Below are 112466 nucleotides of genomic sequence, written 5' to 3'. Positions count from 1 at the left end.
TTCGGCGGATTCCCGGACCCAGTGGCCGTCGGAGACGCCGTACCCCTCGGGGGCGGACGCGTCCGGTGCGGACAGCACGGCGGCCGGGCGGAAACGCTCGATGAGCCCCGCCAGGACGTCGGCGTCCAGCGCCGGGTCGATCAGCGCGATCGCGCGGCCCGCCTCGAAAGCGCCGAGGTAGTTCAGGACGCTGGAGAGGTCCACCGACATCCGCGCGAACAGCGCGCCCGGCGGCAGCAGCGACAACGCGGCACCCACGCGGGTGACCTCGGTGTCGAGTTCCTCGCCCTCGAGCGTCCTGCCGCTCGTGACGTCGATCAGTCGCGCACCCACACCCAGAAGGGTCATTACAGAACTAATCCTCCATCGATGCCCAGCACCTGCCCGGTGATGAACGAAGCGTCATCACTGACGAGGAACCGGATCGCGTTCGCCACGTCCTCGGGCGTCCCGAGGCGCCCCAGCGGGGTCTTGCCGATGTTCTCGGCCTTGGCGTCCTCGGTCAGGCCGGAGGTCAGGTCGGTGTCGATGACGCCGGGCGCCACCGCGTTGACCCGGATGCCGGACCGGCCGAGTTCCTTCGCGGCCGAACGCGCGATGTTCGCCACCGCCGCCTTCGAGGCCGCGTACACCGTCTGACCGGCGCTTCCGTACTCGCCGACGATCGAAGCGAGCACCACGATCGCCCCGGTCTTCTTGCGCATCATCGCCCTGGCCGCGGCCTGGACGGTGTGCAGCGTGCCGGCGACGTTCGTGCTCAGCGTGGTGTCGACCAGTTCCTCGCGGATCATGCCGAGGAGCGCGTCCTCCATGATCCCGGCGTTGGCGACCACGATGTCGAGCTTGCCGTGTTCCTTGGCCACCCCGCGGACCAGCGTCGACACGGCCTTGGCATCGGTCACGTCCAGGGCGAGCCCGCTCGCGGCCCCCGCCGCGGCCGCCGCTTCCTTGGCCTTCGCCTCGTCGCGGCCGGTCAGCACGACGGTGGCGCCCGCCTCGGCGAGCGCCCGCGCGGTGGCCAGCCCGATACCCCGGGTACCCCCGGTGACCAGGGCGACCTTGCCTTCCAGCATCACTTGTTCTGGAGGTCGGTCACCATGTCGACGGCGACCTTGAAGCTGGACATGTCGATCACCTGGTCGGTGTCGAATTCCACATCGAACTCGTCCTCGATGGCCGCGACCAGCGCCATGTGACCGACCGAGTCCCAGGCCTCGATGTCGCGGTACTTCAGGTTCTCGACATCGACCTCGCCGTCGAGGTCCAGCGCCTCGACGAAGACCTCACGCAGCTTGCCGGCGACTTCCGCCATGTCCGTACTCCTAATGATCGTCGCGTGGACGGGCGTCCCACGCCTTCACCAAGGTAGAGAGGTCGCCGGGCAGCCGGTCGGCCAGCCCGTCCTCAGGGAGACCGGCCTTACCCTTCAGCCACGGTCCCAGCGCCTCGATGGCGGCCTCGTCCAGGCCGCGGCGGGACAGGCCCACCGTGTTGACGCCGGTCACCCGCGCGGGGTTGCCCACGGCGATGGTGAACGCGCCCACCTCCTTGCGGACCGCGGAGCTCATCCCGACCATCGCGCCGGGGCCGATGACGACCCGCTGGTGCAGGATCGCGCCCATGCCCAGGTTCGCCCCGGACCAGATGTGGCAGTGGCCGCCGGTGATGACGTTCGACGCGACCGTGACGGCGTCCTCGACGAGGCAGTCGTGGGCGATATGCGAGCCGCGGAGGAAATAGCCGCCGTCGCCGATGGTGGTGGTGCGCCAAGTGCCCTGGTGGACGCTGACGTACTCGCGGATCCGGTTCCGGCTGCCGATGACGACACCGTGGCCGTCGTGATCGGGATCACCGTTCGGCGCGCTTTCCCAGGCGGCGGGGTGTTCGCGGCCGCGGTCCTCGCCGGGGGTCCCGATGGTCACGTGCGGGCCGATCCAGTTGCCGTCCCCGATCCGGGTGGGGCCCACGACGACCGTGAACGGTCCGATGACGTTGTCGTCGCCGAGCTCGACACCCTCGCCGATGACTGCTGTCGGGTGGATGCGGTTCACCACGTGAAGATCCGTTCGTTGTGGCTGGAGGCAGCCTGGGGTAATGGGCGCTTCGGCGGTCCCGGTAACGTGTGGCCCGCGCCAGAGGGGGCGGCCGGGCGCAGAACCGGCGGCTCACTGTACCGGACGCACCAGAACGCCCAGTCGAGAGAGACTTGCAGATGATCCCCATTACCGTGGTCGACGTCCGTGACGCGGAGGACCTCGTCGTCGAGGTGCTGCGATCCGGCGCCATCGCACAGGGACCGATGGTCAAGCGCTTCGAGGACGCGTTCGCGAGCGTTTCCGGCACGAAGCACGCGATCGCCGTCAACAACGGCACCACCGCGCTGGTCGCCGCCATCCAGGCGCTCGACCTCAAGCCGGGCGACGAGGTCGTCACCTCGCCGTTCACCTTCGTGGCGACGCTGAACGCGATCCTGGAAGCCGGCGCGACCGTCCGCTTCGCCGACATCCGGCGCGACGACTTCGCGATCGACCCGGACGCCGTCGCCGCCGCGATCACCGACCGCACCAAGGTCCTCATGCCCGTGCACCTCTACGGGCAGACGGCCGACATGGGCAAGCTCGCGCCGCTGGCCGCCGAGCACGGCCTCAAGATCATCGAGGACTCCGCGCAGGCCGTCGGCGCGTCGTTCCAGGGCAAGCCGTCGGGTTCCTTCGGGATCGGCTGCTTCTCCTTGTACGCCACCAAGAACGTGACCACCGCCGAGGGCGGCGTGATCACCACGGACGACGACAAGCTGGCCGACAGCCTGCGGGTGCTGCGCAACCAGGGCATGCGCGCCCGGTACCAGTACGAGGTCGCCGGGCACAACTACCGGATGACCGACCTGCACGCCGCCGTCGGCATCCCGCAGCTGGAGAAGCTGGACCAGCTCACCGCCGCCCGCCAGGCCAACGCGAAGCGCCTTTCCGAAGGCCTCGCCGGCACCCCGGGTCTCGACATCCCGCAGGTCCTGCCGGGCCGCGAACACGTGTGGCACCAGTACACCGTGCTGGTCGGCCCGCACGCCTTCCTCTCGCGTGACGAGCTCGCCGCCGCGCTCACCGAGCGGGGCATCGGCAACGGGATCTACTACCCGAAGATCGTCTTCGACTACGACTGCTACCGGAACAACCCGCTGATCCCCGACGCGAAGGTCGAGGACTTCCCGGTGGCCGCTTCCGTCGCCGCGCAGGCGCTTTCCCTGCCGGTGCACCCGCACCTTTCCGAGTCCGACCTGGACACCATCATCGAAACGGTTCGCGAGGTACTCGGCGCATGACCACCCACAAGATCGCCCTCATCGGCACCGGGAACATGGGCTCGCTGCACGCCCGTGTCCTCGCCGCGAACGAGCGCGTGGACCTCGTCCGCGTGATCGACCCGCGCGAAGAGGCGGGCCGCAAGGTCGCCGATCGCTACGAAACCCAGTGGACGCCCGAAATCGGCTCGCTGTCCGATGTGGACGCCGTCGTGCTCGCTTCGGCCACCGAGGCGCATTACGAGCTGGCGCAGGAGATCCTGGGCCAGGGCAAGCCGATGCTGGTCGAGAAGCCGGTGTGCAACAGCCTCGAGTTCTCCCAGGAGATCGTCGGGCTCTCGGCGAAGAAGGGCATCCCGCTGATGTGCGGGCTCCTGGAGCGCTACAACCCGGCCGTGATGACCGCGCGGGCGCTGGTCAACGAGCCGATCCACCTGATGGCCCGCCGCCACGGCCCGTACGCGCCGCGGATCAAGACCGGTGTCGCGTGGGACCTCCTGGTGCACGACGTCGACCTGGCGATCCAGTTCTTCGGCGGCGCGACCCCGCAGCGGGTCGCCTCCGGTGCCGGCTACTTCCACCCGAGCTCCGTCGAAGGCGCCGAGGACACCATCGAGACGGTGCTGTCGTTCGAGTCCGGGCTCGCCACGGTTTCGGCGTCCCGGCTCGGCCAGCGCAAGGTCCGTTCGCTGTGGGTGTCCGAACTGGACCGCATGATCGAGATCGACCTGCTCCGCCGCGACGTCACCATCTACCGGCACGTCTCGCACGACTCGGTCACCGAGGACGGCCTCGGCTACCGGCAGCAGACCGTCATCGAGATCCCGGAACTGGTCACCGCGCGCGAGCCGCTCGCGACGCAGCTGGACCGGTTCGTCGACCTGCTCGAAGGCAAGGTCGACGTGGACGTCGAGCGGGACCTGATCCTGCCGTCGCACGCCGTCGTCGACCAGGTGCTGACGCAGGCCGCGGCCTGACCTTTCGCGGCGGGGGCGCTATCTTGCGCTGGTGCCCAAGACCCTGAAGCGCGCGACGACCGTACTCGCGCTGGCGGCCCTGACGTGGATGATCACGTCAGGGCTGCTTTCGCTCCTCGACGCCGCGTTGACCGCGGACGCCGAAGCCGCGGAGGGCATCCGCCTCCGCTCGGAGGACACGGACCCGCCGGTCATCGTCTGGATCCTCGTGATCGGCGTCGTCCAGATGGCGCTGTGCCTGCTGACACGCTCGGGCCGGAGCTGGGCGCGCGTGCTCCTCACCTGCTCGGCGGCCCTCGTGAGTCTCATGTTGCTGATCACCGTGGTCCACGCGGCGGTGACCATCCTGGACGCGACCGCGGCGGGCGAGGGCTGGCGACTGCCGGTCCCGGGGATCGTGCTCGTCGTGATCGACGCGTTCGCCCTCACGGGAACGGTGCTCGGACTCGTCGGGTTGTACCGGCCCTCGGTCAACGCCTATTTCGCCGAAATCCGGCGACAGCGCCCTGAGTCGCTCACTTCGTGAGCCGCTGGCCTTTCGCGTCGTACGCGACGAGCGGGGTCAGCACGTACGGCGACTCCACCTGGCCGGGGCTGAACCAGAAGATGACGACCGACGGGTCCTCACTCCACGGGATCACCTTGGCCTCGACCGGTTTCCCGCGGACGGTGCTGGTGACCCGCACCGCCGGACCGGAGAAGTAGCCGAACACCGGCACGAACGTCCCCCGGATCACGTCGCCGCCGTCCACGGCGTGGAAGCCGAACGACCGGTCCGATCCCTTGAATTCGTTGGCGGCCAGGAGCGCCTCGTACTCGCCCGCGCCGGTCCGGTACGCGACCTGCAGGCCGAACCGGACGTCCGGCATCGACGGCTCGTCGATCTCGGACGCGTAGATCACCAGCTCACGGCCACCTTCGCCCTTGTACCCGAGCGGGATCACCTCTCCGAACGGAGCGTCCGAGGGTGCCGCCGTGATCGACGGGCTCACCGGTGCCGGAGCGGGGGCGGACGCGACGGGCGCGCTCGCGGCGGGTGGAAGCGGCTGCTGAGCGGGCTCCCGCAGCGCGACCGCGCCGACGATGACCAGCACTGTCACCACGGCGGCGGCGACCCCGCCCGCGCCGGTCGCGAGACGGCGGCGACGGCGGATACGCCTGCCCTTGGTCATGATCGCGCCGAGGTCGGGTTCGGCGAACCCTTCGGCGGGCGGTTCCCGCAAAGCCGATCGCAGCGTCTCGAGGTCGGTCATCGTCCCAGCCCCCCGATCAGTTCCGTTCCGTCCTCCGCGGTGATCCGCAGTTTGGTCAGGGCGCGGGAATTGGTGCTCTTCACGGTGCCGACCGAGACACCCAATTCGCCCGCCACGTCGGATTCCTTCAAGTCGAAGAAGTGCCTGAGCACCACGACGGCTCTCTCCCGGTCTGTGAGCGTACGCAACGCGTCAAGCAGCCATTTCCGCTGGACAACGGCACCGGCGACGTCCATGCCGCTCGGCTGCTCGGGGATGTCCTCCGTGGCGTTCTCGCGGATCGGGCGCCGCCAGCCGTCGATGACGTGGTTGACGAGCACCTGCCGCGCGTACGCGTAGGCGTCCTTGCGGCGTACCCGCGACCAGGCCGCGTACGTCTTGGCGAGCGCCGTCTGGGTGGCGTCCTCGGCTTGATGACGGTCGCTGGTGAGCAGGAAGGCCGCATGCTGGAGACGGGTCGCCGAGTTCCGCACGAACTCGACGAACTCGTCATCGCCGCGAGCCACCCTGGTCCTCATCTCCGTTCGACGGTTGACCACCTGAAAGGTTGCTTCAGTCCTTCCGGCGAGTGAACCGGAGCGCGACTACGATCCCCGCCACGACCACGGCCACCGCGAGGACGATCCACACCCAAGTGGGCACGAGGTCTTCGGGAGTGGTCTCGCCGGCCTGCGGTGCCGGGGCAGCGCTGCTGGCCGGAGCCTGGCTGCTCGTCGGGGCCTGGCTCGTCGGGCTCGGTGCCGGCGCGCTGAGGTTGAACTTCACCGAGCCGCTCGTGGCGTGCGTGTCCTCGAAGGTGACCTTGTAGCGGAGCGTGTACTCGCCCGCGGGGCCGACGGCCTGGACCGGCGCCGTGACGACCGTTCCGGCGACCTCCGCGCGGCCGACCGTCCACGACGCGTTCTCGGGGCCGGTGATCTGGATCGGGTTCTGGTCGGCGAGGGTGACCGGGCCCGAGAAGGTCAGCTTGATCTGCGTCGGAGGCGTCGCCAGCGAAGCGCCCCTCGCCGGGTCACTGCTCTTCAGTTCCGAATGGGCCAGCGCCGGGGACGCGGTGCCCAGCAGGGCCAACCCGGTGACCAGCAACGACGCACCGAACCGCTTGAACCTCATCAGACACCCTTCTCACCGGGGAACTCCCCCGCCGAGCCTAGTAGTCGGGCCGGGAAGGGCGTTGGTTCCGGCTCGTGATCAGGGGCGCTGCAGCCTTGTCGAATGTCATGAACGACCCTTTCCTGACGTTTTTCGTCAGGAAAGGGTCGTTCATGACATCTAGGGGCGCTGCGCGTGGCGGGTGGTCAGCGCGTCGAGGTCGAGCGTGAGCGGAGTGCCGTCGAAGTCGAGGCTCACCTTGCCGGTGTGCTCGCCGAAGTTCTCGTACTCGCCGTCGATCAGGCGGTACGTGGTCATGCTCGCCGGTTCTTCGAGGTCGACGATCCAGTAGTGCTCGATGCCGACTTCGGCGTATTCGGAGAACTTGGTGACCCGGTCGGTGCGGACGGTTCCCTCGGAGAGCACCTCGATGACCAACCGCACGTCCGACGGCGAGGCTCGGCGGACGTTCAGCTCGGTCGAGCTCGTGACGAGTACGTCCGGCACGCGAATGGTCAACGGCTCCTCGGCGAGCAACAACCAGCCTGGGCTGAAGGCTCCCTTCGTCGCGTCTCATGCGGCGAAGGGAGCCTTCGCCCCACGCCACACGCGCCGTCCGGTCGAACGCGCACAATCGTCGAAGCGCCAGCGGGCAGCCGGTGCAGTGGGTCGTAAGACCGCACTCGCGTGATCGAAGCCGGAACTCGCGTGATCAGAGGCGGAACACCGAGTGCGGCATCCAATCACGCGAGTCACGTGCCTGATCACGTGACGGCGGCCCCGGAGCTACTCCGTGAAATCGCCTGCCGGGGCGCCCCAAGAACCAGCGGCGTCCCCGCGTTCCTCGGCCAGCGCCCGCCGCCGCGCGTTTTCGGCGCGCACACGCTCCACTTCGGACTGGATGTACTCGTCGTCGTACTTCTGGAAGACGCGCGCCGGGTTGCCCGCCACCAGGCTGCGCGGCGGGACGTCCTTGGCGACCACGGAATTCGGCTGCACGGTGGCGAAATCGCCGATCGTGACGCCGGCCATGATCACCACGAGGCCGCCGATGAAGCAGCCTTTGCCGATCTTCACGGGTTTGCGTTCGATGAGGTCGCTGCCCGAGTGGTTCTGCAGCGTCATGTTCGCGAGCCAGCTGGAATGCGTGAAGATCAGCGTGTTGAGGCCGATGCTGGTGTGCTCGCCGATCTCCAGCCCGCCGCTCGCGTCGAGCGCCGCGCCTTCGCCGATCCAGCAGTGTTCGCCGATCTTCAGGTTCTCCGGGCTGATGATCTTCACGCGTTCGCGGACCCGGGTCGACTCCGGCAGCCCGTAGAAACGAGCGCGCTCGGCGTCGTTCATGTACTGCGAAACGAGTTCGGTCAGGATCTGCGGGCGCAGCCGGTTGCTGCGCTCGTCATCGAAGAACATCGGCCTCGGTCACCAGTTTCTCGAAGGTACGCAGGTGTTCTTCGGCGACGACGTCGAGGCCGAAGTTGGCCCGCACCATCGCGCTTTCCCGCTGTGCCACCAAAGCCCGCTTCTCCGGGTCGTCGAGCAGTTCGATGACGGTGTTCGCCACCGCCTCGCTGTCGTCCGGGCGCACCAGCAGGATGTTCTCGCCGTTGCGCAGTTCGATGCCCGGGTAGTTGTCCTCGGTGACCGAAGCGATGGTCGCGGTACCCGAGAGCATCGCCTCCAGCGACGCGGTGCCGCAGCCGCCGTTGAGGTCGTGCGTGACGATGTCGGCGGCGGCGAAGTACGCGGGCACGTCCGCCTTCGGCACGGCGCCGGTGACGATGATGGCGTCCGCGACCCCGAGTTCTTCCGCTCGCTTGAGGAAGACGTCGTGATACACGCGGCCGACGACGACCACCTTCACGCCGGGGTGTTTGTCCAAAATGGACGGAAGTGCTTCGACCAGCGGCAGCCGATTGCGCAGCGGGATCACGTGCCCGAGCGAGACGATCACCGGACCGTCGCCGAGTCCATGCTCCGCCCGGACATCCTTCGTCAAAGGCTTCTCGAAGTTCCCGGTGTCGACGGCGATCGGGAAGTAGTCCGAGTTCGCGTCGCTCGTGCCGTAGCGCTCGACGCAGTAGTCGACGCCGAGCTTGTCGAGGATGACGTACCGCGGCTTGAGGTAGCGCAGGATCGGGTTCACCAGCACGGTGTCCAGGAACCGGAAGACGCCGCCGTACAGCTTGTTGTCGCTGATCAGCAGCGTGTGGATGGTCAGCAGCATCGGCAGCTTGTGCCGCCGCGCGTACCGTCCGGCCAGCCACGACAGGTCGAAGAACTGCCCGTGCAGGTGGATCGCGTCGGGCTTGAACTCGTCCAGCAGCTTCCGCAGCCGTCGCCAGTTCCCCGGCCGCAGCGAGGCGAAGCTCATGTCGAAGTCGATCGACAGGCCCAGCTGCGGCATCTTCACCGCGGGCAGGCGGACGACGCGGTAGCCGTCCTTCGTCTCGTCGGCCGGGGCGTCGGCGTACGCGGCGGTGATCGCGAGCACCTCGTGCCCGCGCGCCGCGTACTGCTCGGCCAGGGAAGCCGCCATGTGCGCGCTTCCGCCCACCCTCGGCGGGAAGAAGTTGTTCACCACGGCGATACGCATGGGGCGGCTCTCCCCTGGCCCGGCACTCACTCCGAAGCCTTCACCAGTTCGTACATGCCTTCTTCCACCGAGATCTTCGGCTCCCAGCCGAGGATCTCGCGGGCACGGGTGATGTCGGCGGCACGCCGCGAGACCAGCACGTCGCGCTCGTTGAACAGCGGCTCGACGTTCACACCGACGGCGTCGATGAGGATCTTCGCCAGCGTCGCGATGGAGGTGTCGATACCGGTGCCGATGTTGATCGGCACGTTCGCCTTCTCCGATTCCAGCGCCGCGACGACGGCGCGGGCCAGGTCGGTGACGTGCACGAAGTCCATCGATTGGTCGCCGCGGCCGTCGATGATCGGCGGCTGACCCGCGCGCAGGCGCTGGATGAAGTGGTTGATCACCGACGTGTAGTAGGCCTCGATCTTCTGGCCGGGGCCGTACACGTTGAAGAACCGCAGCGCGTTCCAGGACAGGCCCTTGGTGCGCTCGTAGAAGCCGAGCATGTCCTCGCCCGCGCGCTTCGAGATGCAGTACGGCGTGAGCGGCTTGAGCTCGTCGTCCTCGTGCATCGGCAGCCGCTTCGGGTCGCCGTAGACGGACGCGGTCGAGGCGAACACGACCCGCTCGACGCCCTCGTCCGCCGCAGCGGCGAAGACGTTGTGGTTGCCGACCATGTTGATGTCGATGGACTCGTGCGGGTCCGCGACCGACTTGTTGATCGACACGGTGGCGAAGTGGATGACGTGCGTGCAGCCGCGCATGGCCTCACGCACGGCGCCGCCGTAGCGCACGTCCTTCTCGACCAGTTCGACCTTGCCGGTGGCGACGAACTCGTTGATCCTGGCGCGGTCGCCGCGCGTCATGTTGTCGAAGACGCGGACGGTGTAGCCGCCTTCGATCAGCATCGGGATGACGTGCGCGGCGATGAAACCGCCGCCCCCGGTGAAGAGGACCTTCTTGTCGGGCATTTCTCTCCTAGCTCGGCAGTGCGGCGCTGACGGTCCCGATGACCCGGTCGACCTGGGCATCGGTGAGGTTGGCGTGCATCGGGATGGCGAGATGACGGGCGAAGAGGTCCGCCGATACCGGCAAGGTCTGCTTCTTGCCGTAGATGGGTTGGAGGTGCGAGGCGTAGGTGCCGAAGTTGCACTGCACGCCTTGCTCGCGGATCCGCAGCGCGAGCGCGTCGCGGTCGATCTCCGGGGCCACGGTGAGGATGTAGGCCTGCCACGGGTGTTCGCGGTCCGGCAGTTCCACCGGGACGTCGATGCCGGGCAGGTTCTCGAACGCCTCGTGGTAGCGCTTGGCCACCGAACGGCGGGCCGCGAGCAGGTCCGGGAGGCGGTCGAGCTGGACGTTCATGATCGCGGCCTGCACGTCCGAGAGCCGGAAGTTGTAACCCAGCTCGTGGAACTCCGGGATCGGCAGCGCGCCGGAACCCTCGCGGGTGATGGCGGGCTCGATGCCGTAGGTGTGCAGCTTGCGCGCGTGCGCGATGAGGTCTTCGCGGTCCGAGACCAGCGCGCCGCCTTCGCCCGCGGTGATGCCTTTGCGGCCGTGGAAGGAGAACGCGGCGAGGTCGGCGAGGCTGCCGGCCGGGCGGGTCTTGTACGTCGCGCCCGCGGCGCAGGCGGCGTCCTCGAAGAGCCACAGGCCGTGCTTGTCGGCGATGGCGCGGTACTCGTCGAAGTCACCGGGCTGCCCGGCCACGTCGACGGCGAGGATGCCGACCGTGCGCGGGGTGATCAGCGCTTCGATCGACGCCGGATCGGCGCTCCACACGTCCGGGCGGATGTCCGCGAACACCGGGGTCGCGCCCGCCTGGAGCACGGCGTGGCCGGTGGCGGGGAACGTGTAGTCGCCGACGATGACCTCGTCGCCCGGCTTCACGCCGAGCACACGCAGCCCGAGGAAGAGTGCCGAGCCACAGTTGCTGGTGGTCAGGGCGTGCGCGGTGCCGACGGTCTTCGCGAAGCGTTCCTCGAAACGGCGGCAGGCGGGACCGGCACCGGCCAGCCAGCCGGACCGGAACACCTCCGCCACCGCGGCGAGCTCTTCGTCGCCGACGGTCGGCTGACCGAGGACCACAGGTTCGTGCTCAGACATACCTCTCCCATTGCGTGGGGACCCGGCGAAGTGTATAGACGCCATTCGGCGGATCTCGGGCGGGCTGGATCCGCCCAGGTAAACGACGTCCTACTCTTGAGCTCATGCGATTCGGCGTTCTGGGGGCGACGGAGGTGCGCCGCGAGGACGGCACCACCGTCCCGGTCGGCGGCCCGAGGGTCCGGACGCTGTTCGCGTTGCTCGCGCTGGAGGCGGGCCGCGTCGTCCCCGCGGAACGGCTCATCGACGGTCTCTACGGCGAGCAGCCACCCGATGGAGTGGCGAACGCGCTGCAGTCGCAGGTCTCGCGGCTGCGTGGTGCGCTGAAGGAGCTCGCGCCCGTCGAGTTCAGCCCGGCGGGTTACCGCCTCGTCGTGGACCGCGACGACGTCGACGTCCACCGGTTCGAGCGGCTCGCCGCCGAAGGACGGCGCGCTCTCACTGCGGGAGACGCCGCGAAGGCGGCCGAGCTGCTTCGTGACGCTCTCGGTCTCTGGCGCGGTCCGGCGTTCGCGGACATCACCGACGCGCCGTTCCGTGATCCGCAGGTCACGAGGCTGAACGAGCTGAAGACGTCCGCGATCGAAGACCGCGTCGAGGCCGAACTCAAGCTCGGGAGACACGAAGACGTCCTCGCCGAGCTTCGCGAGGTCATCGACGAGCAGCCACTGCGGGAACGGCCACGCGCGCTGCTGATCCGCGCCCTGCACGCCGCGGGCCGTCAGGCCGACGCGCTCACCGCGTTCGAGGACGCCCGCCGGGTCCTGGCCGACGAGCTCGGCGCGGACCCCGGACCCGACCTCGCCGCCGCGCATCTGGCCGTGCTGCGGGGTGAGACGCCGCCCGTCAAGACCACAACCGCGCCGCTTCCCGCGCAGCTCACCAGCTTCATCGGCCGCGAAGGCGACCTTCGGCACGTGCTCGACCAGCTGGACCGTTCGCGCCTGGTGACGCTGACCGGCCCCGGCGGGACGGGCAAGACCCGGCTGGCCATCGAGACCGCGGCCGCGATGGACCTTCCGGCGGTCTTCGTCGAACTCGCGCCGTACACCGAGGACGCCGACGTCGCGCACGCCGTGCTGACCGCCCTCGGCCTGCGGACGGTCGCGCTCGGGGCGGTCACCGCGCCGGTGGAGACCGCGCCGCTGGAGCGCCTGATCGCCGCGCTGGCCGATCGGGCGGTACTGCTGGTGCTCGACAACTGCGAGCATCTGGTCGAGGCCGCCGCGAAACTGGTCGCCCGGCTGCTCGGCGCCGCCGCGGCGCTGCGGGTGCTCGCCACCAGCCGCGAACCGCTGGGCATCACCGGCGAGATCGTCTCCCCCGTGCCGCGGCTCGCCGTGCCGCCGCCGGGCACGCCACCCGCCCGGTCGCTGGAGTTCGCCGCCGTCCGGCTGTTCGCCGACCGCGCGCGGGCGGGTGATCCGGGATTCGCCGTCGACGACACCACCGCGGGCGACGTCCAGCGGATCTGCGCCGCGCTCGACGGGTTGCCGCTGGCCATCGAACTCGCCGCCGCACGCGTGCGGACGCTGCCGATCGGTGAGATCGCGGCCCGGTTGGACGACCGGTTCGGCTTGCTGTCGCGAGGCAGCCGGACCGCCGAGACCAGGCATCGCACCCTGCGCGGTGTCGTCGAGTGGAGCTGGGATCTGCTCGACGAGGACGAGCGTCTGCTGGGCAGGCGGCTGACGGTCTTCGCGGGTGGGACGACGCTGGCCGACGCCGAAGCGGTCTGCGGCGTGCCGGACACCGCGGAGCTGCTTTCGTCCCTTGTGGACAGATCACTCGTCGAACGCGGCGGCGACCGGTACCGGATGCTCGAAACGATCCGGGCCTTCTTCGCCGGGAAGCTCACCGAAGCGGGCGAAGCCGACCGGATGCGGCGCGCGCACGCCGAGCATTTCCTCGCCCTCGCCGAGGAAGCGGATCCGATGCTGCGCACCGGCGACCAGCTGCGCTGGCTCGACCGCCTCGACGCCGCCTATGACGATCTCCTCGCCGCGTTGCGCTGGGGCGCGGAATCCGACGTGCGCGTCGCGCTCCGGCTTTCGGCTTCGATGGTGACGTACTGGTGGATGCGCGGTCGCCGGTTCGAGGGCTCGACGCTCTGCTTGGAAGTGGTCAAACGCCTCGGCGAACGGGCGCCGGACGGTCTCGAAGAGGAGCACCAGCTCTGCGTGCTCACCGCCGCCGCGGGATTGCGGGGCCATGAGGCGCTCGACCGGCACCTGCCGCTGGTGGAAGGCCTCATGTCGAGCCTCGTCAAGGCACCCCGGAACCCGGCGCTGCTGCTGTTGATGGGTGTCGTGACCGGCCCGCCCGGTGACGACGACGCGCTGCTCGAACGCAGCCGGGTGCTGCTGGCGAACAGCGACGACTGGAGTCTCGCCCTCTCGCCGACCGGCTACGGCCTCCGCGCGCTGATGCAGGGCGATCTCGAAACGGCGGAGGAATTCCTGCGCGAGGGGGCAAAGGCGTTCCGCTCGATCGGGGAACGCTGGGGCCTTTCCATGGCCCTCGATCACCTGTCACAGGTCCTGATCTGGACGAACCGGCAGGCCGAAGCCCTCGAAACGATGAACGAGGCCCTGCGGCTGATGCGGGAGCTCGGCGCCTCCGACGACAACGCGGACCTGCTGTGCCGTCGCGGCGGCAGCAAACTGCTTCACGGTGACGCGGCGGGCGCGCGGGCGGATTTCGAACTCGCCATCGAGATCGCGCGCCGGGCCGGGATGCCCGAAAGCCGGGCGGCCGGATATGTCGGGCTGTCGTTCCTCGCCCGGCACGAGGGCGATCTGGCGGCGGCCCGCGCGTTGAGCGAACGCGCGCTCGCGGAGTGTTCCGGTGGTTCGTTCGCGGCCGAAGGAGTGCGTGCCGGCGCGAAGATCTCCCTCGGCTGGGTGCTGGCCGCCGAGGGCGACGTCGACGGGGCCGAGGAGCTGCACCGGCTGGCGCTGGTGTCGGCGGACCGCTGGCACGACAGCACCACCATGGCCTGCGCCGTCGAAGGCCTCGCCGGGGTCGCGCTGCTGCGCGGCGACGCCGAGCGGGCGGCGGTCCTGATCGGGGCGGCGGTGACCATCCGGGGCACCTCGTTCGCCGTCGATCTGGACGCCGCCCTGCTCAGGACGACCGTGCGGGAGCGGCTCGGCGACGATTTCGACCGGGCCTATCGCCGAGGGCTCGGTGTGCGCGGCGCCGCTCAATTGACCGGGAAACTCTGACCGCCGGCCAGCTGGATCCCCTGCGGCGCGAAGCGGCCGATGGCATCGGCGAGGTGACGCTGGTCGAGTTCGCTGTCCTGGACCGCGACGTACAGCGGTGCCGCGTTGACCGGGACGGCGCCGAGCCGGGTCATCCCGGGGCCGACCGGATCGATGGTGAGCCGGGCGACGTCACGCCATGGCACGACGGTCCGCTCGATCCGGACGCCTACCGCGTCCAGTTCGAAGAGCACCCACTGCTGGTCGTGCAGCGACTTCACGTAGGCGATGGTGCCGACGCCGCCGGCGATCAGGACGACGCGCAGCGCACCGGGCGCCTCGATCGAACCGAGCAGGGCGGCGATCCCGAAGAAGGCCACCAGGAGCCCGGTCAGTTTCGCGGCGCCGACCAGGCCCGCGTTCGGCTTGTGCACCCGGAACCGCACGTTGCGCGTCAGGTGTTTGGTGAGCACACCGCCCCCGACCGCGGCGGCCAGCCCGAGCATCGTCACCACCAGCGAAACCGGCGAGAAGTCCGCGAAGACGTTGTACCCGGCGATCAATGCGACAAAGCCGCCCACGACGGCCAGCATCAGCGCGAGCTTTCCCTTGCGCACGTCCTGTTCGCGGCGTTGGAGCGAGGCCTGGTCCGGTGCGGCGAGGAAGCCGCCGTCGATGTTCCTCATCGGGCATCACGCTGAGCTTCGGCGGCCGCGCGACGCTCACGCTGGCGGCGGTCGAGGACGTACAGCAGGGCGCCGGCACCGGCGCTCACGACGGCGTAGAGCAGGTCCTGCAGGCCGTCCTCCGGGTAGCCGGTGGAGAACTCGACCATCGCGAGCGCGACGAAGAGGACGCTGATGACGGCCCCGCCGATGATGTACACCTTGTTGCTGAGCATGGTTTCCCTCGCTTGTCGTTGCCTTGGTGAGATCACTTTCGCGCGGGGCACATGACATTCCGATGACAAACACTGTCAAGCACTGACAAGCGCTGACAGCGTTCGGTGCGCGGACGGTCAGCGGTCGCGGAGACCCTCCGGACATGACTTACGCAGCTGGATCTCCCGAAGACTTCCTCGCCGTGCGGCATCTGACGTTGCGCGGCTCCCAGGCCGAGATCGGCCGGGCGCTCGGTGCCGAAGTGAAGGCGCGCTCGGACTGGTCGCCGTCGGCGATCGACCCCATCGCGGCCAGGGCGCGGCGCACCTGGTTCGCGCGGAACTGGCCCGAGTACGCCGGACGCCTGGCCGGGTTCGCCGAGGCCTACGGGCTCCCGGCCGACGCGGCGGTCTCCTTGGACGACGCGAGCGCGTTGCCCGCCGGGTCGGGGTGCTCGGCGCTGTGGACGGGGAGCGCGCTCGGCCGGAACTACGACTTCTTCACCATGAGCTGGACCCAGCTGGGTGCGGCGCTGGCCGGGGAGGAGCCAGTGGACGACGGGACCGTGCCGATGGCGTCACGCCCCTATGTCCTGACGACGATCCCCGACGACGGCATCGCCTCGACCGCGCTCACCATGTCCACAATGGACGGTGCGACCGAGGGGGTCAACGAGGCCGGGCTGGTCGTCGCGCTGCTGATGGCCGACGTCGAAACGGCCGCGCCGCTGGAACACGATCCGGGCCCGCAGGCGGGTCTCTCGGTCATGCAGGTGTGCCGGTATCTGCTGGACACCGCCGAAAACCTCGACCAGGCCAAAGAAGCGCTGATGCTCGCCAAGCAGTACGCGCACGGCGCGCCCTGTCACTACATCGTCGCCGACGCCTCGGGCCGCGGTTTCGTCTACGAGCGCGGGGCGAACGACATCGAGTACTTCGTCGAGGTCGCCGACGGGCCGCTGTGCGTCACGAACCACCTGCTGCACCTGCACCCGGACGTCGACTCGCTGCCGGAGGACACGCCGGAGACCATGCGCACCTACGAGCGGCTGCGCACCGTCACCAAGGAAGCCGGCTCCGGGCCGCGCGCCGCGCTCGACACGGTGTCGTTCGCGGTCGAGCCCGGCGCACCGTGGCGGACGTTGTGGCGCAGCGTCCTCGACCCGGCGGCCCGCACCCTCAGCACCCGGTTCTACCTGGGTGACGGCGAGAACGGCACCGCGCGGCACTCGCCGGAACTCACCTTCGGGGTGTCGCGGTGACCATCGGCAAGGGCCGCAAGATCGGCACCGTCGCGGTCTGCGTGCTGGCGCAGCTGCTGATCGCGATCGACCTGACCGTGCTGCATCTGGTGCTGCCGTCGCTTTCGGAGCAGATGCACCCGTCGACGACGGAGCTGCTGTGGATCGCCGACGCGTACGGCTTCGCACTCGCCGGGCTGCTGATCACGATGGGGAACATCGGCGACCGCGTCGGCCGGAAGAAGCTGCTGCTGATCGGGGCGTCGCTGTTCGGGGTCGCTTCGGTGATCACGGCGTACGCGCCGACGGCGGAACTCCTGATCGCCGCCCGCGCGCTGCTCGGGGTCGCCGCCGCGACGCTGATGCCGTCGACCCTCTCGATCGTGCGGAACGTGTTCACCGGCAAGGAACGCGCGGCCGTGATCGGGGTTTCGAGCGGGCTGACGATCCTCGGGTTCGGCATGGGGCCGCTCGTCGGCGGGTTCCTGCTCGACCATTTCTGGTGGGGTTCGGTGTTCCTGGTCAACGTGCCCGTGGTGGTGGTCATGGTGATCGCGGGCGCGTTGATCCTGCCCGAATCGAAGAACCCCGCCCCTGGCCGGATCGACGTCGTCAGCGTGCTGCTGTCGATCGCCGGCATGGTCGGGATCGTCTACACGATCAAGGAAGTCGCGTACAAGGGCTGGGGGCATTGGGACGTCGCGGTCGCCGCGGTGCTCGGGCTCGGCTGCCTGCTGGCGTTCGTCCTGCGGCAACCGCGGCTGGCCGAACCGCTGATGGATCTGAAGCTGTTCGCGCGGCGGGCGTTCTCGGCGACCGTCGGCACCACGATCCTGGCGATGTTCGCGCAGCTCGCGGTCTCGCTGATGTTCGCGCAGTACCTGCAGCTGGTGGCGGGCTGGTCACCGCTGAAGTCCGGGCTCGCCGGGCTGCCAGGGATGGGCGGCGCGATCGTCGGCGGGGTGCTCGCGCCCATGGGGATCAAGCTCTTCGGGCGCGCGATCACCATCGGGCTGGGTTGCGCGCTGTCGGCGATCGGGTTCGCGTTGTACTCGGGGATCGGCGTGACGATCGTGTACACGGATCTGCTGGCCGCGATGATCGTCTTCGGCGTGGGGCTGGCGCTGATCCTCACCGTCGCGACGGACACGGTGCTGGGCGTCGTGCCGAAGGCCAGGGCGGGCGCGGCGTCGGCGATCTCCGAGACGGCGACCGAACTCGGTGGGGCGCTGGGGATCGCCGTCCTCGGCAGTGCGCTCGGCGCGCTGTACCGGAGCGAACTCGTCATCCCGCCGGGCGTACCGCCGGAGGCGATCTCGGACACCCTCGGCGGGGCCGTCCAGTTCGCGGCTCAGCTGCCGCCGGACCAGGGAGCTTTGGTCCTGGCCAACGCGAAACTGGCGTTCGTCGACGGGCTGCAGGTGACGATGCTGTGCTCGGCGGGGTTGATGGCGGTGCTGGCGGTGAGCGTCCTGTTCACGTTGCGCGGGGTGCCGAAGGTCCTCGAAGACCCCGAAGAGGAGGCTGCTCCGGTCGCTGCCCCGGTGGGCTGAAGGGGCCCTTCACCGCATAAGACGCGGTGAAGGGCGCTTTCCTCGCATGAGATGCGGGGAAAGCTCCCTTCAGCCCCTCGGGCCAGCGAGCGGGACGGCGCGCCGGTCGCCCGACCGCACCATGGCCAGCAGAGGTTTCGCGGCCACCGCGAGCAGCCGGGCCGCGAAGGTGCGGCCGTTGCGGCGCGCGATGTCCGGGCCGAAGGCGTCCATCAGCGCGACGAGCCCGGGCAGCGGCCGCACGAACAGCGTCACTTCGGTGATCAGCCCGTCTTCGCCGATTTTCAGCACCGCCGCCTCTTCGATCTCCTCGTCGCCGATGCGCGCGGTGTAGACGACGACGCGCGTCTCGCCGTCGCCGGTGTCGGTGTGGAACCGGACATCGCGCAGATGCGTGTACGCGACTTCCAGCAGCGGCCCGAGTTCCGCGTGCCCGGTGAACCGGACCCGGCTCGTCAGCGGTGAGTGCACCACGACGTCCGGCGCGAAGGCGCTCAGCGCCAGGTCCACGTCCCGGGTCTCGAGGGCGCGGCGATACCGCTCGGTGGTTTCGATGCTCATCGGTCCTCCTGGATCAGATTCCCCAGTCCGCGCCACAACAGATCCGTCGTGAGCGCGACGACTTGCTCCCGCGGGATGTCGCGGTTGTCCCACCACCAGGTGGCGATGGCGTTCAGCGCGCTCTTCGCCGCTTCGGCGAGCGCTTCGTTCGCGCGGTCGCGCGGCAGGTCCGCGGTCAGCGCCAGGCCGGGGACCTGGCCGAACACCTCGGTCAGTCGCGCGGTCGACCTGGCCTGGCCGCGCCGGTGCACCTCGGCGACGCCCTCGTCGGACGGCGTCTCGGCGAAGATCATCCGCCAGCCGCGTTCGTTCGTCTCCATCCAGGCGAAGATCGCCGCCACCCTGGCGCGCAGCAGCCCCTCGGCGGTGTCCGACGGCGGCAGGTCGGCCCAGCCGGCCAGCAGACTGTCCACTTCGGACTCCAGCAGGCCGGCGTACAGCGCCGCCTTGGAAGGGAAATGGTCGTAGAGCACGGGCGTGCTGATCCCCGCGGCCGTCGCGACCTCGCGCATCCCCGCCGCGTCGTACCCGGACGCGGCGAACACCCGCGCCGCCGCGGCCAGGATGCGCTCCCGGCGTTCTTCCCTGCTCAACCGCTTACCTGACATCGGTCAGGTAAGCTACCACCTAACCTGACAGCTGTCAGGTAGCGCTCCGGGTAACCTGGTCGATCGTGCGCACAGTCGTAGTCATCGGGGGCGGGATCGTCGGTCTCGCCACAGCCTGGGAACTGACCAAACGGGGTCTGGACGTCACGGTGCTCGAGAAGGAGGAGCACTGGGCGGCCCACCAGACCGGGCACAACTCCAACGTCGTGCACGCCGGGCTCTACTACAAGCCGGGTTCCTTCAAGGCCAGGATGTCCACCGCGGGCAATCGGTCCATTGTGGACTTCGCCCGGCAGTACGGGGTGCCGGTCGAGGTGTGCGGCAAACTCGTCGTCGCCACCTCCGAAGCGGAGCTTCCGGCGCTCAAGGTGCTCGCCGAACGCGCGGAGGCCAACGGGGTCCCGGCCAAGCTGATCACCCCGAGCGAGGCCCGCGAGTACGAGCCCGAGGTCTCGTGCGTCGCCGCGTTGCGCGTGGAGTCCACCGGCATCATCGACTTCGCGGGCGTCTGCGCCGCGCTGGTGCGGCTGCTCGACGAGTCCGACGCCGACCTGCGGCTCGGCACGCCCGCGCTGGGGATCCGGCCCGGCCGCACCGGCGGCGTCGAGGTGGCGACCGGCGACGACGTGATCCACGCGGACGCCCTCGTCAACTGCGCGGGCCTGCACGCGGACCGGGTCGCCCGGCTCGCCGGGCTCACCCCGAGCGCGCGGATCGTGCCGTTCCGCGGCGAGTACTACGAACTGAAGCCCGAACGCCGCCATCTGGTGCGGGGCCTGATCTACCCGGTCCCCGACGCGTCGCTGCCGTTCCTCGGCGTGCACCTGACCCGCATGCTCGACGGCAGCGTGCACGCCGGCCCCAACGCCGTGCTCGCGCTGCGGCGTGAGGGCTACACCTGGCGCGACGTGTCGGCGAAAGACCTCGCCGAGGTCGCCCGTTTCCCCGGTGTCTGGCGGCTCGCGCGCAAGTACGCGTACCCGACCGGGCTCGACGAGGTCCGCCGGTCGTTCTCCCGCCGCCGCTTCGCCGAAAGCCTCGCGCGGCTCGTGCCCGCCGTCACCGAGGACGACATCGTGCGGCACGGCTCCGGGGTCCGGGCACAGGCGCTGCGCCCGGACGGCGCCCTCGTCGACGACTTCCTGATCGAGACCGCGCGGAACCAGGTGCACGTCCTCAACGCACCCTCACCGGCGGCGACCAGCGCGCTGGAGATCGCGAAGCACATCGCCGACGAGGTGACCGGCCAGGCCGTGTCCTAGGACGACGGCGGCAGGTTCGTGTTCAGCAGCGGAACCGCGGCCTTGATCACTTCGCACGCCTTCGCGGGGTCGTCGAGGTTGCCCGCGATGATCGCCACCGTCGACGTCGCGGTGATCGCGATACCCGCCGCGCACAGTTTGCTGCCCGACTCGGTGTAGATCTTCCACTTGCGACCGCCCGACTCGAAGTCCTGCGGTTCGCCCTGCGAGATCAGCGTCGGAGTCTCGTCCATCGCCGTCGCCGGGTAGAACCAGAGGTCGAGCGCCTTTTCGCCCTTTTCGCCGTCGGTATCGGCCCATTCGCAGCCGACCTGGTTCGGATCCGAGGTGGACTTCATCGGTTCGCCGGTGGGGGCGAGCCGCAGCTGGGCGGTCTGCTCGGGCTTGAGCATGGCGCACGGGTCGGTGCTCACGAGCGGACCGCCCGGCTCGGCGGGCTTCTGCCCCGGCGGGGCGGTGATCTGCGGGTTCTGCTCCCCGCCCGGCAGCTTCGACGCCACGGCCGGGGCCGCCGCCTTGGCGAGGTCGCACGCGTTGCCCTCGGTGTGGTCGGGGCTCTCGCTGGAGATCTCCACGAACGAGTCCGGCGTGAGCTCCGTGCTCAGCGAGCAGTAGGTCGGCCCGAGGATGGTGGCGTACCGCGTCCAGGTGAAGCCGCCGATGCCGAACTTCTCGCCGGACTGGGCGCCGTTCATGTACTCGTTCACGGACAGGTCCTTGCTCAACGCGACCTCGAGGCTCGACGCCTTGCGCACGCCCTCCAGCTCGCGGAACCGGCAGACCGCGGGCACCTTCTGTTCGGGTTTGGCGGGGCGCTCCGCTCCGGGATAGGTGACTCCCAGCGCGTTCGCGTGCTCCTCCGAGAGCAGTGTGCACGGCTCGGCCTTCGTGATCACCGGTCCCTGTCCGGGCACCGGCGCAGCCGTACCGGCGATCGTCGACGTGCAGCCGCCGAGCGTCAGCACCGCCAGCCCGATCGCGAGCGAGTTCCGAAACCGCATGCGTCCCCTCCTCATCGGCTCGCACACTACTTGTGCGCGGCCGCCGTTCACGAACCGGCGGGCAGCGCGGCGCTCACCGTCGGCAGCGCGGCCCGCAGCAGGTCACAGGCTTTCGTCTCGTCGTCCCAGTGGCCGCTGGACACCTTCACGGTGGACGTCGCGGTGATCGGCAGCGCGGCCGTGCAGTACTTCGTGGCGGCGTCGGAGCGGACCGTCCACTTGCGACCGGCGAGGTCGGTCTCCTCGGGGGTGCCCTGCAGCCCGGCGACGTCGGCGACGGCCGTCGACGGGAAGAACGTCACGTTCAGCGGACGCTGCCCCTTGTCGCCGTCGGAGTCCTTCCACTCGCAGCCCTTGTCCTCGGGATTGGCCAGGTTGGCCGGATCGACCGGGGCGCCCTGGGCGATGGCCAGCTTCGCGGCTTCGTCGGGCTTCAGCAGCGTGCACGGGTCGACTTGCAGCAACGGCCCGGAAGGCTCGGGTTTCTTCTGCCCCGGCGGCGCGACGATCTTCGGGTTCGGCTGGCCGCCGGGCAGCCTCGACGCGATCGCGGGGGCCGCGGCGAGCGCGAGATCGCAGGCCGTCGACTCGGGCGCGCCCGTCTGGGTCTCGCTGCCGATTTCGACGAACGAGGACGGCCCGAGTTCCGTGCTCAGCGAGCAGGCCGTCGGGCCGAGCGGGGACGCATAGCGCGTCCAGGTGAAGCCGCCGATGCCGTACTTCTCACCCGGCTGGGCACCGGCGTAGAAGTCGTTCAGCGGGATGTCGACGCTCTGCGTGATCGAAAGGGACACCCCGCGCGGCGAATCGTCGCGTTCGGACAGCAGGCACATCGGCGGGAGCTTCTGTGCCTGGTTGCCCTTGGTCTCGACGCCCGGCAGCTTGAGCGCCAGCGCGTCGGCGTGTTCGGGGGTGAGCAACGAGCACGGCGCCGCCTTGGTGAGCACCGGCCCCTGGCCGGGCACCGGCGACGCCGTACCCGAGATCGTCTCGGAACATCCGCCGAGCAGGAGGACCGCCGCGAACAACGCGGTGATCGGTGTGCGACGGCGGTTCATCGGGGTCCCTCCTCGGTGCGGACCCTACTTCGATGTCGGCGTGAGCACCTCGGTTCCGCCGAGGAAGGGACGAAGCGCCTCCGGCACCCGGACCGAACCGTCTTCGAGCTGGTGGTTCTCCAGGATCGCGACGATCCACCTGGTGGTGGCGAGCGTGCCGTTCAGCGTGGCGACGGTCTGCGGGCGGCCGTCGTCGTCGCGGTAGCGGATGCCGAGGCGGCGGGCCTGGAACGTCGTGCAGTTCGACGTCGAGGTCAGCTCGCGGTAGGTCTCCTGCGACGGCACCCACGCCTCGCAGTCGAACTTCCGGTACGCCGACGTGCCGAGGTCGCCGGTGGCGGTGTCGATCACCCGGTACGGGACCTCGATCTTGGCGAGCATCTGCTCTTCCCAGTCCAGCAGGCGCGCGTGCTCGGCCTCGGCGTCCTCGGGACGCGTGTAGACGAACATCTCGACCTTGTCGAACTGGTGCACGCGGATGATGCCGCGGGTGTCCTTGCCGTACGAACCGGCCTCGCGGCGGTAGCAGGAAGACCAGCCCGCGTACCGCTTCGCGCCCTTGCCGAGGTCGAGGATCTCGTCGGCGTGGTAGCCGGCGAGCGGGACCTCGGAGGTGCCGACGAGGTACAGGTCGTCGTCGCGCAGCCGGTAGACCTCCGACGAGTGCGCGCCGAGGAACCCGGTGCCCGCCATGATCTCCGGCCGCACGAGGGTCGGCGTGATCATCGGGGTGAAGCCGTTCGCGGTCGCCTGCGCGATCGCCATGTTCAGCAGGCCGAGCTGGAGCTGGGCACCGACGCCGGTGAGGAAGTAGAACCGCGAGCCCGACACCTTCGCGCCGCGCTCCATGTCGAGCGCGCCGAGACCCTCGCAGAGTTCGAGGTGGTCCTTCGGCTCGAAGTCGAACTTCTTCGGCTCGCCGACGTGCTTGAGCACGACGTAGTCGTCCTCGCCGCCTTCGGGCGCGTCGGGGTGGACGAGGTTCGGCACCAGGCGGTGCAGCTGCTCGAACTCCTCCGACGCCTCGGTCTGCTCGACCTCGGCCGTCTTGACCTGGGCGGCGAGCTCCTTCGCCTTGGCGAGGAGCTCGGCCCGCTCGTCGCCCTGTGCCTTCGGGATGAGCTTGCCCAGCGACTTCTGCTCGGCGCGCAGCTTGTCGGCGGCGGCGATGGAGGACCGGCGGCGGGAGTCGAGGGAGAGCAGCTTGTCGACCACTCCTTCGTCCTCGCCACGGGCGCGCTGCGATGCGCGCACGACGTCCGGTTCATCGCGCAGAGTCCTGGGGTCAATCACGAGTGCTGAGGGTAGTCCGTGCTGGTCGAACAAAATGTGCGGGTCCGGGCGGATAACCCGACAGTCTGATCGTTGCCGCCCGTTTCGGCCGCTCCCCATACTGAGATCTCCCTGCTGCGGACGGAGAAACCCGATGACCGATGCGGACCTGCTGGCGCGGCACAAGGCGGTACTGCCGTCGTGGCTGGCGCTCTACTACGACGAGCCGATCGAGATCGTGCACGCGCAGGACCGCCGGGTCATCGACTCGACCGGGCGCACCTACCTGGACTTCTTCGCGGGCATCCTGACGAACTCCATGGGTTACGACGTCTCGGCGATCAGCGACGCCGTGCGCAAGCAGCTCGACACCGGCATCCTGCACACGTCGACGCTGTATCTGATCCGCTCGCAGGTCGAGCTGGCCGAGCGCATCGCGAAACTCTCCGGCATCCCCGACGCGAAGGTGTTCTTCACCAACTCCGGGACCGAGGCCAACGACACCGCGCTCATGCTCGCCACCCAGTACCGGCGCAGCAACCAGGTGCTGGCGATGCGGAACTCGTACCACGGGCGGTCGTTCGCGACGGTCGGCATCACGGGCAACCGCGGCTGGTCGGCGTCGTCGCTCAGCCCGGTGAAGGTGAGCTACGTGCACGGCGGCTACCGGTACCGCAGCCCGTTCCGCGAGCTTTCGGACACCGAGTACATCGACGCGTGCGTCGCGGACCTCGTGGACGTCCTGGAGACGGGTACTTCGGGCGACGTCGCCTGCATGATCGCCGAGCCGATCCAGGGCGTAGGCGGCTTCAGCTCACCGCCGGACGGCCTGTTCAAGGCGATGAAGGAGGTTCTCGACCAGTACGGGATCCTGTTCATCTCCGACGAGGTCCAGACCGGCTGGGGACGGACCGGGGAACACTATTGGGGGATCCAGGCGCACGACGTCGTCCCGGACGCGATGACCTTCGCGAAGGGGCTCGGCAACGGCCTCGCCATCGGCGGCCTCGTGGCGCGCGGCGACCTCGTCGACTGCCTGACCGCGAACTCGATCTCGACCTTCGGCGGCAACCCGGTCGCGATGGCGGGCGCGGCCGCGGTGCTCGACCACATCGCCGACCACGATCTGCAGGCCAACGCGCTCGCCCGCGGCAACGAACTGCTCGACGGCCTGCGCGCGGCCGGGAATCCGCTGATCGGCGACGTGCGCGGCAAGGGCCTGATGATCGGCGTCGAGCTGGTCGAGCCGGGCGGCATGACCCCGAACCAGGGCGCCGCGGCGCGGATGATGGAGGAGACCAAGGCGCGCGGGCTGCTGATCGGCAAGGGCGGGCTGCACGGCAACGTGCTGCGGATCGCGCCGCCGATGACGCTGACCGCCGAAGAGGCCGCGGAGGGCCTCGGGATCATCGTGGACGCGCTGGCCGCCATCTCCTGACGAACGCCAGGAAAGGACCGTTCCTTGCAAAATTTGCAAGGAACGGTCCTTTCCTGGCGTTCAGGAGCGGGCGAAACGGGCGATGACCTCGCCCAGCCGCCCGCCGGCGTCCTCCTGCAGGAAGTGCCCGGCGCCGGTGATCGTCGGATGCTCCAGTTCGCGGGCGCCGCGCATCGAGCCCCGCAGTTCGAGGCCCCACGGCGCGGTGATCGGGTCCCCGTCGGAGAACGAGACCAGGAACGGCTTGTCCAGTTCGGACAGCACCTTCAGTGCGGCCCGGTTGGCCGCCGACGCCGGATCGTCCGGGGTGATCGGCACCAGGGACGGCATCGCGCGCGGCGCGGCCTTGTACATCTCGTTCGGGAAGGGCGCGTCGTAGGCGGCGCGGACCTCCTCGGACAGCTTGGTCTGGCAACCCGACTGGACGAACCGCCCGACGTCGATGACCTGGGCGTTCTCCATGGCGTCGCGGAACTTGTGCCAGAGCTCGGGCATGTCGGTGTCGCCGGTCGGGAGGCCGGTGTTGGCCGCGACGATCCTGGCGAAACGGTCGGGGTTCTCCGCGACCAGCCGCAGGCCGATCAGGCCGCCCCAGTCCTGGCCGACCAGGGTGACGTCGGTCAGGTCGAGGACGTCGAAGGCGAACGCGCGCATCCACTCGACGTGCCGCTGGTAGGTGTGGTCGACCATGTCGCCGGGTTTGTCGGAGCGGCCGAAGCCGACCAGGTCGGGCGCGATGGCGCGCAGCCCGGCGTCGGCGAGCACCGGGATGACCTTGCGATAGAGGTAGGACCAGGTCGGCTCGCCGTGAAGCAGGAGAACGGGCGGTCCGTCCTCGGGTCCGGCCTCCACGTATCCCACTCTGATCACGCCGCCGTGAAGGTCGACGAGCTCCGCGTAGCGCGGTTCGAAGTCGAAATCGGGCAGGTCCGAGAACCGGTCGTCCGGTGTCCTTAAAAGGCGCACGACTCCCACGTTAGTGGGAATCGTGCGCCTATGCCGTTTTCAGTACGTCAGAAAGTCACGAGATGGCAACGGCCACGATCAGGCCGAGGGCCAGGTGCGCGGAGGCCACGACGACGCTGGCCGGGGCGAACTTCTCGCTTTCGATGGTCGAGCGGATGTCGATCCGGGTCGCCCACTCCAGCAGCCGGACGGCGGCCACCTGCACGATGATGCCGAGCAGGCCGTAGACCAGCGAGGTGATGAGGCCCTCGGTCAGGTCGCTGGCGGAGTTCGCGATCGCCACGACGATGATGAACGCCATCGACAGCAGGCCCGACGCGGTGACGATGACCGCGTTCGGCAGGCCGCGGGTGACCAGCTGGGACAGCTTGCCGGGCGTGGTCCAGTCGATCGCCCAGAACCCGGCGAACATCATCAGCAGGCCGACGACGCCGTACAGCAGGATCGCGCCGATCCCTCGCACGAGGTCGGAGCCGAACGTGTCGGACAGCGCAAGGGTGGTGGTCACAGGGGTTCTCCAGAAGTCAGGAAATGTCAGGTTTGTGCGGTTGCTTCTATCACGACTCGACGATGCGGTGCGGGACGAACGCCGCACCGTCGTCCGTGACGAGTCCCGCGGTCTCGCGGATACCGAGACCGGCGGCCTGGTCCCCGACGATCCACGCGCCGAGCGCGGGCCGGTAACCCTGGAACTCCGGGAGCGGGTCGAACGCCTGGTAGACGTACCCTTCCGCGCCGTAGACCCCGTCGGTCTGCGTCTCGTAGCCGGTGGCGACGATCTGCACGTTCGCGCCCTCGCGGCCGAGTTTCGGCTTGCGGACGTACTCGGTCAGCAGACCGGGGTCGTCGGCGAAGGCGGGCAGCAGGTTCGGATGCCCTGGGTAGTTCTCCCACAGGATCGCGAGCAGCGTCTTGTTGGAGAGGATCATCTTCCACAGCGGCTCGACCCACAGCGTGCGCGGCATGGTCTCCACGGCGAAGCGGCCGAACTCCTCGTCGACCACCCATTCCCACGGGTAGAGCTTCACCACGGTCGCCATCTGCGCCTCTTCGAGGTCGACGAACCGCTTGAGCACCGGGTCCCAGCCGATCTCCTCGATCGACAGGCCGACGGTGTCGAGCCCGGCCTCGGCCGCGGTCTCCTGCAGGTACGCCGTGGTGACGTGGTCCTCACCGGACGGATCGGCCGAGGACCAGGTGAAGTGCAGTTCGTTCGAGGGCAGCTTGTCGGCGAGTTCGCCCCAGCGCTCGACGAGCTTCTCGTGGATCGAGTTCCACTGGTCGTTCTCCGGGAAGACCGCGGTCTTCCAGTGCCACTGCAGCACCGCGGCCTCGAGCAGCGAGGTCGGGGTGTCGGCGTTGTACTCCAGCAGCTTCGCCGGGCTCTTGCCGTCGTAGCGCAGGTCGAACCGGCCGTAGACGTGCGGATCCTGCCGCTTCCACGACTCCGCGATATGCGGCCAGACCCACTCCGGGATGCCGAAGCGGTGGTACTGCTCGGTGGTGATCACGTTGTCGACCGCTTCGAGGCACATCGAGTGCAGCAGTTCGACGTCCGCCTCGACCGACAGGATCTCGTCCATGTCGAAGACGTAGTGGACCGACTCGTCCCAGTACGGCCGGGACTTGCCGGAGCCGTCGCGCGCGGGCGTGCCGAAGACCAGCCCCTGCTCTTCGACGATGTTCTGCCAATCCCGCCGGGGCGGCTTGGAATCCCGGTACACCTACGAGCCCCCGCTCTTGCCGCTGCCGCCGGAGCCGCTCTTGCCGCTGATGCCGAACCCGCCGCGCTGGACGGACTTGCCCGACTTCGTGCTGACGTTCGCGTTCGACGGCGCGGTGTACGAGCCGCCGGACACTCGCTGCCCGATGGTCCCCGTACCGCCGTAGTTGTAGCGGTAGCTGTCGTACCGCCCGCCGCCGATCGGGATGAAGAAGAAGCCACCGGAGTGGTAGCCGCCGTGCGACGTCACGTACCGCTCGTCGCAGTTGTTGTCGTCGCTGATGATCTCGGTGTCTTTGGCCGCGCAGACCGCCGTGACGTTCTTCGGCTTCGCGACGGTGTAGAACGTCGCGACCAGCCCGACCAGTCCGACGGTCACGCCCGTGCCGATCAGGAGCTTCTTTTTGGTCGAAGACTTCTTCTCGGCGACGCGAGCGGCCTCCGCCGCCATCGCCTCCTGGCGCTGCTGTTCCGCCAGCGCCTGCTGGCGTGCCCGCTGCTCGGCCAGCGACGGCTGCCGCGCCTGCGTGCTGCTGTCCTGAAAGCGCATGGTGCCGCGCTTGGGCGGCTCCTGAGGCGCTTGTGCCCCCTGGTTGTCATCCTGCGTCATCGAAGCTCCGTAATCGCCCGCCGGCCCGAACTCGTGTCCAACACTAACCACCCGGTACGCGCACCTTACGTGCGGCGCGGGCATCATGGAGTGGATGTCTCAACAGGCCGAGCGGTTCCGTGATCCGCGAAACGCGCTGAGCACCCTGCGCACCCGGCTCGTCATGGCCGGTGTGTTCGCGGGCGCGATCATCGCGCTTTCGCTGAGTGTGGCGTTTTCGTGGAACGTGGGCCCGGAGGGCGGTGCGGGCGGCGGCGCCCCCAAACTGTCGCCCGCCGCGGCCGAGGCGTTCCAATCTCCCCCTGGCACCTGTCTGACCTGGAACAATCCGGACGCCACCGACGCGCGGCGCGTGCCGTGCGCGGAGTCCCATCTGTTCGAGGTCACCAGCATCGTCGACATCGGCGCGCAGTACCCGCCGGGGGTGCCGAGCCCGAACCTGGAGCAGTGGCAGGAGATCTCCCGCTCGCGTTGCACGATCGACGTCAAGCCGTACCTCGGCCGCAACCTCGATCCCTACGGCAAGCTGAGCATGAACCTGCTCCGGCCGACGCCCGCGCAGTGGGCCGACGGCGACCGGCAGCTGCGGTGCGGTCTGCAATGGGCGGGCCAGGGCGGCAAGCTGCAGCCGACCAAGGGGCCCGCGAAGGAGCAGGACCAGTCGGCGGTGTGGGAGCCGGGCACCTGTCTCGCGCTGCTCAACAACAGCTTCGGCGACCCGATCGACTGCGCGCAGGCCCATTCGTACGAGATCATCGCGACGCTCGACCTCAAGACGAAGTTCAAGGACGGCTACCCCTCGCAGGAGCAGCAGAACACCTGGCTCGACACCGAATGCTCGACGGCCTCGCAGGAGTACACCGGCAACGCGGATCTGGCGGCGAAGAAGCTCATCCTCAGCTGGGACGTCCGCGAGCAGGAGAGCTGGGACGCCGGGTCCACGCTGGTGAACTGCAAGGTCGCCGCGGTCCTGCCGGACAACAAGGGGCTGGCGCCGGTCACCGGGAGCGTCAAGGTCGGCAACGGCGAGGCCCCGCCGCCGTCGTCCTCCTCGCCCCCGAAGACCGGAGGGTGATCGCGTGCCCGTCGAGATGACCCAGCAGCGTTTCGAGGAGCTGGTCTCGGAGGCGCTGGACGAGCTCCCGCCCGAATTCGCGGACGCCATGGACAACGTCGTGGTGCTCGTGGAGGAGTTCAACGAGGAGTCGCCCACGATCCTCGGGCTGTATCACGGGGTCGCGCTGACCGAGCGGACCCACGAGTACGGAGGGGTGTTGCCCGACCGGATCTCGATCTACCGGCGCCCGTTGTTGCAGATGTGCGACACCGAGGAGGACGTCGTCGAGGAGGTGCTGATCACGGTGGTGCACGAGGTCGGGCACCATTTCGGTATCGACGACGAGCGGTTGCACGAACTCGGCTGGGGCTGAGCCGCCGCGCGGGTGATAGCAAAGGTCCCTTGCTCTCCTCGCGACGGATTCCGCGCCGCCGGTGGCATGGTCGGTGATTTTTGTGCGTGGAGCACCAAGGGTTCTCCGGATTCTTAACTGCGTGTAACAACCCCGCCACTTTGGGCGACAGCCCCGCTAAACTTTTCGACACGTTGTCGCCGGCCTTCGCCGGCGAATGCCTGGGGAGGCGGTGCATGGCCGAGTCGACGGTGCGGAGGAGGAGCGACCGGCGGTTGCGCTGGCTGCTCGCGTCCAGCGCGGCGTCGAACCTCGGCGACGGCATCGGCAAGGTCGCGTTCCCGCTGCTCGCGGTCACCCTGACCCGGGATCCGCTGCTCATCGCCGGGCTTTCGGCGACCCAGTTCCTGCCGTGGCTGCTGTTCGCGCTCCCGGCGGGCGCGCTGCTGGACCGCGTCGACCGGCGGCGGGCGATGATCCTCGCGAACAGCGCCCGCGCGGTGGTCGTCGGCGGGACGGCCGCGCTCGTCGCCGCGGGCGGGGTGACGATCTGGATGGTCTACGCCGCCGCCCTGCTCATCGGCTTCGCGGAGGTGGTCGCCGACAGCGCCGCGAACGTGCTCATCCCGGCGGTCGTCGGCGAAGGTTCGCTCGACGGCGCGAACAGCAAGCTCCAGGCCTGCGAGATCGTCGGCCAGACCTTCCTCGGCGGCCCGGTCGGCAGCGCCACCTTCGCGCTCTTCGCGACCTTCCCGTTCCTGCTCAACTCGGTGGGCTTCGCGATCGCGGCGGTCGTGTTGATCGGCCTCGCCGGGAGTTACCGTCCGCGCTCCGCCGAGCGCGCCACCACCGACCTCCGCACCGAACTGGCGGAGGGTTTCCGCTGGCTGAAGCGGAGCAGGCTGGTGCTGCGCCTGGTCGTCCTCGCCGGGGCGATCAGCCTGGTCAGCGAACTCGCGCAGGCACAGCTAGTGCTGTACGCGATCGAGTACCTGCATCTCAGCGAAGCGGCCTTCGGGCTCTTCGCGTTCGTTGGCGGCATCGGCGGCCTGCTCGGCGCGGCCGTCGCCCCGCGGCTGGTGAAGGTGTCCAGCCGTCGCGCGGTGCTCCTCGGGGGCACGGCCTGCTGCGGCGCGGCGTTCACCGGCATGGGCCTGACGAGTTCGCCGGTGGCCGGGGCGGCACTGTTCGGCCTGTTCGCGGCGGCCGTCGTCGCGGTGAACATCGTGCTCGGGACGGCACGGCACACCCTCGTCCCCGGCGACCTGCTCGGCCGGGTGCTGGGCGTGTGGCGGACCGTCGTCTGGGGAGCGATCCCGATCGGCGCCCTCCTCGGCGGCGTCCTCACCCACGCCCTCGGTTCCGCGGCCCGGACGTTCCTCACGTCCGGGCTTCTGCTGTTCGGCGTAGCCGGTTTCGCGTTCGTCTCGTTACGGCCCGGCGCCTTCGATGACGAATCGGCCACGGAGGAGCGGGTTCTCCACCAAGACCGGTGAAAACCAAGGTCTTTGGTGCTGAAATAGCCCATCACCGCCACGGGTGACGGGGAGGTCCGCGATGCAGCAGACACTGGTGCCGGAGGCCGGCGTGGGGACGACAGAACCTTCCAGACGCCCGCAGGTGCTCACCGCGGTCGCCGGTTTCGTGATCGGTGGCGGCGTGATCGGCATGCTCTGGGCGCTCTCGGGCGTCAACGCGGGGGCACTCGAAGACGCGCAGGCGGCATGCTCGGCGCTGGCCAGGGTCGGCACGATCCCCGACACCACCGACTCCGCGCCCGGCGACCAGACCGTGGCGGTCCTGGCGCCCGAGGTCCTGCACCGCATGACGGCCGCGCGCGAACTCTCCGCCGCGGCGGCCGCCGCCAACGACACCTACCGGCCGCTGGCCGAGCACATCGACGGCGTCAGCAGGATGGTGTTCAGCCTGCACTTCAACCAGATCTCGGGGCAGCGGCACCTCGTGCAGGCCGAACAGCTCTGCACCCAGCTCTAGCCCTTGTGGACGGTCTTCACCGTCAGCTGGTTGCCCGAGATCTTCCCGGTGCAGCCGAGCCCCTGCACCGCCAGGAAGTTCGACGCGGTCTCCTGCGGCAAGTACACCCGCAGGCCCCTGGTCTCGACCGGCTTGCAGACTTCCTCGGGGTAGTTGCGGACGTTCGCGAAACCGACGTCCGCGATCGCGCTCTCGCCGTTGGCCAGCTGGACCGGGTCGCCCTTGGCGCCGTCGCGGTACGCGGCTTCACCAACCTGGTGACCGTCGGCGCCCGTCACGTAGGAGATGCCAGGGAAGCCCTGGATCGTGCACGAGTGCCCGCTCGCGTTGGTGATGACGAGCTTCCGGTACACCGTGCCCGCGGCGGCGTCGCTGTCCTTGATGGACAGTTTGACGTCGCCCGCCTTGCAGAGCCCGTCGTTCTTCGACGCCTGCGCGGGCGGCTGGGCGGGCTGCGGAGCCGGCGCCGAAGCCGAGGAAGTCGCGCTGGGCGCCGCCGAGGTGTCCGGCACCGAACTCGACGGTGACGCGGACGTGTTCTGTGCGACGGGCGCGGTCCCCGAACCGCACGCGCTGAACAGGAGCAGTCCGGCGGTACCCGCGACGAGACCGCCGATGGAGATCAACTTCGAACGAACCATGGCCATTCGCCTCCCTGTATCCGGGTGACCCACCGTCCAGTAGACGTGTCGTCCGCCGACGAGGTTGCGCCCCACCGGTTAATTCCCCACAAGGTGTTAATCGATCTTGTGTGCTGTGTTCCCCGGCGGGGGCGGAGGCAAACGGGCTGAAAGGAGCCATACCCACATGAGACGCGGTGAAGGGCGCCTTCCCCACGCGACGGGTGGTCGTGAGGCAAACGTCCCCGCTCAGGGTTCGACGGGGGTTTCCGCCCAGGTGAGGCACGTCCACCCGTCGGCGGTCCCGGCGAGCTCGACGACGCCGGTGTTCGGGATCAGGCCCTGGTTGGCGATCTCGGCGGTCACGTTCCCGGCGAGCCATTCGCCGCCCAGCCGGATCGCGCCACCGTGGCTCACCAGCACCACCGTGCCGTCGGGGTCGGCCTGCTCGTGCTTGGCGCGCAGCCGGGCGACCGCGTCGAGCAGCCGGGCGCGGACCTGCGCGCCGGTCTCGCCGCCAGGGATCGGCGGGTCGAGTTCGCCGAGCGTCCATCGGCGCACGACGCTCATGTAGGTGGTGATCGAGTCCTTGTCCGTCTTGCCTTCGAGGTCGCCCGCGGCGACCTCGTGCACACCGTCGAGGACCTGGACGTCGAGGCCGAGTTTGGCGGCCAGCGGCGCGGCGGTCTGCTGGGCGCGGACCGCCTGCGAGGCGTAGACCGCGACGATCGGCTCGCCGTCCAGCCTCGTCGTGAGGTCCTGTGCCTGCTCGCGGCCCAGGTCGGTGAGCGGCGGTCCCGGCAGCGCGGTGTCGAGCGCGCCGCGCACGTTGCCCTCGGTCTGGCCGTGGCGGACGAGGAGGAGTTTCACGCCTGTGCTCCCTTCCGTACCGAGGCGACCCAGTCGATCGCGTCGGTGAAGTCCTCGTTGGCGGCGTCCAGTTCGATCTCGGTCTTGCCGTCGTCCGCGCGCGGGTGGGAGCCGAGGAACCGGAGGTTGCGGCACCGGCGGCGCAACGCGGCCAGCGCGTCGCCGATCCGGGGCTCGGCCACGTGTCCCTCGAAGTCGATGAAGAAGCGGTACTCGCCGAAGTTGTTCCTGGTCGGACGCGCGTCCAATTTGGTCAGGTTGATCCCGCGAACCGCCAGCTCGGTGAGCAGTTCCGCCAGGGCACCGGTCCGGTTCGTGGCGGCGGCGACGATCGACGTGCGGTCGGCCCCGGTCGGCTCCGGCAGTTCACCGGGAGCGCGGACCAGCAGGAACCGGGTCTTGGCGTCGCGGACGTCGGCGACCTCGGTGGCCCGCACCTCCAGCGGATAGTGCTCGACCGCGACCGGCGCGGTGACGGCCGCGTCGAACTCGCCCTCGGCCACCGCGACCGCGGCCGCCGCCGTCGACGACGTCGCGACCGGATGCGCGCCGGGCAGGTTCGCCTCGACCCAGTGCCGGACCTGCGCGAGCGCGTGCGGGTGGCTCGCCACGGTGCGGATCTCGGTCGTACCCGGCCTGGTCAGCACGCTGAAGTGGACGGGCAGCAGCACCTCCGCCACCGCGACCAGCGGCTCGGCCTCGCTCAGGCTGTCGAGGGTGGCGGTGACCGCGCCCTCCACCGAGTTCTCGATCGGGACGCAGGCGGCGTCGGCCGCGCCCGAGCGCACCGCGGCCAGTGCCGCCGGGATGGTCTCGGCGGGGATCAGCTCCTCACCGGAGGTGAGCCGGCGCGCGGCCTGTTCGGTGAACGTTCCCTGGGGGCCGAAATAGGCGATCCGTGACACCCCGCCAGATTACGCACGGCGCGGGTGGCGACTTTCACTCGGACAGCCGGTATGCGCGCCGGTTACGCCAGGTGGCTTTTTTTGCCATGCTTAGGGCGTGACCGCCGAACCGGGCACGCACACCGGCCACGAGGATGTCGGCTCGTCTTTCGCTCCCGTGCCGGACCATCCCACTCCGGAGCTGGTGCTGTGCGCCGTCGATGACCTGCTCGCCCAAGCCTGGACGACCGTCGCGGACACCGTGGACGGCCGGGTCTTCGTGCACCGCGGATCCGTGCTCGACGTCGTCGCGCAGGCCGTCGTCAGCCCCGCGAACTCCTACGGCTGGATGCGTGGCGGCATCGACGCCGTCTACGCCCGCGCGTATCCCGGCGTCGAGCAGAACGTCCGCAGCGCCGTCCTCGCCTACCACGGCGGCGAGCTGCCGATCGGTGAAGCGGTGATCGTGCCGACCGGCGAGGCGGAGCCCGCCTGGCTGATCAGCGCGCCGACCATGCGGGAACCCGGCGAACGCCTCCCGCGCGACACCGTGCACCCGTACCTCGCCGCCCGTGCGGTGTTCCAGCAGTGGCGCGACGCCAGCCTCGACCAGGGCCGCGTCCGTGATCTCGTGCACACGATCGCGATGCCGGGACTCGGTACCGGCGTCGGCGGGGTCGCCCCCGCGTCCTGCGCCCGGCAGGTCGCCGCGGCCTGGGACGAGGTCTTCACGCCCGGCCGTTCCCGTAACGGACGGTAACGCCCCGAAGCGGGCTACATCACATCGCAGCGCGTTCACGAGCCGTAAGCCCTACCGTTAAAGCGGCTTCATCCGGTTCGAGGCACGTTCACCCGCCGAGAACTCGTCAACACGGTTTTGTACGGCGCCAGCGCAGGCGACGGGCGAGGAGTGTGCGATGCCGCGGGTCCGTGAGCTCAGTCCCTACGTCGAGCTGCACCGTGAGCAGTGGCGAGAGTTGCGCAGGTCGACTCCCCTGCCGCTGACCGCCGCGGAACTGCTGCGGCTGCGCGGTCTCGGTGAACAGGTCGATCTGGCCGAGGTCGCCGAGGTCTACCTCCCGCTCTCCCGGCTGATCAATCTCCAGGTCGCCGCCCGGCAGCGGTTGTACGAAGCCACCACCACCTTCCTCGGTGAAGACAGCCGGGGCACCAAGGTGCCGTACATCATCGGCATCGCCGGGAGCGTCGCCGTCGGCAAGTCGACCACCGCGCGCATCCTGCGCACACTGCTCGCCCGCTGGCCGGATCACCCCCGGGTCGACCTGGTCACCACCGACGGGTTCCTCTACCCGCGTGCGGAGCTCGTCCGGCGCGGGATCATGCACCGCAAGGGTTTCCCGGAAAGCTACGACCGGCGGGCGCTGCTGCGGTTCGTCACCGAGGTGAAGTCCGGGGCCGAGCGGGTCAGCGCGCCGGTGTACTCGCACCTCGCCTACGACATCCTTCCCGACGAGGAACAGGTCGTTCAGCAGCCCGACATCCTGATCCTCGAAGGGTTGAACGTCCTCCAGCCCGGCCCCCGGCTGACCGTGTCCGATCTGTTCGACTTCTCGATCTACGTGGACGCGCCGACGAGCGACATCGAACGCTGGTACATCGAGCGCTTCCTCAAGCTGCGGCACACCGCCTTCGCGGATCCCGCGTCGCACTTCCACCACTTCGCCGGCCTCCCGGACGACGAGGCCCGTGCCGAGGCGCGCCATCTGTGGCACACGATCAACGAGCCGAACCTGATGGAGAACATCAAGCCGACCCGGCCGCGGGCGACCCTCGTGCTCCGCAAGGACGCCGACCACACGATCAACCGGGTCCGGCTGCGCAAGCTCTGAGCGAGCACACCGCGTAACCGGACGATCGCGGGTTTCCCACTCCCCGCCGTTCCCTCACAAGCAGGAGCCTTCGCACCACCTGCGAGCCGCTGGGGCCCGCCGGTCGCACACCGCTGTCACCGGGCGGCTTTCCTCGGCCGATCGGCCGATCCACGCTCAGTACGTGTAACCGGTTGGCCGATACCGGCTACAGGCCCCCACAGCGACCCTTGTGTCAGGGGAACAAGAGGTCTCGAACAGACCTTGAGCAGGGAGGAGGCTCACGATGTTCTCGATCATCCTGACCTGGGTCGGCTCGATTCTCGGACTCGCACTCCTGGTGGCCATGGCCGCCGGCGCCTTCGTCGTCGACTTCGACGACGCCCGCGGGGACCGGCGCCGGAAGAAGCCGCAAGTCACCGAGTCCAAGGGCACCCCAGCGGCTCCGCTCGGCTGAGCCTCCCGCGCTCAGAGTTCGCCGAGCGCCTTCCGGTAGTCGTCGACGTCGTAGTCCATCTCGTGTTCGCCCGCTTCGGCGAGCTGGGCGGACAGCGCGTCGATGAGGCGATCGAAGATCTCCTCGCGTTCCTGTCCCGTCTCGCTCAGCCGCAGCACGGCCTGCCAGACCTCGGCGGGCTCGTCGTCCCAGAGCTGGTCGACGATCGTGGTCTTGAGCGCGAGCCGCATCCTCGGCTCGCCGTCGAAGGTCTCCTCGGCCAGCGCCTCGTGGTACTCGGGGTGCTCGCCGATCACCAGCAGGCGGCGCTGCTCGGGGTCGGCGGGCTCCAGTTCCAGCTCCTCGTCGCCGATCTCCGCGTAGACCGTCGGGACGGCGAACATGCGGCGCGCCAGGGCGTCCGCGAGTTCCGCCGGGTCCTCGATCCCTTCCGAGCCGTCGAAGTAGACGTCCAGCGCCGAGTCCTCGTCCTGTGCGAACTCCTCCAGGAACTCGGTCGCGCTCTCCAGCAGCGCCACCCGCGCGGCCTCGGGGAGCCCGGCGCGGTCGGCGGCCCAAGTGACCCAGCCGAGCAGGGCGGGCTCCAGCGCGTCTTCGTAGGCCTCGTCGATCTCGAACTCGCCGTCCAGCAGCGACTCGAGGAACCGGGCGAGCTTCTCGGGCCCGACCCGCAGCGGGCTGCCCGGCTCGGTCTCGCAGCCGTAGTCGACCAGCAGGCGCGCGTAGAACCGCGTCGCGTCCGTGTCCTCCACGAGCCCGGAGCCGATGAAGTCGGCGACGACCTCTTCGCGGACCTGCTCGGGCCATTCGGAGATCTCGGGCGACGGTTCCGGCGCGGGCATCGCCCGGATCCAGGCCAGCGCGAGCGCGTGGAACCGCGCGTAATCCTCGCTGACGTCGGGTTCTTCGACGACGTCCGTCGCGGCGAGGCCGTCCGCGAGCAGTTGGTGGGCGCGCTCGGGCAGGACCCGCTCCAGCGTCACCAGCTCAGGGTCGTCGGCGGCCTGCTGGCGCATCTCGGCCAGCACGTCCTGCGGCTTGTCGACCACGACGACGTCGCGGATCCGGCCGCCCTCGGTGAAGTCGACCAGCGCGAGCAGGCCGTGCTCGACACCGCCGCGGGTGAAGACGCAGAGCAGGGAAGACTCGTCACCGAAGACGTCGCCGGTCCGCCAGCAGTCCCCCACGGTCACCGCGGCGAGGTCTCCCATCCAGTCCGGTTCCGGGATCCCGCGGCCCAGCACGGTGTTCAGCGCCGCGGCGGCGGCCTCGCGCTCTTCCTCGGTCTCGGCGAAGACCCGCAATCCGGCGAGCAGCGCGGCCGCGGCGGGGGTGATCTTCCGCTCGGCGAACGCGATGAGCTCCAGGCCCAGCGGCGTCTCGTCCTCCTCGACCTCGATCTCCCACCACTGGCCGAGCACCTCGGAGGTCAGCAGCTCGACGTCGAGCACCTCGGGTTCGGCGCCAAGGGTCGAGAAGTCCCGGAGGACGTCCTTGAAGAGGCCCGTCACACTCGGAGTGGAGGGCTGGGCTGCCTTCTTGCGGGCACGGCTGACCGGACTCATGGCGACATGTTTTCACGCGGACCCGATCGGGCTCGTCGCGGTGGTCCCGGGCGCGGAACACGGGTCCCGTCCGCGGGGAGGACGCGGGCGGAAACCGGTTACAGGACCACCGCGACTTCGACCTTCTTCGCCGGGTTTCCTCGGTTCACTCGAATAACGACGGTCGCCGGGCGCGGTTACGCGCCGACCGGTTTCGGAATCGCGATTCTCGCCGCCTTGACCTCGGCGATCAGCCGGGTCTTGCGTTTGTGTATTTCCACCAATGTGCCGAGGTACGAGCTGAATTCTTCAGCCATACCGGCCTTTTTGTGCACCGTGCGCAGTTTGCGCAGTTGCCGGGCCGCCTCGCGGTAGGAGTTCGGATCCTTCCGCGTGATCAATTCTTCGACATGGTCCCGATACACGGGAATGGTTTCGGCCGGATGGGCGACGGAACGCGCGTCCGCGAGTTCGACGCGCATCGGCAAAGAGGCCTCGAACCGCACCGCCGCCCGCCAAGCCTCGTCCGCCCGATCCTCGCCGAGCAACGCGCGGACGAGTTCATCCGCGGCTTGGGTGCTCCCGGCGGCGAGTTCGCGCAGACGGGCCAGCGCGGTCTTCCGCTGCGCGACCCAGCGCCCCGCTTCCAGCGACTCCGCACGCAGGGCGAGGTAGGTGGCGGCCGTGGGATTCTCGTCGAACTCCTTGCGCGACAAGGGAACCGGCTCAGCTTCCGGCGGTGGCGGCTCTTCCTTCTTGTCGTGTGTGAGCGCCCGCGCCGCGTGCGCGATGGCCTCGCTGTGCCGCCCCGCCGCGCGCAGGACACGCACGATCTTGAGGCTGACGTCCACCCGCGGCGGTTTGGCGGCGAGGATCGCGACGAGCGCGTCGACGTCGCCGGACACCTCCGCCAGCTCCTCGCGCAACCGCTCGGCCGTCTCGCGTTTCGCACCGGACGGCTGCTCCGCCAGCACCGCGTCCACAGTGGACTGGATCCGCGCGATTCCCTTTTCCCCCAAGGCGGAGGCGAAGTCGGCCAGCTCGATGGCGGGCCAGCCGGGCCCGTCGAACTCGACTTCGAGGATCCAGGCGGCCAGGCTCTCGGGATCCGGCGGACGGGCCACGCAGGCCCGCGCGTACAGCTCGACGGCCCGGTCCAGCCGGTCCGCGACCTCACCCGAGGTGTCGTCGATCTGCTCCAGCATCTCGCTGATGTCGTCCACGGTCCGGCGGGCGAGCGGTGCGAGATCGGCCCGGCTTCCGGCGTCGAGAAGCCGCTGAAGCGTGTCGAGGACGGAGCCGACCTTCGCGGCGTACTCGACGTTGTTCGCCAGCACGGCGGTATCGAGGAGGCGGTGCGCCTCGGCGACGTCACTCCCCTGGGTGGCGAAACGGTTCTCCAGGGCCTGCCGTAACTCAGGGTCACGCTCGGCCTGGGCGTGCAGCAGGTCCGCCAGCGTTTCCGCGTCCAAAGTACGCAGGTAGGGGCGCAGATCCGTCGGGGAACTCACCCGGACAAGTCTGCCCGACCGCTTCGCCGACTCGTGTGGGCCAACAGCGTGCTCTTTTCGGCGTAATCGCTCACCAGGTGTGACCAGGTCAGCGGGGCCGCGTCGAGCCGCGAAGGGCAGCGGATGATCGGGATGGGAAGCCGGCTGGCGAGCTGCATGACGATCGCCATCACCACCACCGCGAGCAGCGAAATCGCCGCGGCGGCGGCGAGCGCGCCGCTCAGCACCCGGCGTCCGCCGTCGACCGCGAGCTGCGCCGAGTACTCGATCTGGCGCGCGGCGAGATCGCCGAGGGTCCGGCCGACGACACCGGCGGCCGCGCGCCAGGCATCTTGGCCGACGGGCGGCGGCGTGGCCGCGCTCAAGGCGGTTTCGACGGCGCCGAACCGGCTCCAGTCCACACTCCCGACGAGATCGCGGTAAGTCCGACGGCTACTTTCCGTCAGCTTTCCGGCGACGGCGTCGAGCCTGGACCGGTAGGCGCCCACGGCCGCGGCGTAGTCGCGCCGCCCCTCGTCGTCGATCCCGGCGACCGCGAGGGAATCGCTGCGGTCCATGCCTTCGACGGCGGTGAGCAGTTCGACGGCGATCGTCTGCTGATAGCCGACTTCGGCGTCCGGGGCGGCCCGCGCGATCTCGCGCAACGAGGAAAGCGAGGTGTCGATGCGATCGGCATACGCGGTGTACGTGGCGGAACGACTGCCCGGCGCCCGCAGCGCGACCGCCCGCTCCCGCTGCAACGACGCGATCCCCCGGCTCGCCTCGGCCATGACGACCGCCCCGCCCTCGGCGTCGTCACGGTCCTGAATGGCCTGCTGGACGAGGAATCCGCCGATGAACAACGCGACGAGCACCAACGCCGCGCTCGGCACGAACGCGATGGAGAGCATGCGAGAGCGAAGGCTTCGCTGGTACGTCAAGGCTTTCCTTCCGGATCGGTTCCCCGACGCCCAGCGACGCTAGGCAAGTTGCAAATTGCACGTCAACGCTCGTCCGCCATACGGCCGTTAGCGCACCGTGACGATCTGGTAGGCACGGCACGTGACTCTCGACGACCTCAACCAGCGCCTCCGCGACTTCGCCGCGGCACGGGCCTGGGAACCGTTCCACACCCCGAAGAACCTGGTCATGGCGCTGTCCGGCGAAGTCGGCGAGCTGACTTCGCTGTTCCAGTGGCTCACCCCGGAGGAATCGGCGAAGTGGCGCTCCGACCCTGAGCTGGCGCACAACGTCGTCGACGAGATCGCCGACGTCACGCTGTACCTCCTCCAGCTGGCGAACAGCCTCGGGGTGGACCTGATCGAGGCGGCCAACGCCAAGATCGATCGGAACGAGCACCGGTTCCCGGCGCCCGACGTCAAGCCCTGACGGCGATCTGCCAGCCGCCGAGCAGGCCACCGACACCCAGCACGCCCACGAAAACGCCCGCGGCGAGCCCCGCGCCGCCGAACAACGCGAGCACCGTGATGAACATGAGCAGCATCCCGAACCCCATGAGGACCCTGCCTCCCCACAGCGCGACCGACGGCGGGGACGGCACCGGCGGTATGGGCCCGTGCGGAACAGGTGGCTGCGGATAAGGCACGAAGGCTGCCGTCCGCTGTTCAGCGGCGTAGACCGGCCGGTGCGCCGGAGCCACGGGAGCCGGAATCGGGGCGGGCGGCGGCACGGGGATCGGGGCGGACACGGGCGCCGGCCGCGGAACGAGACCCAGCACTTCACGCGCCTCGGCGACTCTGAGCACCTTCGCGCCGAGTTCACCCGCCCTGGCGATCCGTGGCTCGGCAGGGGGGACTCCGGAGCCCACGGCCAGATGGGTCACCGACGCGGTGAGCTTCTTCGCGAGCTGAAGGCCCGCGTCGAGCACTGCGGCGCGCAGATCATCCTCCGCCAGCCCGTCGCCGAGAACGAGGACGCGGCGACGCACGCCGGATGCGGCCCCGGTGGCCCGGAGCCCGTGCAGCGTTTCGGGCACCCGCAAGGCCGCCGCGACGGCGCGCAGATCCCGCTCTTCCTCCGCGGTGATGACGCCGTCGCTTTCGGCGAGCTCGCGCATGGCTTTGACGAAGCCGGTGTGCACGCGGTGCAGATCGGTGTCCGACATCCCCGCCGCCGAGGCCGCCGCGCCGAGTGCCCTCGCCTCGGCGTCCGAGATATGACGGTCCGCCAAGGCGTTCCCGAGCAGTTCGACGTAGGCGTCCTGCAGCGAACCGGTCGCTCCGAACGCGGCCTCGGGTACCCGGTCGACGAAGTCCGCCATCCAGGTGCCACCGCTCGGCACCACCACACGACGAGGCGACAGGCGCGTGGCGGGCGCGAATCGCGGCAGTTCCGGGAACACCGGCCGTTCCGTGAACCTGAGGCCGTGTGTGGTCACCAGCGTCGTCACCAGCCGGGCGCACACGTAGGCGTCGGCGAGCGCCGTGTGCGCCGCGAACTCGCCGACGCCGACCGCCTCGGCCACCGTGGCCAGGCGATAGTTCGGCAACCGCAGCGCGCGCCGGGCCGCGGCCAGCGTGCACACGCCCGGCATCGCCGGGATCCGCGCGCCCAACCTGCCGGACTCCCCGTCGAGGAAGCGCGCCTCGAAGGGCAGGTTGTGTCCGACCAGGACACTGCCCTGGCAGACATCGAGGAAGTCGCCCAGTACCTCGCCGAGATAGGGAGCGCCGTCGAGCTCGCGGCGGGTGATCCGGTGCACGTGGGCGGGGCCGGGATCCACGCCAGGGCCCGGATTGACCAGCGTCGAAAACTCACGCAGGACCGTGCCGTCCGCCCGGATGCGCACGGCCGCGACCTCGACCACGTGTCCGGGGTGCAGGCCGGTGGTCTCGAAGTCGATGGCGGTGAATTCGGTCGTCCCCACGGCGAACCGGCCGTCTGGAGTCAACGCCAGATTTTCGACTGTCTCCGCCATTTCGTTTCCTTTTCTCGAAGCGTCTACCGGTGGATCGTGACGTCACCGTTCGCGTAACGCCCGAATGCCGACGGTGACCCGTTCGTGGCCGCTTCGTGACGGAAAAGCCGAGCATGTAACACCATTCGCCGGGGGAACGACAAAAACCGGCGAAGCTCACCCGAAGCAAGAATCCCGAGGACGCCCATGCACACCGGTCCCTCCCGCGACAAGCGGATGCCCCGCTGGATGATGATCGTCCTCGCCGCCTTTTCGGTACTTTTCGTTCTCGGCGCAGTCTTCGGGAAAACCCCACAACCACAACAAGAGCAGCCCGTCGCGGCCAAAAGTGCCGACCAGGCGACGTCGACCCCGCCGACGTCCTCGTCCACCGCTCCGAGCACCTACCGGGTCGCCGAAATCGTGGACGCCGGCACGGTCAAGGTGACCGGTCCCGACGGCGAAAAAATCGTCAGGATCCTCGGTTTGACGACCCCTCCGAATACGAACGGATGCTTCGCCGAGGAAACCCTCACGTGGGCAAAGAACACACTGGCCGACCAAGAGGTCATCATTCGATCGGTATCCGATGAGGCCGGTGTCGCGCTGGCATCGGTGAGCATGGTGAACGGTGGCGACTACGCCACCACCGCGCTCAAAGCGGGCTACGCGAAATTCGCGAGCAGGGCGGTCGAGAAGACCATCGGCACCGCGCTGCAGGCCGCCGAAGACACCGCGCGGACGGCGGGGAACGGGCTCTGGGGGCCGCCCTGCTTCGGCAAGATCGACACCCCGCCCACCTCCGTCACGCCACCGCAGCAGCCGGTCGCCCCGCCGATCACCCGGGCCGAGCCCACCACGAAGAAGTCGACCCCGCCGCCGGCGGCGGCCGAACCGGATCCGCCCAAGACGGTGTCCTACGCGAACTGCGACGCCGTGCGGGCGGCCGGAGCGGCGCCGTTGTACGCGGGCCAGCCCGGCTACAACCGCAAACTCGACCGGGACGGCGACGGCGTCGCCTGCGAGCCGAAGAAGTAGTTCCCCGCGCCCGATTAGCCGCCTTTCGGGTCTTGTGGGCCGTTCGGCCGACCGGAAACACTGTGCCGACGTCCCTGGAGGTGGCCCTTGTCGCGTTCGGCTCGCACCGTGTTCCTGGCCCTGATGCTGTCACTGAGCGCGGTCGCCGCGCCGGCGTACGCGGCGCCACCGCCGACGTCGCCGCATCGCGACCCCGGCAACGGGCCGGAGCGCAACGAGGTGGCCGCGACCGACCAGCCGATGAGCGTCGCGCGGGCCGCGGCGGGCGAGAACGTCGCGGGTGACCATTCGGGGTATCCGCGCAAGACGAAGCTGCGGGTGTATCCGGAGAACACGGCCGACAAGTCGATCAAACTCGGGCTCGCGCCGTATCACGCGATCGCGCCGAAGCTGAACGCGTTGCAGGCGCGCAGTGACCGGATCTCGGTCGAGATCGCCGGGCAGTCCGGGCTCGGCCGCGACCTCTACCTGGTGACGCTGACCGCGCCGGAGAGCCGGTCCGAGACGCGACGGCAGGACGCTTGGCGGTCGCTGATCGAGAACGACCCGGCGCGGGCCGCGCGCGACCCGTTCCTGCGCCACGGCTACAAGGCGCCGGTGTGGATCAACAACAACATCCACGGCAACGAATGGGAAGGCACCGACGGCGCGCTCCGCGTCATCGAGAAGTTGGCGACGTCGAACGACCCCAAGACCGTCGAACTGCTGAAGCGGAACCGCTTCTACTTCAACGTCACGGCCAATCCGGACGGCCGCGTCGCCGGCACGCGGCAGACGTCGCAGGGCTTCGACCCCAACCGCGACTTCGTCACCGCGTCGCAGCCCGAAGTGCGGGCCATGCGCGGGATCGCGATCGGCAAGCAGCCGCTGATGATGCTGGACGAACACGGCTACGTCGCGAACACGCTCATCGAGCCCACCACGCCGCCGCACGGCCAGAACTACGACTTCGACCTCTACATCAAGCACGGCTACGCCAACGGGCTCGGCATGGAGCAGGCGGTCAAGGCGATCGGGCGCCCCGAGACGGCGAAGCCCGAGATCCCGTTCCGCGACTACGACCCCGGCAGCTGGGACGGCTGGGCGCCGATCTACACGGCCCAGTACGCGATGTACCACGGCGCGGTGTCCTTCACGATCGAAATCCCGATGCGGGTGAACAACGCGGACTACGAAACGCAGCCGGTGCCGGAGCTCCAGCGGCGCGCGGTGATCAACACCGAGGTCGTCGAGGCCACCATCGGCAGCACCCTGAACTACGTCGACCGCAACCGCGGCGAGCTCATCGCGAACCAGATCGAGATGTTCCGCCGCGGCACGGCCGGTGAAGCGCAGCGCGAGATCCCCGACGGATTCGTGCCCGGCTTCGGGCCGGAAGACCGCTACCGCACGGAGTTCCCGCGCGCGTACGTCATCCCAGCCGGAGCCGACCAGCGTTCGGCCGTCGCCGCTTCCCGGCTGGTCGACCATCTGGTGGCCAACGACGTCCGGGTGCGCCAAGCCGATCGCCCGTTCTCGCTGGCGGGACGCCGCTATCCGGCCGGTTCGTACGTGGTCGACATGCACCAGCCGAAACGCGGGCTGGCGAACGTGATGCTGGAGCAGGGCAGCGACATCTCGGCAAAGGTGCCGGTCATGTACGACATCTCCGGCTGGAGCCATCGCCTGCTCTGGGGCGCCTCGGTCGACATCGTGAAGCAGGGCAGGCTCGACGTCCGTACGCACGACGTCGTCGCGGCGTCGCCGACCGGTGGCGTCGACGCCGCGCCTGGCCGGGATCTCGCGCTGAAGCTGGTCGACGCCAAGGACGTCAGCGCGGTCAACGACCTGCTGAACCGAGGCCTCGCCCTCGGCCGCACGGACGACGGCACGATCGTCGTTCCGGCGTCGGCACGCCCCGCCGCCGCGGAGGTGGCGGACCGCTACGGCGTCCGATTCACCGAGGCACGCGGGACGGCGACCCCGTTGAGCCGCAAGACGATCGCGGCCGCCGTCGGGGCGGACGAGCTGAAAGCGCTGCGGGACATGGGCTTCGACGTGCGGCCGGTGTCGGCGGCGGTGCTCAACGCGGGCTTCGACTGGTCACGGGTGGACCTGCTGTTCGTCTCTTCCGGACTGCGGTACACCGACCTCACTCCGGCGGCGAAGGACGGTTTGCGCGCCTTCCTCGCGCGCGGCGGCGTGGTCACCCGCGGTGCCACGGGCGCGCGGTTCAACACGGACGTGGGACTTCTCGAAGCACGTCCGGTGGCGGGCTGGGAAGACGGGAACGGCGTCGTCTCGGTCGTCAACGGGACCGGCCCGGTGGGTACCGGCGCGCTGCCGGACTCGTTCGTCTACGGGCCGTTCTGGTTCACCGATCTCGGCTCCTCGGTTACCGTCGAGCAGCGCTACGCTAGCGGGAATCCCCTGGTCGCGGGGCATTGGCGGACCCGGGACGACGGGACGGGCGGGCCGCTGCAGGCTGCCGGTCAGGCGGCCGTCGTGTCCGGGACCACCGGGCTCGGCGGGCGGGCCGTGCTGTTCGGCACCGAACCGTTGTTCCGCGATCACCCGAAGGGCTTGTACTCGCAGGTGGCCAAGGCGATTTACTGGGCGGCCCCGAAGTAACGTGCGGGTATGCCCGTATCACGTGGCCGGAAGCCCAAGAAGAAGAACAAGAAGAGCAAGAAGCCGAAATCGCCGAGCAGGCGACCGGTGAACTGCTCGGGGCCGAGCTGAAACGTGTCCTCGACGAGGAGAACGACGGCCTCGACTTCGACCTGTTCTTCGCCGCCTCGTCGGCGAGGTATCCGTGCTGGCCAGGACGGAACCGTCTGAAGCACTGTGGCGGTTCCTTCACGGCCTGCTCGCGATCTCGGCACCCGGCGTGGTGCCGGTGCTGCGCTCTTCGATCACCCGCGTCAACGCGGCGTCCACGGGCCTTTCGGAATGGCCGCGCTCACTGGCGAACATCGAAGCGACCGGTGACGTCTGGGAGATGCGAGACGTCTACGGCACCCGCCTCGCCGTGATCGCGGCCTACGGCCATCCCGGCGTATACCTGTTCGACGTCGACATGTCGGGTCTCTGCGAGCCGGCGGGCGGCGGGGTCTACGACGACGTCGAGCAAGCCGCCGAAGCGTGGCGGAAGAAGCACGGCGACGCCGAGCCGCGGATGGTGACCGACACCGAGCGGCTGACCGGCCTGGTCGGCTGCGGTTTCCTGGTGAACGGCGATGAATCACGAACCGTGCTGGACGACTGGTACCGCTTCCAGCGCCGGCGCGAGGATCTCGAGGCGACACTGAAGAAACGGAAGACGCCGCTTCCGCCATACCGGACCTTCTTCGACGACGCGGACCCGGCCGAAATGGCTCGCCCGTTCGCCGCCTGGCATATCGAGCGGTACGGGAACGAACCCGATCCGGTGATCGTCGAGGACTTCGCCGAGGAATGGATGGGCGGCCTCGTACCGGACACCCGGTTCCTCGCGTCTCCCGTCGCCAAGGCGACGAAGTAACGTGGGGGTATGCCGATCCAGGTGCTGCTCATCGACGACCACGAGGTGGTGCGGCGCGGTCTGCGTGACCTGCTCACCGACGAGCCCGACATCGAGGTCGTCGCCGAAGCGAGCGGGGTCGACGAGGCCCTCGCCGTGGCGATGCACGTCGAGCCGGACGTCGCCGTGGTCGACGTGCGGCTCGGCGACGGCGACGGCATCGCGCTCTGCCGTGAGCTGCGCTCGAAGCCGAACCCGCCGCAGTGCCTGATGCTGACCGCGTTCGACGACGAGGAGGCCATGGTCGGCGCGATCATGGCGGGCGCGGCCGGGTACCTGCTGAAACAGGTCCGCGGCCAGGACGTCGTCAACGCGGTCCGCGAGGTCGCGGCGGGCCGGTCGCTGCTCGACCCGCTGTCGACGGCGCGGGTGCTCGACAAGCTGCGGCATCCGCCCGAGGACGAACTCGGCTCCCTCACCGAACGCGAGCGCGAGGTGCTGGACCTGATCGGGCAGGGCATGTCCAACCGCGAGATCGCCGAGCGCCTGTTCCTCGCCGAAAAGACGGTGAAGAACTACGTGACGTCCGTGCTCGCGAAGCTGGGCATGCAGCGCCGCACGCAGGCCGCGGCATGGATCGCGCGCCGGGACAGGTAGTGCGCGAAAAAGGTACCCCCCCCCGTCGTTTTGGGCGAAGGTCCCGGTCGATCCCGAGTTCGACCAGTGGCTCACCATCGGTGTCGAACGCAAGATCCTGGTCGTCGTCCGCACGGTCACGACGCTGACGAGGTTGCTGGACATCCTGTCGCTGATCGAGAGCGATCGACGGCTCCAGCTGGTCTTCACCTACGACGCGGACAGCACCGCGATCTTCGGCGCCGGCGTTCCTGAATTCCTCGGCACGCTCCGCGCCTCCGTCGTTCCGTGGCGGCAAGCCCTCCAAAGCCGCTTCGACCTGGTTATCGCGGCGAGCGAGAACGACGATCTCCATCTCTTCGACGCGCCGATCGTCCTGGTGCCCCATGGAATCGGCTACCAGAAGTACTACCCGCGGAGCCGGACGGTCGCCGGGATGAATCCGGACCGGCTCGTCCGCGACGGCCGGGTCGTCCCCGCCATGGTCGCGCTCTCCCATCCCGAGCAGCGCGCCCACCTGCGGGAAGCCGGTCCCGAAGCGGCGGCACGCGCGGTGATGGTCGGCGACCCGTGCCATGACCGCCTGCGCGCGGGCATCCATCGCGCCCCCGCGTACCGCGCCGCGTTCGGGGCGCACGGCCACACCCTGGTGGTCATCGCCTCCACTTGGGGTCCCGGTTCACTACTGGGGACGGTGCCCGATCTCCCGCTGCGGCTGGTCTCCGAGCTCGAGTACGACGGCTATCGCTGCTGCGCCGTGCTCCATCCGGGAATCACCTCGGCCCACAGCCCTTGGCAGGTCGACGCGTGGCTCTCCGAGGCACGCCAAGCGGGCCTCCAGGTGCTTCCGCCCGAAGCCGGCTGGCAGGCCGCGCTCACCGCCGCTTCGTGTGTCATCTCGGACTTCGGTTCGCTGGCGCTGTACGCCGCCGCGGTCGACCGGCCCCTGCTCCTGATCGGTGACGGCGGTGAGACCGTGGTTCCCGGCTCCCCCATCGCGGCGCTCGCCGAACGAACCGCGCGGCTCGATCCGGACGAGGCACTGGGGCCTCGGATCGATCTCGCGATCCGGCGGCACAGCCCCGGCGACCACGCGGCCGTGGTGAAACAGGCCGTCGGTGCCGCGGACCTGTCCGCCGAACTGCTGCGGCCACGGCTGTACCGGTTGATGAAGCTTTCCGAGCCCGCGACCGAAGCCTCCTTCCCGCCCCACGACGTGCCCGACGTCGAACCGCGGGAAGTCGCCACCTTCGTCGTCGGCACCGAGGAAGCCGGGGCGGCGACGAAGATCGTGCGGTTCCCGAGCACCGGCCGTCGGCACGACCTCGCGGACAAACACCTGGTGGCGCACGAAACCCGGGCGACGCTGCGGCAGCTGTCCACCGCGAGGATCGTTTACCGCAGGCTGGACGATCAGGACGTCGACCACTTTCCCCGGTGGTCCGAGGAGATCCTCCGCCAGTGGCCGGACGCCGCCGTGGCCGCGGCGACCGTCGGCCGGAGCACGTGCCTGGTCCGAACGCGTGACGGTGTCCGGCGGGAACTGACCTTGACCGACCGCACGATCGATCCGCTGATCGGCGCGTCGCTGGTTTATCTGGACCGGTTGCCGCCCGCCGAACCGCTCAGCGTCGGCGATCGGGCGGTGACGATTCGAGTGCGGTGAAGTACCGGTCGGCTCGCGGGTGACCGATCTGGGTGGCGTCGTAGGCGAGCCGCCCCCATACGTCGATCGCGCCGGGATCGCGCTCGGCGGTCATCAGGCGCGCCTGCAGTTCCCTGAGCTCCCAGGCGTATTGCGTGGCCCGCTGGGACGTCAGCTGATTCCAGGCGGACGCGAACCGCGCTCGCGCCTCGGAGAGTTCGCCGAGCGCCAGATAAGCGTTGGCATAGACCATTTCCACCCGTGCCCGGTTGCGTCCTTCGGCGCTCATCGTGCCGAGGACGGCGATCGCCTCGTTCGGTTCGCCGAGCTTGATCAGGACGTTGGCGAGCATTCTGGGATGGATGGCGAGCGCAGGACCGTCCTCGAGCTCGGTGCTGATCGCGCACGCGAGCCGGAGCTGCCGCGCGGCCTCCCCGAGTTCCCGATCGATCTCCGCTTTCCCGGCCCGACGATGGACGAGCAGATCCGCGTGCTCTTCGTGGAACCGTCCCCGGAACTCCGCCAGCGACGCCCGCAGCGTGTGCCATCGGCGTTCCGCGATGCCGACCGCCGGACCGGCGAGGATTTCGGCCGCCCTGTCGAGATCCTCGCGCGCGGCGGGGAACCAGCGAGCCAGGAAGCGGGCCTTGCCCCGCATCATCAGTGCCCGCGGCAGCTGACCGGGCTTCGCGTCCTTATCGGCTTCGACGGCTTTCACCGCCCAGTCGCTGATCTCGACGAATTCGCGCCAGTAGCCCCGTTTGTTCACGAGCGCTTCGAAGGCTCCGGCCAGCTGCAAGGCTTCCTTGTGGCGATGGCGCAGCCAAGCGAGCTTCACCAGTTCGCCGATCAGCGTGCGATGCCACTCCAGCCAATCGATGTGATCGACCGGCAGGTCCCAAGTCCGCTTCGAGGGAACGACGTAGGTGCGCAGTCGCTGGGGGTTCTCGCGGAAATCCGCCGCGACCGCGGTGTCCCGGACATGGGCGAGCAGACGGTCGAAGCCCGCGTTCCGATCCGCCGTCAGCCCGCGCGCGTACTGCCCCACCAGGATTGTCAGCGAATACCAGTCACCGAACTGATGGGTCAGCTGCGCGGCGATCAGTTCGTCGAGGACCTTCGGGTCGCCGGTCATCGCCGCCGCGGTGGCCCTGGTGAAGAACCCGCCGGGATGCTCTGCCAGCAGAGCACAGGCCTCGACGGCGGCGTCCGACAGCCGAGCGAACGTCCGCCGCAGGGAGTCCTGGATGACGCCTTCGGCGTCGACGACGCCGGTCGCGCGGTACTCGTCGAGCAGCGCGGCGACCGGCCTGGTCTCCCCGGCGCGACCGGCCAGGGTGACGCCGACCTCGCGGAGTGCGAGCGGCATCCGGTCGCAGAGCCCGATCAGCAGATCGCTCTCGACCGGTTCCCCCGATGGCCGGACCTTGCCGCAGAAGTCGGTGAGCAGCTGGCGCGCACCCTCTTGGTCGAGCCCTCGGAGCTCGATGGCTTGGGGATCGCACGCCTTCAGCTCGCGGCCGTACCGCGAAGCCGTCGCCAGCACGAGGCTGGTGCGGAAGCGGGTGAACAAGGCCAGTTCGGCCGCCAGCTCGACGTCGTCCAGGATCAGCACGAACGACCTGGTGACCAGCACCGACAGGAACTGCCGGTCCAGTTGTTCGTCGTCGACCGGGATCTCGCCGCGGGGGATCCCGAATTCCTCGAGCACGTACCGCTTCACGGCCGCGGCGTCGAATTCGTCGCCGTCGCGATACCGGGCGAGCGACACTTCGACCCGGCCCGACGGGAAGTCCGCTTGGACCCGGTCGGCGATCTGGCGGGCGAGTTCGGTCTTACCCGAACCGCCGGGGCCGACGATCAGTTTCAGCCCCGTCCGGGGCGGGTCGGCGAGTATGGCCAAGTGGTTGCGGAAGTTCTCGATACCGGCCGTGGCCGTCGACGCGTTTTCGGAATGGAGTTCCGACACCGCTTCGATCAGGCGGTCCGCCCATTCCTTGTCCGCGCGGGCGGCGGCGAGGGCACGGGAACTCAGCGCGTCCTTTCCGGAATCACCGGTCCCGAGCCGTTCCTTGAGCAGGGACACCACGTTCCGCCCGGCCGTGGACACGGCGCCCACCGCCGAGGTCGCGGCCGCCTTCGCGGCTTCGTCCACGACGACCTGCAACAGGTCAACCACGGCCTCCCCCTCACTCAGCCAAGAACGCCACGGTAGCAGCGGGGCGACCGAGCGTCACGCATCGTGAACCCGCTCAGGGGTGCACGGTGTCCCGCTGATCCGGGATGACCGTGCCGTCGTCGCGCAGCACCGGACCGTGTGTGCCGTCGGCGTTTTCGTACGCCGTCGTCGAGCACGGATAGGTGCGGCTCAGTGCCGGGAAGGGCTCGATGAACATCGGGTTCACCGCCCATTTCCCGTCCGCGTTGTCGTAGGCGCGGCACATCAGCTCGTCCTTGTTGCGGTTGAGCGTGACGCGGACTCCGGTGGCGTCGCGCAGCATGGTGACGTCGGTGGTCGCGTCGCCGCCTGCGAGCGCCTGCCGCTTGTCCGCCGGAGCCGGTTCCATCGCCTTCGCACCGCGGATCCCGAGGATGCGTTCGTTGATGTAGCAACGCTTGCCGTCGATGTAGGTCATGATCTCGTCGGCGCCGTCGGCGTGCCCGCCACAGCCTTCGAGGTGTCCGTTGATCCGGCCGTTCGTGGTCTGCGAGTAGATCCCCAGCGTGCGGCTCGGCGGGATGCCGACGGCGGAACCCCAGACGTCCGCGAATTCCTTGGGTGAGGCGGAAACGACCCAGGTCGAGAAGCCCGCCTTGGTGAGCGTCGAGATCAGGTCCTTGATCTCCGGGTAGTACCGGATCCACGCGACCTGCGTGCTCGAACCGACCTTCTGGGTCGCCCCGATCGGCGCCAGCAGCGCCGCGGCCCTGGCCTGCCGGGCGATCGCGCGGACCTCGTCCGGACGGTACCCTGCGTTGATCTGCGCGACCCAGGCGTAGGCCGCCTCCATGTACCGCCGGTTGTTCCCCGCGAAGACCTCTTCGCCGGTGGTCGTCTTCGCGCTCTTCCGCACCGAGAGCAGCTCGTCGGCGCAGGCGATGTTCTTGCTGGTGGGAAGCGGTTTCCCGGCCGGGGTGGCGGTACCGCACGCCTTGCTCAGCGCGTTCGCGCCGGCGTCGGTCATGTAGCGGCTGGTCGTGCGCCAGTCCTGGTCGCGCGGCTGGAGGACCTTGTCGTGCCGGATCATCCAGAAGACGGTCTGGTCGGAGATGTCGTTCTTGATGACCGTGTTGTCCCAATCGAACACGGCGACCGGCCGCTCGCCGTGCTTCTTACCGCAGATGACCTGCTGGATCTTCGCCGCGTTGTCGCCGTACCAATGGTCGGCCAACCGCAGCTGCGGACAACGTGACGCGGTCGAGGCGGTCGCCGTGCCGGGCAAGGCCACCGGTACGACCGCCACGGCGGCGGCAAGGGCCATGGCTCGCAGGAACCTCGGCATGTCATCTCCCCACATGGTCTTCGACTGTCCGGGGAGATCCTGTCATTTCCCGGCGAGGGTGACGACCTGCCGGTTGTGGAAGTAGTCGTCCTCACGCAGCACGGTGACGCTGCCGGGTGAACCGCGGAAGTCCACGTACCCGGCAGATTCAAGCGGCATCCGGATCCACGCGGCGATCACGAAGGTGAGCGCGCCACCGTGCGTGACGACGATCTGGTGCTCGCACGGGCTCTCCAGGATCGACTCCATGGCCGCGTAGACCCTCGCCGCCATCGCGCCTTTCGTTTCGGCGCCGAGGATTCCTTCGTCGTGTCCCAGCCGCTCGCCGACGGCGGGCGGCGGGACGAACCGGCTGTCCAGCCACGCCTGCGGTTTGCCGCCGGCTTCCCCGTACGACTTCTCGCGCAGCCGCCGGTCCAGGACCGGGGTCACGCCGAGCCGTTCGCCGATCAGTTCCGCGGTGCGCGCGGTGCGGCGCAGATCCGAGGCGTAGAGCTCCACCTTGTCCGGCACCTTCGCGCGCAGCGACTCGGCAACGGCGACGGCCGCGCGTTCGCCCTCAAGAGTGAGCTCTGAGTCGTACCACCCGCCCACCAGGTGATCGACGTGGTGCGTGGCCTCCGGATGCGTGACGACGTAGACAGTGCGCATCCGGAGAATCTAAACGCGCGTCAGTTTCGCGAAGGCGACGACGTTGTCGAGATAGTTGCCGGTCGAGGAGTCGAAATCCCCGCCGCAGGTGATCAGCCGCAGTTCCGGCCCGGTCGTGTCGCCGTAGACCTTCTCCGTGGGGAAGGACGCCTTCGGATGCCGCTCGACCGCGTACACGGTGAACACCGCGCTGATCCCGTCCTCGCGATGCACGAGTGCCTCGTCGCCGGCCTTCAGCTCCTTGAGCCGGACGAAAACGCCGGGGACCTTCTTGTAGTCGACGTGCCCGGCGAGGACAGCGGGGCCGACCTCGCCCGGCGCCGGGCCACCGGTGAACCAGCCGGTGGTGATCGCGTCGTGCGGCACCTGCAGGGTGCCGTCACCGGCCAGGCCGAGGTCGACGATCTCGCCGGTGCGGACGCCGATCGCCGGGATCTCGAGCCTCGCCGGTTTCGCGGGCGCGAGCGGCGAGACCGGCGGGATCACCGTGGCCGAAGGCGCCGCCGCGGACATCGTCGGCGGCGACGCGGGCGAGGCGACCTTGCCCGAGGGAGGGACGGCGCACGCGGTCAGCGCGGCCGCGAGCACCACCCCGAGGAGCGTGCCGACGACCAGCGGGAACGGCCACCGGCGCCAGGAAGGCCGGATCATCGCTCCGCACGCCGCCGAAGGACCAGGGACGCGCCCGCGACCGACACGGTCAGCAAGGCGGTGCCGGTCAGCGCGACCGCGGCGACCTCCAGGAACCCGCCGTTGCTTTCGACGGCCTCCCCGCCACCGGTCGCGACGCCACCGACGGGTTTGACCTTCACCTGGCCGGATTTCGCGGGTTCGCCGAACCGGGATTCGCAGGCGTACCCGTCGTGGTCGGCGTCGAGTTTGTGCGGGTCTCGCGGGTTCTTCTTGAGCTCGGCCTGCGCGGCGGCTTGCGAGGGGAAATCGGCGCAATCCTTGTCCTTGAACTGCGGCGCCCGCGTTTCCGTGGTGATCGACGGAAGGGTCGGCGTGCTCGTCACGATCGGCGGAGTTCCCCGTTTGGGAAGCTTTTCGCAAGCGATTCCGTCGCCGTCTTCGTCCAGGCGATGCGGATCGGAGCGATCTTTGTCGAGCACGGCCTGCGCGTCTTCCTGATACTTGAAATCACCGCAGTCCAGATCGGCGATCGCGGGCGCTTCGGCCAGCGCGAAAGCGACGGAAGCGGGGCCGAACAAGGAGAATCCGGCAAGGATGGCGGCCGTGCCGAGGGCGCGACGAACCGAGGACATGACGAGTCCTTTCGCTGGGAATCCGCGCTCGGGGCGCGTTCGATGCACATAGAGTCGTGTGCGGACCCCACCCGTTACGGATTAATCGGAAAAGCGAGCCGTTAATTTCACACGGTTTGATCGAGCGGAACGTCGAAAGCGACCAATGTCCCCAAACTCGGGGAAGAATTGATCGAAAAGCGCCCGCCCGACGTCGTCGCGCGTTCGGCGAGATGACGCAGACCGCGTTTGGCGACCCCCTGCGGGACACCGGATCCGTTGTCCCGCACACGGAGTTTGACGCCTTCCGCGTCGCGGCTGAGGGTCACGCGGGTCTCGCTCGCCCCGGAGTGTCTGACCACATTGGACAGTGCCTCGCGCAGGGCCGCGCGGATGTGGTCCGCCTGTTCGGCGGGGATGTCGGCGAGCTCTCCCGACAGTTCGAGGGTCGGCGGGTAGCCGAGCAGCTCGCCCGCGATGCGCACTTCGCCTCGCGCGGACTCGGCGAGGTCGGTCGCGGTGACGGTCTCGTTCGCGGGTTCCGGGCTGCGCAGGGCGCGCACGGTGCCGCGGATCTCTTCGATGGTCTGGTCGAGCTGGTCGATCGCCTCGGACAGCCGCGCGCCGTCGGCCTGCGCGAAGCGTTTCCGCATGTTCTTGCGAACGCGGTCGAGCTGCATCCCGGCGCCGTAGAGACGCTGCACGATGACGTCGTGCAGTTCGCGCGCGATACGTTCGCGCTCCTGGTAGAGGGTCACGCGGTGCCGGGCGTTGGCGCCCTCCGCGAGCGCGAGCACCACGCCGGCCTGCGCGGCGAACGCGGTGAGTACCTCGACCGTGCTGGCGGAGAACGGTTCCCCGCCGTGGCGGCGGTACACGGTGAGCGCGCCGAGGACGCGCCCGCCCGCGCCGAACGCCGAAGCGGCGAAAGGCCCGAAGCCCTGGAGCTCCGGCGGCACGAACGGCGCCGTGCGGGGATCGACGGTGAAGTCCTCGCTGACCACCGGCTCCCCGCCGCGCGCGACCTGGCCCGCCGCGGAATCCGCGGAAAAGGCCAGCCCTCGCAGGCCTTGAGTGGTGGCCCCGTGCGCGGCCTCCGCGACCACCTGGCCGTCGTCCGCGCGCACCATGACGAGACCGAGGTCGGCCTCGGCCAGTTCGACGGCGCGGGCGACCACGGTCTCCAGCACGTCACCCGGGTCGTCGCCGGACAGGGCGGTGCCTGTGATCTCGGTGGCGGCGGACAGTGCGCGCGCGGCAAGCGTGGGATCCATGAGCGCTATCGACATTAGTCGGCTCCGGCCAACGCGCGCGCTGTGACGCGGCCCTCTCGGACCTCCAGGATCACGTCCGCTTCTTCGGCTTCGGCGGCGTGATGCGTGACGTGGACGACGGTTTTCCCGGCGAGCGCCTCGCCGAGCCGTTCGCGGACGGTGCGCGCGGTCGGCTCGTCGAGATGGGCGGTGGGCTCGTCGAGCAGGACGAGATCGGCCTGCTCGGCGCCGAGTACGGCCCGCGCCAGCGCGACCCGCTGCGCCTGCCCGCCCGAAAGGCCGGCACCGGCGCTGTCCAGCATCGTGGTGAGCTCGACGTCTTCGAGAACGGCTTCGTACAACGCTTTCCGCAGGTCGGCCTCGGACGCCGTCGGTTTGGCGAGGCGCAGGTTCTCGGCGACCGTGGTCGAGACGAGCATCGGTTCCTGCGGCGCCCAGGCGACGTTCTCGGGAGCGGCGACGTCACCCTTGCTCGGCTGGAGAAAACCGAGCAAGGCAGCGACGAGCGTCGACTTCCCGGCGCCGCTCGGGCCGACGACGGCGACGTGCGTGCCGGGCGCGATGTCGAGGTCGACGCCGGTGAGGACCGGGTGCTCGGTGCCGGGCCAGCCGAGGTCGGCGTTCCGGATCCGCACCCCGCCGGTGTCAGGAAAGGGTCGTTCCTGACGTTTTTCGTCTTGAACGCCCCTTTCCTGACACTCGGCGAGGCGCAGACGGGCCTGGCGCAGGGTGTCCCAGTGCTGCGCGGCGGGCGGAAGAAGGGAGAAGACCTCCGCCAGTGCCAGCGGCACCAGGGCGACCACCGGCGCGAGCACCGGGTTCAGCGCGCCGGCGGCGACGGCGCTCACGGCGAACCCGGTGCTCACGACGGTGGCGGTCCCAGTCGCCAGGATGATCAGGGCATCGGCCGCGCCCGCGCCGAAGGCCTGTCTGCGCGCTTCGGCGGTCAGGGCGGCGTCGGTCGTGGCGATCCGTCGACGACGCTCTTTGTCTGCCCCGTACGCGATCAATTCGGCGGCGGCCTCGAACAGGCTCAGCACCTGCGCCGACACCGAACGCCGTCCGGCGGCCAGCGCACTGGTCGCGCGGCGTTCCGCCCGGAGCGCGAGCAGCGGCGCGAACGCGCTCACCAGCACGGCCGCCGCCAGCGCGAGCCCGGCTTCGGGCAGCACGGCGGTCTGGACCGCGACCGCGCCGACGGCCACCAACGCGACCACGATCAGCGGAGTGATCACGCGCGGGAGCAGGTCACGCACGGTGTCGGTGTCGCCGACCAGCCGACGCTGCTCTTCACCCGCCCGAAGCGCCCGAGCCGGACCGAGCCGCACCAGCGATTCCCACAGCCGGACGCGCAGGCTTCCGGCGATCCGGAACGCGGCGTCGTGCGTGACCAGCCGTTCGAGGTAACGCAGCCCCGCGCGGCCGAGGCCGAACGTTCGCACGCCGACGATCATCACCGTCAGAGTCAGGATCGGCGGCTGTTGCGACGCCTTGGCGATCAACCAGCCCGAAAGCGCGGTCAGCGCGACCCCGGCGAGCAGTGCGGCGGCACCGAGCAACGCGCCACCGAAGAACCTGGGGTGCAGCAGTTCACGCCAAGGCAGCGGCCGGGCTTGCCGGGTTTCCTCAATGGTTCCGATTTCGCCGCCCGCCATGGTCGACATGTCGACACCGGAGCCGCGTTCGTGGGCGGCGATGATCGCAGCCGCACCGCCGTCGACGGCCCTGCGGACGGCGGCCATGACACGCGCGGCGTTGACCTCGTCGAGGTGCGCGGTGGGTTCGTCGAGCAGCAGCAGCCACGCGCCCGACCGGACCCGCACCAGGGCCCGCGCCACCGCGACACGCTGGCGTTGTCCCTGCGACAGCTTCGCAACCGGCCGGTCGGCGAGCCCCGTGAGCCCGAGTTCGCCAAGGATGTCCTCCGCGCCGACTTCGTCGAGGACCGTGCCTCCGCCGAACACCGGCGACTGCGGCACCCAGGCGACGCTTTCACGCCATCTCGTCAGATCGGCGTCGGCGAGGTCGGTGCCGCCGACGGTGATCGTCCCGTCGTGGGCCTGCACGAAACCGAGCAGCGTGGCGAGCGTCGTCGACTTGCCGCCGCCACTGGGCGCGCGCAGCCAGATGATCTCGCCGGGCCGGGCGATGAACGTCTCGCCGTCAGGGGCGAATCCGCCGCGCCTGGCGACACGCAGACTGCCGACGTGAACCTCACCCTTGGGCGGCGTCTCGGAACCGTTGGGCGGCAAGGGTTCCGCGAGTACGTCCGCGACCCGGCGCACGGCCTCGACGCCGTCCTCGCTGGCGTGGAAGGCGGCACCGACCGCGCGCAGCGGCTGGTAGCACTCCGGCACCAGGATCAGCACGCCGAGCCCGATGGCCAGCGACAGTTCGCCGGAGACCAGCCGGACACCGATGACGACCGCGACCAGCGCGACCGAGAGCGTCGCGATCAGTTCGAGCGCGAACGCCGACGCGAACGCGACCTTCAACGTCTTGAGCGTGGTGCGGCGATGACGTTCGGAGATCTTCCGGACCGTCTCGGCCTGCGCCCCGGCGCGGCGGAACGCGCTGAGGATCGGCAGTGCGCGAACGAGTTCCAGCAGATGCCCGGACAACCGTTGTTCGGCGTCGGCGGCTTCGGCGACCCGTTCGGCGGTGTGCTTGCCGATCAGGATGGCGAACAACGGCACCAGCGGCACGGTGATCACGACGAGCAGGGCCGACGGCCAGTCGGCGAACAGGATCGCGACACCGGCGGCGAGCGGCACGATCGCGGCGGTCACCAGGGCCGGAAGGTATTGGGTGAAGTAGGCGTCGAGCGCGTCGAGTCCCTTGGTGGTCAACGACGTCAGCTCGCCGTGGCCGCGGCGCGCGATCCATTCCGGGCCGAGTTTCAAGGCGTGGTCGAGGGCTTTCGCGCGCAACTCCTCCTTCGCGCGGGCGGCCGCGCGAACGGAAACGATCCGCACCGCCCAGCCGGTCGACGCGCGCCCTGCGACGAGCGCGAGCAGCACGGCCAGCTGGACGGTGCGGTCCCCCGGTGTTCCGCGGACGACCGCGGAGAGGACGTCGGCCAGCAGGAACGCTTGTCCCACCAGCAAAAGCGCGTTGAAGAAAGAGAGGATTCCACTGAGGATCAACGCCCGGCGCGCCGCACTCGAAAGCGGAGCCAGCGCGCCGAGCGGACCCTTCCCCGGTCGCGCTGGGTCCATTGTGGACTCCGTGGCGGAAAGGGTGTCGCGGCCGGGAAGTTCGGTCATGGTGCGTGCACCGGTGGGATGTGCCGGGTGCCGATGCGCTTGCGGAACACCCAGTACGTCCAGCCCTGGTAGATCAGGACGGCCGGGGCGCCGAACAGCGCGACCCAGGTCATCACGGTCAGGGTGTACGGGCTCGATGCCTCACCCGCGATCGTCAGCGTGTTGGCGGCGTCCAAAGTGGACGGCAGGACGTTCGGGTACAGCGCGACGAAGATCGCGACCGCCGAGGCCCCGATGACCCCGCCGAGCGCGGCGAACGCCTGGCCTTCGCGGCCCATGCGGATCCGGAACCACGCGACGACGGCCGCGACGACGGCGAGACCGATGAGGAGCAGTGTCCACAGGTCGCCCGAGCGCAGTTGCACGACGATGAGGAACGCGAGCAGCGGCAGGAGGGCGACCGGGAGCAGGCGGGTGGCGAGGTTCCGCGCGCGGTGCCGGAGGTCGCCTTCGGTTTTGAGGGCGAGGAACGCGGCGCCGTGGACCAGCGAGAACCCGACGACCGCGATCGCGCCGAGCAGCGTTTCGAGGCTGAGCGCGGCGAACGGGCCGCCGACCCGGTTGCCGTCGGCGTCGAGCGGGAGACCGAGGACGGTGGTGGCGAGCAGCAGACCGACGCCGAACGGCGGGATCCACGAGCCGATGCCGATGACGCGGTCCCAATTCCGGCGCCAGCGGTCGGAGTCGACCTTGCCGCGGTACTCGAACGCGACGCCGCGGCCGATGAGGGCGAGCAGGACCACCAGGAGCGGGAGGTACGCGGCCGAGAACAGCGACGCGTACCAGCCGGGGAACGCGGCGAACATCGCGCCGCCGGCGACGATCAGCCAGACCTCGTTGCCGTCCCAGACCGGGCCGATCGTGTTGACCATGACGCGGCGCTCGGTGTTGTCCTTCGCGAGGACCGGCATGAGCATGCCGACGCCGAAGTCGAAACCTTCGAGGAAGAGGTAGCCGAGCCAGAACAGGGCGATGACGCAGAACCAGATCGTTTCGAGGGTCATCGGGTGCTCACTTTCCTGGCTTCCGGGGGCTGAAGGACGCTTTGCCCGCATGCGACGCGGTGAAGGACCCCTTCACCTCGCTGCCGGGTCGCGTGCCCTGTGGACGCCGCGCGGCATGTCTCGAAAGCCACTTTCGGGACATCCAGCGTCGCGAAAGTGGCTTTCGCGACGCTCCCCGTCCCCTGATCGCCCTGAGTTATCCACAACCGCGCAAGTTGTCCACAGATCGGCTGTGGGTAACCCGCCCGAGCGATACCCCCGATACGCTGGGTGCGGGGCCGTCCCCCGGGAAGGGCGGGGGGCTGGGTACGTGAGGGTAAGAGGCGATCAGTAGGCGAAGGCCAGCGCGTCGTCATCGCCGTCACCGCCTTCCGAGTCGCTGTTCTTGCTGGTCGAGGTCGGTTTCTTGGGTGGCATGACGGCGTCGACGCCGCCGCGGACGTACTTGCGCATCAGGTAGACCTCGACGACGCCGAGCGCCGCGTAGACGGTCGTCAGAGCGATCAGCGAAGTCCACACCTCGCCTGTGGACAACTTCGAGACCGCCTGCGCGGTGAACATCCACACCCCGTCGACACCGGTCGGATTCGGCACCACCACGAACGGCTGACGGCCCATCTCGGTGAAGATCCACCCGGCGCTGTTGCCGATGAACGGCGTCGCGATCCCGCCGAGCACGAGCCACGGGAACCAGCGTTGCCCGGGGATCCGTCCGCGCCGGGTCAGCCACAGCGCGAGCACCCCGATCCCGGCCGAGATCGCGCCGAAGCCGATCATCGCGCGGAAGCCCCAGTAGGTCACCGGCAGGCTGGGCACGTAGTCGATCGGCTTGCCCGCGAGCGAGCCGAGCTGCGGGTCGTCCGGGTAGTTCGTGCCGTACTTCGCCTGGTACTCGGTGATCAGGTTCTCCACGCCCTTGACCTCGGTCGTGAAGTCGTTGTGCGCCAGGAACGAGAGCAGCGCGGGCACGGTGAACGTCTTGACGTCCTCGCAGTTGGCGTTCCGCACGTCGCCGATCGCGATGATCGAGAAGCTCGCCGGTTTCTCCGTATGGCACAACGCTTCCGCCGAGGCCATCTTCATCGGCTGCTGCTCGAACATCAGCTTGCCCTGCACGTCGCCGGTGATCGCCAGCACCGCGAACGCCACCACACCGGTCCAGCCGCCGAGACGCAACGACGAACGCCACACCGCGCGGTGCTCGTCGTCCTCCGAACGCTTGCGCCACAGCTGCCAGCCGGCCACACCGACCAGGAACGCCGCCGCCACCGAGAACGCACCCGCGAGCGTGTGCGGGATCGCGGCCAGCGCGGTGTTGTTCGTCAGCACCGCCCAGATCGAGTTCATCGTCGGCTTCCCGTCGACGAACTCGACCCCGACCGGATGCTGCATCCACGAGTTCGCCGCCAGGATGAAGTACGCGGACGCCACGGTCGCCAGCGAATACGCCCACGCGCACGCCAGGTGGACCTTCTTCGGCAGTTTGTCCCAGCCGAAGATCCACAGCCCCAGGAAGGTCGACTCGACGAAGAACGCGACGAGCCCTTCCATCGCCAGCGGCGCGCCGAACACGTCGCCGACGAACCGCGAGTACGCGCTCCAGTTCATCCCGAACTGGAACTCCTGCACGATGCCGGTGACCACGCCCATCGCGAAGTTGACCAGCAGGAGCTTCCCCCAGAACTTGGTCATCTTCAGATAGCGCACGTCACCCGTGCGGACCCACGCCGTCTGCATCCCGGCGACCAGGACCGAAAGCCCGATGGTCAGCGGGACCATCAGGAAGTGATAGACGGTGGTTATGCCGAACTGCCACCGAGCGAGATCGAGAACCTCCACGCCTCAAGCCTGCTCAACGCCCGATGAGCCCGCCAGTTCAAGTGGTCCCGATCTCGCCGGGACGTAGGTCCCGCGCCCTGGTCAGCCGAGGCTCGCGAGCGTGAGACGCGCCTCATCGGCGACCTGCCGCCGCAAGCCCGTGTCCCCCAGTGTCAGCACGTGGGCCAGCGCCAACGCGTACGCCGTGTCGAAAGCGGCCTCGACATCGACGGCGATGTCGGGCTGGACGCCGACGCCTTCCCAGTTGGTCCCCGTGACCGGGTTCACGGCCCGTCCACCCGGGACGGTGACATCCAGATGGGTGTCCACAGTGAACTGCTTCCGCGGATTCGCGCCGCCGCCGGTGACCGCGCCCACCGTCTTCGCCCGCCCCAGTTGCTGCAGCGAGTAGCTCAGGTCCTCCGCACCGGAGAACGTCGTCGGCCCGGTCAGCACCCACACCGGCTTCTCCGGGCCGAACTTGCGACCCGGCACGTACGGCTGCGTCCAGAGCTGATTCGTCACGTCGCCGTCGCGCAGATAGATGCTGTTGAAGTGGACGGGCTCGCCGACCAGGTAGCTGATCAGCAGCGCGACCGTGGACGGGTCGCCGCCCCGGTTCTCCCGGACGTCGATGAGCAGCGCGTCGGTGGTCGCGAGCAGCGTCATCGCCGCGGCGAGCGCCTCGCCCGCGATATCCGGCTCGTAGAACAGCTTGGTCTCCAGGTAGCCGACGTTCCCGGCCAGCCGCCGCGCCGACGCGATGCCGTGGCAGTTCAACTCCGCCTCACGGCGGAATTCCTCGGGATCGTACGACTCCCCCTCCACTTCGGGCAGCGGGTCGACATGGTGCCGCAGCCGCAGATGTTTGTCCCCGTTGACCGACTGCAGGTCTCCGGTGACCGCGACGGCGAACGCCTGATCGTCGAGCCCCGCGTACGCGCCGTCACTCAGCCTCGCCCGTAGCAACACCGTCAGCTTCTCGGCGACGTCGGGGAACACGTAGTGGTCCTGCAGGCGCCTGCACACGTCGTCGATCCGCGCTCTCTCGTCCATGCCCGGCGACGCTACCAGCGAAGCCTGAAAAAAGAATTCGGTTTGCCGAAAACCCAATTCCGCCCGGCCGAGGAATACAATTCGCCCGCGCATGCCGACCGATTCGGAAAAGCCATCAGCTTGCCTTTCTCTGAATCGCCCCTTTATCGTTGCAGTGAAAGGGGTGAAGAACCATCATGTCTAGCTCGATGCTGGCGCTGATCAGCGCGTTCGGCCTGGTACTGGCCGTGGAGCTGCCGGACAAGACCCTCGTCGCCACTTTGGTTCTCACCACTCGTTTCCGCGCGTGGCCGGTATTCGTCGGCGTCACCGCCGCATTCGCCGTGCAATCCGCGATCGCGGCCACGTTCGGCAGTGTGCTCACATTGCTGCCGGAGGCGCTGGTGACCACGATCGTCGCCGCGATGTTCGGTGTCGGCGCGTACATGCTTCTTCGCGAAGGGTTCAGTCCCGCCAAGGACGGCGGAGAGGACGCCTCGCGTTCCGGCCCCGGCCCCGCGACCTTCCTCCGCTCCGCGCTGACGTCGTTCGGCGTGCTCTTCGCCGCCGAGTGGGGCGACGCGTCCCAGCTCGCGACAGCCAGCCTCACGGCCCGCTTCGGCAACCCGTTCGCGGTCGGCCTCGGCTCCTTCTGCGCGCTGGTCGCCGTCGCCGGTCTGGCCGTCTTCATCGGCGCGAAGGTCCGTAGCCGGATCCGCCCGAAGCTCATCCAGCGCGTCGCGGGCTTCGTCTTCGCCGGTTTCTCGCTGTTCGCGCTGGCCCAGCTCGCCTTCTGAGGCGCACGGGGTTTTCACAGGTTCGCCGGGTAACCTTTCGGGAACGAAAAGGTGAACACCCGCCCCGACGTGCCTGGAGAAACCGGTCGTGACCTCGCCGAAGACACTCGCCGTCTCCCCTGTGCACGGCAGGCTCGCGGTCTTCGGCATGGCTGTCGCCGTCGCCATCTCGATCGACCTGCACCTCAGGCTCTCCAGCCAGGTCAGCCCGATCTGGCAGACGTTGTCGGAGTACGTCTACGGCTACCTCTCGCCCGGTTCGACGGCGGCTCCCTTGTTCGGCGCGATGTGCCTGGCGCTGGGGTTCGGTTCGCTCGCGCTGCTCGGCGGGATCGCGAAGGCGCACCGCAAGGGCTACGAGTCCGTTCTCGTCCTGCTCGGTGTCTGGTGCACCGGACTGTTCGTCCTCGCGCTCGTGCCTGTCGACCTCGAGGGCCAGGCCCGGTCGCTGGCGGGCCAGATCCACAACTACGCCGCGCTGGCGGCCTTCCTCGCGCTGCCGGCCGCCGCCTGGGTGCTGACCCGCCCGGGCCGCGCGCGCTGCCCGTGGGAGCCGCGCCGCACGACGATCCGGCGGCTTTCGGTGGCCAGCTTCGCCGCGGTGGTGATCGTGCTCGGCGGCTTCGTCTGGACGATGCTCACCGGCCCGTCGCACCAGGAGGTCACGCTCGGCCTGTTCGAGCGGCTGCTGTTCGCGGTCGACCTCACGCTGCTGGCGACGATGGTCCGCCCGCTGCTCAGCCACCGCTGAAACGCTATTCGGGCTGCTTCAGCACCTCGGCCAGCCGGACGGCGGCCGCCACGACCGCGGGCCCCACCACGGAGGCATCGAGCGGCTCGAGGGACACGACACCGACGCTGGCCTTCAAGCCGGGCACTCCGCGCACGGGCGCGGCGACCCCGGAGGCGCCCGCCTCCAGCTCACCCGACGAGGTGACCCAGCCTTCGCCGCCGCCAGGACGCAGCGTCATCGCCTTGCCCGCCGCGCCGGCGGACAGCGGATGCCGGGTGCCGACGCGGTAGGCGACGTGGAAGCTCGTCCACGACGGTTCGACGACCGCGACGGCCTGCGCCTGATCCCCCTGCGCGACCGACAGATGCGCCGTCGCGCCGACCTTCTCCGCCAGCTCGCGCAGCACCGGCCGCGCGGCCTCGCGCAGCTGCGGGAGGACCTGCCCGGCGAGCCGGAGCAGGCCGACACCCAACCGCACCTTGTTGCCGTCACGCCACACCAGACCGCGTTCGGACAGCGGGACGAGCAGCCGGTAGACGGCGGCCCGGCTCGCGCCGATGGCGACGGCGAGTTCGGAGATCGTCGCCGCCTCGCCACCGGCGTCCGCGACCGCTTGCAGCAGTGCGAGGCCTCTGTCCAGGGTCAGCGACCCTTCACGAGTCACAAGAGCCCGAGTTCCCCGAGGTCGGCGACCGGCTCGTCGAACGAGGCCGCCGCGTAGGACGCGAAGAGCCCGCGAACCGCCTTCGCGGCGGGCTCCGACATCCCCTTGGCCTCGGCGGCCAGCGCGGCGCCGTCGGTCGATTCGAGGGCGGCGCGCACGTCGCCGCCGGAGAGGCAGCGCGCGGACGCCACGATCAGGTTCAGGAACCCGTGGTGGGTGAAGCCGCTCGACTCCTCGGTGTGCCGGACGGCGCGGTGCAGGCTGTTCGTCGCCTTGAACGACGCCCCGGTCGAGCCGCTGACCACGGCGAGGAAGTCGGCGACCTCGTCGACGCTGGGGAAATTCTCGCCCGCCTTGCCGCCGCAGCGGATCTTCGGCCAGCTGCCGTGCTCGATCACCTTCCGCACGCCGTCCAGCCAGCCGACGCCGCGCCGCGGCTCGACCACACGGATGACGTCCTCGGGCACGAACTCGGAGACGCGCTCCAGCCAGACCTCGTCGACGTCCGACGGCGCCGGCATCTCCACCATGCGCAGGCTGAGGATCTCGCTGCGCGATTCGACGATCGAGATCGCCTTCGGGACCCCGCCGAGGCCGGTGTCGATGATCAGCGACAGCGGCAGCGGCTCCTTGGGTTTGATCTTGATGAGTTCGGTGATGAGCTCGGGCAGCCTCGACGCCTGGCACAGGAACACACCGAGTACGCCGGAGTGTTCACCGGCCCTCGACGCGAAGTGCGCACGCAGCGCTTCGGGCATGGACGCCTCACCGGGCGGGAACAACGCCGAGTCGTCGACGAGCCGCGCGAACAGGGGAGGGATTCCTCGGGGGCCGGGTGGCGTGAGTTCCACAGCGCTTGACACGACTGACACGCTAGTAGCGTACGACATCAGGACAAAATCGTTCGCACAACGGACACGTTCCGGGGAGATTCCGATGCCTTACTACCGGCAGGTAGGCGAGATCCCGCACAAGCGCCACACCGCGTTCCGCAAGCCCGACGGGGGCCTGTACGCCGAGGAACTGATGGGTGTCGAGGGCTTCTCGGCGGACTCGGCGCTGCTCTATCACCGCGGCCTGCCGACGGCGATCGTCGACGCCGTCGCGATCGAGGACGAGCGCGGCCCGATCACCCCGAACCACCCGCTCAAGCCCCGCGCCTTCAAGACCCACGACCTCAAGTTCGGCGAGGCCGACGCGGTCACCGACCGGCGGCGGCTGTTCGGCAACGCCGACGTCACCATCGGCTTCGTCCACGCGACCAAGCCTTCGCCGCTGTACCGCAACGCGGCGGGCGACGAGCTGTTCTACGTCCAGGGCGGTGGCGCGACCGTCGAGACGATCTACGGCTCGCTGGAGGTCGGCGACGGCGACTACCTCGTCATCCCGACGTCGTGCACCTATCGTGTGCTGCCGCACGGCGACGACGGGGTCAAGCTGCTGACCATCGAGGCACGCGGCCACATCGGCCCGCCGAAGCGGTATCTGTCGGCGAAGGGTCAGTTCCTGGAGCACTCGCCGTACTGCGAGCGCGACATCCGCGGGCCGTCCGAGCCGCTGGTCGTCGACGGCACCGACGTCGAGGTCCTCGTGCGCCACCGCGCCGGGCTGACGCGCTACACCTACGCGACCCACCCGTTCGACGTCGTCGGCTGGGACGGCTGCCTGTACCCGTGGGTGTTCAACATCGACGACTTCGAGCCCATCACCGGCCGCGTGCACCAGCCGCCGCCCGTGCACCAGACGTTCGAGGGCCCGAACTTCGTGGTCTGCTCGTTCTGCCCGCGCAAGGTCGACTACCACCCCGAGTCGATCCCGGTGCCGTACAACCACGCGAACGTCGACTCGGACGAGCTGATGTTCTACGTCCGTGGGAACTACGAGGCGCGCAAGGGCTCCGGGATCGAGGTCGGCTCGCTTTCGCTGCACCCGTCCGGCTTCACGCACGGGCCGCAGCCCGGCGCGGCCGAGGCGTCGATCGGGGCGCAGTTCTTCGACGAGACCGCGGTCATGGTGGACACCTTCGCCCCGCTGGATCTCGGCGAGGCGGCCGACGCATCGGAGGATCACGGCTACGCGTGGACCTGGTCCGGCCGGGGCCCCGGCGCTTGACGGCCCGCATTTAGTCCTCTAAATGCGGGCCCACGCATTTAGAGGACTAAATGCGGCGGGTGGCGGGATAAGTACCGCCATGGCCGCAACGGTTCGGCAACGCCAAGCCTGGCAAGGCGAAACCTCCGGATAATCGGTGTCCCCACCGGCGGAGGTTCTCCATGGTCGTGAATCCTCAGCAGTCCCGCGGCGGCCGCAAGGTCCTGGCGTTCGTGGCCGCGGCGGTGGTCGCCATCGGCCTCATCATCGGCCTGCGCGCGCTCACGAGCGACTCCGGCGAGGAGGCCGTGGAAGCGAAGTGCACGACGGGCGACGCGGTCAAGCTGCAGGTGTCGTCGTCGCCGGAAAAGGCCGGCGTGGTCGCCGAGATCGCCCAGGGCTACAGCGGCCGCACGGTGGCCGGACGCTGCGTCGACGTGCTCGTGCAGTCGAAGTCGTCCGGCACCGCGATGCAGGCGCTGGCCCGCGGCTGGAACGAGGCGGTGGACGGCCCGCGGCCGGACGTCTGGACACCCGCCGCGTCCGGCTGGGTGAACCTGCTGCGCCAGAACCTCACCGGCTCCGATCACCCCGCGCTGGTCCCCGAAGGCGACCCGGAATCGGTCGCGAACGCGCCGCTGGTCGTCGCGATGCCGAAGCCGATGGCCGAAGCGCTCGGCTGGCCCGGCAAGGGCATCGGCTGGAAGGATCTCGCCGCGCTCGCCACGGATCCGCAGGGCTGGGCGAAATACGGCCATCCGGAATGGGGGAAGTTCCGGCTGGGCAAGACGAATCCGAACATCTCGACCTCCGGCCTGAACGCCACCATCGGCGCCTATTACGCGGCGACGGGCACGTCTTCGGACCTCACCGCGAACGCGCTCGCGAAACCCGAGGCGCGGACGTTCGTGCAGAACGTCGAGCAGGCCATCGTCCACTACGGCGACAACACGCTGACGTTCCTGACGAATCTGCAGAAGGCCGACGACCGCGGCGCCGCGATGTCGTACATCTCGGCCGTGACGGTCGAGGAGAACTCGCTCGTCGGCTACAACCAGGGCAATCCCACGAACGATCCGGTGAAACGCGGCCAGCACGCGCCGCCGAAGGTGCCCCTCGCCGGGATCTACCCGAGCGACGGCACGCTCAACTCCGACCACCCGTTCACCGTGCTGAACTGGGCCGACGACATCCACAAGCAGGTCGCGGCGGATTTCCTCGCGCATCTGCGCGGCGCCGAGGCGCAGCGGAAGTTCAGCGACATCGGCTTCCGCACGTTCGACGGCAAACCCGGCTCGCAGACCACGAAGGAGAACGGCGCCGAACCGGACTCGAAGCTCAACCTGATCCGCCCGCCGAGCCCGCCGGTGCTGACCGAGGTGCTGAAGTCGTGGAAGGACCTGCGGAAGAAGGCGAACGTGCTGCTGGTCGTCGACGTCTCCGGTTCGATGGGCGACGGCGTCAGCGGGACCGGGAAGAACAAGATGGATCTCGCGAAGCAGGCCGCCGTGGCGTCGTTGCCGCAGTTCAGCGACGCCGACAAGGTCGGGCTGTGGATGTTCTCGACGAAACTGGACGGCGACAAGGACTACGTCGAGCTCCGGCCGGTGTCGCCGGTCGGCGGTGAGCCGGGCAGGCAGGAGCTGGCGACGCGATTGAACGGGCTGACCCCGCAGAACGGGACGGGGCTCTACGACTCGTCGCTGGCGGCCTACGAGTTCATGAAGCAGCGGTTGGATCCGAACGCGATCAACGCGGTCGTCGTGCTCACCGACGGCCGGAACGAGGATCCGGGCGGGATCGATCTGCCGAACCTGGTCGGTCAGCTGCGGACCGAAGGCGGTGGCGAGGCGGTGCGGCTGTTCACCATCGCCTACGGCTCGGACGCGGATCTGAACGTGCTCAAGGAGATCGCCGAGACCACCCAGGGCGTCGGGTACGACTCGTCCAAACCGGACTCGATCGACCAGGTCTTCACCGCCGTGATCTCGAATTTCTGAGATCCTCGGATATGCGCTTCGTCCGTGAGCTAGCCGAACCGTGGGGACTGCTCCTCGCGGCGACGTCGGCGGGGGCCGCCTGGGCGGTGCAGCTGCCGACGCTCGCCGCGCTCGGTGTCGGCGTGACCGTGCTCGCCGCCCGCGCCGGGGTCGCCGCCGCCACGCGCCCGAAACCGTTGCCGGAGCCCGAAGAACGGCCGCTACCCGATGTCGAACCCGGCTCCCCCGAGGCGGGCTGGGTGCGGCGCGCGGAAGCGGCGGCCGAGGGCTTCCGCTCGATCTCCGCTTCGCTCGACACCGGTCCGCTCGCGGATCGGGTGACCACCATGGAGCCGGTGGTACGGGAAACCGTCGACACCCTCCGGCGGCTGGCCGCTCGCACGTCCGCCACCGGGAAGGCGTTGGCGCGCGTGGACCTTGGCGCGGTGTCGGCCGAGAAAGCCCGGCTGCGCAAGGAATTGAAGACCGCCGACGACGACATCCGCGGCGACCTGAACCAGTCGCTCGAATCGGTGCAAGCACAGGAGGACGTCCACACGCGACTGTCGAGCGCGCAGCGGAAACTGCTGGCACAGCTGCGATCCGGCGCGCTCGGCCTCGACGGCCTGGTCGCCAGGGCGGCCGAACTCTCGGCCGCCACCGGCGATGCACTGCTCGACACCACGACGATCGGCGAGTTGAGCGAGCAGCTGGAAGGGATCCGGCGGGGTGTCGTGGAGACCGAGGAGGCGACGCGGCGCTCGCTCGGCTGACGTCACCGCCCGAATCTGACCGGCCCGAAAACCGCGCACCCCGGCACACCGGCCTTCGCCGTCTTCCCCGCCGACGGCACGCCGAGCACCCACAGCCGTCCGGTGGCGGCGATGTTCGCGGCCAGCGACGGATCCGAACCGCCCGCCTGGACGGTGACCTCGCGACCGTCGGGCAGCACCGTCCGGCCTTTCAGAGTGACCATTCCGAAGAGGTTGACCGACGCCGGCCCGGACACGACGGCGAGTTCGGTCCACCGCGGCTCGGGTGACGGCCGGGCGACCACGATGGCCGCGATACCGAGCCCGATCGTCGCGAGGACGCAGAGCGCGGCCAGCACCCGCGTGTTCGGCACGACGAGGCTGTCGCGGTCGGGATAGTCGATGGCGACCCAGAGCGAGAAGGCGGCCGCCACCAGCGTGATCCCGGCGCCCAGCAGGTAGTACGAACCCAGCAGCCGTCCCTGCAGGGCGACCAGCCGTCCCGGCGTGACCGGCTCGGCCGCCAACGGCGCCGAACCCCGCACGGGGGCGTCCCGGAACGCGCCGCGCCGGGGGCCGATGACACCGGGCAGCACGAAGAAGGGGCCGAGCACCCACAGCCGCCGTTGCGCCGCCAGTTGCGCTCGCAGCGGGGCGGGCAGCCGGAAGACGAGCCACCGGCCGTCGAGCGGGACACTCACCCGGGAACCGGCGACGACGACCCCGTCCAGCCCGCTCACCAGGCGGAACGGCTTGCCGGTGAGCTTCCGCATCGGCGACGATCCGGCAAGGACGAGGTAGCCGAAGTAGAGCGAAACCGGTGTCATGAAGCAGAGCAGGAAGGCGGGCGCGGCGATGCCGAACCGGCCCGACACCGCCAGGAAGACGCCGAGCACCACGAGCAACCCGGACGCGAAGGACGTCGTTCCGGCGGTCAGGGTGAGACGGTCGAGAAGGGGTGTCAGGACCGGCATGTTCTTCGCCGGAATCCCTTCGGGTGGTTCGAGCACCCGGATTCTGTGGTCTTCCACCAGGTCAACGTATACGTGCGCGGTGAGACGTGATCCAGGCTACTTCCACTCGACGGCCAGATCAGGTTAGGCTCACCTAACTAGGAGGTGAGCCGTGACCACACCGACGTCCATCCGCCGCCCGCCGGCGCCGAACCCCGCGGAACGCGCGAAGACGATCGCCACCCGCAACGGGCCGGCGACGCTGATGCCGACCGCCGAGCAGCGCGACCTGCCGGGACAGTGCGGCCGCGTCATCCCCGAGCTGCACCACGTGCACCCGAGCGGCAGCGTCAGCATCCTGCTGCCGGACGAGCACCACCTGGTGAAACGCGCGCACGAGGCACAGCGCGGCGAGCTCGCGGTGATGGTCGAACTGACCGATCAGGCGCCGGTCGACCTGCGCGAACCCATTCGCGGGCTGCTGTGGATCACGGGCTGGCTCCGACCGCTTTCCGAGGTGTCGGCGCGGGCCCGCGCGGTCTCCATCGCCGAAACCCGGCCGGACGAGCGGCTGCTGGACGTCGGGCACGGCCTGACACTGCTGCGGCTGACCCCGGCGTCCCTGGTGCTCGCGGACGCCGAGGGCACGCATTCGCTCCGGCCGCATATGTTCAGCGCCGCGCCGCCGGATCCCTTCCACGACTACGAGGCCGCATGGCTGAGGCATCTGGAGACCGACCACGCCGACGTCGTCGAGCAGCTCGCCAAGCACGTGCCCGCCGAGCTGCGCGGTGGCTGGATCCGGCCGCTCGGGCTGGACCGCTATGGGCTGCGGCTGCGCGTCGAGGCCGACTCCGGCGACCACGACGTCCGGCTGGCGTTCTCGCGGCCGGTCGAGGGGCCGCAGCAGTTGAGCGGCGAGATCCGCCGTCTGGTCGGCTGTCCTTACTTTCCCCAGGGTTAGGCGAGTTCCGCCGGGAAGCCGCCCTTGGCGATCGGGCCCCACGAATCGATGGTGACGCGAATGATGCTCTTGCCCTGCTTCACCATCGCTTCGCGGTATTCGTCCCAGTCGGGATGCTCACCGGAGATCGCGCGGAAGTAGTCGACCAGCGGCTCGACCGAGTCGGGGAGGTCGAGCACCTCGGCGGTGCCGTTCAGCTGGACCCACTGGTCGTTCCACTCGTCGGAAAGGACGCAGGCGGACACCTTCGGCTCGCGACGGATGTTGACGACCTTCGCGCGCTTCGGATACGTCGAGATGACCAGCCGCCCCTCCGTGTCGACTCCGCAGGTCACCGGGGAAAGCTGGGGTCCGCCGTCGGCCTTGGTGGTCATCAGGATGGCGCGGTGGCGGGTGGACAGGAAGTCGACGAGCGCGGCCCGGTCGACGGTTTCGTTGGTCGCGATACTCCTTGCCATGACCCGACGGTAACGTGCGGCCGATGAGCTGGCTGCGTCCCGAACGCCCGGCGCTGCCGGAATTCGTGGAAGATCCGGCGCGCCGCCGCGCGATCGTCATCGAACTGGTCGTCGTCTTCGGCATCACCCTCGGCCTGTCCGGGTTGCGCAGCCTGCTGTCCCTTGTGGACTCGCTGCTGCAGCCGGTGCCGCTCGCGCAGCAACAGGCGCAGCTGAACGTCCCCCAGGCGACCCTGAGCCTGGTCGACCTGCTCAAACAGCTCCTGAGTGCCTGCCAGCTCGTCGGCTGGGGCGCGCTCGGGCTGTACCTGTTGTGGCGCGGCGGGATGAAGCTGGCGGAGATCGGGCTCGACAGGCGGCGTCCCGGCCGCGACGTCGTCCACGGGCTCCTGCTCGCCGCGGTGATCGGGATTCCGGGACTGGGGCTGTACTTCCTCTCCTACGGCCTCGGGTTCAGCCTGTCGGTGCAACCGTCCACTTTGGGCGAGACGTGGTGGCGTCCGATCACGCTGACGTTGTCGGCCTTCGGGAACGCGTTCGCCGAAGAGGTGCTCGTCGTCGCGTATCTGCTGACCCGGCTGCGGCAGCTCGGCTGGCGCGAGAACACCTCACTGGTCGCGTCTTCGGTGCTTCGCGGTTCGTATCACCTGTATCAGGGTTTCGGCGGTTTCGTCGGCAACGTCGTGATGGGCCTGGTGTTCGGCAGGCTGTGGCAGAAGACGAACCGGCTGTGGCCGCTGATCGCCGCGCACACCGCGCTGGATTTCGTCTCCTTCGTCGGATACGCGCTGCTCAAAGGGCGAGTTTCCTGGCTTCCCTAGCTACTGTGAAACCGTGATTGACGAGACGACTCCACCCCGAGTTGACAGCGAAGTCGGCCCCCTGCGTGCGGTACTGCTGCACAGGCCCGGCAACGAGCTCAAAAGGCTCACGCCTCGCAACAACGACCAGCTCCTGTTCGATTCCATCCCCTGGGTGGACCGCGCGCAGGAGGAGCACGACGCGTTCGCCGAGGTCCTGCGCGGACGCGGCGTCGAGGTGCTGCTGCTGGCCGACGCGCTGCGCACGGCGCTCTCGGACACCCGCGCCCACGCGGCGGGCGTGCACGCGGCCGTCGACGAGCGGCGCCTCGGGCCCGACCTGGCCGATTCGCTCCGCTCCCACCTTTCGAGCGCGGCACCGGCGACGCTGGCCGAGGTCCTGATGGCCGGGATGACCTTCGAGGAACTGCCCGCCGCCGAGGGCGCCTCCCTGGTCCGGCTGATGAACCACCCGAACGACTTCGCCGTCGATCCGCTGCCGAACCTGCTGTTCACCCGTGACTCGTCGGCGTGGATCGGCGACCGCGTCGCGGTCTCCTCGCTCACCATGCCCGCGCGCGTCCGCGAAACCGCGGTGCTGGACCTCATCTACGCCTACCACCCGTGGTTCCGCCATGCCGCCCGCGCGTACGGCGCGCATTCGGCGCCGATCGAGGGCGGCGACGTCATGCTGCTTTCGCCGGGCGTCCTCGCCATCGGCGTCGGCGAGCGGACGACCGCGGCGGGTGCCGAGTCGCTGGCCCGGTCGGTGTTCGCCGACGGGATCGCGCACACCGTGCTCGCCGTCCCGATCCAGCAGACCCGCGCGACCATGCATCTGGACACCGTCTGCACGATGGTCGCGGCCGACGCCGTCGTCATGTATCCGCTTTCCCGTGATTCGCTGACCGCATTCACGATGCGGCCGACCGACGACGGTTCCGTGAAGGTGGAAGGCCCGGCCCCATTCCTCACCGCGGCCGCCGAAGCAATGGGAATCGAACGGCTTCGCGTCATCGACACCGGCCTCGATCCGGTCACCGCCGAACGCGAGCAATGGGACGACGGGAACAACACCCTCGCCCTCGCGCCCGGCGTGGTCATCGGGTACGAACGTAATGTGGAAACCAACGCGCGCCTGGAGGAAGCCGGGATCGAGGTCCTGGCCATCACGGGCTCCGAGCTGGGCTCCGGCCGCGGCGGCCCGCGCTGCATGTCGTGCCCGATCCGGCGCGAAAGCATCTGAAACAGAAATAAAGTAAGCCTTCCCTAATTGATTTCGATTGATTAGGGAAGGCTTACTTAATTGAGGCGGGCCTATTGTCGGTAATGGTAACCTAATAGGGGGGACATCACCAGAGAAAAGTGGAAATCGAATAGGGACATGACGTATCGTCGAACACATGGCCCTCACCAAGAAGCAACCGCGCTCGAAGTTCTACGAACTGCTGCAGGCGCAGATCCACAACGAGTTCAACGCCTCCCAGCAGTACATCGCGCTGGCGGTCTGGTTCGACGCCGAGGACCTGCCGCAGCTCGCGAAGCACTTCTACAAGCAGTCCGTCGAGGAGCGGAACCACGCGATGGCGCTGGTCCAGTACATGCTGGACACCGACCACCACGTGGAGATCCCCGGCACCGGCGACGTGCGCAACGACTTCTCCGACGTCCGTGAGCTCATCGAGCTCGCGCTGCAGCAGGAGAAGGACGTCGCGACCGACATCCAGCAGCTGGCCAAGGCCGCGCGCGCCGAAGAGGACTACATCGGCGAGCAGTTCACGCAGTGGTTCCTCAAGGAGCAGGTCGAGGAGATCTCCCAGATGTCCACGCTGCTCAACATCGTCAAACGTGCCGACGGCAACCTGTTCGAGGTGGAGAACCACCTGCACCGCGAGTCCGTCGGTGACGGCGGCGCCGACGCGGGGATGCCCCCGGTCGCCGGCGGCGCGCTCTGACCAACGCTCCCACCACGAGGAAAACCCGGGCTCTCCCCCTTGGAGAAGCCCGGGTTTTCTTCGTGCGTCAGCTGAACTGACAGTTCTGGTTGATGCTGGTCAGCAGGATGCTGACGGCCGACCCGTCATCGGACACGGAGATCCGGTACGCGCTCACCGCGCTCACCGGCGCGACGTAGGAACTGCCGTCCTTGGTACTGCCGGGATAGGCGGCGAGGATGTCCGCCTCGGTCGAGCCGACGCCGATCCCCTCCGGCGTGTGCACCGTGCCCGTCGGGTTGATGACGGTGATCCCGTCGCCCTCGGTCAGCGACACCGACGTCGACACCGGAACGGCGGCCCCCTCGTCCGCGTGGCCGTAGGTGCAGGTGCCCCGGACCTCTTTCGCCCGCAGCGGACCGGCGGTGGCTTCCGCCTCGGACTCGCTCATCCCGAGCCGGAGCTTGCCGAAGCCGGCGGAGGTCAGCAACGAACCAGAGGTCACCTTGCGCTGCGTAGGCGGCTTCGTGGCGGCGGTGCTCTTCGGCGGTTTGACCGGCCCGTCCGAGGCGGTCGAGTGCGGTGGCGCGGTCGTCGGGTTCGGCTGTTCCACCGGCGCGGAAGCCGCCGGCGCCGAACTCCCCGGCCCCGGCTGCGCCGGGCTCGACGACGCCGCGCCCATGGTGAGCTGGTCGCCACCGGGGAAGGCCGCGCCATTGTCCTTGTCGTGGATCGTGAAGACGGTGAGCCCACCGCCCAGCAGGACCACCGCGGCGGCCATCCCGCTCGTCGTCTGCATCAGCTGACGGCGGCGACGGCGACGGCGGGCGCCCGCGACGATCGCCTCGGGATTCAGCGTGGACCCCGCGCCCAGCCGCTCGTCCGAAAACAGTTCGCGCAGCTGCTGCCTCACGTCCTCGTCGGACATGTTCATCCCGCTTCCCTCCCTTCGTCCTTGGGCTCGAACAACGCGAGCTTCGTCCGCAGCGACGCGATCGCCTTGCTCGCCTGGCTTTTGACGGTGCCCTGGCTGACCCCGAGCGAATCCGCGATCTCCGCCTCGGACAGCCCTTCGTAGTAACGCAGGACCATCACCGCGCGTTGCCTCGGCGGCAACGCGCGTAACGCCTGCCACAGCGGCTCGTGCTCGAACGGATCGGCCGGACTGTACGGCTGGACGTCCGGCAGGTCGGCGACGAGGCTCTCGCGTTTGGTCCGGCGCCAGCGGCTGATATGCGCGTTGGCCATCGAACGGCGGATGTAGGCCATCGGGTCGCCGGTCTTGTGCTGGACGTACGACCAGCGGGAGCCGATCTTCTCCAGCACGGTCTGGACCAGGTCGGCGGCGTCGTGCGGATTCCCGGTGAGGGCGTGCCCGTACCTCAGCAGCCCCGGAAGGCTGGCCCGCACGAAGTCGCCGAAGTCGGTGAGCTCACCCGACACGGCACTGTTCCGGCTCTCGCCGGCCCCCCAGACGTCCGTCCCCGGTATGACCGTCGCGGCAGCGGTCACCGTATCGCCTCCTCCCGGGGTCACCTGGCCAGGTCTGCCTGGCTCACCTCTCCCGAAACGCATGACCGCCCCCACAGGTTGTCTTCAGCCGCGAACCAGTTCGAGAGACGCTCGCCCCGCCGAGGAGTTGCCCGCCTCAACGTTTCGACACGGACTCGGGAATTCTGAACGAACCGTCCCCCTGAACAGGGAATTCGTGAACGGCCACCACGGCGTTACGGGGTATCGGTCCGTACACGTGGGGGAACTGGATACCGGCCGGATGCGGCGGGTCCCCGTCCTCCCAGACGACGGGCGCGCCGACGAGCGCCGGGTCGATCTCCAGCAGCACCAGATCGGTGCGGCCGGGGAACACGGCGTTGGCCGGGATATGCGCGGTTCCGGGGTCCGAGCAGTGGATGAAGCCGTCGGATTCGAGCGACGCGGCGGTGTAGACGCCGCCTTCGGGCACCGCTGCCCACTCGTCCTTGGCGCAGATATGGAGGATCACGCGCCCATCCTCGCGCATTTCGTCCTCTGGATGCGGAGCCCGCATCCAGAGGACGAAATGCGCGGGAAGGGGATCAGCGGATGGTGAGCTGGCGGCCGATGAGGCCGTCGCGCGAGCGGCGCTCGGCGGCGTTGAGCGGCTCGGTGTCGAGGGACTTCAGCGCCGCCTCGAGCCGGGTGCCGAGCTGGTCCTTCGCGTCGGCCCACTCGCGGGCGTGGGCCTCGGGGTCGAGGTCCCACACCGGGACGAGCAGCCCGTGCGCGCGGAACGAACCGGCGTAGCGGGAGCCCTCGCCAAGGCCCAGTTCACCGGCCGCGGAAAGCCGCGCAAGCGCTTGCAGCAGCAGGTTCTCCGGCTCGGGGCGGACCCAGCGCAGGTGCGCCTTCTCCCCGGCGAGCACCCAGTACGCGCCCGCGCCGAGGCGTTCGGTCGGCATGATCGCCGCGTTCGCGCGCTCGAGGGACAGCGCGACGTCTCCGCTCGCGTCGGCGTCCTCGGGCAGCCACCAGGCGAAGTCGTTGTAGAGCGTGACGTCGAGTTCGACGTCGGTGTCGAGCAGGTCCTGCAGGCGGGCCTTCTCGTCGGCGGTGGGCGGCGTCGTGGTGTCCGGCACGGACAGCACGTCACCCTCCTTGGCCTCCAGCACCCACTGAAGCGCGCGGCCGAGGTCGCGGCTGATGTCCGAGGAGCGGGTCTGCACCTGCATCCCGATGTAGCGCTCGCCGTCGGACCGGACGAACGCGGCCGCCGCCATCGGCAGCACCGTGCCGAGGGTGACCTTCTCGCCGGAGCCCAGCGTGAGCGCCGCCGTCGCCGACGGGACGAACTCGCGCAGCGCGATCAGCTCGGTCTCCGCCGCGAGCCCCTCGAAGGGCTGGCCGACGAAGACGTCGCGCACCTTCGGCTTGCGGTCCGAGGTCGTCTTGGGACCCTTCTTGCGCGAACCCTTGCCCACGTCAGCCTCCTCAAAGCTCGGTTCGGAACGCTATCGCGGGAAGGCGCACGCCTCGTAAGGCCCCCGGGGTTGGTGACGAAGACGGCGCGGACGACACCCGGCGGGCCACCGGATCGACCGGATCGGCGGGTTTCAGCGGCCATCCGGGTACCACGCAAACGTGACTGAAAACGGTTGTCATCATCCGGACGATCTAATCGCGGGTGATCAGCCTGCCGTTTTGCCCGTACCGCACCGAATACTCGATCACGGCGCCATCCGGTGCCGTAGTGCGGAGAAAGGGATCACAGATGAGCACCTCGAAGCGCCGGGCCGCGTTGGCCGCGTTTCCCGTGGCACTCGGTCTGATGCTGGCCGGGCCCGCGGTGGGCACGGCTTCGGCCGCGCCGCAGTCCGACAGAGCCGACCAGGCGCGACATTGCCTGCTGCTGTGCGTCGGCCATCACCACGGGCATCACCATCACGGGCTGCACCTGCACCTGGGACTTTGGCTGCATCTGTAGCTCCCTGCCGCGCCGGGGCGGCCACCCCGGCGCGGCGCCCGGCCGGGTTACAGTCGGCGGGTGTTCGACCTCGCCGACCCGGCCTTCCTCGCGAATCCGTACCCGTCCTTCGCCGACCTCCGCGAACGCGGCGAAGTCCACCGGCACGACGGTCTCGGCATCGCCGTGGCGGTGTCGCACGCGGCGTCGGCCGCCGTCCTGCGGCATCGCGGGCTGGGCCGGATCTGGCAGGACGCGCTGCCGGTGGAGCGGTTCGCGTCGTTCAACCTCCTGCACCGCAACTCGCTGCTGGAGAACGAGCCGCCTGCCCACACGCGGCTGCGGCGGGTGATCGCGGGCGCGTTCGGGCGCGGGCACGTCCAGCGGCTGCGGCCGATGGTCGCCGAACTCGCGGACGGCATGGTCGACGGCCTCGCCGCCGAGATCGCCGAAACCGGCTCGGCCGACCTGCTGGCGCACCTCGCGCAGCCGCTGCCGGTCGCGGTCATCGCGGAACTGCTCGGCGTCCCGGTCGACAAGGGACCGAGCATGGTCACCTGGTCGAACCACATCGTCAAGATGTACGAGTACGGCCTCGCAGAGGACAAGCGCGACGCCGCCGAAGCCGCGGCCGCGGAGTTCGTCGACTACCTGCGTGACGTCGCGAAGCAGCGCGCGAACTCCCCCGGCGAAGACATCGTCAGCGACCTTCTGCGCAGTGAGCTCACCGAGGACGAACTGGTCGCGACCGCGGTCCTGCTCCTGATGGCCGGGCACGAGGCGACCGTGAACGTCATCGGGAACGGCGTCAACGCGCTGCTGACCCACCGCGACCAGTGGGAGCGGCTGCTGGCCTCGCCGGAGCTCCTGGACCCGTGCGTCGAGGAGCTGATCCGCTTCGACGCGCCGCTGCAGCTTTTCGAGCGGACGGCGACCACTGACGTCGAGATCGCCGGGTTCCGGGTCGCCGAGGGCGAGAAGATCGGCGCGCTCCTCGGCGCCGCCGCGCGGGACCCGAAGGTCTTCGACCGGCCGGACGCACTCGACATCGGCCGCACGCCGAACGCGCACCTCGGCTTCGGCATGGGCATCCACTACTGCGTCGGCGCCCCGCTCGCGCGGGTGGAGATCGCGGCCGCGCTGTCCTCCCTTGCCTCGAAGCTGCCGGGGCTGGAGCTCGCCGAGACCCCGGAGCGGCGGCCGGAGTTCGTGATCCGGGGGCTGCGCTCGCTCCGAGTGACCACGGGTTAGGGACCTGCGCCGGACGTTCGCGTCGCGCCTGGGGCGGGCCGTGAGGTGAAGGACGCTTTACCCGCGTCGCATGCGGTGAAAGTCCCCTTCACCCACACCGAGACCACCAGCGCGGGGAGCTCACCCGGCGCTGGCGAGTGGTAGCAAAGGTCCCTTGCTCTCTTTCCCCAGGTCAGGGATAGAGCGTGAAGTGCGAAACATGCACCGGCTTGATGTGCTCGAAGTGCCGGCGATCCACAGTGGCCACCTCGACCGTCTTCAGCCGTTCGGCCGTGGCCACGACGGCCGCGTCCGCCAGGCCGAGCGGCCAATCCGAGTACTGGCGCATCAGCACGGCCATCCGCCGGAAATCGTCGTCCATGGGGTGATAGATCGCGAACTGAGGCGAGCGTATGAGTCCTTCGATGAACGCCGCCTCGGCTTCGCCACCCAGATACTTCTCGATGTAGTGACACACCTCGGTCAGTACGAGCGACGGCACCAGCAGATCACGGGTGGCCGCGGTCGCGAGCCACTCGACCACCGCATGATGGTGATCATCTTTCCGGCTGGCCATGGCGATGAGCGGACCAGCGTCCACCACGATCGGACGCGCCATCGATCTTCGCTTGTTCCCGTCGCGAACTCAGGCGACGTCCCGGCCGCGTACCACGGCCTTCACCGTCTCGGACGCGTCGGCTGGCAGATCGAACATGCCCAAGAAGGACGGTAAGGAATACGGCTTCGACGGCTCGTCCGGGGCCGGCTCAGGCCGACGGATCCCATGCCCGGTGAGCCCCGTTTTCACGCCAGGCGAAACTCGCCCTGTCACAGGCTGTTTCACCTTCTTCGCCCTGGCGGCGGACGACTTGTAAAGACCGCTCGCAGCAGACCGCACCCGGCCGGTCTCCCCGGCAGGCAGGTCGCACTTCCGCTGCTCGCTCATACCGCCATGTTACAGACTGATCCCTCGTCAGCGGAGTGCGCGAATCCGCATTCAACGTTTAGTGAAAAAGTTGCGTCAGCGCACGGAGGAAGCGGGACGTTCGCGCCGCTCCGGCTCCGGAACCCCGTCCACCTTAAGCACGCGAAGCAGCCGAAGGCGCTTCTCCTCGACAGGAGCGAGCAGCCCGGACATGCGCTTCACGAGCAGCGCGGTCACCACCGCCAGCCCGGCCGCGGTCAGGTCGGTCAGCGCGACCAGCACGACGCCGTCGGCCAGCGCCTGGACACCGTCACGGAACCGCCAGACGATGACCAGCGCGAGCAGCACCCAGTTGAGTGCCCAGACGCCCCACCAGACCAGCACGAGCCGCGACGGCTTCGGCCGGGTTTCCCGCGTCCGCCGCAGGACGGCGTGTTCGAGTTCCGCGACGACCGGCAGCACCATGATCAGGTTCACCACCGGCACCAGCACGAACGCCAGCACATGCCGTTGCCGCCTGGGCGGCGCCTCGCCGGAGACGTCCGCGGCCGCGTGCCTGGCGACGAGCAGCCACCACACGGTGAGCCCGGCCGGCAGCAGCGAAAGGATCGTCGTGAGCAGGCCGGCCGTGATCACGAAGGTGTCGGAGACCGAGACGACGGACGTCGACAGCGCGGAGTCGCGGCTCTGCACCAGCAGGACGTAGCGCCAGATCTCCGCGGCCGAGGCGATGACGGCGAGGGCGGCGAAGGTCCACAGCACCGGCAGCAGGCTGCGCGTGATCACCCGCAGCCGCTCCCCCGCGGTGACCTCGCCCGACGCCGTCCCGGGAACGGCTGTCGGACGGCGCCAGACCAGATTCGGGAAGCCCCACCTCGGCGGGACCGGGTAGGACGGCGGGCCGGAGTAGCGCTCGGCCACGGGCTTGCGACGCTGCGGCAGCGCGCCGGGCGGCGGCGAAGCGACCCAGCGGACGCGATGGCGCACCGGCTGCCGCATCGGCGCGGGGCGCACGGGCGGCATCGGCGACAGTGGCGCCCTCGGTGGGTAGTGGCCTGGCTGCACGGTTACAGCACTTCGGGCTCGACGCCGGGATGGTCGCCGACCATCGGGCGCCCCTCCTGCTTCCAGGAGCCCATCCCGCCGGCGACGTTCACCGCGTCCCAGCCGCTCGCGTTGAGCCACGCGGCGGCGCGCGCGGACCGGCCGCCGCTGCGGCAGATCACGTAGACCGGCTGGTCGTCGGGCAGGTCGTCGAGTTCGCCGACCCGCGCGGGCAGTTCACCCATCGGGATGTGCTTGGCGCCGGGAGCGTGCCCGGCGGCCCACTCGTCGTCCTCGCGGACGTCGAGCAGCGCGACACCGTCCTTCGGCAGATCACGGACGGCGACGGTCGGGATGTCAGCAGGGCTCACCACCCTGCCATCCTCGCATCCCGTCCCGTTGCGCGCGCGTGAAGAACAACTCAATGCTTGACGGCTTTTTCCGCACCGGCGCCGGTGAGCGAGCGGACCTCCATCTCGGCGTACTTCTTCTGATTGTGGTCCTTGGACAGCACGGTGCCGAGCCAGCCGAGGAAGAACGCGACCGGGATCGAGACGATGCCCGGGTTGTCCAGCGGGAACCAGTGGAAGTCGACGCCTTGGATCATCGAGGCACTCTTGCCGGTCTTCGGATCGACGGGTTTGCCCGACACCGCCGGCGAGAACACGATCAGCAGCACACAAACCGCGAGGCCGCCGTAGATGCTCCACAACGCGCCTTGGGTGTTGAACCGCTTCCAGAACAGCGAATACAGGATGGTCGGCAGGTTCGCCGAAGCCGCCACCGCGAACGCGAGCGCCACGAGGAACGCCACGTTCTGGTTCTTCGCGAGGATCCCGCCGACGATCGCGACCGCCCCGATCACCAGCGCGGTGATCCGCGCGACGCGGACCTCGCTGTCGGGATCGGTCTTCCCCTTCTTGATCACGTTGGCGTAGACGTCGTGCGCGAACGACGCGGACGCGGTGATCGTCAGTCCCGCGACCACGGCGAGGATCGTCGCGAACGCCACCGCCGCGATGAAGCCGAGCAGGACAGGTCCGCCGAGTTCGAGTGCCAGCAGCGGTGCCGCCGAGTTGGTCGTGCCCGGCGCCTTCGCGATCACGTCGGGCCCGACGAGCGCGCCCGCGCCGTAGCCGAGCACCAGTGTGAACAGGTAGAAGATGCCGATCAGCGCGATCGCCCACACCACCGAACGGCGAGCGTCCTTCGCGGTCGGCACCGTGTAGAAGCGCATGAGCACGTGCGGCAGCCCCGCGGTGCCGAGCACCAGCGCGATGCCCAAGGACAGGAAGTCGAGTTTCGTCGTGCCGGTCTTGCCGTACTGCTTGCCCGGGCCGAGCAGCGCCTCCCCGGTCCGGCCGCCCTTGTCGACGGCGGCCTGGAACAGGCTGGAGAGGTTGAAGCCGTACTTCCCGAGCACCCACAACGTCATCGCGAACGCGCCCGCGATGAGCAGGACGGCCTTGATGATCTGGACCCAGGTGGTGCCCTTCATCCCGCCGATCAGCACGTACAGGATCATGATCACGCCGACGACGGCGATCACCAGGTCCTGGCCGAGGTTCCCCTCGATACCGAGCAGCAGGTTCACCAGACCGCCCGCCCCCGCCATCTGCGCGAGCAGGTAGAAGAACGAGACGGCGAGCGTGGAGATCGCGGCCGCCGCGCGGACCGGGCGCTGCTTCATCCGGAACGCGAGCACGTCGCCCATGGTGAACTTGCCGGTGTTGCGCAGCAGTTCCGCGACCAGCAGCAACGCCACCAGCCACGCGACGAGGAATCCGATCGAGTAGAGGAAACCGTCGTAACCGTTGATCGCGATCGCACCGGCGATACCCAGGAACGACGCCGCGGAAAGATAGTCGCCCGAGATCGCGATCCCGTTCTGCGGGCCGGTGAACGCGCGGCCGGCGGCGTAGTAGTCGGACGCGGTCTTCGTATTCCGGCTCGCCCGGAAAACGATCACCAGCGTGATCGCCACGAAGATCGCGAAAATGGTGATGTTGAGCGCCGGGCTGCTGCCCTGTACGCCCGCTGCCAGCGTATTCACCGTTCGGTCCCTTCGACCTCGTGCCGGATCTTGTCCGCGAGCGGATCGAGCTTCCGGTTCGCGTACCGGACATAAAGGCCGGTGATCACGAAGGTGGACACGAACTGCAGCAGGCCGAAGACCAGACCGACGGTGATGTTGCCGAAGAGTTTGGTGCTCATGAACTCGGTCGCGTAGTCGGCGAGGAGCACGTACAGCAGATACCAGAGGAGGAACAGGGCCGACACCGGGAAAACGAATACCCGCAGCCGTCGTCGCAGCTCGGTGAATTCCGGACTCGCCTGGACCTTTTCCCAGTCGGATTCCGGTTCGGAACCCAGGTCTTGATCGGTCTCGCTCATGTCGGACCTCCCACCTGCCGCGACCATTCCATGACTTCGTTGTCACGAAAGATCATGCCCCTCATAGGGCGCGAGAGGAGCAATCCATTTGAGTGAACGGTACGACTCTGCGTAGAGGGTCGCGACTCGAAAGAGTGATTTACTTCCGGTGACGGCCTTTTCCGGTGGTCCGCGTCTTCTCTTCGGCCTGCCCGAACCGGGCGACCGCACGGTCCCGCATGAAGCCGAGCGGATCGGGCGCGTGCAGCCGCAGCATCACGCCGTGGACGTCGTCCGGCCGCCCGTATCCGGTCGCGCGGCTCACCACGTAGGTGGTCAGGAAGGCGGCCGGGACGGTGATCAGCGCGGGCTGGTTCGAGAACCACGGCGCCCAGCCGCCGGTGTACTTGCTGACGATGTTGACCACCAGCGCGGACAGCACGAGTCCGCCGCCGACGAGCATCCCGGCCAGCGCGCCGGGCCAGCTGAGCTTGCGCCACCAGACCCCGAGCAGCAGCAGCGGGCTGAACGTCGACGCGGCCAGCGCGAACGACATCCCGACCGAAAGCGACAGATCCTCCGACGGCAGCAGCACCGCCAGCGCGAACGGGATCAGCGCCACGATCGCCGTCGCCACCCGGAAATCGCGGACGCGGCCGGGAAGGACGTCGGTGGACACGACCCCGGCGACACTCACCAGCAGCCCGGACGAGCTCGACAGGAACGCCGCGAACGCGCCGGCCGCAGTCACCGCGCCCAGGATCTGCCCCCAGAGTCCCGGCAGGACCGCGGACGGCAGCAGCAGGACGGCGGCGTCGGTCTTCCCGGTCACCAGCAGTTCCGGGACGTACATCCGCGACAGTGCGCCCAGCAGCGTCGGGAACAGGTAGAACAGGCCGAGCAGCAGCAGGACGTGCACCGTCGTGCGGCGCGCGGCCTTGCCGTCGGGGTTGGTGTAGAAGCGGACCAGGACGTGCGGCAGGCCCATGGTGCCGAGGAACGTCGCGAGGATCAGCGAATAGACCTGCAGCAGATCGGTGAGACTGCCGGAACCGGGCCGCAGCCAGTCGCCATTGGACGTGGGCGCGTCGCTGACCACCGGCACCGGGGTGCCCGCGGTGAACTTCAGCGTCGTGCCCTTGGCGACCTTGTGCGCGGCCTCCGGCGCCCACACCGCGAAACCGTTGGCGCGCGCGCCTTCCACCTGGCCGTAGGCCTCGAGCACGGTCACCGAGGTGACCTTCAGCGTGACGTCGGCCTGCACCGAAACCGTGGTGTTCTCGGGGAAGGTCGGCGGGGCGGGCTGCCCGAGCGGGCGCGCGCTGCCCGGCGGTCCGGCGCCGAGGAACACGATGCACAGGATGAACGTGGGGACCGCGATGGCGAACAGTTTCAGCCAGTACTGGAAGGCCTGGACGACGGTGATCGCGCGCATCCCGCCCGCGATCACGTTGAACCCGACCACACAGGTCACCAGGATCGCGCCCGCCCACGCGGGCACGGGCAGGATGGTCGCCAGCGTCAGGCCCGCGCCCTGCAACTGCGGGACCATGTAGAGGATGCCGATGAACACGACGAACGCCGTCGAGACGCGGCGCAGCATCGTCGAACCCAGCCGCATCTCGACGAAGTCCGGCAACGTGTACGCGCCGGACCGCCGCAGCGGCGCGGCGACGAACAGCATCAGCGCGAGATAGCCCGCGGTGAAACCGATCGGGAACCACAGCGCGTCGGCGCCGTCCTTGAGCACGATGCCGGCGACGCCCATGAACGACGCGGCGGACAGGTACTCACCGGAGATCGCGGCGGCGTTGCGCCGGGAGCGCACGGTGCGGCGGGCGACGAGGAAATCGTGCGTGCTGACGGCAGACCGCGAGGAGCGGTGTCCCAGATAAAAGGTCAGGACCGCCACCAGCACGATGCCGGCGATGGCCCAAGAGTTCAGCTGCACGGTGTCATTTAATCGCGCGCTGACGGAAACGCGCTGCCAGGGCGCGGCGAGAGCAGGTCGGTCACGCAGGCATCAAGGCGCCCTGCCACCGCGTTTCCGTGGCCTTCGGCCACAAGAGGGCGCGCGATCATGGGTCCTCCTCTATGTGCAGCTCCGCAATCAGTTCTCGATCATGTCGACGAAGTCGCGTTCATGACGTTCGGCGAGCCGGTTGTACCAGAGGCCGATCCCGAACAGGAACGGGAAAGGGGCCACGCCGAGGATCAACCAGGGCAGCGGAATGCCCACGACGACCACTCGTCCGAAGGACGGGATCAGGTAGAAGAGCACCGGAAGCGAACACAGCGTGACCATCACCAGCAGCGCCAGCCAGGAGGCCGTCCGCAGCTGGATCTTCACCAGATCCTTGACCAGGAGCTTGCCCCAGCTGGTCTGTTCTTCGAGCTCGACCCTGGCCCGCAGGGTGCTGGTGGCCTGCCGCGGATCGGCGAGGATCACCCGCTGCCGCTTGGGTTTCGCGTGATGTTCGGGTTTGGCCTGTTCGTGCTTCGGACCGGACGGCGCGCCCGGCACGGGCTCGACGGCGGCGCCCTCGGGTTGCGCCGGTTTCCTGCGCTTGCCCAGCGTCGGGTCCGGCTCTCGGACGCCGTTGACCCGGCGGTAGTAGTCGTCGGTCACGACGACCGGTTGGCGCCGACCAGCCTGTCCTTGAGGGCGCGCGTGTGGCGGCGGCTCACCGGCAGCACCTTCTCCTCGTTACCGATCACGACCTGGTAGCCACCCTGGCCCATACGCAGTTCGGTGATCAGCGGCAGCGAGACCAGGAACGACCGGTGGATGCGGACGAAACCCGCCTTCTCCCAGCGTTCTTCGAGCTGGGCGAGCGGGATGCGGACCAGATGGCTGCCGTCGTTGGTGAACAGCCGGGCGTAGTCGCCCTGCGCCTCGACCCAGCGGACCGAAGACCGCGGGATGAGCTTGGTGGTGCCGGCCAGTTCGACGGGGATGACCTCGTCGTCGTTCTTGACCTGCCCGAGACCGCCTTCCGCGCCGAACTGCGGCGCGGCGTTGGCGGCGAGTTTGTCGATCACGCGGGTGATCGCGCGGTCGAGACGATCCTGTTGGTACGGCTTGAGCACGTAGTCGAGCGCGCCGAGGTCGAAGGCGTTGACCGCCTCTTCCGCGTGTCCTGTCACGAAGACCAGCGCGGGCGACGGGCGCAGCGCGGCGAACACCCGGGACATCTCCATCCCGGACAGACCGGGCATGTCGATGTCGGCGAACACCGCGTCCACGATCGGCAGACCGCGGGCCTTGCGATCGGCCAGCCTCGGATCGTCCGCGGACAGCAGGCGCAGCGCCTCCGAAGCGTCGATCGCCGGGTAGACCAGGGCGACGTGCGGGCTGTTCCGGAGACAGTGGACGAGTTCGTCTAGCCCTTTGGGCTCATCGTCCACCGCCAGGACAATGAGCTTCCGGGTGTCATCGTGAGCACTCACAGTGAGACGCATCCTGCCCATTGCAGGGTTCCTTGTCCAGCCCGCTTCACGAAAGTCGAACGAAAGGACGGCACCGGCACCCCCGCGCCCGGGGTGGCCGGTGCCGTCATCTTTTCCGGTGACACGAACCGCCTCGCCGTGCCACATCTATCCCTTCACGGAGTGAAGGTGAACCAGTTGACGCTCACGAAATCGGCAGGCTGGCCGCTGGTGAAGGTCAGGTGGACGTCGTGTTTCCCGGTGACACCACTGATGTTCGCCGGGATGGTCCGCCAGCTCTGCCAGCCGCCGGTGTTCGCGACGGCGAAGCTGCCGACGGGCGGGTTGGACCGGCTGTCGAGCCGGACTTCGACGAGCCCGCTCACGCCGCTCGCCGCTCCGGACGCGACGCGCGCCTGGAACTGTCTGCCGGTCTGCGTCCCGAAGTCGACGTTCGGATACGACGCCCAGTCACCATTGCCCGCCGGGCCGATGCTCTGACCACCACCGGAATCCGATGTGGCCTGTTTGGCGATGCCCGCCGCCTGGCCGTACGACTCCGCCTGGATCGTGCCGTACGCACTGCCGCCGCCCGGGTTTTCGGTGCCGCCGCCGCGGGTCAGGACGGTGACGTAGTCGACGAGCATCGGATGCCCCGGCACGATCCCCGGCCCCGGTGTCGTGGTGCCGGAGTTGTTGTTCGGGAACGCGCCGCCGATCGCGACGTTCAGCAGCACGAAGTAGCCCGCGTGGTTCGTCATGTTGGCCCAGGTCGTGGCGTCGACCTGGTTCTGGTCGACCGAATGGAACTGCTGTCCGTCCACCAGCCAGCGGAACACGTTGGGGCTGACGCTCGTGTCCCATTCGAAGGTGTAGGTGTGGAACGCGCTCTGACAGCTCGCGCCGGGACACGTGCGGCTGCCGACCAGCCCGGTGGTCTCGTTGCAGGGGCCGCCGGGGTTGACGCCGCAGTGCAGCACGCCCCAGACCGTGTTGATCCCGTTGACGTTCTCCATGATGTCGAACTCGCCGACGGCGGGCCAGTTCCAGTAGTTGCCGCGATACGGCGAGCCCAGCGCCCAGAACGCGGGCCAGTAGCCGAGTGCCGCGGCGCCGGTGACGTTCGGCATCTGGATGCGGCCTTCGATCCGCAGCGCGCCACCCGCGGGCGGTTTGAAGTTCGTGCGCTGCGTTTCGATCCGCGCCGAGGTCCAGTTGCCCGCGCCGTCGCGCAACGGCGTGATCCGCAGGTTCCCGGAACCGTCCTGGGCCAGGTTGGCGGGGTTCGCCGTGTAGTTCTGGATCTCGCCGGTGCCCCAGTTCGCCGGGCCGCCGGGGTACGCGTGGCCGGTGTCGACGATCCAGTTCGCGCTCGACGGGAGCGAACCCGCGGCGCCGGTGAAGTCGTCGGTGAACACAGTGGTCCAGCCGGCCGGGGGCGGCGGGACGGCGGCGGTCGCGGGCAGGGCCAGAGGCACCAAGAGCAAGGCCGCGCCTGCCAGTGCGACCTTCCAGCGGCTCGTTCGGGAACGATTAACGGACATCGGACCTCCTCGTCAACGCTGTCGAGGTTTGTTGCCGTTCACAACAAAGCGGTATGTCCGATATGAGACCTGGTCTGAACCACTTACGCCTACCACCGTTCGGGTGAATCCCCGCCGCCCCCGAACGCGAGGAAAGGTCCTTTCCTCGCAAATTTCGCAAGGAAAGGACCTTTCATTGCACGCGGGTCAGAGGCCGAAGCGGCTCCAGGCGGCCTTGGACTGGACGGCGTCCAGCAACGCGCTCGCCGCGGCGGGCGCGCCGATGCCGAGCCGCGCCAGCAGCGGCTTCTTCGGTTCGGCGACCGAGATCTCGGCGTCCGGGTACCGCTCGGTGATCACCTGGCGGAGGCTGCCGACGCCGTCGATCAGGCCGAGTTCGACCGCGCGGGCACCCAGCCAGACGTCGCCGTTGAAGAGGTCGTCGGAGCCGGAAAGCCGGTCGCCCCGGCGCTCGGTGACCCAGTCGACGAACAGTTCGTGGAGCTGGCCGTGCATCTTCTTCAGCCACTCGACGTCTTCCGGCTTCTCCGGGCTGAACGGGTCGAGCCGGGACTTGTTCGCCCCCGCGGTGTGCAGCCGCCGCTCGATGCCGAACCGCTCCAGCAGTCCGGTGAACCCGAACCCGCCGCTGATCACGCCGATGGAGCCGACCATCGACGTCCGGTGCGCGTAGATCTCGTCGGCCGCGCAGGCCAGCCAGTAACCACCGGACGCGGCGACGTCCTCGGCGAAGGCCAGGACGGGCACCTTCTTCTCGTCGGCGAGCTGGCGGATCCGCTCGGCGACCAGACCGGACTGCGTCGGCGCGCCGCCAGGGGAGTTGATCTGCAGCGCGACGGCCTTCAGCCGCTCGTGGGCGAACGCGCGGGTCAGCGCCGATTCGACGGCGGCGAGGTTGATCGACCCCCTGGCCAGGGGTGACGGGGTCGGCGTGATCACCCCGTGCAGCTTGACCACGGCGACGACGTCCTTGCGCTCACCCCGTTCGCCGATCATCGGGAGACGGGAGGTCAGCTTGTCCGCAACGCTCATACCGCCAGGTTACCGACGTTCACGACGGCAGCACGCCGCTGCGCGAACCGCTCACCCCGCTGGCCTCGTTCGGGCCGCCCTGAGGCGGGACGGTGGCGCTGTCGGCGGAGAAGTCCGGCAGGTTCGGGCGCACGCCGGGCATGAACTTCGGCACCCGCAGGGTCACCTTCATGCCGGCGCCGGGCGCCGTTTCGACCATGAGCGCGTAGTCGCGGCCGAACACCTGCTGCATCCGCTGGTTGATGTTGCCGAGGCCGACGTGCGCGCCCGTGCGGTGCTGGCTGCGCAGGTCCGCCAGTTTGGCGGGCTCCATGCCGATGCCGTCGTCTTCGACGCTGATCAGCGCTTCGGCGCCGTAGTCCTCGGCGATCACCGTGACGCAGCCGCCGGACGGCTTCGACGCGAGACCGTGTTTGACGGCGTTCTCCACCAGTGGCTGGATGATCAGGAACGGCACGACCACCGAGAGCACCTCGGGCGCGATCTTCATCCGCACTTCGAGCCGTCCGCCGAAACGGGCGTTCTCGATGGTCAGGTACCGGTCGATGTTGCGCAGTTCCTCGGCGAGCGAGGTGAACATGCCCGACGTCCGGAACGAGTAGCGCGTGAAGTCCGCGAAGTCCTGAAGCAGCTCTCGCGCTTCCTCCGGATCCGTCCGGATCAGCGACGAGATGGTGTTGAGCGCGTTGTAGACGAAGTGCGGCGAGATCTGCGCGCGCAACGCCTTGATCTCCGCCTGCTGCAGCTGGTTCTTCGATTCGTCCAGGCGCGCCAGCTCGAACTGGGTGCAGACGAACTGCGCGACCGCGTCGGCCATCTGCACCAGCCGCCCTCGGGTGCGCCCGACGACCAGCAGCGCGGCCTCGGTCTCGCCCTCGACGATCAGCGGCACGATCACCGCCGTCCGCATCCGGCAGGTGCCGCGGTGGTTGCACGGCATCTTGTCGTGCGCGACGACCTCGCGGCGGTGCTTGCGGATCGCGTTGCCGATGGCGTCGACGAGGTCGACGTAGTGGTCGTTGGCCTCGCCGTCCCAGGACAGCAGCGTGCCTTCGCTGTCGGTGATGCCGACGGCGACGCAGTCGAGCATCTCCAGCAGCTGGCTGGTGATCTTGTCGGCGACCTGCTCGTCGAGCCCCTCGCGGAGATCCGGCGTCGCCTTCGACATCCGGTGGACGGCCTGCAGCACCGCGTTCTCCACGATGCTCGCGGGACGCCTCAGCTTGATCAGCAGGACGACGACGAGGATCGCGAGCAACAGCGCCACACCCCAAGGGATGATCTGCGCGATTTCGAGCCCGGACACGGCGTCCATGCTCTGCGCTCGACCAACCGGGTGCAAGGCCTGCTCCCCACTTTCCGTTGAGTTGTGACAACTGAGGGTGGGGCCGACCCTACCCAAGACCCGGGCGTTGTCCCCATGGTCACTCCCCGTCGCGCGGGAAAGACTGTGCGCAGGCAATCGCTTCCGGGGGAGGAACACAATGCGCGGATCGGGGAAGCTCGCGGCGGGGGTGCTGGCGGGGGTCCTGCTGGGGAGCGGGACGGCGGCCGCGGCCGGGGACCCGGTGCGCGCGGCTGTCGGCGATCTCGTCGGCGAAGGGGGTTTCCCGGGAGCGGTCGCCCAGGTCCGGAACGGTGAGGCGGTCTCGCGCTTCGGCGCCGGATACGCGAATCAGGCCACGCGCGAAGCCGCGGGGCCGCACCACCGGTTCCGGATCGCCAGCAACACCAAGGCGTTCGTCGCCACCGTGGTCCTGCAGCTGGCGGGTGAGGGGAAGCTGTCGCTCGACGATCCGATCGAGCGGCGCCTGCCCGGTGTCGTACGCGGACCGGGCTGCGAACCGGAAAAGATCACGGTGCGCATGCTGCTGAACCACACGTCCGGCGTGCACGACCCGCTGGATCCGCACTTCTTCGACCCGTACCTCGTCCAGGGGAACCGGGCGCACATCATCACGCCGTCGGAGGTGATCCGGCGGTCGCTCGCCGACCGGCCGTTGTTCCCGCCGGGCCGCGGCGTGGAGTACTCGAACACCGGATATCTGTTGCTGGGCAAGGTGATCGAGAAGATCACCCGCGACGACGTCCGCGAGGAGATCCAGCGGCGGATCCTCGATCCGCTCGAACTCGGCCGGACGTACTTCCCGCTGTGGTCACCGTTCCTGCGAGGTCCGCATCTGCACGGGTACGACATGGACGGGAAGGACATGACCGTGTTCAGCCCGTCGTACGACTGGACCGCGGGCGCGATGGTGTCGACCGTCGACGACCTCGCGACGTTCCATCGCGCGTTGCTGGCGGGACGGCTTTTGGCGCCCGCGCAACAGGCCGAACTCAAGCGGCTGGTGCCGTACAGCGAGCTGGGTGCGTACGGCGCCGGCGTCGAGACGCTCAACCTGCCCTGCGCTGGTGGCGCGAAGACGGTCTGGGGCAACACCGGCGCGGGCCCGGGGTTCTACAGCGTCTCGATGAGCACGGAGGACGGCTCGAAGCAGCTCGTGCTGGCACTGAACGTGTACGACCTCGCCGCGGACGTGCACGGCGGGCAGCGGGTGCCGAAGCCGCCGATGCCCGCGGTGATGGCCGCTCTCTGCTGACCGCATTCAGAGGACGAAACGCGAGGGTGGCGGGTCACTTCAGCAGGCGCGACATCCGCCGGTCCGCGAGGGGTTTCCCGCCGGTCTGGCAGGTCGGGCAGTACTGGAACGACTTGTCCGCGAACGAGATCTCGCGGATCGTGTCGCCGCAGACCGGGCACGGCAACCCGGTGCGCGCGTGCACCCGCAGGCCGGACCGCTTCTCGCCCTTGAGCCGGGCCGCGGACTGGCCGACCGAACGCGTCACGGCGCTGGTCAGCACCTCGCGGATCGCCTCCGAAAGCCCGTCGAGCGCCGCCTCGGACAGCTTTCCGGTTGTGGCGTAAGGGGAAAGCTTCGCCATGTGCATGATCTCGTCGGAGTAGGCGTTGCCGATCCCGGCGATCAGCGACTGATCGGTCAGCGCCGTCTTCAGCCGTTCGGTGCGCCCGGTGAACAACTTCTCGAGCTGCGTGCGGTCCAGCGAAAGCGCGTCCGGCCCGAGCCGCGCGATACTCGCGACCTCCTTCTCCGGATCGCGCACGATCCAGACCGCCAGGCCCTTCTTCGTGCCGGCCTCCGTGAGATCGAAGCCCGGCCCGGCGGCCGCGTCGAGATGGACGCGCAGCGAGATCGGCCCCTTGCCGGGTTTGAGCGGCGCCGGCGACAACGCGTCGGACCAGCGCAGCCAGCCCGCCCTCGCCAGATGGACGACCAGATGCAGATCCCCGGCGACGAGATCCAGATGTTTGCCGAACCGGCCGGCCCCGGTGACCTCACGGCCGTGCAGCTCGGTCCACGGCGGCGTCGCCGTCTTCAGCACGCTGAGGGACGACACGTCGACGCGGAAGACCGTCTTGCCCACCGCGTGTTCACGCAGGTGGTGGGCGAGCGCTTCGACCTCGGGTAACTCGGGCATGGCCCCAGTCTCGCGCGTTCAGGCCGCCGCGACTACTCCACCGGGTGCAACGGGCCGTCGAAATCCGGCAGCGAGTGCTTCTGGATGGTCTTGGTGATCTTCGAGACCTCGCCGCGCACGGTGAACATGCCGCGGATGGTGCCCACCCAGCGCTCCGACGGCCGGTCGCCGGCCAGATCGCCCTCGGTCTCGGCGACCACGGTCCACGGACGGCGCAGAATCCACCGCAGTGGGAAGAACAGCGCGATCAGCAAGAGCGCCAGCGGTACCCACGACGGGATCATGACGTCGGCGGGAGTCCACATGATGAGCACGATCGCGAGCAGCGCCGTCACCGCGATCATCGCGATACCCGGGCCGTAGCTGCCCGCCACATCGTGCTCGAAATCGTCCGCTGTCGCGGGAGCACGCCATTCCATCTGGGCTCGGACCACCCAGTCACGGCCGTCCTCGCCGTGCACCAGCCGGTTCATTCAGTCGCCTCCCGCGCGGCCGCTCGCTCGTCGTGAGCGAGCTCCACCGTACCGTGACGGGAGCCGGATTCGCGAGAGTTCGAAGGCGATATGCCCGCTCGGGCGTTATGGGCACGTCGGGTAGTCGACACCCGGTTCCGGATAGTGGGAAGTCGGTTTGACCGGGCTCGGCTCGTCCTCCGACGTGTCGCCGGACGGGGTCCCGGTCGTGCTTTCGGGAGTCCCGGTCTCCGTCGAAGAGGACCCTTCCGGGTAAGTCGTCGACTCGGGCGTGGTCGACTGCTCGGTCGAGTCCCGCGAAGTCGTCGTGGTCGGGCTCAGCGACTCCTCGGTGGGCCTGAACGATTCCTCCGGCGGGATGTCGTCCCGCTTCGAAGTGGTCTGGTTGGAGCCCGTGCCCGGATCCGGGACCTCGTTGCGCGGCGAGGTCTCCTCCTGCGTCGGATTCTGTTCGCCCGGCGGCTGCACGACGTCTCCGCCGCCCAGCTCCTTCCGAGGCGTGCCTGCTCCCGGCAGGCTCGGCATGTCGGACACCCCGAGCTCGGCTCCGGCTCCGGGTCCTCGTCCGGTCACGGCGGGCTGGGCGCCCTTGCCCTGCAGCTGGTCCTGCGCGATCCGCTGCGGCGGGATCTCCACCGGCTGGTCATGGGCGGGTGGCGCGACCTGCGCCGGCAGCAGCGCCAGCTCCGGCAGACCACCCCCGGACAGGCCCACCGTGTGGGTGACGTCGGTGCCGAACACGGCCGGACCGGCGACGATCCCGACGGCGCCGGCGGCGGCCGTCGACGCCACCGCCAGGCCGACCTTCACCTTCGAGCCGAGCAGAAGTCCCTTGACCGACGCGGCGAGCCCGGACAACGCCCCGCTCGCGTGGGCCCCGGCGGCGGCCGGCACCAGCAGCGCCACCACACCGGCGTGCGCCCGCAGCGAGGAACAGACGTCACGCAGCTCGTCGTGGGTGGCCCGGCAGGACTGGCAGGCGATCAGGTGGGTCTTGATCCGGCGAGCCTCGGCCCCGGTCACGCTGCCCGCGGTGAACCCGCCCAGCTTCTCCACCACCGCACGGCACGAATCGGGCCCGCGGTTCACCGACAGATGCGCCTGCAGATACGCCGCGCGCAGCCCCTGCCGCGCCCGGCGGGCCAACGCCGCCGTGGCGTTCGCGCTCAACCCGAAATGCGGCGCGACCATCGACGGCTGCTCGCCTTCGACCTCGGTCTGCCACAAAACCGAACGCCAGCGCTCCGGCAAACTCGTGAAAGCGGTCGTGATCAGCGAATGCTCGGCCGTCCGGGCATGCGTGTCCGCACCCGCCCCGGCCCGGAAGGTCAGCTCGTCGTCGCTCACCGGCACGTCACGACGCGCGCCGTGCCACTCCCACGAGACGCGGCGAGCCACCGTCAGCAGATAGGCCCGGACGTAGTCACGCGGCCCGGCACCCCGGCGCAACGCCTGAAGCACCCGGAAGAAGGTCTCGGCGGTGATGTCCTCCGCCTCCGACCGATCGGCGGCCAGACTGCGGGCCAACCGCCGCACGGCGGCGGCGTGAAGTTCGAAAAGCTCCCCGAAGGCAGCGTCCTCCCCATCACGGAGACGCTGGAGCAATGCCTGCTCGTCGGATTCCGAGGCCGCCTGAAGCGGCACCGTGCCCTGCTCGGTCATCCGGCCAGGCACCTCCTCCCCGAAGGACTCACCATTCGGTCGAATGGGGACACCATACGGAGGTATGCAGCCGTCGTCACCCCTTGTACGCCAGGTGTGACACCGAAGCACCTGTAGGGGTGGGTCGAAACCGCTACAGACGGTCGGTGTATGGTTGTTCCACTGCTTCAAACGAGTGCCGGAGCAGAGCAAGACATGCGGATGTAGCGCAGCTGGTAGCGCATCACCTTGCCAAGGTGAGGGTCGCGGGTTCGAATCCCGTCATCCGCTCGCACGCGGGCACCGCGTGCGCAGGTAAAGCCTGCGCCGCAGCGTACTCGCCACAATTCCCGGGGGCCCGAGCCCCCGGAACCTCACGTTCCTTGTATCCCGCGTTGGCGAGTCGGTTCTCGGGCGCGTCGATCGTTTCGATTACTAAGTGCTACAGGTTCGGTGAGTGGGGTCACACGACCGTAGTAATTCGGATTTGTGCATATGTGGGCTGGAGAACGAGAAGCCGGCCATCTCTCGTCGATCGAGCCTTCCGCCGAAGAGGACCGCTCAGATCTCGTAGCCGTCCATCACGGTCGGCGCGACCGGGGACAGGTGCTCGTCGCCGCGCTCGGTGACCAGGCCGCGGGCCATCCGGTACACCTTGAATTCGTTGTCGTGCTCGGGATCCTGGTCGTCCCAGACGTGCAGGAGGCCGTAGGAGCCGGGCGCGAGGTCGCCGACGCGGGTGAACAGGTCCACCAGCTCGGGTGCGATCGCCGTTCCGTGTTTGTCCATGCCGCCCAGGTGCAGCACCGGCACCCCGGCCGCCCAGCGGAGGTCGAGCAGGTCGCCGTCGTCGAAGTCGCGGACGGCACGGTGCACCCGCTCGACGATGCGCTCGAGCAGCGCGGCGTCGTCGTCACCGGAAGGGCTCGCTTGGATGGTCACCCACCCGTGGTATTCGAACACCCGCCTGAGTTTAGGCAGGTCCGTCCGCCGGACGGTGGTCAGCCCGCCATCGCGGCCGGTGCCCCGTTACGCCGCAGCGCGTTCTTGAAAACCCGGTCGCCGTGCTTTTCGAAGGCGGGCACGAGCTTCTCGCCGTAGACGCACAGGGTCCGTTCCCAGGGGTGACCGAGCGTGCCGAAGCGGAAGTCGTTCGCCAGGAACATGTGATAGTCCGTGCGCGGGAACACCGGGACCGGCCACGGGTCGAGCGCGGCGTGCCGATGGGGGTAGAAGCGGTACGACTGGTGCTGCCAGTGCAGCACCCAGACCCACTCGTCCTCGGCGACGCAGTCCTTCAGCGCCGAGAGGGCGACGCGGGCGACGTCGTTCTGCTCGACGGCGTACGGGCCGACCCGGAATTCGGCCGAGGCGCGGTCGAGGCCGCCGGGCGCGAGATCCCACGCGACGGACGGGGCTGGTTCGCGGAAACCCGGCCAGGCGTGCGCGTAGGTGCTCGGCCAGAACGCGAGCTTGTCGTAGACCCAGTACCAGGCGGGCTCATCTGCGACCCTGGAGATGGCTTCCCAAGCGTTGTTCACGAGCGACCCTCGGTGGTTCGGCCGATTAAGACTGGGAAAGCTTCGTGTTCGGGGACCAAGTTGTCCAGCTCGTGGGCATTCTCCGTGAAACTGTCACCTGATCAGGTGTCTTGCGCCGCCGCCGGAACCATGAGAATGACGGTGCGTGAACGGCGAGCCCACGGAACGCGGGCTCGCCGTCGATCGATCATGCGGCCGCCTCCCAAAGACTCATGAAGGCCGATGCCTCACTCCGCACCCACGGCCGCACCTTGTCGCGATCACGCGGCGACAAGGCGAACTCCTTCGATCGCCGGACGTCGACGACCAGCGGACGCCCGCCCGGCCGCAGCTCGTCCATGGTCTGTTCGAGCAGCCACAGCACCATCTGTGCCGCGTCCCGGCTCAACGGCTCCTCCTTGAAATAGAGCCAGGTCACGTAGACGGGGCCGTCGCCCTTGCGCAGGCCGAGATGCGGATTGATACCCACCTCGAGCGAGCCGAGCCGCCATCGTGACCGGCCGACCTCGACCAGCCGCAGGTCACGCCGCCCGACGTAGCGCAGCCAGCCGTTGGCGATCTCGGTGTAGTGCGGCCGCGTGCGCTCGTCCGCGTTCTCGACCAGTGCCCGCAGTACCTCGCGATCCCGCCCGGAGATCCGCCCGGCACGGATCGCGTTCGCGGCGCGGAGGTAGAAGTTGAACCCGCCCCGGGCCGGGTCCTCGTACTGACGGCGCCAACGCCGGACGAACGAGGAACGCGAGGGACCCGAGCTCGTGCTGTACCCCACGAACGTGGGCAGGGTGATGTAGGCCATCCGTGTCTGCCTTTCGCCGCTGTTCCTGCTGTACAACGACCATTTTAGAACACATGTACGACAGAAAACGGGGCTTTACGGGTGACGCGGTGAAGGAGGCCAAGGTCCTTCGAGCAACTCGGCCGACTCCTCGAGGATCGGCACCTCGCAGACGTCCCTCGGGGTCAGGTCGGTCGGGATCCAGTGCTCGAGCATCGCCGACCAGCGCGTGATCCCGCGCAACGCCTGGGGCGACCCCAGCAGCTCGCCGACTTCGCTGACCAGGGCGCCGCCGGCCGCGGGCGAGAGGCGTCCTTGGACCATCGCGGTGAGCCAGCCGTGGATCAGCAGCCAGCGCGCGGCCGTCGGATCGGCGGGCAGTTCGAGGCCCAGTTCGTCGACGACCTGGTCGAACGCCTTGTCGACGGCGGCTTCGGCGGTGGATTCGAGCCCGGCGAGCAAGGGGAGGGACGGGGTGTCGAGTCCGGCGACGATCGCGTCCAGCCCGGCCTCGACCAAGTGGGAGGTGCGGACGTCACGTCCGGCGAGCCTGCCGATGGCCAGCTCGCGCAACGCGCCACGACACGCGTCGATCTCCGTCACCCGGTCCTACCCACGTCCGCCACCGTACCGCCAGTGGCGGTCGGCGGCGGCTGACCAGCCGAAAGAGCATCACACCGGGGAGAGCCGCGGAGTGATTCGAATATCGAGATCGGCTTCGAGCGCATGCGCCAGTCGCTCCAGCACCGGAATGGTCGGGACCGTTCCGCCCGCCTCGAACCGCGCGACTGCGGACTGCGTCATCCCCGCCCTCGTGGCGAGCATCGTCTGAGACCAGCCACGTGCCTCACGCATTTCACGCACCGTCATGCCCAGGACATAAGCCAGCTTCGCGGCCTCGTACGCGTCAGCGGCGCCGGGCTCCGCCATCCGCCGCTCGCGAAGCCTCCGCCAGTCGGTCCGATCAGCCATCGATCTCACTCCTCTCCTCACTCATCGACCGTGTGCTCCCGGGCAACGCATCGCCACATCGCCTTGCGCGCCCGTCGCACCTCACGCTCTTCACGCATGCGCGTTTTCCGGAACTCGGTCAGCAACACGATTCGCCGGCCGGACGCGATCCAGTACGTGATCCGCACGGCTTCTCCATCCAGATGAAACCGCAACTCCCGCAACTTGCCGTCGAGCTGTCGCGTGTACGGCTCGCCGAGCAACGGGCCCTGCTCCGCGAGCAAATCCACGTAGAAAGCCACTGTCGCGAAGTGCGCCGTGGACAAACTCTCCAGCCAGTCACGAACCTCCGGCTCCAATTCCACGGTACCCCATGTCATAGCTTTGATGCTATAAGTCCAGGTAGATCCACTTACGAGCGATTCGTTTGCGCTCCGGCAAAGCCGCGAGCGCTGCCGAGAGATCAGTGCTGGACCAGGTCGTGAGTGGACGCAAGAATGAGGAAAGACCACATCAACCACCCATAAGGGTGCATGCAACACTGGCTGCCCACACCCGGCGGCAGGGGGCTAAATGAGCTGGCAAGACGAGCTTCGACAGCTGGACGTCGAGCTGGCCGCGGGTCGTATCGGGCACGCCGAACACCGCAGGAAGCGCGACGAGCTTTTGGCGGAGGCCTCCGGTGGGACGATGCCGTCGCCTGTGCCCTCGCCGCTGCGGCGCCCCGGCGGGACGTGGCACAGCACCAATCCCGCCGCGCGCCCGGTCGAGCCGTCCGCGGTCACGGTCCAGCAGCCCCAGCCGTACCAACGGACGCAGCCGGTCCACACGCCGCCGCCGACCGTCGGGGAGCCCGAGAAGAAGGCCGCCATCCCGCGGATCGCGGACCACAAGACGACCGCGCCTTCACCCGCCGACATCAATCCGACGGTCTACCTGCGTGCCGCGCCGCCCGCGAAGAACCCATCGCCCACCGCCGCACTGAACCGGCCGCTTCCGCCCCTGGCGCCCGAGCCCGGCCCGAGTCACTACGCGCCCGCGGAGGACTACGCGGTCGTCGGGAAACGCAAGCCGACTTGGCTGTTCATCGGTGCCGGAGTGCTGGTCGTGCTGGCGTTGATCATCGGCGGGACGCTGTGGCTGGGCTCGTCTCAGTCCTCGAACGTCGCCGAGCAGCCGAGCATGGCCCAGCCGCCGGGCGACCTCACACCGTCGGGCCGACCTGACAGTGCCCAGACGCCGTTGGAAGACCGGCTGCCCGCGCTGCCGGGGACACCGTCGAAGGACAACTCGACGATGTCGGTCGCGAAGGGCGTCGAGCTCAACTTCTACTCGAAGGCCGCGGGCGACTTCCTCGCCTCCAAGAACGTCGCGTCCATCACCTACAAGGGTTCGAACGAGGGTACGAACAGTTACCTCGTCCTGGTGATCCCGGCGAACGACGCGAAGGACGCGGCCGCGATCGTCAAGTACTTCCGGGGGAACTCGATCAACGCCGGGCTGCGCGAGCAGCGCGTCGGCGATCGGCTCGCCCTCGTCGGCGCGAACAAGAACGGCCAGCTCAGCGGCTTCGGTTACGTCTCCGGGACGATGGCCGTGACGACTTGGGTCTCGCAGCCGCTCGGCGGCGACCCGCAAGCGCTCGACACCCGGCTGGAGCAGACGCTGACCTCGTTGGACACCGTTCTGCCGTCGAACTGAGAAGCACAGGTCGCGGGGAGATCACGATTCGACCCGCGAGGGCGTATCGACTCCGGGCAGTGCAGAATGTGCGAGGTCACCGCAGTGGTGGTATCGCGACGGCCGGGAGCATTCCCGCCGGAAATTCGGAAAAGGGGGCCGGTGGTGTCCTGGCAGGAAGAGCTGCGCAATCTGGACGAAGAGCTCGCATCTGGGCGGCTCTCCGCCGACGATTACCGGCTCCGCCGTGACCAGGTGCTGTCTTCGGCGGTCGCGTACGGCGACCCCGCCCAGCAGCAGGTCCAGCAGCCCGGTCAGCAGCCGCAGCAGCCGTTCCAGCAGCAACAGCCGCCCGCTCCGCAACAGCAGCAGGCGCCGCAGCAGCAGCCCGGCCAGCCCAGCGCCGACTCGACGCAGATCATCGCGCCGGTGAACCAGCCGCAGGGCGGTGAGGGCGAACGCACCCAGGTCGTCCCGAACTGGCAGCAACAGCAGGCGGACCCGAACCGCACCCAGGTCGTGCCGCCGGTGGCGTCGCCGCCGGGTGGTTTCCCCCAGCAGGGCCAGGCCTCGCCCGCGGGCGGCTTTCCGCAGCAGCACCAGGGCTATCAGCAGCAACAGCCGCAGCAGCAGGGCTGGACCGACGACAACGACGTCAGCCCGCCGTGGGGTGGCTCGGACTTCCCGCCGATCTCGCCGGTCGGCAGCACGGAATGGGTCAAGCAGGGCCCCGAGGTGTTCGAGGACAAGCCCAAGGGCAAGGGCGGCAAGATCGCGATCATCGTGATCGTCGCCGTCCTGGTCCTCGGCGGTCTGGGCGTCGGCGGTTACTTCGCCTTCTCCGGTGGCGGTGACACCCCGCCGGACCCGACGGCCGCGACGAAGCCCGCCCCGCCGTCGCCGTCACCGACCAAGCCGAAGACGCCGGAAGAGTTGCTGTTCGAGAAGATCCCGGAGCAGGCCGGTAAGGAGGACTCGAAGAGCGGCGCGATCCCCGCGGCCCAGCTCGCCGAGATCGCCGGGCTGGAGAAGGGCGAGGCGGATCTGGTCATCGCGGCCGGCGTGAAGCAGGTCGCGTACCGCGGCTCGCAGAAGGAGCCGGACGAGACCGGCCCGCAGCCGGCGAAGATCTCGGTCACGGTCATCCCGCTGACCAGCCCCGGCGCCGCGGCCGATCTGGTCAAGCAGCTTCGCCAGTACCAGGCGACCAACGGGTTCGTGCAGATCACCGAGCCGCTGCCGGGGATGCCTCCGAAGCTGAACTTCCAGAAGAAGATCGACGGCGACAAGGGCACCTATCGGGGCACCTGGATCAGCGGAAACAACATCGTCCGCGTCGACATCCTGCAGAACCCGCTCGGTGGCGAAGAGGGCGAGAAGGCGTTGAGTGGCACGTACCAGCGCGCGATGAAGAAGACGCTGGAAAACTACGCCGTCACCGGCTGATCCATGTCCGCGGCGACGGCACGGTTGCTCACCACCTTGCTCTCCCTGACCGAGGACACCGGTTCGCTGTCCGACGAGCTGCACTTCGCCGGTCAGGGCGCCGCCGAGAGGGTCCAGCTCGACCATGGCGCCGCGAACGTCCTCCGGGCGCTCGTGCTGCCGAAGGCGGCGAAGGTCCTGGAGGTCGGCGCCGGTTTCGGTGCTCTCACCAGGTATCTGGGCGAGGTCTCGGCGACGGTGCACGCCGTCGAGGCCGACCCGGTCCGTGCCGCCGCGGTGCGGTTCCGCACCCACGAACTCGGCACGGTCTCGGTGCACGACCGGCCGCCGTCCGACGGCTACGACCTCGTCGTCGTCCAGCAGCCGTACGCGACACGGGGTCTGTTGGAGTCGGTTCGCGAGCGGTTGTCGCCGATGGGCGCCGTCGTGGTGCTGACGTCTTCGCGCGCTGTCGCCGGGACGTTGGCGACGGCTGGCCTCGAAGTCCAGCGTGAGTTGCTCTGTTCCCCCGGTCACGAGGTCGCCCGCGCGGTACGGAGCGAGCGGATCGACACCGAACTGCCCCGGCTGTCCGCGGCGATCACCGGTGGTCCCGCGAACGGCCTCGCCCTGCTCTGTGGCCCCGGCGCCGCCGCGCTCTGGCCGGCCTTCCGGCTCGCGACCTACTTCAACACCGCCGAGCGCGCCGCGTTCGCGTGTACGCGCGCCGACGTAGTGCGCACCGGTGAAGGTGCCGAAGTCCGCCGCGTGCCGCTGGTGCCGTCCTCGCCGGTGGCCGGGATCTCGGTCGGACCGTGCACGGACAAGGTCTACGACGCCCCGACGATGGTCGAAGTCCTGCTCGACGAACCGGAGCGGGTCGCGGAGCTGCTCACCGGCTGGCGGGATCTCGTCCGCGCGGAGGCGGCTCGCGGGGTCGAGGCGCTGTGGGATCTGGTGCCGCACAACGTCCTCGTCGACGGTGCGGTGCTGCGCCCGATCGATCTCGAATGGCGGCACGCGGGCGCCGGAGTGCCCGAAGTGATCGAGCGCGGGGTGCTGGTGCTGGCCGACAAGCTCACCGACGCGGGCTGGTCCGCGGCGGCGGACGACGGCTCGATGCGCGATCTGGCGGGCTGGCTCGGCGTGCTGATCGGCCTCCATCCCTCCTTTGTGGACGGTGCGCTGGAGCGTGAAGTGGCCTTCTCCACGATCGGCTCGTGCGGCGCCGCGCACGGCACCGACGAGGTACGCGCGGCCATCGCCGGGATTTGGCGAACACGCCTGGCGCGGACCGTCCACGAGTACCGTTCCACGAAGGTCGGCGCCGCTGTGGCGGCGAACGAAGACGAGGTAGCGAAGCGATGACGAGCCTGCATACCGCCGGCATTCTGACCCCGGACCGGCCTGTCGGGCATCTGTTCGAGCTCCGGGGCTGGACGACCGGGATCAGCCGGATCGACGAGATGTCCGTGACCATCGCGGACGTCAAGGCGGACCTGTCCCCCGAGTCGTGCCCAGGCGCGCCCGAAGGCACTTTCGGCTGGCGTGCGGTCCCGGCCTCCGCGGTCCCCGCGGGCACTCAGGAAATCGTCGTCGCCGGCCCGGACGAGCGCGTGCTGAACCGGGCGACCGTCCACGTCGGAACACTGCCGGGTGAAGAACCGCTCTGGCTGGGCGAACTCAAGACTCCGAAGCAGGACAAGGTCGCCGAAGGGCGAGTCGTCCATGTGACGGGTTGGGCCTTGTTGCAAGGGCGGGCGCCCAGCTTGATCGAGATCATGGTCGAAGGCGGCGGCACGGTCAGGGCGCGCACCCGTCTGCCGTGCAAGGACGTTCCCGAGGAATTCCCCGGTTTCGACGACGCCGCGGTGAGCGGATTCGAGGCGCGGGTGCCCGTCGACCTCCCGTACGGCGGAGAGCGGACGCTGTCGCTTCGCGTCCGATACCGCACCGATGGCGTCGGCGAGGTCGTATCGGCGAAGCGCACCTTCACGCTTCGCAACCCTGCCGCGGATCTGGACGACGCCGAACGCGCCGACGAGCTGGCCGAGGACACCGCCCGCGCGATGGCGCGGGTGAACATCCCGACCGACCCGAAGCACGTGCTGGTGTTCACGCACAGCCTCAGCGTCGGCGGCGGGCAGCTGTGGCTGCAGGAACTGCTGAGCCGGATGGTGACCGACCACGGTTGGCAGGTCAGCCTGGTCAGCGAGACCGACGGCCCGCTGCGCGCGGACTGCCGCGAACTCGGCATCCCCGTGCACGTCACGACGCACTACCGGAGCCAGACGGTGCCCGCGTACGAAGGGCATGTCGCCGAGCTGGCGCGCTTCGCGAAGTGCTCCGGAGCGGGCGTCGCGCTCGTCAACACTCTCGGCGGCTTCGTCGGCGCCGACGCGGCGAAGCGCGCCGGGATGCCGACGGCGTGGGTCATCCACGAGAGCTTCTCGCTGCCCGCGTTCGCCTACCAGAACTGGGGCCCGGCGAAACCGCCCGCCGCGGTCTGGCAGCGCTGGGAAAGCACCCTCGCCGAGGTCGACAAGCTGCTGTTCGTCGCGGACGCCACACGCGAGATGTTCCTGCCGTACAGCAAGCCGGAACGCTGCCGGACCGTCCGCTACGGCACGCCGATGCACAAGTTCGGCGGCAGGACGCGGTCGGAGACGCGGCAGCAGGCGCGCGACATGCTCGGCTACTCGCCGGACGACATCGTGCTGGTCAACATCGGCATCGCGGAATCCCGCAAGGGGCAGGCGCCGCTGATCTCGGCGATGGAGCGGATCCACAGGATCCACCCCGAGGCGAAGCTGTCCATCGTCGGCCTGCACCCGTCGCCGTACGGGCTGGCGATGGAGGAATCGGTCGAACGCGCGGGCCTGGAGAGATCCGTCAGCCTGGTGCCGATCCAGCCGGATCCGCTGCGCTGGCTGCAGGCCGCCGACATCTTCGTGAACAACTCCGACATCGAGTCGCTGCCGCGCTCGATCCTCGAAGCCGTGTCCTGTGGCGTCCCGGTCGCGGCGACCGACGTGTTCGGCGCGCGGGAGATGATCGTCGACGGCGAGACGGGCTGGCTGTTCGAGACCAACGACGTCGACGCGCTGACCGCGGCGTTGCTGCGCGCGCTGGGCACGTCGGCCACGCGCCGCCGCGAGATGGCCAAGGCCGCGCACAAGAAGCTGCTGCCGTGGCTCGACCCGGCGGGCTACGCGCGCGAGTACTCCGAAATCCTGACCGAACTGAGTGGGGGCGTTCATGTCTGACACCGACATTCCCGGCCGTGTCCAGGCGGAGCTGACCCGGCTCCGTGCCGAACGGCAGGTCTTCACCGCCGAGCAAGACCGGCTGAAGGCGAAGCTGGCCGAAACCGAGCACGAACTGCGCGAGGCCACCGCCTCCGCGCCGGACGAAGGCGAGTCCGCCGCCATCCAAGCCGTGTTGAATCAAAAAGTGGCTTCGCAGCAGGAAGAGCTCGACGTCGCCAAAGCGCGGCTTCAGGCGCTGGAGGCCGAGGTCCTGCTCGCCCACCAGCAGCGTGACTCGCTGCGCGCGGAGCTGAAGACCTGCCGCGAGGAGCGGGACAAGCTCCGGCTCGCGCTGCTCGACGCCGAACTCGTGGTGTCGGCGGGCGTCGCCGACGCGGACGTCCTGCCCGGCGGCGAACCGTCGGTCGACCGGCAGCGCCTGCTCAACGCCGAACGGCTCGCCGCCGAGATGGCAAGAGAACTCGACGCCACACGCCGCACCGTCAGCTGGCGGGTGACCGCTCCGCTGCGGGTCGTGCGAAAGAAGATGGACCGGCCGTGACCGAACTCTGCTTCGTGTCCGCCGAGGGCGGTTCCGCCTTCATGGAGGAGCTCTTGGAGGTGGTCGCCGACGCCGTGCGCACGGCGGGCGGCAAGGCGAGGACCGCGATCGGCGCGTACCCCGAGTCCGACGGCGACACGGTGTACGTCGTCGTCCCCCACGAGTACTTCGTGACCGTCCCGGACGCCGACTTCCCGACCGCCGCGCAGTGCCGCCGCACCATCGGGTTCTGCGTGGAGCACCCCGGGACGGCGACCTTCGAGCGCAACGCGGAACTGCTGTCCATCCTGGGCGGCGCCGTCGACATCAACACCGATTCGACCGCCGAACTGCGGCGGCGCGGGATCACCGTCGAGCATTTCCAGCTCGGCTACACCCCGCTGTGGGATCTGTGGGGCGGAGACCTCGACGCTCCGCGCGACCTCGACGTCACCTACCTCGGCACGGCCGAACGGCGTCGGTCGATGCTGCTCGGCTCGTACGCGCGGGACCTCGCCGGCCTGCGGACGCGGCTGCTGACCCCGCCGCACGAGCCGATGACCGCCGCCCGCGTCGACTTTCTGCCCGGCAAGGCGAAATTCGAGCATCTCGCGCGGTCGCGGTTCCTGCTGAACCTGCACCGCGAGCGGAAGCAGACCCTGGAGTGGGTGCGCACGCTCGAAGCGATGACCAACGGCTGCGTGGTGGTCAGCGAGACGTCCGTCGACGTCGAACCGATGGTCCCCGGCGAGCACCTGGTCCTGGCGCGGCCGGAGTCGCTGGGCTCGGTCGTCGCCGCGCTCGCCGGCGAGCCGGAACGGGAGCGGCACCTGCGTTCGGCCGCCTATGGCTTCGTGAAGTCGCTGGACATGACGGCGTCCGCGCGGCGGCTGATCGAGCTGGCGTCCTCGCTGGGTTCGGCGCCCGCCGCGGACATCGCCCCGGCGCGGGCGCGGGCGACGAGCCTGCGGAATCCGGAAAACGCGCTGGCGATCGACACCCCGTCGTTCGACGCGCGGTTCGCGGGCGACCGGTCCGCCGCCGGACCTGCCTCGGCAAGCGGGACGGCGCTGTCGGCCCGGATCGCGCAGCGCGCGGCGGGGGCCCGGCGGGTCGCCTCGCGAACCTGGGAGCCTGCGGCGACGTCGATGGCAGGCACCGCCGACGTCGACGTGCTGATCGTGCGGCGGACCGGCGAAGCCGACCCGGACGATCTCGCGAACGACCTGATCACGGGTAGCGTGACCCCGCGGAAGGTGCTGGTCGGCGAGGACGGCGTGCACCCGTGGCCGCGGCCGCGCCCGTACGACGTCCTGCTGCACGAGGCCCCGCTCGGCCGCGGGCTCACCCGGAACTCGCTGCTGGAACGTTCGACGGCGTCGTGGCTGCTGGTGCTCGACGGCGGGATGCGGGCTTCGGAGTTCCTGCTGGAGCGGCTGCTGGCCGTTTCGGAGGGCGCCGACGTCGTGCACTGCCCGGTCGCGGATCCGGTGGACGGCCTGGTCGGCGCCCTGCCGCCGGAGGAACGGCGCCTGCGGACGCTGCCGTATCTCGGCAGCGGCTATCTGGTCCGGCGGTCGCTGGTCGACGAGTTCGGCGGGTGGAACACCGAGGTCCTGTTCGAAGGCCTCGAGGATCACCTGTTCTGGCGGCGGGTGGCCGCGTCGGCCCGGCCGACGACGCTGGTGCAGCAGATCCTGCTGCGGCGGCTGCGCCCGGATCCGGACTCGCGGCCGATGGACCTCGACCCGCATCGGGTGTGGGCGGCCGTGGGCGCTCTGTAGCTGCCCCGCGTGCAATGAAAGGTCCTTTCCTTGCAAAATTTGCGAGGAAAGGACCTTTCATTGCACGGGTAGTGGGCGTGGCGTTGGTCCGAAAGTGTGAGTTGGGCCGTGTCGGTGAACGTCCTCCCCCGCTGATGCGCCTTATGGGCAGAGCATCTGACGAGTTCGGATGCCGGCCGATAAGGAGCAGCCATGGCCTGGGAAATCGCCCTGGTCGCCGCGCTGGCCGTCGTGTTCGTCATACGGCTCGCGCTTCAACTGAGGCGCAGTTGACCCGATCTTGCGCACCCCGCGGCGCATGAAGGAGATGGACGGGGCTTTCCTCGTGGGAAGCCCCGTTCACCCCACCGCGATCCGCGAACGTTTCTTCAAGTGGATCGTCTTGTATCCGGTGCTCAAGAATCCTTCGTTCTTCAGCTTCGCCATTTCGGCGTTGACCGACGCGGGTGAAGCGCCGATCGCCGAGGCGATGTCCGTGTGGTTCAGCCCCACGTCGATCACGACGCCGTCCTCACCGGGAATGCCGTAGAGCGCCTGCATCCTGGTCAGGAACGCGGTCAGCCTGCTCCGGACCTTGGCCGTCGCGAACCCCAGTGCGACGTTCCGCAGGCGCAGCCGGACGGCCAGGTCCGCGGTGATCAGGGCCGTCATCCCGGGATCGTCGTCGAGCAGGGCGTGGAACGCGATCCTCGGGATCTCCAGCACGCGAACCGGTTTCGTGGCGATGTACGAAAGGTGGCTCGGCCGTCCGGCCAGGCAGTCCTCGACGCCGAGCACGTCGCCGGCACCGAGCAGGTCCACGATCATCGGCGGCGAACCGCCCTGGGCCGCACGCAGCGCCTTCACGTAGCCGGAGCGCGGGATCAGCACCGGGGGCGCCGGGTCGCCCTGGTGGAGCAGGATCGTGCCCGCCGCGTGATCGACGTGTTTGCCGAGGTCGAGCAGCCGACGGCGCTGCCGTTCGGTGACCGCGGCCAGGAAGTCCCCGCCCATCAGCCGACCGCCGGAAGCGGGCCGGGTGTCTTTGCCGTCAATGGTGACTCCCAGTGAGAGAAAAAGGTGAATCGATTTCTTGCCCGGCCGGGTGAGAATCACGTCGGGTAGGTGAAATCCCCCCTGCCGTTCAGCCGGAGACTAATGCTCAGCGCCATTGCGACAAAGCAACACGGAGCGAGCAGAACCCGTCCAGGGAGCGATTTCGCGACGGAAAGTAACCGTTATCCCGACGGTCGGACGGCGGAAAAATCACGCACCGTGCACGCTCACGAGAGCGGAATCCCGCGCGATACCGCTGGATTCGTCAGGAAATCAGGGTTAGCCGTACATCCATCTGATTTCGAACCGGCGATCGGAATCCGGCCGGACTCCTGGTGGAGACGAAGAAGAGGCATGAGTGACGTCTATGCACGTGCAGATGCACGACCTAAGTCAGGGCGTATGCCGAGTCGGTCGGGTAGCGAATTAACGGACTGTCGACGTCAGGCCGCGCTTGACGACTCCCCGTCACGGCGGAGGTTTTTCGGCGATCTCAGCATTTTGGGGGAATCTCAACCCCGGCGAGGGCTGACCAGCCCCGATTCGTAGGCGAGCACCACCAGCTGCGCCCGGTCGCGCGCCCCGATCTTGGTCATGATGCGGCTGACGTGCGTACGCGCGGTGGCCGTCGAGATCACCAGATGCGCCGCGATCTCGTCGTTCGACATGCCGCCGGCGACCAGGCCGAGGACCTCGCGTTCGCGGTCGGTGATCTCGCGGACGGCGCTCACGTCGATGCGGCGGTTCTCCGGGCGGTCGACGAACTCCGCGATCAGTCGCCGGGTCACGGTCGGCGCCAGCAGCGCCTCGCCCGCGGCCACCACCTTCAGCGCCCGCAGCAGCTCCACCGGATCGGTGTCCTTCAGCAGGAACCCGCTCGCACCGGCGCGCAACGCCTCGTAGACGTACTCGTCGACGTCGAAAGTGGTCAGGACCAGGACCTTCACCCCAGCCAGTTCGGGATTCGCGGTGATCCGCCGCGTCGCTTCGAGCCCGTCGATGCCCGGCATGCGGACGTCCATCACGACGATGTCCGGCCGGTGCTCGACGGCGGCCGCGACCGCCTGCTCGCCGTCCCCCGCCTCGGCACAGACCTCGAAGCCGTCTTCGGTCTCCAGCAGCACCCGGAAACCTGCGCGGACCAGCACCTGGTCGTCGGCGAGAACCACCCGGATCGTCATTCTTCCCCCTTGATGGGCAGGTCCACGCGGACCTGGAAGCCGCCGTTCACCACCGACGTCGTGAGCGCGCCGCCCAGCGCGGCCGCCCGTTCGGACATCCCGCGCAGCCCGTGCCCGGGCGCGGGTTCGACGGCGCCACGGCCATCGTCGCGGACGAGCAGCGTCAGCGCACCGGTTTTCCGCTCGAACCTGACGTCGACACCCCGCGCCTGGTTCGCGTGGCGGACCACGTTCGTCAGCGATTCCTGCAGGATCCGGTACGCGGCGCCGTCGACCGGGGCGGGCAGCTCCCCCGGCTCGCCGTCGACGCGGACCTCCAGCCCGGCGGCGCGGGCGTGCTCGAACAACTCGTCGGCCTGGGCGAGGCTCGGCGCGGGCGCCTTGTCCTCCCCGGACCGCAGCACGGCCAACGTCGCGCGAAGGTCCTTCAGCGCCGAAGCGCTCGCTTCCTTGATATTCAGCAACGCCTCTTTCGCCTGCTCAGGACGTCTGTCGGCGACGTGCGCGGCGACCCCGGCCTGGACGTTGATCATCGCGAGGCTGTGCGCGACGACGTCGTGCACCTCGCGGGCGATGGTGAGCCGCTCCTGCTCGGCCATCCGGTGCCGATGCTCGTCGGCCTGTTCGCGGCGGGCCCGCGCGGCGGCCATCCCGTTGCGCACCGCCGTCCCGACCCCGACGACCGCGATCACCCAGACCAGGCCCAGCCCGGTCCGCAGGTCGAAGCCGGCGAACCCGTGCCGGACGAACAACGCGACCCCCGCCACCGCCAGCAGCGCTCCGCCGGTGGACCCGGCGACGACCGGCCCGCGGATCTTGGTGAGCAGGAAGAGCGCGATGGTCGGCAGCACGATCGCCGGACCGCCCGGGTTGCCGGACGTGTAATAGCCGAGCGTCAGCGCGGACGTGAGCAGGAAGATCGTCATCGGGAAGCGGTGCACGATCAGCAGCGGCACCGCGATGGCGACCAGCCACAGCACCCCGGTCGAGGTCAGCTGCGGCGCGCCCGGCTGCCAGCGCGAGGCGCCGCTCGTGGCGCCGAGGACGAACCCCAGCGGCAGCACCACGCGCAGCACGCGGCCCACCCAGGGACTCCACGGATACCGTTCCTTCAGCAGCACAGGACGAAAGCTACCCGGGGCGGGGGCGTGTCGCGTCCGTTGAAAAGCGGCTTCCCGGCTACGCCGCGTGCGGTAGCCGCCGACCGAGGATGCGTCTTTCGTTTTTTCGATTACCTTGGTGGTACCCGAGGGAGGCGACATGACATCGACGATCGAACAGCACACCGTTCTGCCGCCATCCGCCACCGAACCGGACGCCCGCCGGGAGCTCCGGCGGCTCGACGAGTTCATGATCGCGACCTCGCCCGCACATCAGGCGAAATTGGTGGGCCCGGACGGCAGCGAGGTGGCACTTCCCGAGCAGGTCTACGACGTGCTTCGGGACGTCGTGAAGGCGATGTCCCAGGGCTTCGCCATCAACGTCGCGCCGTTGAACGCCGTCCTGACCACCCAGCAGGCGGCTGACATGCTCAACGTCTCCCGGCCGACGCTGGTCAAGCTTCTGGAATCCGGTGAGATCCCGTTCGAGAAACCGGGACGTCACCGGCGGGTTCTTCTCAGCGACTTGCTCGACTACCGGGCGCGTTCCCGTGCGGAACGGCAAGGAATACTCGATGAGCTGACAGCTTCGGCGAGCCGGGACGGCAGCGATGACATCGTCGACGGGTTCGTCCAGACTCGCTAGCCGTGCCGTTTCCCGCCTTCCTCGATGCTTGCGTGCTCATTCCGATCCGGTTGACGGATCTGTTGCTGCGGCTGGCGGAGGCCGGCACTTATCGCGCTCTGTGGTCGGGCGAGGTGCTCGACTAGGTCACGGCTACGAGCCGCTGATTCCGACCATGACCAACCACCCGAAGGACAGGCACGTCCTCGCGGCCGCGGTCCGCGCGAACGCCGCCGTGATCGTGACGGCGAATCTCAAGGACTTCCCGGCCTCGGCTCTCGAACCTCACCAGCTCGAGGCCGTGCATCCGGATGACTTCCTGCTCGATCAACTTGATCTGTATCCGGCGGCCACACTTCGCTGCCTGCGCGAACAGGTCAACGCCCTCGAACGGCCGCCGGAGACCTTGAGCGAGTTCCTCGAAAGATTCGAGAGAACGGTGCCCGCCTTCAGCAAGGAATCACGTCGTCTGCTCGACGGCGGGTAGCCGCCGCAGGACCGAGACCATCATCAGCACCCCGCCGGCCA

At 69.2% G+C, this 112466-nt stretch carries 114 protein-coding genes and 1 tRNA gene (2 of these 115 running past the window's edge); 42 read left to right on the top strand and 73 right to left on the bottom strand.

Annotated features, from left to right (window positions below; all coding sequences use genetic code 11):
* The 4 genes in view from AJAP_RS01125 to AJAP_RS01110 are tightly spaced (at most 10 nt apart) and all read right to left on the bottom strand, a layout consistent with a single transcriptional unit that may run on beyond the window.
* A protein-coding gene (locus AJAP_RS01125; RefSeq protein WP_038507497.1) for an AMP-binding protein crosses the window boundary here: on the bottom strand, window positions 1-348 show its start. It extends 1062 nt beyond the left edge of the window; only the first 348 of its 1410 coding nucleotides appear in the window; the start codon lies at window positions 346-348; the stop codon falls past the left edge of the window.
* The gene (locus tag AJAP_RS01120; RefSeq protein WP_038522155.1) at window positions 348-1073 is read right to left on the bottom strand and encodes an SDR family NAD(P)-dependent oxidoreductase; all 726 of its coding nucleotides are present in this window, start codon (window positions 1071-1073) and stop codon (window positions 348-350) included. Before AJAP_RS01120 ends, AJAP_RS01125 begins: the two co-directional genes overlap by 1 nt.
* On the bottom strand, window positions 1073-1312 hold the full coding sequence (locus AJAP_RS01115; RefSeq protein WP_037333479.1) for an acyl carrier protein: 240 nt from the start codon (window positions 1310-1312) through the stop codon (window positions 1073-1075). The genes AJAP_RS01120 and AJAP_RS01115 overlap by 1 nt, the downstream gene beginning before the upstream one ends.
* A gap of 10 nt (window positions 1313-1322) precedes the next feature.
* A complete protein-coding gene (locus tag AJAP_RS01110; protein WP_038507494.1) occupies window positions 1323-2054 on the bottom strand; it encodes an acyl-ACP--UDP-N-acetylglucosamine O-acyltransferase family protein in 732 nt (243 codons plus the stop codon).
* Window positions 2055-2212: 158 nt separating this feature from the next.
* Here AJAP_RS01110 and AJAP_RS01105 point away from each other — a divergent pair, with 158 nt between their 5' ends.
* Genes AJAP_RS01105 through AJAP_RS01095 form a run of 3 tightly spaced genes read left to right on the top strand, consistent with a single transcriptional unit; the run spans window position 2213 to window position 4801 of the window.
* The gene (locus AJAP_RS01105; RefSeq protein ID WP_038507491.1) at window positions 2213-3319 is read left to right on the top strand and encodes a DegT/DnrJ/EryC1/StrS family aminotransferase; all 1107 of its coding nucleotides are present in this window, start codon (window positions 2213-2215) and stop codon (window positions 3317-3319) included.
* Window positions 3316-4275 (top strand): Gfo/Idh/MocA family protein, encoded by a 960-nt coding sequence (locus tag AJAP_RS01100; protein ID WP_038507488.1) that lies wholly within the window; start codon window positions 3316-3318, stop codon window positions 4273-4275. Before AJAP_RS01105 ends, AJAP_RS01100 begins: the two co-directional genes overlap by 4 nt.
* A gap of 31 nt (window positions 4276-4306) precedes the next feature.
* Window positions 4307-4801 (top strand): hypothetical protein, encoded by a 495-nt coding sequence (locus AJAP_RS01095; RefSeq protein WP_038507485.1) that lies wholly within the window; start codon window positions 4307-4309, stop codon window positions 4799-4801.
* Here AJAP_RS01095 and AJAP_RS01090 read toward each other — a convergent pair.
* From AJAP_RS01090 to AJAP_RS01055, 8 genes are all read right to left on the bottom strand, one after another.
* Complete coding sequence (locus AJAP_RS01090; protein ID WP_038507482.1) at window positions 4791-5528, bottom strand: lipase chaperone; 738 nt, start codon at window positions 5526-5528, stop codon at window positions 4791-4793. The two genes, AJAP_RS01095 and AJAP_RS01090, sit on opposite strands and share 11 nt — an antisense overlap.
* Window positions 5525-6034: a SigE family RNA polymerase sigma factor gene (locus AJAP_RS01085; RefSeq protein ID WP_037333490.1), complete on the bottom strand. Its 510-nt coding sequence runs from the start codon at window positions 6032-6034 to the stop codon at window positions 5525-5527. The genes AJAP_RS01090 and AJAP_RS01085 overlap by 4 nt, the downstream gene beginning before the upstream one ends.
* Before the next feature lie 46 nt (window positions 6035-6080).
* On the bottom strand, window positions 6081-6641 hold the full coding sequence (locus AJAP_RS01080) for a copper resistance CopC family protein (protein WP_038507479.1): 561 nt from the start codon (window positions 6639-6641) through the stop codon (window positions 6081-6083).
* Between the two features lie 159 nt (window positions 6642-6800).
* A complete protein-coding gene (locus tag AJAP_RS01075; protein ID WP_228694833.1) occupies window positions 6801-7139 on the bottom strand; it encodes a Uma2 family endonuclease in 339 nt (112 codons plus the stop codon).
* Window positions 7140-7406: 267 nt separating this feature from the next.
* Window positions 7407-8033, bottom strand: a complete 627-nt coding sequence (locus AJAP_RS01070; protein ID WP_038507474.1) for an acyltransferase — start codon at window positions 8031-8033, stop codon at window positions 7407-7409.
* Complete coding sequence (locus AJAP_RS01065; protein WP_038507471.1) at window positions 8020-9216, bottom strand: glycosyltransferase family 4 protein; 1197 nt, start codon at window positions 9214-9216, stop codon at window positions 8020-8022. Before AJAP_RS01065 ends, AJAP_RS01070 begins: the two co-directional genes overlap by 14 nt.
* A gap of 26 nt (window positions 9217-9242) precedes the next feature.
* The gene (locus AJAP_RS01060; protein ID WP_038507469.1) at window positions 9243-10172 is read right to left on the bottom strand and encodes an NAD-dependent epimerase/dehydratase family protein; all 930 of its coding nucleotides are present in this window, start codon (window positions 10170-10172) and stop codon (window positions 9243-9245) included.
* A gap of 7 nt (window positions 10173-10179) precedes the next feature.
* The gene (locus AJAP_RS01055; protein ID WP_038507467.1) at window positions 10180-11310 is read right to left on the bottom strand and encodes a DegT/DnrJ/EryC1/StrS family aminotransferase; all 1131 of its coding nucleotides are present in this window, start codon (window positions 11308-11310) and stop codon (window positions 10180-10182) included.
* Between the two features lie 104 nt (window positions 11311-11414).
* Between AJAP_RS01055 and AJAP_RS01050 the strand changes: the two genes are divergently transcribed.
* Window positions 11415-14537, top strand: coding sequence for a BTAD domain-containing putative transcriptional regulator (locus AJAP_RS01050; protein ID WP_038507464.1), 3123 nt, complete (start codon window positions 11415-11417; stop codon window positions 14535-14537).
* Here AJAP_RS01050 and AJAP_RS01045 read toward each other — a convergent pair.
* Entirely contained in the window at window positions 14516-15202 is a 687-nt protein-coding gene (locus AJAP_RS01045; RefSeq protein ID WP_038507461.1) for a hypothetical protein, read from the bottom strand. The genes AJAP_RS01050 and AJAP_RS01045 overlap by 22 nt on opposite strands.
* Window positions 15199-15417 carry a hypothetical protein gene (locus AJAP_RS01040; RefSeq protein ID WP_038507458.1) on the bottom strand — a complete coding sequence of 73 codons (219 nt, stop codon included), beginning with the start codon at window positions 15415-15417 and terminating at the stop codon, window positions 15199-15201. Before AJAP_RS01040 ends, AJAP_RS01045 begins: the two co-directional genes overlap by 4 nt.
* Before the next feature lie 143 nt (window positions 15418-15560).
* Between AJAP_RS01040 and AJAP_RS01035 the strand changes: the two genes are divergently transcribed.
* Window positions 15561-16658: a C45 family peptidase gene (locus AJAP_RS01035; protein WP_038507455.1), complete on the top strand. Its 1098-nt coding sequence runs from the start codon at window positions 15561-15563 to the stop codon at window positions 16656-16658.
* A complete protein-coding gene (locus tag AJAP_RS01030; protein WP_038507452.1) occupies window positions 16655-18190 on the top strand; it encodes an MFS transporter in 1536 nt (511 codons plus the stop codon). The genes AJAP_RS01035 and AJAP_RS01030 overlap by 4 nt, the downstream gene beginning before the upstream one ends.
* 69 nt (window positions 18191-18259) lie before the next feature.
* Here AJAP_RS01030 and AJAP_RS01025 read toward each other — a convergent pair whose 3' ends face one another.
* Window positions 18260-18751, bottom strand: a complete 492-nt coding sequence (locus tag AJAP_RS01025; RefSeq protein WP_038507449.1) for a nuclear transport factor 2 family protein — start codon at window positions 18749-18751, stop codon at window positions 18260-18262.
* Window positions 18748-19344, bottom strand: coding sequence for a TetR/AcrR family transcriptional regulator (locus tag AJAP_RS01020; protein WP_038507446.1), 597 nt, complete (start codon window positions 19342-19344; stop codon window positions 18748-18750). The genes AJAP_RS01025 and AJAP_RS01020 overlap by 4 nt, the downstream gene beginning before the upstream one ends.
* Before the next feature lie 80 nt (window positions 19345-19424).
* On the opposite strand from AJAP_RS01020, the gene lhgO reads away from it, so the two are divergent.
* Window positions 19425-20621: an L-2-hydroxyglutarate oxidase gene (gene lhgO, locus AJAP_RS01015; protein ID WP_038507443.1), complete on the top strand. Its 1197-nt coding sequence runs from the start codon at window positions 19425-19427 to the stop codon at window positions 20619-20621.
* On the opposite strand, the gene AJAP_RS01010 is transcribed toward lhgO, so the two are convergent.
* From AJAP_RS01010 to serS, 3 genes are read right to left on the bottom strand one after another with little or no spacing between them, the layout of a single operon-like run.
* Window positions 20618-21622 carry a DUF3558 family protein gene (locus AJAP_RS01010; protein WP_038507440.1) on the bottom strand — a complete coding sequence of 335 codons (1005 nt, stop codon included), beginning with the start codon at window positions 21620-21622 and terminating at the stop codon, window positions 20618-20620. The two genes, lhgO and AJAP_RS01010, sit on opposite strands and share 4 nt — an antisense overlap.
* Window positions 21623-21669: 47 nt before the next feature.
* On the bottom strand, window positions 21670-22680 hold the full coding sequence (locus AJAP_RS01005; RefSeq protein ID WP_038507437.1) for a DUF3558 family protein: 1011 nt from the start codon (window positions 22678-22680) through the stop codon (window positions 21670-21672).
* Between the two features lie 24 nt (window positions 22681-22704).
* On the bottom strand, window positions 22705-23973 hold the full coding sequence (serS, locus tag AJAP_RS01000; protein ID WP_073846028.1) for a serine--tRNA ligase: 1269 nt from the start codon (window positions 23971-23973) through the stop codon (window positions 22705-22707).
* Window positions 23974-24106: 133 nt separating this feature from the next.
* Between serS and AJAP_RS00995 the strand changes: the two genes are divergently transcribed.
* The gene (locus tag AJAP_RS00995) at window positions 24107-25390 is read left to right on the top strand and encodes an aspartate aminotransferase family protein (RefSeq protein ID WP_038507434.1); all 1284 of its coding nucleotides are present in this window, start codon (window positions 24107-24109) and stop codon (window positions 25388-25390) included.
* A gap of 60 nt (window positions 25391-25450) precedes the next feature.
* Here the strand turns inward: AJAP_RS00995 and AJAP_RS00990 are convergent, their stop codons facing one another.
* The 4 genes from AJAP_RS00990 to AJAP_RS00975 are packed head-to-tail and all read right to left on the bottom strand — an operon-like array spanning window position 25451 to window position 28689.
* Window positions 25451-26356, bottom strand: coding sequence for a haloalkane dehalogenase (locus tag AJAP_RS00990; RefSeq protein ID WP_038507431.1), 906 nt, complete (start codon window positions 26354-26356; stop codon window positions 25451-25453).
* A gap of 55 nt (window positions 26357-26411) precedes the next feature.
* Window positions 26412-26864 (bottom strand): DUF350 domain-containing protein, encoded by a 453-nt coding sequence (locus tag AJAP_RS00985; RefSeq protein WP_016330638.1) that lies wholly within the window; start codon window positions 26862-26864, stop codon window positions 26412-26414.
* Between the two features lie 49 nt (window positions 26865-26913).
* Window positions 26914-28080, bottom strand: coding sequence for a glutathionylspermidine synthase family protein (locus AJAP_RS00980; RefSeq protein ID WP_038507428.1), 1167 nt, complete (start codon window positions 28078-28080; stop codon window positions 26914-26916).
* Entirely contained in the window at window positions 28081-28689 is a 609-nt protein-coding gene (locus AJAP_RS00975) for a hypothetical protein (protein ID WP_228694832.1), read from the bottom strand. It abuts the gene before it with no gap.
* Between the two features lie 94 nt (window positions 28690-28783).
* On the opposite strand from AJAP_RS00975, the gene AJAP_RS00970 reads away from it, so the two are divergent.
* The 4 genes from AJAP_RS00970 to AJAP_RS00955 all read left to right on the top strand — a co-directional run bounded on the left by AJAP_RS00970 (window position 28784) and on the right by AJAP_RS00955 (window position 32093).
* Window positions 28784-29764 (top strand): septum formation family protein, encoded by a 981-nt coding sequence (locus tag AJAP_RS00970; protein WP_038507421.1) that lies wholly within the window; start codon window positions 28784-28786, stop codon window positions 29762-29764.
* Window positions 29765-29768: 4 nt separating this feature from the next.
* Window positions 29769-30119 (top strand): metallopeptidase family protein, encoded by a 351-nt coding sequence (locus tag AJAP_RS00965; protein ID WP_037333558.1) that lies wholly within the window; start codon window positions 29769-29771, stop codon window positions 30117-30119.
* A 215-nt stretch (window positions 30120-30334) separates the two neighbouring features.
* Window positions 30335-31594, top strand: a complete 1260-nt coding sequence (locus tag AJAP_RS00960) for an MFS transporter (RefSeq protein ID WP_038507416.1) — start codon at window positions 30335-30337, stop codon at window positions 31592-31594.
* A gap of 61 nt (window positions 31595-31655) precedes the next feature.
* Entirely contained in the window at window positions 31656-32093 is a 438-nt protein-coding gene (locus tag AJAP_RS00955; protein ID WP_037333564.1) for a hypothetical protein, read from the top strand.
* Here AJAP_RS00955 and AJAP_RS00950 read toward each other — a convergent pair.
* The 3 genes from AJAP_RS00950 to pheA form a co-directional block, all read right to left on the bottom strand.
* Window positions 32090-32740: a DUF4232 domain-containing protein gene (locus tag AJAP_RS00950; RefSeq protein WP_038507413.1), complete on the bottom strand. Its 651-nt coding sequence runs from the start codon at window positions 32738-32740 to the stop codon at window positions 32090-32092. The two genes, AJAP_RS00955 and AJAP_RS00950, sit on opposite strands and share 4 nt — an antisense overlap.
* A 222-nt stretch (window positions 32741-32962) precedes the next feature.
* Window positions 32963-33583 (bottom strand): histidine phosphatase family protein, encoded by a 621-nt coding sequence (locus AJAP_RS00945; protein ID WP_038507410.1) that lies wholly within the window; start codon window positions 33581-33583, stop codon window positions 32963-32965.
* Window positions 33580-34488: a prephenate dehydratase gene (gene pheA / locus AJAP_RS00940; protein WP_038507406.1), complete on the bottom strand. Its 909-nt coding sequence runs from the start codon at window positions 34486-34488 to the stop codon at window positions 33580-33582. Before pheA ends, AJAP_RS00945 begins: the two co-directional genes overlap by 4 nt.
* A gap of 97 nt (window positions 34489-34585) precedes the next feature.
* Here pheA and AJAP_RS00935 point away from each other — a divergent pair, with 97 nt between their 5' ends.
* The 3 genes from AJAP_RS00935 (at window position 34586) to AJAP_RS44310 (ending at window position 36753) form a co-directional block, all read left to right on the top strand.
* Window positions 34586-35227, top strand: a complete 642-nt coding sequence (locus AJAP_RS00935; RefSeq protein WP_038507403.1) for a macro domain-containing protein — start codon at window positions 34586-34588, stop codon at window positions 35225-35227.
* Window positions 35228-35384: 157 nt separating this feature from the next.
* On the top strand, window positions 35385-36317 hold the full coding sequence (gene coaA, locus AJAP_RS00930) for a type I pantothenate kinase (RefSeq protein WP_038507400.1): 933 nt from the start codon (window positions 35385-35387) through the stop codon (window positions 36315-36317).
* A 265-nt stretch (window positions 36318-36582) separates the two neighbouring features.
* Window positions 36583-36753, top strand: coding sequence for a hypothetical protein (locus AJAP_RS44310; RefSeq protein ID WP_167551706.1), 171 nt, complete (start codon window positions 36583-36585; stop codon window positions 36751-36753).
* An 11-nt stretch (window positions 36754-36764) separates the two neighbouring features.
* Here AJAP_RS44310 and AJAP_RS00925 read toward each other — a convergent pair whose 3' ends face one another.
* From AJAP_RS00925 to AJAP_RS00915, 3 genes are all read right to left on the bottom strand, one after another.
* Complete coding sequence (locus AJAP_RS00925) at window positions 36765-38318, bottom strand: DUF1841 family protein (RefSeq protein ID WP_038507397.1); 1554 nt, start codon at window positions 38316-38318, stop codon at window positions 36765-36767.
* A gap of 176 nt (window positions 38319-38494) precedes the next feature.
* Window positions 38495-39808 (bottom strand): DUF6880 family protein, encoded by a 1314-nt coding sequence (locus AJAP_RS00920; RefSeq protein ID WP_148311427.1) that lies wholly within the window; start codon window positions 39806-39808, stop codon window positions 38495-38497.
* Window positions 39805-40698: a nitrate- and nitrite sensing domain-containing protein gene (locus AJAP_RS00915; RefSeq protein ID WP_038507394.1), complete on the bottom strand. Its 894-nt coding sequence runs from the start codon at window positions 40696-40698 to the stop codon at window positions 39805-39807. Before AJAP_RS00915 ends, AJAP_RS00920 begins: the two co-directional genes overlap by 4 nt.
* Window positions 40699-40849: 151 nt before the next feature.
* Between AJAP_RS00915 and AJAP_RS00910 the strand changes: the two genes are divergently transcribed.
* Window positions 40850-41176, top strand: coding sequence for a nucleotide pyrophosphohydrolase (locus AJAP_RS00910; RefSeq protein ID WP_037333591.1), 327 nt, complete (start codon window positions 40850-40852; stop codon window positions 41174-41176).
* Here AJAP_RS00910 and AJAP_RS00905 read toward each other — a convergent pair.
* On the bottom strand, window positions 41166-42725 hold the full coding sequence (locus AJAP_RS00905) for a 3'-5' exonuclease (protein ID WP_038507391.1): 1560 nt from the start codon (window positions 42723-42725) through the stop codon (window positions 41166-41168). The two genes, AJAP_RS00910 and AJAP_RS00905, sit on opposite strands and share 11 nt — an antisense overlap.
* 186 nt (window positions 42726-42911) lie before the next feature.
* Here AJAP_RS00905 and AJAP_RS00900 point away from each other — a divergent pair, with 186 nt between their 5' ends.
* The 5 genes from AJAP_RS00900 to AJAP_RS00875 all read left to right on the top strand — a co-directional run bounded on the left by AJAP_RS00900 (window position 42912) and on the right by AJAP_RS00875 (window position 49525).
* Window positions 42912-43742: a thermonuclease family protein gene (locus tag AJAP_RS00900; RefSeq protein WP_038507388.1), complete on the top strand. Its 831-nt coding sequence runs from the start codon at window positions 42912-42914 to the stop codon at window positions 43740-43742.
* Between the two features lie 87 nt (window positions 43743-43829).
* The gene (locus tag AJAP_RS00895) at window positions 43830-46352 is read left to right on the top strand and encodes a M14 family zinc carboxypeptidase (protein WP_148311426.1); all 2523 of its coding nucleotides are present in this window, start codon (window positions 43830-43832) and stop codon (window positions 46350-46352) included.
* A gap of 184 nt (window positions 46353-46536) precedes the next feature.
* Complete coding sequence (locus AJAP_RS00885) at window positions 46537-47244, top strand: hypothetical protein (protein ID WP_038507379.1); 708 nt, start codon at window positions 46537-46539, stop codon at window positions 47242-47244.
* Between the two features lie 9 nt (window positions 47245-47253).
* A complete protein-coding gene (locus AJAP_RS00880) occupies window positions 47254-47880 on the top strand; it encodes a response regulator (RefSeq protein ID WP_016330621.1) in 627 nt (208 codons plus the stop codon).
* Between the two features lie 133 nt (window positions 47881-48013).
* The gene (locus AJAP_RS00875; protein ID WP_228694831.1) at window positions 48014-49525 is read left to right on the top strand and encodes a hypothetical protein; all 1512 of its coding nucleotides are present in this window, start codon (window positions 48014-48016) and stop codon (window positions 49523-49525) included.
* On the opposite strand, the gene AJAP_RS00870 is transcribed toward AJAP_RS00875, so the two are convergent.
* From AJAP_RS00870 to AJAP_RS00825, 10 genes are all read right to left on the bottom strand, one after another.
* A complete protein-coding gene (locus AJAP_RS00870) occupies window positions 49485-51683 on the bottom strand; it encodes a tetratricopeptide repeat protein (RefSeq protein ID WP_038507376.1) in 2199 nt (732 codons plus the stop codon). The genes AJAP_RS00875 and AJAP_RS00870 overlap by 41 nt on opposite strands.
* 73 nt (window positions 51684-51756) lie before the next feature.
* Window positions 51757-53007 (bottom strand): HAD family hydrolase, encoded by a 1251-nt coding sequence (locus AJAP_RS00865; protein WP_038507373.1) that lies wholly within the window; start codon window positions 53005-53007, stop codon window positions 51757-51759.
* A gap of 42 nt (window positions 53008-53049) precedes the next feature.
* Complete coding sequence (locus AJAP_RS00860) at window positions 53050-53658, bottom strand: histidine phosphatase family protein (RefSeq protein WP_038507370.1); 609 nt, start codon at window positions 53656-53658, stop codon at window positions 53050-53052.
* 9 nt (window positions 53659-53667) lie between these two features.
* Window positions 53668-54309 (bottom strand): class F sortase, encoded by a 642-nt coding sequence (locus AJAP_RS00855; RefSeq protein WP_038507367.1) that lies wholly within the window; start codon window positions 54307-54309, stop codon window positions 53668-53670.
* Window positions 54306-54923: an excalibur calcium-binding domain-containing protein gene (locus AJAP_RS45180; RefSeq protein WP_038507364.1), complete on the bottom strand. Its 618-nt coding sequence runs from the start codon at window positions 54921-54923 to the stop codon at window positions 54306-54308. The genes AJAP_RS00855 and AJAP_RS45180 overlap by 4 nt, the downstream gene beginning before the upstream one ends.
* 107 nt (window positions 54924-55030) lie before the next feature.
* Window positions 55031-56176: a GAF domain-containing sensor histidine kinase gene (locus AJAP_RS00845; RefSeq protein WP_038507361.1), complete on the bottom strand. Its 1146-nt coding sequence runs from the start codon at window positions 56174-56176 to the stop codon at window positions 55031-55033.
* Between the two features lie 14 nt (window positions 56177-56190).
* The gene (gene cydC / locus AJAP_RS00840; RefSeq protein WP_084097988.1) at window positions 56191-59442 is read right to left on the bottom strand and encodes a thiol reductant ABC exporter subunit CydC; all 3252 of its coding nucleotides are present in this window, start codon (window positions 59440-59442) and stop codon (window positions 56191-56193) included.
* On the bottom strand, window positions 59439-60446 hold the full coding sequence (gene cydB / locus AJAP_RS00835; protein WP_038507354.1) for a cytochrome d ubiquinol oxidase subunit II: 1008 nt from the start codon (window positions 60444-60446) through the stop codon (window positions 59439-59441). Before cydB ends, cydC begins: the two co-directional genes overlap by 4 nt.
* A 327-nt stretch (window positions 60447-60773) precedes the next feature.
* Window positions 60774-62285 (bottom strand): cytochrome ubiquinol oxidase subunit I, encoded by a 1512-nt coding sequence (locus tag AJAP_RS00830; protein WP_038507351.1) that lies wholly within the window; start codon window positions 62283-62285, stop codon window positions 60774-60776.
* Between the two features lie 81 nt (window positions 62286-62366).
* A complete protein-coding gene (locus tag AJAP_RS00825; protein ID WP_038507348.1) occupies window positions 62367-63320 on the bottom strand; it encodes a S41 family peptidase in 954 nt (317 codons plus the stop codon).
* 188 nt (window positions 63321-63508) lie between these two features.
* Between AJAP_RS00825 and AJAP_RS00820 the strand changes: the two genes are divergently transcribed.
* Window positions 63509-64096, top strand: a complete 588-nt coding sequence (locus tag AJAP_RS00820) for a TMEM165/GDT1 family protein (RefSeq protein ID WP_038507345.1) — start codon at window positions 63509-63511, stop codon at window positions 64094-64096.
* Window positions 64097-64184: 88 nt separating this feature from the next.
* On the top strand, window positions 64185-64847 hold the full coding sequence (locus AJAP_RS00815) for a DUF998 domain-containing protein (protein ID WP_038507343.1): 663 nt from the start codon (window positions 64185-64187) through the stop codon (window positions 64845-64847).
* Between the two features lie 4 nt (window positions 64848-64851).
* On the opposite strand, the gene AJAP_RS00810 is transcribed toward AJAP_RS00815, so the two are convergent.
* Entirely contained in the window at window positions 64852-65493 is a 642-nt protein-coding gene (locus AJAP_RS00810) for an IclR family transcriptional regulator (protein ID WP_016330607.1), read from the bottom strand.
* Complete coding sequence (locus AJAP_RS00805) at window positions 65490-66344, bottom strand: hypothetical protein (RefSeq protein WP_007030543.1); 855 nt, start codon at window positions 66342-66344, stop codon at window positions 65490-65492. Before AJAP_RS00805 ends, AJAP_RS00810 begins: the two co-directional genes overlap by 4 nt.
* 85 nt (window positions 66345-66429) lie before the next feature.
* On the opposite strand from AJAP_RS00805, the gene AJAP_RS00800 reads away from it, so the two are divergent.
* From AJAP_RS00800 to AJAP_RS00790, 3 genes are all read left to right on the top strand, one after another.
* Window positions 66430-67605 (top strand): homogentisate 1,2-dioxygenase, encoded by a 1176-nt coding sequence (locus AJAP_RS00800; RefSeq protein ID WP_038507338.1) that lies wholly within the window; start codon window positions 66430-66432, stop codon window positions 67603-67605.
* A 161-nt stretch (window positions 67606-67766) separates the two neighbouring features.
* Window positions 67767-69584 carry a substrate-binding and VWA domain-containing protein gene (locus AJAP_RS00795; RefSeq protein ID WP_038507335.1) on the top strand — a complete coding sequence of 606 codons (1818 nt, stop codon included), beginning with the start codon at window positions 67767-67769 and terminating at the stop codon, window positions 69582-69584.
* 11 nt (window positions 69585-69595) lie between these two features.
* Entirely contained in the window at window positions 69596-70336 is a 741-nt protein-coding gene (locus tag AJAP_RS00790) for a hypothetical protein (RefSeq protein ID WP_038507331.1), read from the top strand.
* 2 nt (window positions 70337-70338) lie between these two features.
* On the opposite strand, the gene AJAP_RS00785 is transcribed toward AJAP_RS00790, so the two are convergent.
* Entirely contained in the window at window positions 70339-71346 is a 1008-nt protein-coding gene (locus AJAP_RS00785; RefSeq protein ID WP_038507328.1) for a hypothetical protein, read from the bottom strand.
* 94 nt (window positions 71347-71440) lie between these two features.
* On the opposite strand from AJAP_RS00785, the gene AJAP_RS00780 reads away from it, so the two are divergent.
* On the top strand, window positions 71441-72232 hold the full coding sequence (locus AJAP_RS00780) for a DUF2470 domain-containing protein (RefSeq protein WP_038507325.1): 792 nt from the start codon (window positions 71441-71443) through the stop codon (window positions 72230-72232).
* Here AJAP_RS00780 and AJAP_RS00775 read toward each other — a convergent pair.
* The gene (locus tag AJAP_RS00775; RefSeq protein ID WP_038507322.1) at window positions 72229-72690 is read right to left on the bottom strand and encodes a PPOX class F420-dependent oxidoreductase; all 462 of its coding nucleotides are present in this window, start codon (window positions 72688-72690) and stop codon (window positions 72229-72231) included. The two genes, AJAP_RS00780 and AJAP_RS00775, sit on opposite strands and share 4 nt — an antisense overlap.
* Window positions 72691-72713: 23 nt before the next feature.
* On the opposite strand from AJAP_RS00775, the gene AJAP_RS00770 reads away from it, so the two are divergent.
* The 3 genes from AJAP_RS00770 (at window position 72714) to AJAP_RS00760 (ending at window position 75445) form a co-directional block, all read left to right on the top strand.
* On the top strand, window positions 72714-73511 hold the full coding sequence (locus AJAP_RS00770) for a CPBP family intramembrane glutamic endopeptidase (protein WP_038507319.1): 798 nt from the start codon (window positions 72714-72716) through the stop codon (window positions 73509-73511).
* Window positions 73512-73524: 13 nt separating this feature from the next.
* Complete coding sequence (locus AJAP_RS00765) at window positions 73525-74736, top strand: arginine deiminase (RefSeq protein WP_051972296.1); 1212 nt, start codon at window positions 73525-73527, stop codon at window positions 74734-74736.
* A 157-nt stretch (window positions 74737-74893) separates the two neighbouring features.
* Window positions 74894-75445: a ferritin gene (locus tag AJAP_RS00760; protein WP_038507316.1), complete on the top strand. Its 552-nt coding sequence runs from the start codon at window positions 74894-74896 to the stop codon at window positions 75443-75445.
* A 67-nt stretch (window positions 75446-75512) separates the two neighbouring features.
* Here AJAP_RS00760 and AJAP_RS00755 read toward each other — a convergent pair whose 3' ends face one another.
* The 4 genes from AJAP_RS00755 to AJAP_RS00740 form a co-directional block, all read right to left on the bottom strand.
* Window positions 75513-76358 carry a hypothetical protein gene (locus tag AJAP_RS00755; RefSeq protein WP_038507314.1) on the bottom strand — a complete coding sequence of 282 codons (846 nt, stop codon included), beginning with the start codon at window positions 76356-76358 and terminating at the stop codon, window positions 75513-75515.
* Window positions 76355-76867, bottom strand: a complete 513-nt coding sequence (locus AJAP_RS00750) for a SigE family RNA polymerase sigma factor (protein WP_038507311.1) — start codon at window positions 76865-76867, stop codon at window positions 76355-76357. The genes AJAP_RS00755 and AJAP_RS00750 overlap by 4 nt, the downstream gene beginning before the upstream one ends.
* A gap of 205 nt (window positions 76868-77072) precedes the next feature.
* Entirely contained in the window at window positions 77073-77426 is a 354-nt protein-coding gene (locus AJAP_RS00745; RefSeq protein ID WP_038507308.1) for a DUF952 domain-containing protein, read from the bottom strand.
* Window positions 77427-77499: 73 nt separating this feature from the next.
* Window positions 77500-78381 carry a DUF5926 family protein gene (locus AJAP_RS00740; RefSeq protein ID WP_038507305.1) on the bottom strand — a complete coding sequence of 294 codons (882 nt, stop codon included), beginning with the start codon at window positions 78379-78381 and terminating at the stop codon, window positions 77500-77502.
* Between the two features lie 290 nt (window positions 78382-78671).
* On the opposite strand from AJAP_RS00740, the gene AJAP_RS00735 reads away from it, so the two are divergent.
* Both AJAP_RS00735 and AJAP_RS00730 read left to right on the top strand, forming a co-directional pair.
* A complete protein-coding gene (locus tag AJAP_RS00735; protein WP_037333665.1) occupies window positions 78672-78884 on the top strand; it encodes a hypothetical protein in 213 nt (70 codons plus the stop codon).
* Between the two features lie 60 nt (window positions 78885-78944).
* Window positions 78945-80114 carry a cytochrome P450 gene (locus AJAP_RS00730; protein WP_038507303.1) on the top strand — a complete coding sequence of 390 codons (1170 nt, stop codon included), beginning with the start codon at window positions 78945-78947 and terminating at the stop codon, window positions 80112-80114.
* Window positions 80115-80286: 172 nt separating this feature from the next.
* Here AJAP_RS00730 and AJAP_RS42715 read toward each other — a convergent pair whose 3' ends face one another.
* The 12 genes from AJAP_RS42715 to AJAP_RS00670 form a co-directional block, all read right to left on the bottom strand.
* Window positions 80287-80712 carry a type II toxin-antitoxin system VapC family toxin gene (locus AJAP_RS42715; protein WP_038507300.1) on the bottom strand — a complete coding sequence of 142 codons (426 nt, stop codon included), beginning with the start codon at window positions 80710-80712 and terminating at the stop codon, window positions 80287-80289.
* Between the two features lie 27 nt (window positions 80713-80739).
* Complete coding sequence (locus tag AJAP_RS00720) at window positions 80740-81039, bottom strand: hypothetical protein (protein ID WP_038507297.1); 300 nt, start codon at window positions 81037-81039, stop codon at window positions 80740-80742.
* A 75-nt stretch (window positions 81040-81114) separates the two neighbouring features.
* Entirely contained in the window at window positions 81115-82041 is a 927-nt protein-coding gene (locus tag AJAP_RS00715) for a DUF4328 domain-containing protein (protein ID WP_051972295.1), read from the bottom strand.
* Between the two features lie 44 nt (window positions 82042-82085).
* Window positions 82086-82436 carry a rhodanese-like domain-containing protein gene (locus AJAP_RS00710; protein WP_007030524.1) on the bottom strand — a complete coding sequence of 117 codons (351 nt, stop codon included), beginning with the start codon at window positions 82434-82436 and terminating at the stop codon, window positions 82086-82088.
* A gap of 47 nt (window positions 82437-82483) precedes the next feature.
* Window positions 82484-84115 (bottom strand): solute symporter family protein, encoded by a 1632-nt coding sequence (locus tag AJAP_RS00705; RefSeq protein WP_037333680.1) that lies wholly within the window; start codon window positions 84113-84115, stop codon window positions 82484-82486.
* A complete protein-coding gene (locus tag AJAP_RS00700) occupies window positions 84112-84456 on the bottom strand; it encodes a DUF485 domain-containing protein (protein ID WP_038507294.1) in 345 nt (114 codons plus the stop codon). The genes AJAP_RS00705 and AJAP_RS00700 overlap by 4 nt, the downstream gene beginning before the upstream one ends.
* A gap of 139 nt (window positions 84457-84595) precedes the next feature.
* On the bottom strand, window positions 84596-86386 hold the full coding sequence (locus AJAP_RS00695) for a sodium/solute symporter (protein ID WP_038507291.1): 1791 nt from the start codon (window positions 86384-86386) through the stop codon (window positions 84596-84598).
* A gap of 159 nt (window positions 86387-86545) precedes the next feature.
* The gene (locus tag AJAP_RS00690; RefSeq protein ID WP_037333690.1) at window positions 86546-87064 is read right to left on the bottom strand and encodes a hypothetical protein; all 519 of its coding nucleotides are present in this window, start codon (window positions 87062-87064) and stop codon (window positions 86546-86548) included.
* Complete coding sequence (locus tag AJAP_RS00685) at window positions 87061-87897, bottom strand: LytR/AlgR family response regulator transcription factor (protein ID WP_038522137.1); 837 nt, start codon at window positions 87895-87897, stop codon at window positions 87061-87063. Before AJAP_RS00685 ends, AJAP_RS00690 begins: the two co-directional genes overlap by 4 nt.
* 143 nt (window positions 87898-88040) lie before the next feature.
* Window positions 88041-89408 (bottom strand): glycoside hydrolase family 16 protein, encoded by a 1368-nt coding sequence (locus AJAP_RS00680; protein ID WP_038507288.1) that lies wholly within the window; start codon window positions 89406-89408, stop codon window positions 88041-88043.
* A 186-nt stretch (window positions 89409-89594) separates the two neighbouring features.
* Complete coding sequence (locus AJAP_RS00675; protein WP_038507285.1) at window positions 89595-90440, bottom strand: S49 family peptidase; 846 nt, start codon at window positions 90438-90440, stop codon at window positions 89595-89597.
* A gap of 19 nt (window positions 90441-90459) precedes the next feature.
* On the bottom strand, window positions 90460-91755 hold the full coding sequence (locus AJAP_RS00670) for a histidine kinase (protein WP_038507282.1): 1296 nt from the start codon (window positions 91753-91755) through the stop codon (window positions 90460-90462).
* Window positions 91756-91924: 169 nt separating this feature from the next.
* Between AJAP_RS00670 and AJAP_RS00665 the strand changes: the two genes are divergently transcribed.
* Window positions 91925-93040 carry a serine hydrolase domain-containing protein gene (locus tag AJAP_RS00665; RefSeq protein WP_038507279.1) on the top strand — a complete coding sequence of 372 codons (1116 nt, stop codon included), beginning with the start codon at window positions 91925-91927 and terminating at the stop codon, window positions 93038-93040.
* A gap of 34 nt (window positions 93041-93074) precedes the next feature.
* On the opposite strand, the gene AJAP_RS00660 is transcribed toward AJAP_RS00665, so the two are convergent.
* The 3 genes from AJAP_RS00660 to AJAP_RS00650 all read right to left on the bottom strand — a co-directional run bounded on the left by AJAP_RS00660 (window position 93075) and on the right by AJAP_RS00650 (window position 96073).
* Window positions 93075-93938 (bottom strand): Fpg/Nei family DNA glycosylase, encoded by an 864-nt coding sequence (locus tag AJAP_RS00660; RefSeq protein WP_038507276.1) that lies wholly within the window; start codon window positions 93936-93938, stop codon window positions 93075-93077.
* A 32-nt stretch (window positions 93939-93970) separates the two neighbouring features.
* The gene (locus AJAP_RS00655; RefSeq protein ID WP_005161585.1) at window positions 93971-94411 is read right to left on the bottom strand and encodes a hypothetical protein; all 441 of its coding nucleotides are present in this window, start codon (window positions 94409-94411) and stop codon (window positions 93971-93973) included.
* Window positions 94412-94516: 105 nt separating this feature from the next.
* Complete coding sequence (locus AJAP_RS00650; RefSeq protein ID WP_038507270.1) at window positions 94517-96073, bottom strand: sigma-70 family RNA polymerase sigma factor; 1557 nt, start codon at window positions 96071-96073, stop codon at window positions 94517-94519.
* 197 nt (window positions 96074-96270) lie between these two features.
* On the opposite strand from AJAP_RS00650, the gene AJAP_RS00645 reads away from it, so the two are divergent.
* A tRNA-Gly gene (locus AJAP_RS00645) sits at window positions 96271-96343 on the top strand.
* A 270-nt stretch (window positions 96344-96613) separates the two neighbouring features.
* On the opposite strand, the gene AJAP_RS00640 is transcribed toward AJAP_RS00645, so the two are convergent.
* From AJAP_RS00640 to AJAP_RS00615, 6 genes are all read right to left on the bottom strand, one after another.
* Window positions 96614-97015 (bottom strand): immunity 7 family protein, encoded by a 402-nt coding sequence (locus AJAP_RS00640; RefSeq protein WP_038507266.1) that lies wholly within the window; start codon window positions 97013-97015, stop codon window positions 96614-96616.
* 38 nt (window positions 97016-97053) lie between these two features.
* Window positions 97054-97593, bottom strand: coding sequence for a DUF2716 domain-containing protein (locus tag AJAP_RS00635; protein WP_038507263.1), 540 nt, complete (start codon window positions 97591-97593; stop codon window positions 97054-97056).
* A gap of 187 nt (window positions 97594-97780) precedes the next feature.
* Window positions 97781-98389, bottom strand: a complete 609-nt coding sequence (locus tag AJAP_RS00630) for a hypothetical protein (protein WP_038507260.1) — start codon at window positions 98387-98389, stop codon at window positions 97781-97783.
* A gap of 75 nt (window positions 98390-98464) precedes the next feature.
* Entirely contained in the window at window positions 98465-98971 is a 507-nt protein-coding gene (locus tag AJAP_RS00625; RefSeq protein ID WP_038507258.1) for a hypothetical protein, read from the bottom strand.
* A 69-nt stretch (window positions 98972-99040) separates the two neighbouring features.
* Window positions 99041-99340, bottom strand: a complete 300-nt coding sequence (locus AJAP_RS00620) for a helix-turn-helix domain-containing protein (protein WP_038507255.1) — start codon at window positions 99338-99340, stop codon at window positions 99041-99043.
* A 17-nt stretch (window positions 99341-99357) separates the two neighbouring features.
* Window positions 99358-99699: a type II toxin-antitoxin system RelE/ParE family toxin gene (locus AJAP_RS00615; RefSeq protein ID WP_038507252.1), complete on the bottom strand. Its 342-nt coding sequence runs from the start codon at window positions 99697-99699 to the stop codon at window positions 99358-99360.
* A gap of 193 nt (window positions 99700-99892) precedes the next feature.
* Between AJAP_RS00615 and AJAP_RS00610 the strand changes: the two genes are divergently transcribed.
* The 6 genes from AJAP_RS00610 to AJAP_RS00585 all read left to right on the top strand — a co-directional run bounded on the left by AJAP_RS00610 (window position 99893) and on the right by AJAP_RS00585 (window position 107997).
* Window positions 99893-101020, top strand: coding sequence for a hypothetical protein (locus AJAP_RS00610; protein ID WP_038507249.1), 1128 nt, complete (start codon window positions 99893-99895; stop codon window positions 101018-101020).
* 141 nt (window positions 101021-101161) lie between these two features.
* Window positions 101162-102445 carry a hypothetical protein gene (locus tag AJAP_RS00605; protein ID WP_038507246.1) on the top strand — a complete coding sequence of 428 codons (1284 nt, stop codon included), beginning with the start codon at window positions 101162-101164 and terminating at the stop codon, window positions 102443-102445.
* A gap of 3 nt (window positions 102446-102448) precedes the next feature.
* Window positions 102449-103792 carry a methyltransferase gene (locus AJAP_RS00600; protein WP_038507243.1) on the top strand — a complete coding sequence of 448 codons (1344 nt, stop codon included), beginning with the start codon at window positions 102449-102451 and terminating at the stop codon, window positions 103790-103792.
* Window positions 103789-105690, top strand: coding sequence for a glycosyltransferase family 4 protein (locus AJAP_RS00595; RefSeq protein WP_038507240.1), 1902 nt, complete (start codon window positions 103789-103791; stop codon window positions 105688-105690). Before AJAP_RS00600 ends, AJAP_RS00595 begins: the two co-directional genes overlap by 4 nt.
* The gene (locus AJAP_RS00590) at window positions 105683-106234 is read left to right on the top strand and encodes a hypothetical protein (RefSeq protein ID WP_228694830.1); all 552 of its coding nucleotides are present in this window, start codon (window positions 105683-105685) and stop codon (window positions 106232-106234) included. The genes AJAP_RS00595 and AJAP_RS00590 overlap by 8 nt, the downstream gene beginning before the upstream one ends.
* Complete coding sequence (locus AJAP_RS00585) at window positions 106231-107997, top strand: glycosyltransferase family protein (protein WP_038507234.1); 1767 nt, start codon at window positions 106231-106233, stop codon at window positions 107995-107997. The genes AJAP_RS00590 and AJAP_RS00585 overlap by 4 nt, the downstream gene beginning before the upstream one ends.
* A 339-nt stretch (window positions 107998-108336) precedes the next feature.
* Here AJAP_RS00585 and AJAP_RS00580 read toward each other — a convergent pair whose 3' ends face one another.
* From AJAP_RS00580 to AJAP_RS00570, 3 genes are all read right to left on the bottom strand, one after another.
* A complete protein-coding gene (locus AJAP_RS00580; protein ID WP_084098545.1) occupies window positions 108337-108990 on the bottom strand; it encodes a Crp/Fnr family transcriptional regulator in 654 nt (217 codons plus the stop codon).
* 554 nt (window positions 108991-109544) lie between these two features.
* Window positions 109545-110213, bottom strand: a complete 669-nt coding sequence (locus AJAP_RS00575) for a response regulator (RefSeq protein WP_038507230.1) — start codon at window positions 110211-110213, stop codon at window positions 109545-109547.
* A complete protein-coding gene (locus tag AJAP_RS00570) occupies window positions 110210-111334 on the bottom strand; it encodes a sensor histidine kinase (protein ID WP_148311425.1) in 1125 nt (374 codons plus the stop codon). The genes AJAP_RS00575 and AJAP_RS00570 overlap by 4 nt, the downstream gene beginning before the upstream one ends.
* Before the next feature lie 139 nt (window positions 111335-111473).
* On the opposite strand from AJAP_RS00570, the gene AJAP_RS00565 reads away from it, so the two are divergent.
* Window positions 111474-111959, top strand: a complete 486-nt coding sequence (locus tag AJAP_RS00565; protein ID WP_038507226.1) for a helix-turn-helix domain-containing protein — start codon at window positions 111474-111476, stop codon at window positions 111957-111959.
* Window positions 111960-112113: 154 nt separating this feature from the next.
* Entirely contained in the window at window positions 112114-112425 is a 312-nt protein-coding gene (locus tag AJAP_RS00560) for a hypothetical protein (protein ID WP_051972294.1), read from the top strand.
* Here AJAP_RS00560 and AJAP_RS00555 read toward each other — a convergent pair.
* Window positions 112399-112466 carry the final stretch of a hypothetical protein gene (locus AJAP_RS00555; protein ID WP_228694829.1) on the bottom strand. The gene runs 790 nt beyond the window's last position, so 68 of the gene's 858 nt are visible here — the last part of the coding sequence; its start codon lies off the right edge, out of view; it ends in the stop codon at window positions 112399-112401. The two genes, AJAP_RS00560 and AJAP_RS00555, sit on opposite strands and share 27 nt — an antisense overlap.

The organism is Amycolatopsis japonica (assembly GCF_000732925.1).
Lineage (GTDB): Bacteria > Actinomycetota > Actinomycetes > Mycobacteriales > Pseudonocardiaceae > Amycolatopsis > Amycolatopsis japonica.
The sequence above is the reverse complement of the archived record's forward strand: the minus strand, read 5'-3'. Positions and strand labels throughout refer to the sequence as shown.

Bases quoted from the DNA above. Each gene is read 5' to 3' on its own strand.
- AJAP_RS00925 (WP_038507397.1), bottom strand. From the start codon at position 38,318: ATGAGTCCGGTCAGCCGTGCCCGCAAGAAGGCAGCCCAGCCCTCCACT.
- AJAP_RS00590 (WP_228694830.1), top strand. From the start codon at position 105,683: ATGTCTGACACCGACATTCCCGGCCGTGTCCAGGCGGAGCTGACCCGG.
- AJAP_RS00620 (WP_038507255.1), bottom strand. From the start codon at position 99,340: ATGGCTGATCGGACCGACTGGCGGAGGCTTCGCGAGCGGCGGATGGCG.
- AJAP_RS00565 (WP_038507226.1), top strand. From the start codon at position 111,474: ATGACATCGACGATCGAACAGCACACCGTTCTGCCGCCATCCGCCACC.
- AJAP_RS00855 (WP_038507367.1), bottom strand. From the start codon at position 54,309: ATGATCCGGCCTTCCTGGCGCCGGTGGCCGTTCCCGCTGGTCGTCGGC.
- AJAP_RS00755 (WP_038507314.1), bottom strand. From the start codon at position 76,358: ATGAACATGTCCGACGAGGACGTGAGGCAGCAGCTGCGCGAACTGTTT.
- AJAP_RS01090 (WP_038507482.1), bottom strand. From the start codon at position 5,528: ATGACCGACCTCGAGACGCTGCGATCGGCTTTGCGGGAACCGCCCGCC.
- AJAP_RS00900 (WP_038507388.1), top strand. From the start codon at position 42,912: ATGCACACCGGTCCCTCCCGCGACAAGCGGATGCCCCGCTGGATGATG.
- AJAP_RS01115 (WP_037333479.1), bottom strand. From the start codon at position 1,312: ATGGCGGAAGTCGCCGGCAAGCTGCGTGAGGTCTTCGTCGAGGCGCTG.
- AJAP_RS01070 (WP_038507474.1), bottom strand. From the start codon at position 8,033: ATGTTCTTCGATGACGAGCGCAGCAACCGGCTGCGCCCGCAGATCCTG.
- AJAP_RS00560 (WP_051972294.1), top strand. From the start codon at position 112,114: ATGACCAACCACCCGAAGGACAGGCACGTCCTCGCGGCCGCGGTCCGC.
- AJAP_RS00735 (WP_037333665.1), top strand. From the start codon at position 78,672: ATGAGCACCTCGAAGCGCCGGGCCGCGTTGGCCGCGTTTCCCGTGGCA.
- AJAP_RS01100 (WP_038507488.1), top strand. From the start codon at position 3,316: ATGACCACCCACAAGATCGCCCTCATCGGCACCGGGAACATGGGCTCG.
- AJAP_RS01010 (WP_038507440.1), bottom strand. From the start codon at position 21,622: ATGCGGTTTCGGAACTCGCTCGCGATCGGGCTGGCGGTGCTGACGCTC.
- AJAP_RS00960 (WP_038507416.1), top strand. From the start codon at position 30,335: ATGGCCGAGTCGACGGTGCGGAGGAGGAGCGACCGGCGGTTGCGCTGG.
- coaA (WP_038507400.1), top strand. From the start codon at position 35,385: ATGCCGCGGGTCCGTGAGCTCAGTCCCTACGTCGAGCTGCACCGTGAG.
- AJAP_RS00915 (WP_038507394.1), bottom strand. From the start codon at position 40,698: ATGCTCTCCATCGCGTTCGTGCCGAGCGCGGCGTTGGTGCTCGTCGCG.
- AJAP_RS00820 (WP_038507345.1), top strand. From the start codon at position 63,509: ATGCTGGCGCTGATCAGCGCGTTCGGCCTGGTACTGGCCGTGGAGCTG.
- AJAP_RS01005 (WP_038507437.1), bottom strand. From the start codon at position 22,680: ATGAACCGCCGTCGCACACCGATCACCGCGTTGTTCGCGGCGGTCCTC.
- AJAP_RS01080 (WP_038507479.1), bottom strand. From the start codon at position 6,641: ATGAGGTTCAAGCGGTTCGGTGCGTCGTTGCTGGTCACCGGGTTGGCC.
- AJAP_RS01040 (WP_038507458.1), bottom strand. From the start codon at position 15,417: ATGCTCAGCAACAAGGTGTACATCATCGGCGGGGCCGTCATCAGCGTC.
- AJAP_RS01025 (WP_038507449.1), bottom strand. From the start codon at position 18,751: ATGAGCATCGAAACCACCGAGCGGTATCGCCGCGCCCTCGAGACCCGG.
- AJAP_RS00600 (WP_038507243.1), top strand. From the start codon at position 102,449: ATGTCCGCGGCGACGGCACGGTTGCTCACCACCTTGCTCTCCCTGACC.
- AJAP_RS00845 (WP_038507361.1), bottom strand. From the start codon at position 56,176: ATGGATCCCACGCTTGCCGCGCGCGCACTGTCCGCCGCCACCGAGATC.
- AJAP_RS00880 (WP_016330621.1), top strand. From the start codon at position 47,254: ATGCCGATCCAGGTGCTGCTCATCGACGACCACGAGGTGGTGCGGCGC.
- AJAP_RS00610 (WP_038507249.1), top strand. From the start codon at position 99,893: ATGAGCTGGCAAGACGAGCTTCGACAGCTGGACGTCGAGCTGGCCGCG.
- AJAP_RS00865 (WP_038507373.1), bottom strand. From the start codon at position 53,007: ATGCCGAGGTTCCTGCGAGCCATGGCCCTTGCCGCCGCCGTGGCGGTC.
- AJAP_RS00975 (WP_228694832.1), bottom strand. From the start codon at position 28,689: ATGACGCAGGATGACAACCAGGGGGCACAAGCGCCTCAGGAGCCGCCC.
- cydC (WP_084097988.1), bottom strand. From the start codon at position 59,442: ATGACCGAACTTCCCGGCCGCGACACCCTTTCCGCCACGGAGTCCACA.
- AJAP_RS01060 (WP_038507469.1), bottom strand. From the start codon at position 10,172: ATGCCCGACAAGAAGGTCCTCTTCACCGGGGGCGGCGGTTTCATCGCC.
- AJAP_RS45180 (WP_038507364.1), bottom strand. From the start codon at position 54,923: ATGTCCTCGGTTCGTCGCGCCCTCGGCACGGCCGCCATCCTTGCCGGA.
- AJAP_RS00800 (WP_038507338.1), top strand. From the start codon at position 66,430: ATGCCTTACTACCGGCAGGTAGGCGAGATCCCGCACAAGCGCCACACC.
- AJAP_RS01035 (WP_038507455.1), top strand. From the start codon at position 15,561: ATGACTTACGCAGCTGGATCTCCCGAAGACTTCCTCGCCGTGCGGCAT.
- AJAP_RS00680 (WP_038507288.1), bottom strand. From the start codon at position 89,408: ATGTCCGTTAATCGTTCCCGAACGAGCCGCTGGAAGGTCGCACTGGCA.
- AJAP_RS01045 (WP_038507461.1), bottom strand. From the start codon at position 15,202: ATGAGGAACATCGACGGCGGCTTCCTCGCCGCACCGGACCAGGCCTCG.
- AJAP_RS44310 (WP_167551706.1), top strand. From the start codon at position 36,583: ATGTTCTCGATCATCCTGACCTGGGTCGGCTCGATTCTCGGACTCGCA.
- AJAP_RS00650 (WP_038507270.1), bottom strand. From the start codon at position 96,073: ATGACCGAGCAGGGCACGGTGCCGCTTCAGGCGGCCTCGGAATCCGAC.
- AJAP_RS01120 (WP_038522155.1), bottom strand. From the start codon at position 1,073: ATGCTGGAAGGCAAGGTCGCCCTGGTCACCGGGGGTACCCGGGGTATC.
- AJAP_RS01050 (WP_038507464.1), top strand. From the start codon at position 11,415: ATGCGATTCGGCGTTCTGGGGGCGACGGAGGTGCGCCGCGAGGACGGC.
- AJAP_RS00970 (WP_038507421.1), top strand. From the start codon at position 28,784: ATGTCTCAACAGGCCGAGCGGTTCCGTGATCCGCGAAACGCGCTGAGC.
- AJAP_RS00790 (WP_038507331.1), top strand. From the start codon at position 69,596: ATGCGCTTCGTCCGTGAGCTAGCCGAACCGTGGGGACTGCTCCTCGCG.
- cydB (WP_038507354.1), bottom strand. From the start codon at position 60,446: ATGACCCTCGAAACGATCTGGTTCTGCGTCATCGCCCTGTTCTGGCTC.
- AJAP_RS00775 (WP_038507322.1), bottom strand. From the start codon at position 72,690: ATGGCAAGGAGTATCGCGACCAACGAAACCGTCGACCGGGCCGCGCTC.
- AJAP_RS00675 (WP_038507285.1), bottom strand. From the start codon at position 90,440: ATGAGCGTTGCGGACAAGCTGACCTCCCGTCTCCCGATGATCGGCGAA.
- AJAP_RS01065 (WP_038507471.1), bottom strand. From the start codon at position 9,216: ATGCGTATCGCCGTGGTGAACAACTTCTTCCCGCCGAGGGTGGGCGGA.
- AJAP_RS00685 (WP_038522137.1), bottom strand. From the start codon at position 87,897: ATGCGTCTCACTGTGAGTGCTCACGATGACACCCGGAAGCTCATTGTC.
- AJAP_RS00955 (WP_037333564.1), top strand. From the start codon at position 31,656: ATGCAGCAGACACTGGTGCCGGAGGCCGGCGTGGGGACGACAGAACCT.
- AJAP_RS42715 (WP_038507300.1), bottom strand. From the start codon at position 80,712: ATGGCGCGTCCGATCGTGGTGGACGCTGGTCCGCTCATCGCCATGGCC.
- AJAP_RS00720 (WP_038507297.1), bottom strand. From the start codon at position 81,039: ATGAGCGAGCAGCGGAAGTGCGACCTGCCTGCCGGGGAGACCGGCCGG.
- AJAP_RS00905 (WP_038507391.1), bottom strand. From the start codon at position 42,725: ATGGCGGAGACAGTCGAAAATCTGGCGTTGACTCCAGACGGCCGGTTC.
- AJAP_RS00655 (WP_005161585.1), bottom strand. From the start codon at position 94,411: ATGAACCGGCTGGTGCACGGCGAGGACGGCCGTGACTGGGTGGTCCGA.
- AJAP_RS01055 (WP_038507467.1), bottom strand. From the start codon at position 11,310: ATGTCTGAGCACGAACCTGTGGTCCTCGGTCAGCCGACCGTCGGCGAC.
- AJAP_RS00670 (WP_038507282.1), bottom strand. From the start codon at position 91,755: ATGGACGCCGTGTCCGGGCTCGAAATCGCGCAGATCATCCCTTGGGGT.
- AJAP_RS00630 (WP_038507260.1), bottom strand. From the start codon at position 98,389: ATGGCCTACATCACCCTGCCCACGTTCGTGGGGTACAGCACGAGCTCG.
- AJAP_RS00615 (WP_038507252.1), bottom strand. From the start codon at position 99,699: ATGACATGGGGTACCGTGGAATTGGAGCCGGAGGTTCGTGACTGGCTG.
- AJAP_RS00700 (WP_038507294.1), bottom strand. From the start codon at position 84,456: ATGAGCGAGACCGATCAAGACCTGGGTTCCGAACCGGAATCCGACTGG.
- AJAP_RS00660 (WP_038507276.1), bottom strand. From the start codon at position 93,938: ATGCCCGAGTTACCCGAGGTCGAAGCGCTCGCCCACCACCTGCGTGAA.
- AJAP_RS00860 (WP_038507370.1), bottom strand. From the start codon at position 53,658: ATGCGCACTGTCTACGTCGTCACGCATCCGGAGGCCACGCACCACGTC.
- AJAP_RS00950 (WP_038507413.1), bottom strand. From the start codon at position 32,740: ATGGCCATGGTTCGTTCGAAGTTGATCTCCATCGGCGGTCTCGTCGCG.
- AJAP_RS01105 (WP_038507491.1), top strand. From the start codon at position 2,213: ATGATCCCCATTACCGTGGTCGACGTCCGTGACGCGGAGGACCTCGTC.
- AJAP_RS00995 (WP_038507434.1), top strand. From the start codon at position 24,107: ATGACCGATGCGGACCTGCTGGCGCGGCACAAGGCGGTACTGCCGTCG.
- AJAP_RS00825 (WP_038507348.1), bottom strand. From the start codon at position 63,320: ATGGACGAGAGAGCGCGGATCGACGACGTGTGCAGGCGCCTGCAGGAC.
- AJAP_RS00795 (WP_038507335.1), top strand. From the start codon at position 67,767: ATGGTCGTGAATCCTCAGCAGTCCCGCGGCGGCCGCAAGGTCCTGGCG.
- AJAP_RS00595 (WP_038507240.1), top strand. From the start codon at position 103,789: ATGACGAGCCTGCATACCGCCGGCATTCTGACCCCGGACCGGCCTGTC.
- AJAP_RS00580 (WP_084098545.1), bottom strand. From the start codon at position 108,990: ATGGGCGGGGACTTCCTGGCCGCGGTCACCGAACGGCAGCGCCGTCGG.
- AJAP_RS00575 (WP_038507230.1), bottom strand. From the start codon at position 110,213: ATGACGATCCGGGTGGTTCTCGCCGACGACCAGGTGCTGGTCCGCGCA.
- AJAP_RS00665 (WP_038507279.1), top strand. From the start codon at position 91,925: ATGCGCGGATCGGGGAAGCTCGCGGCGGGGGTGCTGGCGGGGGTCCTG.
- AJAP_RS00770 (WP_038507319.1), top strand. From the start codon at position 72,714: ATGAGCTGGCTGCGTCCCGAACGCCCGGCGCTGCCGGAATTCGTGGAA.
- AJAP_RS00760 (WP_038507316.1), top strand. From the start codon at position 74,894: ATGGCCCTCACCAAGAAGCAACCGCGCTCGAAGTTCTACGAACTGCTG.
- AJAP_RS00715 (WP_051972295.1), bottom strand. From the start codon at position 82,041: ATGCCGCCCGTGCGCCCCGCGCCGATGCGGCAGCCGGTGCGCCATCGC.